The organism is Enterobacter cloacae complex sp. 397G4, assembly GCF_050031515.1.
GTDB classification, from domain to species: Bacteria; Pseudomonadota; Gammaproteobacteria; order Enterobacterales; family Enterobacteriaceae; genus Enterobacter; species Enterobacter hormaechei_C.
In genome coordinates this window covers 4340424-4453399 of record NZ_JBLGWE010000001.1, presented here as the reverse complement: position 1 = coordinate 4453399, position 112976 = coordinate 4340424, and the positions used below count along the sequence as shown (strand labels likewise).

Below are 112976 nucleotides of genomic sequence, written 5' to 3'. Positions count from 1 at the left end.
TCGTCGTAGCGACTGGAAAAAAGCTTACGTCACCCTTAAAGAAGGCCAGAACCTGGACTTCGTTGGCGGCGCTGAGTAAGTCGGAGGAGTAATACAATGGCAGTTGTTAAATGTAAACCGACATCTCCGGGTCGTCGCCACGTAGTTAAAGTGGTTAACCCTGAGCTGCACAAGGGCAAACCTTTTGCTCCGTTGCTGGAAAAAAACAGCAAATCCGGTGGTCGTAACAACAATGGCCGTATCACCACTCGTCACATCGGTGGTGGCCACAAGCAGGCTTATCGTATTGTTGACTTCAAACGCAACAAAGACGGTATCCCAGCAGTTGTTGAGCGTCTTGAGTACGATCCGAACCGTTCCGCGAACATCGCGCTGGTTCTGTACAAAGATGGCGAACGCCGTTACATCCTGGCCCCTAAAGGCCTGAAAGCTGGCGACCAGATTCAGTCTGGCGTTGATGCTGCAATCAAAGCAGGCAACACCCTGCCGATGCGCAATATCCCGGTTGGTTCTACCGTTCATAACGTAGAAATGAAACCAGGTAAAGGCGGTCAGCTGGCGCGTTCCGCGGGTACTTACGTTCAGATCGTTGCGCGTGACGGTGCTTATGTCACCCTGCGTCTGCGTTCTGGTGAAATGCGTAAAGTCGAAGCAGACTGCCGCGCTACTCTGGGCGAAGTTGGCAATGCTGAGCATATGCTGCGCGTTCTGGGTAAAGCTGGTGCTGCACGCTGGCGTGGTGTTCGTCCTACCGTTCGCGGTACTGCGATGAACCCAGTCGACCACCCACATGGTGGTGGTGAAGGTCGTAACTTTGGTAAGCACCCGGTAACTCCGTGGGGCGTTCAGACCAAAGGTAAGAAGACCCGCAGCAACAAGCGTACTGATAAATTTATCGTACGTCGCCGTAGCAAATAATTTTAGAGGATAAGCCATGCCACGTTCTCTCAAGAAAGGTCCTTTTATTGACCTGCACTTGCTGAAGAAGGTAGAGAAAGCGGTGGAAAGCGGAGACAAGAAGCCCCTGCGCACTTGGTCCCGTCGTTCAACGATCTTTCCTAACATGATCGGTTTGACCATCGCTGTCCATAATGGTCGTCAGCACGTTCCAGTCTTTGTTACCGACGAAATGGTTGGTCACAAACTGGGTGAATTCGCACCGACTCGTACTTATCGCGGCCACGCTGCTGATAAAAAAGCGAAGAAGAAATAAGGTAGGAGGAAGAGATGGAAACTTTAGCTCAACATCGCCATGCTCGTTCTTCTGCACAGAAGGTTCGCCTTGTTGCTGACCTGATTCGCGGTAAGAAAGTGTCGCAGGCCCTGGACATCCTGACCTATACCAACAAGAAAGCTGCGGTATTGGTCAAGAAAGTACTGGAATCTGCCATTGCTAACGCTGAACACAACGATGGCGCTGACATCGACGATCTGAAAGTCGCGAAAATTTTCGTAGATGAAGGCCCAAGCATGAAGCGCATTATGCCGCGTGCGAAAGGTCGTGCAGATCGCATCCTGAAGCGCACCAGCCACATTACTGTGGTTGTGTCCGATCGCTGAGACTCTGGAGACTAGCAATGGGTCAGAAAGTACATCCTAATGGTATTCGCCTGGGTATTGTAAAACCATGGAACTCTACCTGGTTTGCGAACACCAAAGAATTCGCTGACAACCTGGACAGCGATTTTAAAGTACGTCAGTACCTGACTAAGGAACTGGCTAAAGCGTCTGTATCTCGTATCGTTATCGAGCGTCCAGCTAAGAGCATCCGTGTGACTATTCACACTGCTCGCCCTGGCATCGTTATCGGTAAGAAAGGCGAAGACGTAGAAAAACTGCGCAAGGTCGTAGCGGATATCGCTGGCGTTCCTGCACAGATCAATATCGCTGAAGTTCGTAAGCCTGAACTGGACGCTAAATTGGTTGCTGACAGCATCACTTCTCAGCTGGAACGTCGTGTTATGTTCCGTCGTGCTATGAAGCGTGCTGTACAGAACGCAATGCGTCTGGGCGCTAAAGGTATCAAAGTTGAAGTTAGCGGCCGTCTGGGCGGCGCGGAAATCGCACGTACCGAATGGTACCGCGAAGGTCGCGTACCGCTGCACACTCTGCGTGCTGACATCGACTACAACACCTCTGAAGCGCACACCACTTACGGTGTAATCGGCGTTAAGGTATGGATCTTCAAAGGTGAGATCCTGGGTGGTATGGCTGCTGTTGAACAACCGGAAAAACCGGCTGCTCAACCTAAAAAGCAGCAGCGTAAAGGCCGTAAATAAGGAGCGTCGCTGATGTTACAACCAAAGCGTACAAAATTCCGTAAAGTGCACAAAGGCCGCAACCGTGGTCTGGCGCAGGGTACGGATGTTAGCTTCGGCACTTTCGGTCTGAAAGCTGTTGGCCGTGGTCGTCTGACTGCACGTCAGATCGAAGCAGCACGTCGTGCAATGACCCGTGCAGTTAAGCGTCAAGGTAAGATCTGGATCCGTGTATTCCCGGACAAACCGATCACCGAGAAGCCACTGGAAGTTCGTATGGGTAAAGGTAAAGGTAACGTGGAGTACTGGGTTGCCTTGATCCAACCGGGCAAAGTCCTTTATGAAATGGACGGTGTTCCGGAAGAGCTGGCCCGTGAAGCCTTCGGCCTGGCAGCAGCGAAACTGCCTATCAAAACCACCTTTGTAACTAAGACGGTGATGTAATGAAAGCAAAAGAGCTGCGTGAAAAAAGCGTTGAAGAGCTGAACGCTGAGCTGCTGAACCTGCTGCGTGAGCAGTTCAACCTGCGTATGCAGGCTGCAAGTGGCCAGCTGCAACAGACTCACCTGCTGAAGCAAGTGCGTCGCAATGTTGCGCGCGTTAAGACTTTACTGACTCAGAAGGCGGGTGCGTAATGACCGATAAAATCCGTACTCTGCAAGGTCGTGTTGTTAGCGATAAAATGGAGAAATCCATTGTTGTAGCTATCGAACGTTTTGTGAAACACCCGATCTACGGTAAATTCATCAAGCGTACGACCAAACTGCACGTACATGACGAGAACAACGAATGTGGTATCGGCGACAAGGTTGAAATCCGTGAATGCCGTCCACTGTCCAAGACTAAGTCCTGGACGCTGGTTCGCGTTGTAGAGAAAGCGGTTCTGTAATAGAGTACGCATTCTCAATACGAATAAACGGCTCAGCGATGAGCCGTTTATTTTTTCTACCCATATTGCAGAAGCGGTGTTATAATGCCGCGCCCTCGGTATGGGGCTTTTTAACGGCTCTGATTTTAGAGTCTCAGGTAGTAGTTGACATTAGCGGAGCACTAAAATGATCCAAGAACAGACTATGCTGAACGTCGCCGACAACTCCGGTGCACGTCGCGTAATGTGTATCAAGGTTCTGGGTGGCTCGCACCGTCGCTACGCAGGCGTAGGCGACATCATCAAGATCACCATCAAGGAAGCAATTCCACGTGGTAAGGTCAAAAAAGGTGATGTGCTGAAGGCGGTAGTGGTGCGCACCAAGAAGGGTGTTCGTCGCCCTGACGGTTCTGTCATTCGCTTCGATGGTAATGCATGCGTTATTTTAAACAATAACAGCGAGCAGCCTATCGGCACGCGTATCTTTGGGCCGGTAACTCGTGAACTTCGTACTGAGAAGTTCATGAAAATTATCTCTCTGGCACCAGAAGTACTCTAAGGAGCGAATCATGGCAGCGAAAATCCGTCGTGATGACGAAGTTATCGTGTTAACCGGTAAAGATAAAGGTAAACGCGGTAAAGTAAAAAATGTTCTGTCTTCCGGCAAACTTGTCGTTGAAGGTATTAACCTGGTTAAGAAACATCAGAAGCCGGTTCCGGCCCTGAACCAACCAGGCGGCATCGTTGAAAAAGAAGCTGCTATTCAGGTTTCTAACGTTGCAATCTTCAATGCGGCTACCGGTAAGGCTGACCGTGTAGGCTTTAGATTCGAAGACGGTAAAAAAGTCCGTTTCTTCAAATCTAACAGCGAAACTATCAAGTAATTTGGAGTAGTACGATGGCGAAACTGCATGATTACTACAAAGACGAAGTAGTTAACAAACTCATGACTGAGTTTAACTACAATTCTGTCATGCAAGTCCCTCGGGTCGAGAAGATCACCCTGAACATGGGTGTTGGTGAAGCGATCGCTGACAAGAAACTGCTGGATAACGCAGCAGCTGACCTGACAGCAATCTCCGGTCAAAAACCGCTGATCACCAAAGCACGCAAATCTGTTGCAGGCTTCAAAATCCGTCAGGGCTATCCGATCGGCTGTAAAGTAACTCTGCGTGGCGAACGCATGTGGGAGTTCCTTGAGCGCCTGATCACTATTGCTGTTCCACGTATCCGTGACTTCCGTGGCTTGTCCGCTAAGTCTTTCGACGGTCGTGGTAACTACAGCATGGGTGTCCGTGAGCAGATCATCTTCCCAGAAATCGACTACGATAAAGTCGACCGCGTGCGTGGTTTGGATATTACCATTACCACTACTGCGAAATCTGATGAAGAAGGCCGTGCTCTGCTGGCTGCCTTTGACTTCCCGTTCCGCAAGTAAGGTAGGGTTACTGAATGGCTAAGCAATCAATGAAAGCACGCGAAGTAAAGCGCGTAGCTTTAGCTGATAAATTCTTCGCTAAACGCGCTGAACTGAAAGCGATCATTTCTGATGTGAACGCTTCCGACGAAGATCGTTGGAATGCGGTTCTCAAGCTGCAGTCTCTGCCGCGTGATTCCAGCCCGTCTCGTCAGCGTAACCGCTGTCGTCAAACAGGTCGTCCACATGGTTATGTGGGCAAGTTTGGGTTGAGCCGTATCAAACTGCGTGAAGCCGCCATGCGCGGTGAAGTGCCAGGCTTGAAAAAGGCTAGCTGGTAATTACCAATTGAATCACGGGAGTAAAGACAGATGAGCATGCAAGATCCGATCGCGGATATGCTGACCCGTATCCGTAACGGTCAGGCCGCGAACAAAGTTGCGGTCACCATGCCTTCCGCCAAGCTGAAAGTGGCAATTGCCAACGTGCTGAAGGAAGAAGGTTTTATCGAAGATTTTAAAGTTGAAGGCGACACCAAGCCGGAACTGGAACTTACTCTCAAGTATTTCCAGGGTAAAGCTGTTGTAGAAAGCATTCAGCGTGTCAGCCGCCCAGGCCTGCGCATCTATAAGAAAAAAGATGAGCTGCCAAAAGTAATGGCTGGTCTTGGTATCGCAGTTGTTTCTACCTCTAAAGGTGTTATGACTGATCGTGCAGCGCGCCAGGCTGGTCTTGGTGGCGAAATTATCTGCTACGTAGCCTAATCGGAGGAAAGAATGTCTCGTGTTGCTAAAGCACCGGTCGTTATTCCTGCCGGCGTTGATGTAAAAATCGACGGTCAGGTTATTACGATCAAAGGTAAAAACGGCGAGCTGACTCGTACCCTCAACAATGCTGTTGAAGTTAAACATGCAGATAACGCTCTGACCTTCGGTCCACGTGATGGTTTCGTGGATGGATGGGCTCAGGCTGGTACCGCGCGTGCCCTGCTGAACTCAATGGTTGTTGGTGTTACCGAAGGCTTCACTAAAAAGCTTCAGCTGGTTGGTGTAGGTTATCGTGCAGCTATCAAAGGGAATGCAGTAGGCCTGTCTCTGGGCTTCTCACACCCTGTTGAGCATCCGCTGCCGGCCGGTATCACTGCAGAATGCCCGACTCAGACTGAAATCGTGCTGAAAGGCGCTGATAAACAGCTGATCGGTCAGGTTGCAGCAGATCTGCGCGCCTACCGTCGTCCTGAGCCTTATAAAGGCAAGGGTGTTCGTTACGCCGACGAAGTCGTGCGTACCAAAGAGGCTAAGAAGAAGTAAGGTAACACTATGGATAAGAAATCTGCTCGTATCCGTCGTGCGACCCGCGCACGCCGCAAGCTCAAAGAGCTGGGTGCAACTCGCCTGGTGGTACATCGTACCCCGCGTCATATTTACGCACAGGTAATTGCACCGAACGGTTCTGAAGTTCTGGTAGCTGCTTCTACTGTAGAAAAAGCTATCTCAGAACAATTGAAGTATACCGGTAACAAAGACGCCGCAGCAGCTGTAGGTAAAGCTGTCGCTGAACGCGCTCTGGAAAAAGGCATCAGCAATGTTTCCTTTGACCGTTCCGGGTTCCAATATCATGGTCGTGTCCAGGCACTGGCAGATGCTGCCCGTGAAGCTGGCCTTCAGTTCTAAGGTAGAGGTGTAAGATGGCTCACATCGAAAAACAGGCTGGCGAACTGCAGGAAAAGCTGATCGCGGTAAACCGCGTATCTAAAACCGTTAAAGGTGGTCGTATTTTCTCCTTCACAGCTCTGACTGTAGTGGGTGATGGTAACGGTCGCGTTGGTTTTGGTTACGGTAAAGCGCGTGAAGTTCCAGCAGCGATCCAGAAAGCGATGGAAAAAGCCCGTCGCAATATGATTAACGTCGCGCTGAACAACGGTACCCTGCAACACCCAGTTAAAGGTGTTCACACGGGTTCTCGTGTATTCATGCAGCCAGCTTCCGAAGGTACCGGTATCATCGCCGGTGGTGCAATGCGCGCCGTTCTGGAAGTTGCTGGAGTTCATAACGTTCTGGCTAAAGCATATGGTTCCACCAACCCGATCAACGTGGTTCGTGCAACTATTGATGGCCTGGAAAATATGAATTCTCCAGAAATGGTCGCTGCCAAGCGTGGTAAATCCGTTGAAGAAATTCTGGGGTAATTGACCATGGCAAAGACTATTAAAATCACTCAAACCCGCAGTGCAATCGGTCGTCTGCCGAAACACAAGGCAACGCTGCTTGGCCTGGGTCTGCGTCGTATTGGTCATACCGTTGAGCGCGAGGATACTCCTGCTGTTCGTGGTATGGTCAACGCGGTTTACTTCATGGTTAAAGTTGAGGAGTAAGAGATGCGTTTAAATACTCTGTCTCCGGCCGAAGGCTCTAAAAAGGCGGGTAAACGCCTGGGTCGTGGTATCGGTTCTGGCCTCGGCAAAACCGGTGGTCGTGGTCACAAAGGTCAGAACTCTCGTTCTGGCGGTGGCGTACGTCGCGGTTTCGAGGGTGGCCAGATGCCACTGTACCGTCGTCTGCCGAAGTTCGGCTTCACCTCTCGCAAAGCAGCGATCACAGCGGAAATCCGTCTGTCTGACCTGGCGAAAGTTGAAGGCGGCGTTGTAGACCTGAACACGCTGAAAGCGGCTAACATTATCGGTATCCAGATCGAGTTCGCGAAAGTGATCCTGGCTGGTGAAGTTTCTACTCCGGTAACTGTTCGTGGCCTGCGTGTTACTAAAGGTGCTCGTGCTGCTATCGAAGCTGCTGGCGGTAAAATTGAGGAATAAGTAGCAGATGGCTAAGCAACCGGGATTAGATTTTCAAAGTGCCAAAGGTGGATTTGGCGAGCTGAAACGCAGACTGCTGTTTGTAATCGGCGCGCTGATTGTGTTCCGTATTGGCTCTTTTATTCCGATCCCTGGTATTGATGCCGCTGTACTTGCCAAACTGCTTGAGCAACAGCGAGGCACCATCATTGAAATGTTCAACATGTTCTCTGGTGGTGCTCTCAGCCGTGCTTCTATTTTCGCACTGGGTATTATGCCGTACATTTCGGCATCGATTATTATCCAGCTGCTGACGGTCGTTCATCCGGCCCTGGCAGAGTTGAAGAAAGAAGGGGAGTCTGGACGTCGTAAGATTAGCCAGTACACCCGTTACGGCACTCTGGTGCTGGCAATATTCCAGTCGATCGGTATTGCTACCGGTCTTCCGAATATGCCTGGTATGCAGGGCCTGGTATTAAACCCAGGCTTTGCATTCTATTTCACCGCTGTTGTAAGTCTGGTCACAGGGACCATGTTCCTGATGTGGCTCGGCGAACAGATTACTGAACGAGGTATCGGTAACGGTATCTCAATCATTATCTTCGCCGGTATCGTTGCGGGTCTCCCGCCGGCCATCGCCCATACTATCGAGCAAGCGCGTCAAGGCGACCTGCACTTCCTCCTGTTGCTGTTGGTTGCAGTATTAGTATTTGCAGTGACGTTCTTTGTTGTCTTCGTTGAACGTGGTCAACGCCGCATTGTGGTGAACTACGCTAAACGTCAGCAGGGTCGTCGTGTCTATGCTGCACAGAGCACACATTTACCGCTGAAAGTGAATATGGCGGGGGTTATCCCGGCTATCTTCGCTTCCAGTATTATTCTGTTCCCGGCAACCATCGCGTCATGGTTCGGGGGCGGTACTGGTTGGAACTGGCTGACAACAATTTCGCTGTATTTGCAGCCTGGGCAACCACTTTATGTGTTACTCTATGCGTCTGCGATCATCTTCTTCTGTTTCTTCTACACGGCGTTGGTCTTCAACCCGCGTGAAACAGCAGATAACCTGAAGAAGTCCGGTGCATTTGTACCAGGAATTCGTCCGGGAGAGCAAACGGCGAAGTATATCGATAAAGTAATGACTCGCCTGACTTTGGTTGGTGCGCTTTATATTACTTTTATCTGCCTGATCCCGGAGTTCATGCGTGATGCAATGAAAGTACCGTTCTACTTCGGTGGGACCTCACTGCTTATCGTTGTGGTCGTGATTATGGACTTTATGGCTCAAGTGCAAACTCTGATGATGTCCAGTCAGTATGAGTCTGCATTGAAGAAGGCGAACCTGAAAGGCTACGGCCGCTAACTGGTCGCCTGAGAAGTTACGGAGAGTAAAAATGAAAGTTCGTGCTTCCGTCAAGAAATTATGCCGTAACTGCAAAATCGTTAAGCGTGATGGTGTCATCCGTGTGATTTGCAGTGCCGAGCCGAAGCATAAACAGCGCCAAGGCTGATTATTTCGCATATTTTTCTTGCAAAGTTGGGTTGAGCTGGCTAGATTAGCCAGCCAATCTTTTGTATGTCTGTACGTTTCCATTTGAGTATCCTGAAAACGGGCTTTTCAGCATGGTGCGTACATATTAAATAGTAGGAGTGCATAGTGGCCCGTATAGCAGGCATTAACATTCCTGATCAGAAACATGCTGTGATCGCATTAACTTCGATCTATGGCGTCGGCAAGACCCGTTCTAAAGCCATTCTGGCTGCAGCGGGTATCGCTGAAGATGTTAAGATCAGTGAGCTGTCTGAAGAACAAATCGACACGCTGCGTGACGAAGTTGCCAAATTTGTCGTTGAAGGTGATCTGCGCCGTGAAATCAGCATGAGCATCAAGCGCCTGATGGATCTTGGTTGCTATCGCGGTTTGCGTCATCGTCGTGGTCTGCCAGTGCGCGGTCAGCGTACTAAGACCAACGCACGTACCCGTAAGGGTCCGCGCAAACCGATCAAGAAATAATCGGGGTGATTGAATAATGGCAAAGGCACCAGTTCGTGCACGTAAACGTGTAAGAAAACAAGTCTCTGACGGCGTGGCTCATATCCATGCTTCTTTCAACAACACCATCGTTACTATTACTGATCGTCAGGGTAACGCATTGGGTTGGGCAACAGCCGGTGGTTCCGGTTTCCGTGGTTCTCGCAAATCCACTCCGTTCGCAGCTCAGGTTGCAGCAGAGCGTTGCGCTGAAGCCGTAAAAGAATACGGCATCAAGAATCTGGAAGTTATGGTTAAAGGTCCGGGTCCGGGTCGTGAATCTACTGTTCGCGCTCTGAACGCCGCTGGTTTCCGCATCACGAATATTACTGATGTGACTCCGATCCCTCATAACGGTTGTCGTCCGCCGAAAAAACGTCGCGTATAACGCTCGTTTTTTAGGTTAGTTGGAGATAGAAAATGGCAAGATATTTGGGTCCTAAGCTCAAGCTGAGCCGTCGTGAGGGCACCGACTTATTCCTTAAGTCTGGCGTTCGCGCGATCGATACCAAGTGTAAAATTGAACAAGCTCCTGGCCAGCACGGTGCGCGTAAACCGCGTCTGTCTGACTATGGTGTGCAGTTGCGTGAAAAGCAAAAAGTTCGCCGTATCTACGGTGTGCTGGAGCGTCAGTTCCGTAACTACTATAAAGAAGCAGCACGTCTGAAAGGCAACACAGGTGAAAACCTGCTGGCTCTGCTGGAAGGTCGTCTGGACAACGTTGTATACCGTATGGGCTTCGGCGCGACTCGTGCTGAATCACGCCAGCTGGTTAGCCATAAAGCAATCATGGTAAACGGTCGTGTTGTTAACATCGCTTCTTATCAGGTTAAAGCGAATGACGTTGTTAGCATTCGTGAGAAAGCGAAAAAGCAATCTCGCGTGAAAGCCGCTCTGGAGCTGGCTGAGCAGCGTGAAAAGCCAACCTGGCTGGAAGTTGATGCTGGCAAGATGGAAGGTACGTTCAAGCGTCAGCCAGAACGTTCTGATCTGTCTGCGGACATTAACGAACACCTGATCGTCGAGCTTTACTCCAAGTAAAGCTTAGTACCAAAGAGAGGACACAATGCAGGGTTCTGTGACAGAGTTTCTAAAACCGCGCCTGGTAGATATCGAGCAAGTGAGTTCGACGCACGCCAAGGTGACCCTTGAGCCTTTAGAGCGTGGCTTTGGCCATACTCTGGGTAACGCACTGCGCCGTATTCTGCTCTCATCGATGCCGGGTTGCGCGGTGACCGAGGTTGAGATTGATGGTGTACTTCATGAGTACAGCACCAAAGAAGGCGTTCAGGAAGATATCCTTGAAATCCTGCTCAACCTGAAAGGGCTGGCGGTGAGAGTTCAGGGTAAAGATGAAGTTATTCTTACTCTGAATAAATCTGGCATTGGCCCTGTGACTGCAGCCGACATCACCCACGACGGTGATGTTGAAATCGTCAAGCCGCAGCACGTGATCTGCCACCTGACCGATGAGAACGCAGCTATTAGCATGCGTATCAAAGTTCAGCGCGGTCGTGGTTATGTGCCGGCTTCTGCCCGAATTCATTCGGAAGAAGATGAGCGCCCAATCGGCCGTCTGCTGGTCGACGCATGTTACAGCCCTGTAGAGCGTATTGCCTACAATGTTGAAGCAGCGCGTGTAGAACAGCGTACCGACCTGGACAAGCTGGTCATCGAAATGGAAACCAATGGCACAATCGATCCTGAAGAGGCGATTCGTCGTGCGGCAACCATCCTGGCAGAACAACTGGAAGCTTTCGTTGACTTACGTGATGTACGTCAGCCGGAAGTGAAAGAAGAGAAACCAGAATTCGATCCGATCCTGCTGCGCCCTGTTGACGATCTGGAATTGACTGTCCGCTCTGCTAACTGCCTCAAGGCAGAAGCTATCCACTATATCGGTGATCTGGTACAGCGTACCGAGGTTGAGTTGCTGAAAACGCCGAACCTGGGTAAAAAATCTCTTACCGAGATTAAAGACGTGCTGGCTTCACGTGGTCTGTCTCTGGGCATGCGCCTGGAAAACTGGCCACCGGCAAGCATTGCTGACGAGTAACCGGATCACAGGTTAAGGTTTTACTGAGAAGGATAAGGTCATGCGCCATCGTAAGAGTGGTCGTCAACTGAACCGCAACAGCAGCCATCGCCAGGCTATGTTCCGCAACATGGCAGGTTCACTGGTTCGTCATGAAATCATCAAGACGACCCTGCCTAAAGCGAAAGAGCTGCGTCGCGTAGTTGAGCCGCTGATTACTCTTGCCAAGACTGACAGCGTTGCTAATCGTCGTCTGGCATTCGCCCGTACTCGTGATAACGAGATCGTGGCAAAACTGTTTAACGAACTGGGCCCGCGTTTCGCGAGCCGTGCCGGTGGTTACACTCGCATTCTGAAGTGTGGCTTCCGTGCAGGCGACAACGCGCCGATGGCTTACATCGAGCTGGTTGATCGTTCAGAGAAAGCAGAAGCTGCTGCAGAGTAATCTGTAGTAACGTAAAAAAACCCGCCTCGGCGGGTTTTTTTATATCCGCAGAATCTCCACTTATCTACAATGTCTGTATCTTTTCTGCTCACCCCCTGGAGTTCATTATGTGGTTGCTCGATCAGTGGGCTGAACGCCATATTTGCGATGCCCAAAACAAAGGCGAGTTCGAAAATCTTCCCGGTAGCGGTGAGCCGCTGATTCTGGACGATGATTCACATATTCCCCCTGAATTACGGGCCGGTTATCGCTTACTGAAAAACGCAGGTTGTTTACCGCCTGAACTTCAGCAACGCAATGAAGCCGTCGAGCTTGCCGATCTGCTTAAAGGCATTCATAAGAATGACCCGCGGTACTCCGAAATCAGTCGTCGGTTGGCGCTCATCGAGCTAAAACTGCGCCAGACGGGAATGAATACTGACTTTTTGCATGGTGAGTACAGTGAAAGGTTAATGCAAAAAATAAACGAGGAGTAGCCATGTACCGCATAGGTGAACTTGCGAAGCTTGCTAACGTAACGCCGGATACTATCCGCTACTACGAAAAGCAGCAGATGATCGATCATGAGGTCAGAACGGAAGGTGGATTTCGCCTTTATACGGATAACGACCTGCAACGCCTTCGTTTTATCCGCTATGCACGGCAACTCGGCTTCACGCTGGAGTCGATCCGTGAACTGCTGTCGATCCGTATCGATCCTGAACATCATACGTGTCAGGAATCTAAAAGCATCGTTCAGGCCCGGCTGGATGAAGTTGAAGGACGCATTCAGGAGCTGCAAGCTATGCAGCGATCTCTGCAAAGGTTAAATGACGCGTGCTGCGGTACCGCTCATAGCAGTGTTTATTGCTCAATACTGGAAGCTCTTGAACAGGGCGCCAGTAGTGAAACTCAGGGTTGTTGATTTTTTATCAGCCAGGGACTAGACTCCCGCCGACATTAACTATGCTCAGGAGAAATGATGAGCCGCTATCAGCATACTAAGGGACAAATTAAGGATAACGCCATTGAGGCATTGCTTCACGACCCGCTTTTCAGACAGCGTGTTGAGAAGAACAAGAAAGGAAAAGGGAGTTATTTACGTAAAGGTAAACATGCACAACGGGGTAACTGGGAGGCCAGTGGCAAGCAAGCTAATCGCTTTTTTACCACTGGCCTTTCTGTTTCTGTCGCCTGATTAAACGCGGTTGTTCTGCTCTTTTAACAGATCGCGAATTTCAGTCAGTAAGACTTCTTCTTTAGTTGGTGCTGGCGGGGCAGCAGCCGGTTCTTCTTTTTTACGGTTAAGTCTGTTGATAAGTTTGATCGCCATGAAAATGGCAAATGCCACGATCACGAAATCAAATACGTTCTGAATGAATACGCCATAGTGCATTACAACCGCAGGGATATCGCCCTGAGCCTCCCGAAGGGTGAAGGCGAACTGTTTGAAATCAATGCCTCCAATCAACAGTCCTAACGGCGGCATAATAATGTCGGCGACTAATGATGAAACGATCTTACCGAACGCCGCACCAATAATGACACCCACAGCCAAATCCACCACATTCCCGCGCATCGCAAATTCGCGAAACTCTTTAATAAAACTCATTATGTTCTCCTTGTGCCAGCTGACGCCTATAAGTTTAACAAATGATTAGCTAATTGCCATTGGGGATAAATAATCGTTATGAAAAATAAAAGGCATGAAAATTAGAAGGTTAATATTTGGGTGCTCTCGTCTGAGCACCCAAATCATTACAGGAAGAACGGGCTTGGCTGGAATAAACGCTCGACGTCGGTAATAAATTTTTTATCGGTCAGGAACATAATAACGTGGTCACCCTGCTCAATACGTAAATTATCATTGGCGATCATGACATCGTTACCTCGTACTACAGCGCCGATAATGGTGCCTGGTGGAAGTTTAATTTCGTCGATCGCGCGACCAACAACGCGCGACGTCGTTTCATCCCCATGAGCGACGGCTTCAATGGCTTCAGCAACACCACGACGAAGAGACGACACGCCGACAATATCCGCTTTACGTACATGGCTTAGCAGGGCAGAAATGGTGGCTTGCTGAGGTGAAATAGCAATATCAATTACGCTACCCTGTACCAGGTCGACATAAGCCTTACGCTGGATAAGCACCATTACTTTTTTCGCCCCCATACGTTTAGCGAGCATGGCGGACATAATATTCGCTTCGTCGTCGTTGGTGACGGCAATAAAAAGATCAACCTGATCGATATGCTCTTCGGCCAGCAATTCCTGATCCGAAGCATCGCCATAAAACACGATAGTATTCTGAAGCTTTTCAGCCAGCTCCGACGCGCGCTGTTGATCTCGTTCGATCAGCTTCACGCTGTAGTCTTTTTCCAGCCGTCTCGCCAGACCTGCGCCAATATTACCGCCGCCAACCAGCATAATACGTTTATACGGTTTTTCGAGACGCTGAAGTTCACTCATCACCGCACGGATATGCTGAGAAGCCGCAATAAAGAAGACTTCATCCCCGGCTTCGACAATGGTGGACCCTTGCGGACGAATAGGTCTGTCGTGACGGAAAATCGCCGCAACACGCGTATCGATATGTGGCATATGCTCGCGCATTGTCGACAGGGCATTACCAATCAGCGGGCCGCCGTAGTACGCCTTCACGACCGCCAGGCTTACTTTTCCTTCCGCAAAGTTCACAACCTGCAACGCGCCCGGGTACTCAATCAGACGATAAATACTGTCGATAACCAGCTGTTCAGGGGCAATAAGATGGTCGATAGGTACTGCTTCGGAATTAAACAGCTTTTCCGCATCCCGGACATAGTCCGGGGAGCGAATGCGGGCGATGCGGTTCGGTGTGTTGAAAAGCGAGTAGGCCACCTGACATGCAACCATGTTGGTTTCATCAGAACTGGTTACTGCAACCAGCATGTCGGCATCGTCCGCGCCCGCCTCCCGAAGCACACGTGGGTGAGAGCCGTGCCCCTGTACAACACGAAGATCAAACTTGTCCTGCAAAACGCGCAGGCGATCGCCATTGGTATCCACAATGGTGATATCGTTGTTTTCGCCCACGAGATTTTCCGCCAGCGTTCCGCCAACTTGCCCTGCGCCCAGAATGATAATTTTCATCTTTCGTGACCTGTTCTCAACATCACTCTTTGATTAGCTTAGCGTAAAAGAAACCATCACCCTCTTCTGCGCCCGGCAGGTTTTGCAGACCCGGGTGCTCAGGTGTTCCCGTATCATGCAGCGTAGCGTCCGGGGTGCGTTTCAGGAAGGCCGCAATTTGCTGACTGTTCTCTTCCGGGAGAACAGAGCAGGTTGCATACACCAGGGTTCCGCCGGGTTTGAGATGCGGCCAGATGGCATCCAGAATTTCGGATTGCAACTGGGCAAGCTCCTTGATATCACGATCGCGACGCAGCCATTTGATATCGGGATGACGACGAATCACGCCAGTTGCTGAGCAAGGGGCGTCCAGCAAAATACGATCGAACCTGGTATCACCACACCAGTCTGCGGGTTTACGTCCATCGCCTTGCTTAACCTGTGCTTTCATACCCAGACGCTTGAGGTTGTCATAGACGCGTGAAAGACGCTGCTCATCAACATCCACGGCCATCACGCTGGCCTGCGGCGCCACTTCCAGAATATGCGTTGTTTTCCCCCCTGGCGCTGCACAGAGATCAAGGATCTGCTCCCCGTCTTTCGGTTCAAGCCAGGTCATGCAGCCCTGAGCGGATGCGTCCTGTACCGTTACCCAGCCCTCTTCAAAACCGGGTAATGCATGTACCGGTGCAGGGGAGGCTAAACGAACCGCATCAGGATAAGCAGCGTGTGTGAAGCCGCTCATTCCGGCCTCTTCCAGCAGGGCCAGCCATGCGTCGCGGGTATGATGGTTACGATTGACGCGTAACCACATCGGCGGACGTTGGTTATTGGCATCCACAATGTCTTGCCATTGCTGTGGGTAGGCTTTTTTAAGGCGATTCAGCAGCCATTCAGGGTGCAGGAAGCGCGATTCGCTTTGCGCAAATTCTGCCAGCAGTTCGTCCTGCTGACGCTGGAACTGACGCAGCACGCCGTTAATCAACCCTTTCAGTTGAGGACGTTTAATCGAAACGGCACCCTCCACTGTCTCAGCCAGCGCAGCATGAGGTGGAATGCGGGTATGAAGAAGCTGGTAGAAACCGACCATGATCAAATAATGCACGGTACGCTGCTTGCCGCTCATCGGGCGTGACATCAGCTTATTAATTAACCATTCAAGCTGAGAGAGGGTGCGCAGCACGCCAAAGCACAGCTCCTGAAGCAGTGCTTTGTCTATATCGGAAACCTTTTGTTGCAGTGGAGGCAGGACATTACTCAGTGACTGGCCCTGCTCGATAACCTGCTCAACGGCCTGAGCCGCCATAGTGCGTAGATTTTGTCTTTTCATAACCGTAAAAATAAAAATGCCCGGAAACACCGGGCCTTAAGAGTAAATTTGTTCAGGCAAGGCGATTGCCAGGGATGAACCATTCACGACGGGAATTTAATAGATCCTGCGCGCTCATTGCCTTTTTACCGGCCGGTTGCAGCGATTCAAGATTCAGGATCCCTTCTCCGGTCGCAACCTGGATACCGTTTTTGCTGGCGTCGATAATCGTACCGGGCTCTGCCGAAGTATTGCCGTTAATAACTGAAGCTTTCCAGACTTTCACTGGCTGCTCATCAATCATCAACCAGCTCATCGGCCATGGATTAAAGGCGCGGATACAGCGTTCGAGTTGAGCTGCTGACAGGGACCAGTCGATCCGGGCTTCTTCTTTACTCAGTTTTTCAGCATAGGTCACCTGTGCCTCATCCTGCACTTCAGGTGTCGCTGTATTGTCAGCAAGCTGTTGCAACGTCTCAATCAGCCCCTGCGGACCGAGATCCGCCAGCTTGTCATACAGCGTGGCGCTGGTATCTTCTGCGGTAATGGGACACGCCAGTTTATACAGCATGTCGCCCGTGTCTAAACCTACGTCCATCTTCATGATTGTCACGCCAGTTTCAGCATCGCCTGCCCACAGAGCGCGCTGAATAGGGGCTGCACCACGCCAGCGTGGGAGCAAGGAACCATGAACGTTAACACAGCCCAGGCGGGGCATATCGAGTACCGCTTTCGGCAGAATGAGGCCGTAAGCCACAACTACCATCACGTCAGCGTTCAGGTCTGCCACTAACTGCTGGTTTTCCTGAGGTCGTAATGATGCAGGCTGGAAAACCGGCAAACCATGCGTTTCTGCCAGCACTTTAACCGGGCCAGGCATCAATTTTTTACCGCGGCCAGCCGGACGATCAGGCTGAGTAAATACGCCAACAATCTGATGACCAGACGATAGCAGCGCGTCGAGATGACGCGCCGCAAAATCAGGGGTACCCGCGAAGATTATACGTAGTGATGTAGACACGTTATTCCTTGTATCCGGGGGGCGTTAAGCGCGAGAACGTAAACGATCCAGTTTCTCAACTTTCTGACGAATACGCTGTTGCTTCAGCGGTGAGAGGTAATCGATAAACAGCTTACCGACCAGGTGATCCATCTCATGCTGAATGCAAATCGCCAGCAGATCGTCGGCTTCCAGCTCAAACGGATTGCCGTCACGATCCAGTGCGCGGATTTTAACTTTTTCGGCACGTGGCACCAAAGCGCGCTGTTCAGGGATAGACAGACAGCCTTCCTCAATACCTGTTTCGCCGCTTTTTTCCAGCATCTCAGGGTTGATCAGCACCAGGCGCTCATCACGATTTTCAGAAACGTCGATCACAATAATACGTTTGTGAATGTCTACCTGGGTTGCGGCAAGGCCAATGCCTTCTTCAGCGTACATGGTATCGAACATATCATCGACGATACGCTGAATTTCTGCATTCACTTCTTTAACCGGTTCCGCGACGATGCGAAGGCGCTCGTCAGGAATATGTAACACTTGCAAAACTGCCATAAATTTCCAGAGTCGTGTTCAGGAGTTGATAAGAATATTACTTCTATTCTAGACAAATCCCCGGTCGATTGACAGCATCAGTGACCAATCGCAAAGATTGCTGAGGCTGCTTATGGCAGGGAAAAGGATGACGTCCACAGAGATATGGTTACGGCTTATAAACATCGGGTCCTTATACGGTGACGCGATGCTGGAGATTGCGCAGAGGCTGCTTCGCCAGGCAACCGTCGATGCTGAAGCTGTCAACGCGTCAGGGCTTTCGCCCAAACATGCCGTAAAGTTTTTTTCGTTCAGCGAGAGTGAGCTTGAACGTAGTCTGGAATGGCTGGAACACGCCGACAACCACCTTCTCACGGCGGATGATCCTCGCTTCCCGCCATTGTTGCGTTCTATACCTGATTTTCCCGGGGCGCTCTTTGTGCGAGGCCGCGTCGACGTGCTTAACAGCATGCAGCTTGCGGTTGTGGGCAGCCGTGCGCCCTCGTGGTATGGCGAGCGTTGGGGGAAAATGCTCAGTGAACAGCTGTCCCAATGTGGCTTTACGATCACCAGTGGCCTGGCTTGCGGCATCGACGGTGTGGCACATCATGCGGCGTTGTCAGCAAAAGGGCGAAGTGTCGCCGTGCTTGGCAATGGTCTTTTTAGTCTCTATCCGCGTCGTCATCACATTCTGGCTGAGCAACTTATCGCTTCAGAGGGGGCGATAGTGTCTGAGTTTTCACTTTCGACATCGCCCAGACCGGGTAACTTTCCCCGGCGTAACCGGATCATCAGCGGGTTGAGCCAGGGCGTGCTGGTGGTCGAAGCTGCGATTCGGAGTGGATCGCTGGTTACCGCAAGGTGCGCACTGGAGCAGGGGCGTGAAGTTTTTGCGCTACCCGGCCCGTTGGGGAACCCTGGCTGCGAAGGCCCTCACTGGCTGATAAAACAGGGGGCGACGCTGGTGACCTGTAAAGAGGATATCCTGGAAAATTTGCAGTATGGATTGCATTGGTTGCAGGATGATCTCCAAAAGCGACATATTTCATCGGATCAGGAGGCAGTAGCATTGCCATTTCCCAAGCTCCTGGCTAACGTAGGAGATGAGGTAACACCTGTTGACGTTGTCGCTGAACGTGCCGGCCAACCTGTGCCAGTAACGGTAGCACAGCTACTCGAACTGGAGTTAGCAGGGTGGATCGCAGCTGTACCCGGCGGCTATGTCCGATTAAGGAGGGCATGCCATGTTCGACGTACTGATGTATTTGTTTGAGACTTACATCCACAACGAAGCAGAAATGCAGGTGGATCAGGACAAATTAACACGGGATCTGACCGACGCAGGTTTTGAGCGGGAAGATATTTATAATGCGTTGATGTGGCTGGATAAGTTGGCTGATTATCAGGACGGCCTCGCCGAACCGATGCAGCTTGCTTCTGACCCATTGTCTGTGCGCATCTATACAGCTGAAGAGTGTGAAAGGCTGGATGCCAGCTGCCGGGGATTCATTTTATTCCTTGAGCAGATTCAGGTGCTAAACCTCGAAACGAGAGAGATGGTGATAGAGCGCGTCATGGCGCTGGATACTGCTGAATTTGAACTGGAAGATCTCAAATGGGTGATCCTGATGGTTCTGTTCAACATCCCAGGCTGTGAAAATGCCTATCAGCAAATGGAAGAATTACTCTTTGAAGTGAATGAAGGTATGCTGCATTAATTCTATGTGCAGCAACAAGAGTTGTTATGGCCAAATCAGCACTCTTCACGGTGCATAAAAACGAGCCCTGCCCACAGTGTGGGGCTGAACTTGTTATTCGGTCCGGGAAACACGGTCCGTTTCTCGGTTGTTCACACTATCCGGAATGTGATTATGTCCGTCCCCTGAAAAGCCAGGCGGACGGACATATCGTCAAAATTCTGGAGGGACAGCTTTGTCCACTCTGTGGCGGCGAACTGGCGCTGCGGCAGGGGCGGTTCGGGATGTTTATTGGATGCAGCCGCTATCCGGAATGTGAACATACGGAACAAATTGATAAACCAGATGAAACGGCAATTGCGTGCCCTCAGTGCCAGCGTGGTCAATTGGTGCAGCGCCGCTCTCGTTATGGCAAGACCTTCCATTCGTGCGATCGCTATCCTGAATGCCAGTTCGTTATCAATTTCAAACCAGTAGCGGGCGTCTGCCCTCATTGCGATTATCCGTTACTTATAGAAAAGAAAACCGCGCAAGGCTTGAAACGCTTTTGCGCCAGTAAACAATGTGGAAAGCCGGTTTCGGCGGATCAAATCAGTGAATAATAACCTGCCATCAGGCTCCATCGCGCAGGCGGTGGACATCCTGAAAAAAGAAGAAGTCATCGCCTATCCAACAGAAGCCGTTTTCGGGGTCGGGTGCGATCCTGACAGCGAAGTCGCCGTTAACCGTCTGCTGGCGCTAAAACAGCGGCCTGTCGAAAAAGGATTGATTTTGATCGCTGCGAACTACGAGCAGCTTAAGCCTTATATTGATGATTCCATGCTGACGCCTGCACAGCGGGAAACCATTTTCTCTGTGTGGCCTGGTCCCGTGACGTTTGTCTTTCCTGCACAACCGACAACGCCGCGCTGGTTAACCGGGCGTTTCGATTCACTCGCGGTACGCGTTACCGACCATCCCTTGGTGGTGGAGTTATGCCAGGCATTTGGTAAACCCCTGGTTTCAACCAGCGCCAACCTGACCGGGCTTCCCCCTTGTCGGACAACAGAAGAAGTTCTGGCGCAGTTCGGGAATGATTTCCCTGTAGCCGTGGGTGAAACCGGGGGTCGTCTTAACCCGTCAGAAATTCGCGATGCCTTGACCGGCGAACGTTTTCGCCAGGGATAATGTTATGGAAACCTATGCTGTTTTTGGTAACCCGATCGCGCACAGTAAGTCGCCTCTGATCCATCAGCTGTTTGCAGAGCAATTGCAGATAGATCACCCGTATGGTCGGGTTCTTGCGCCTGTTGATGCATTTATACCGACGCTGAATAGCTTTTTTGATGCGGGTGGTAAAGGTGCGAACGTCACGGTGCCTTTTAAAGAAGAGGCTTTCGGGCGTGCGGATGAGCTGACCGAGCGTGCCTCGCTCGCTGGTGCCGTCAATACCCTTAAGCGGCTTGAAGATGGTCGCCTTCTGGGCGATAACACCGATGGCATAGGTTTACTCAGCGAGCTGGAGCGATTGTCGTTTATTAAACCAGGCTTTCGGATCCTGCTGATCGGCGCGGGTGGCGCGTCGCGCGGCGTATTGCTTCCTCTTCTTTCGCTGGATTGTGCGGTGACAATCACCAACCGTACCTTCTCCAGAGCAGAAGAGCTGGCGGCGTTGTTCGCACACACAGGCAGCGTAACTGCGGTAGCACTTGACGATCTCGCGAGTCACGAATTTGATCTTGTGATTAATGCCACCTCAAGCGGTATCAATGGAGAGATCCCGGCGATTCCTGCATCCCTGGTTCATTCCCACATCTACGCCTATGACATGTTTTATCAAAAAGGGAAAACGCCATTTCTGACCTGGTGTGAACAACAGGGGGCAAAACACGTGGCTGATGGTCTGGGCATGCTGGTGGGGCAGGCGGCTCATGCGGTGCTACTCTGGCATGGCGTGTTACCTGCTGTAGAACCGGTGATCGAAAAGCTGAAACAGGAACTGATGGCATGAATCAGGCGATTCATTTTCCCGACAGAGAAATCTGGGATGAAAATAAGCAAGCGGTTTGTTTCCCGGTGCTGGTGCATGGAACGCAGCTCACCTGTGCGATTAAAGGGGAGACGTTGCATCAGCGCTTTGGTGGTTCAGATCCGTTAGCGGTCTTTTGCGAAAATCGCTGGGATCTGGAAGAGGAAGCCAGCGATTTGATCCGCGATCAGCAGGAAGACGATCAGGGTTGGGTCTGGTTATCCTGATCCAGATAGTCATTCTTCCATTTAACGTAATTGTTCGCTGAGTATTTCAATCCTTCGATCTCCGCCTCTTTTAGGGGGCGGATCTGTTTAACCGGACTGCCTAAATAGAGATAGCCACTTTCCAGACGTTTGTTTTGCGGAACAAGGCTTCCTGCGCCAATCATTACGTCATCTTCTACTATGACGCCATCCAGCAAAATCGATCCCATCCCAACGAGAACCCGGTTACCGATTGTGCAGCCGTGGAGCATCACTTTATGACCAACGGTGACATCTTCCCCAATGATGAGCGGATTGCCCTCAGGGTTATAAGATGACTTATGAGTCACATGCAGCACGCTACCGTCCTGAATATTGGTGCGTGCACCGATCGCAACGTAGTTAACATCGCCCCGGATCGCGACGAGTGGCCAGATGCTGACATCCTCGGCCATGCGAACATCACCAATGACCACGCTGCTGGTATCGATCATCACGCGATCGCCTTTTTGGGGGAACAGATCTTTATAAGGACGTAATACTGTAAACATATCTACCTCGATACAGATGAGCGCTATTAAAGAAGACTTTGATCGTATTCCTGGATCGAGGCAAGGCAAAATGCGTCAATTTTTAAGCGGATCGGGTGGGTTTTCAGCGAAAAGAACGGAAAATCATCAGTTGGAAAAAAAGATCTAAAAAATACTTGTGCTAAAAACTGGGATCCCTATAATGCGCCTCCATCGACACGGCAGATGTGAATCACTTCACAGACAACCCGGTCGGTTGAAGAGAAAAAATCCTGAAATAACGGGTTGACTCTGAAAGAGGAAAGCGTAATATACGCCACCTCGCGACAGAGCGCTGAAGCGCGTCGCAACTGCTCTTTAACAATTTATCAGACAATCTGTGTGGGCACTCAAAGTGACATGGATTCTTAATGTCCTCGGACACTAAATGAATACCAAGTCTCAACGAGTGAACACGTAATTCATTACGAAGTTTAATTCATTGAGCATCAAACTTTTAAATTGAAGAGTTTGATCATGGCTCAGATTGAACGCTGGCGGCAGGCCTAACACATGCAAGTCGAACGGTAACAGGAAGCAGCTTGCTGCTTTGCTGACGAGTGGCGGACGGGTGAGTAATGTCTGGGAAACTGCCTGATGGAGGGGGATAACTACTGGAAACGGTAGCTAATACCGCATAACGTCGCAAGACCAAAGAGGGGGACCTTCGGGCCTCTTGCCATCGGATGTGCCCAGATGGGATTAGCTAGTAGGTGGGGTAACGGCTCACCTAGGCGACGATCCCTAGCTGGTCTGAGAGGATGACCAGCCACACTGGAACTGAGACACGGTCCAGACTCCTACGGGAGGCAGCAGTGGGGAATATTGCACAATGGGCGCAAGCCTGATGCAGCCATGCCGCGTGTATGAAGAAGGCCTTCGGGTTGTAAAGTACTTTCAGCGGGGAGGAAGGTGTTGAGGTTAATAACCTCAGCAATTGACGTTACCCGCAGAAGAAGCACCGGCTAACTCCGTGCCAGCAGCCGCGGTAATACGGAGGGTGCAAGCGTTAATCGGAATTACTGGGCGTAAAGCGCACGCAGGCGGTCTGTCAAGTCGGATGTGAAATCCCCGGGCTCAACCTGGGAACTGCATTCGAAACTGGCAGGCTAGAGTCTTGTAGAGGGGGGTAGAATTCCAGGTGTAGCGGTGAAATGCGTAGAGATCTGGAGGAATACCGGTGGCGAAGGCGGCCCCCTGGACAAAGACTGACGCTCAGGTGCGAAAGCGTGGGGAGCAAACAGGATTAGATACCCTGGTAGTCCACGCCGTAAACGATGTCGACTTGGAGGTTGTGCCCTTGAGGCGTGGCTTCCGGAGCTAACGCGTTAAGTCGACCGCCTGGGGAGTACGGCCGCAAGGTTAAAACTCAAATGAATTGACGGGGGCCCGCACAAGCGGTGGAGCATGTGGTTTAATTCGATGCAACGCGAAGAACCTTACCTACTCTTGACATCCAGAGAACTTTCCAGAGATGGATTGGTGCCTTCGGGAACTCTGAGACAGGTGCTGCATGGCTGTCGTCAGCTCGTGTTGTGAAATGTTGGGTTAAGTCCCGCAACGAGCGCAACCCTTATCCTTTGTTGCCAGCGGTTAGGCCGGGAACTCAAAGGAGACTGCCAGTGATAAACTGGAGGAAGGTGGGGATGACGTCAAGTCATCATGGCCCTTACGAGTAGGGCTACACACGTGCTACAATGGCGCATACAAAGAGAAGCGACCTCGCGAGAGCAAGCGGACCTCATAAAGTGCGTCGTAGTCCGGATTGGAGTCTGCAACTCGACTCCATGAAGTCGGAATCGCTAGTAATCGTGGATCAGAATGCCACGGTGAATACGTTCCCGGGCCTTGTACACACCGCCCGTCACACCATGGGAGTGGGTTGCAAAAGAAGTAGGTAGCTTAACCTTCGGGAGGGCGCTTACCACTTTGTGATTCATGACTGGGGTGAAGTCGTAACAAGGTAACCGTAGGGGAACCTGCGGTTGGATCACCTCCTTACCTTAAAGAACCTGCCTTTGTAGTGCTCACACAGATTGTCTGATGAAAAGTAAATAGCAAGGCGTCTTGCGATTGAGACTGTACGTCCCCTTCGTCTAGAGGCCCAGGACACCGCCCTTTCACGGCGGTAACAGGGGTTCGAATCCCCTAGGGGACGCCACTTGCTGGTTCGTGAGTGAAAGTCACCTGCCGTCATATCTCAAAACTGACTTGCGAGTCATGTTTGAGATATTTGCTCTTTAAAAATCTGGATCAAGCTGAAAATTGAAACGACACACAGCTCATGTGTGTTCGAGTCTCTCAAATTTTCGCAAGTCGATGGTGAATCGAAAGAAACATCTTCGGGTTGTGAGGTTAAGCGACTAAGCGTACACGGTGGATGCCCTGGCAGTCAGAGGCGATGAAGGACGTGCTAATCTGCGAAAAGCGCCGGCGAGGTGATATGAACCCTTGACCCGGCGATGTCCGAATGGGGAAACCCAGTGCAATCCGTTGCACTATCGTTAACTGAATACATAGGTTAACGAGGCGAACCGGGGGAACTGAAACATCTAAGTACCCCGAGGAAAAGAAATCAACCGAGATTCCCCCAGTAGCGGCGAGCGAACGGGGAGCAGCCCGGAGTCTGAATCAGCTTGTGTGTTAGTGGAACGGTCTGGAAAGTCCGACGGTACAGGGTGATAGTCCCGTACACGAAAGCACACTTGCTGTGAACTCGAAGAGTAGGGCGGGACACGTGGTATCCTGTCTGAATATGGGGGGACCATCCTCCAAGGCTAAATACTCCTGACTGACCGATAGTGAACCAGTACCGTGAGGGAAAGGCGAAAAGAACCCCGGCGAGGGGAGTGAAAAAGAACCTGAAACCGTGTACGTACAAGCAGTGGGAGCCTCTTTATGGGGTGACTGCGTACCTTTTGTATAATGGGTCAGCGACTTATATTCTGTAGCAAGGTTAACCGTATAGGGGAGCCGAAGGGAAACCGAGTCTTAACTGGGCGTTAAGTTGCAGGGTATAGACCCGAAACCCGGTGATCTAGCCATGGGCAGGTTGAAGGTTGGGTAACACTAACTGGAGGACCGAACCGACTAATGTTGAAAAATTAGCGGATGACCTGTGGCTGGGGGTGAAAGGCCAATCAAACCGGGAGATAGCTGGTTCTCCCCGAAAGCTATTTAGGTAGCGCCTCGTGAACTCATCTTCGGGGGTAGAGCACTGTTTCGGCTAGGGGGCCATCCCGGCTTACCAACCCGATGCAAACTACGAATACCGAAGAATGTTATCACGGGAGACACACGGCGGGTGCTAACGTCCGTCGTGAAGAGGGAAACAACCCAGACCGCCAGCTAAGGTCCCAAAGTCATGGTTAAGTGGGAAACGATGTGGGAAGGCACAGACAGCCAGGATGTTGGCTTAGAAGCAGCCATCATTTAAAGAAAGCGTAATAGCTCACTGGTCGAGTCGGCCTGCGCGGAAGATGTAACGGGGCTAAACCATGCACCGAAGCTGCGGCAGCGACACTATGTGTTGTTGGGTAGGGGAGCGTTCTGTAAGCCGTTGAAGGTGTGCTGTGAGGCATGCTGGAGGTATCAGAAGTGCGAATGCTGACATAAGTAACGATAAAGCGGGTGAAAAGCCCGCTCGCCGGAAGACCAAGGGTTCCTGTCCAACGTTAATCGGGGCAGGGTGAGTCGACCCCTAAGGCGAGGCCGAAAGGCGTAGTCGATGGGAAACAGGTTAATATTCCTGTACTTGGTGTTACTGCGAAGGGGGGACGGAGAAGGCTATGTCAGCCGGGCGACGGTTGTCCCGGTTTAAGCATGTAGGCGGAGGTTCCAGGTAAATCCGGTACCTTGTTAACGCTGAGGTGTGATGACGAGGCACTACGGTGCTGAAGTGATAAATGCCCTGCTTCCAGGAAAAGCCTCTAAGCATCAGGTAACACGAAATCGTACCCCAAACCGACACAGGTGGTCAGGTAGAGAATACCAAGGCGCTTGAGAGAACTCGGGTGAAGGAACTAGGCAAAATGGTGCCGTAACTTCGGGAGAAGGCACGCTGATGTGTAGGTGAAGCCCCTGCGGGTGGAGCTGAAATCAGTCGAAGATACCAGCTGGCTGCAACTGTTTATTAAAAACACAGCACTGTGCAAACACGAAAGTGGACGTATACGGTGTGACGCCTGCCCGGTGCCGGAAGGTTAATTGATGGGGTTAGCGGCAACGCGAAGCTCTTGATCGAAGCCCCGGTAAACGGCGGCCGTAACTATAACGGTCCTAAGGTAGCGAAATTCCTTGTCGGGTAAGTTCCGACCTGCACGAATGGCGTAATGATGGCCAGGCTGTCTCCACCCGAGACTCAGTGAAATTGAACTCGCTGTGAAGATGCAGTGTACCCGCGGCAAGACGGAAAGACCCCGTGAACCTTTACTATAGCTTGACACTGAACACTGGTCCTTGATGTGTAGGATAGGTGGGAGGCTTTGAAGCGTGGACGCCAGTCTGCGTGGAGCCAACCTTGAAATACCACCCTTTAATGGCTGGTGTTCTAACGTAGACCCGTAATCCGGGTTGCGGACAGTGTCTGGTGGGTAGTTTGACTGGGGCGGTCTCCTCCCAAAGAGTAACGGAGGAGCACGAAGGTTGGCTAATCCTGGTCGGACATCAGGAGGTTAGTGCAATGGCATAAGCCAGCTTGACTGCGAGCGTGACGGCGCGAGCAGGTGCGAAAGCAGGTCATAGTGATCCGGTGGTTCTGAATGGAAGGGCCATCGCTCAACGGATAAAAGGTACTCCGGGGATAACAGGCTGATACCGCCCAAGAGTTCATATCGACGGCGGTGTTTGGCACCTCGATGTCGGCTCATCACATCCTGGGGCTGAAGTAGGTCCCAAGGGTATGGCTGTTCGCCATTTAAAGTGGTACGCGAGCTGGGTTTAGAACGTCGTGAGACAGTTCGGTCCCTATCTGCCGTGGGCGCTGGAGAATTGAGGGGGGCTGCTCCTAGTACGAGAGGACCGGAGTGGACGCATCACTGGTGTTCGGGTTGTCATGCCAATGGCACTGCCCGGTAGCTAAATGCGGAAGAGATAAGTGCTGAAAGCATCTAAGCACGAAACTTGCCCCGAGATGAGTTCTCCCTGAGACTTTAAGTCTCCTGAAGGAACGTTGAAGACGACGACGTTGATAGGTCGGGTGTGTAAGCGCAGCGATGCGTTGAGCTAACCGATACTAATGAACCGTGAGGCTTAACCTTACAACGCCGAAGGTGTTTTGGCGAAGAGACAGACACGATTTTCAGCTTAGATTCAGAGTCCGAAGGATTTTGCGCTGAGACAAGGCGGCAAACGAAGGAAAGGAAGGAGCATACTGAGGTATGTGACTGACTTTACGAGAGCAGCCAACGCAGTATCAGTGCGAAAGACACAGGACAGAGCACAAGAATTTGCCTGGCGGCTGTAGCGCGGTGGTCCCACCTGACCCCATGCCGAACTCAGAAGTGAAACGCCGTAGCGCCGATGGTAGTGTGGGGTCTCCCCATGTGAGAGTAGGGAACTGCCAGGCATCAAATTTAGCGTGCTGATATGGCTCAGTTGGTAGAGCGCACCCTTGGTAAGGGTGAGGTCCCCAGTTCGACTCTGGGTATCAGCACCACTTTATACTTAGGTTAAAGTTCGGCAAGAAGTAAAAGAATTTGTCTGGCGGCTTTAGCGCGGTGGTCCCACCTGACCCCATGCCGAACTCAGAAGTGAAACGCCGTAGCGCCGATGGTAGTGTGGGGTCTCCCCATGTGAGAGTAGGGAACTGCCAGACATCAAACAAGTAGAAAGGCCATCCGAAAGGATGGCCTTTTTGCGTTATCGCTCCAGCCAAACCAATTCCCTCATTCGATATTCCTGCTGTCGCCATTAATACCTTACGGACGTATTAAAGCGTTTTACCCTACTGAAACTGAAGTTGTGGAATGCATTATGCTGGCTCGCAGCAGCGTTAAATCAATTAAATGTTATGTACAGGTATGGGGTATAGCGGGGAGTAAGGTAGCGTATTGAATTTAATTAATATCTGATGCTATTCGTGATGAGGAATATACGTTCCTTATATCAGGGAAAAATAAAAGCGCGGCGATGGCCGCGCTTTTAGAAGCCTTATTTAGTCAGGGCGACAATACCGAGTGTCAGGCCAGCGATTGCCGCGGCGCCACCAGCAATCGCACCTGCTGTTTCCCAGTTATCCTGGGTAGTGCCCTTCATACAGGTATTGGTGTGAACCAGTCGCCCCTGATCGTCGTATACCGGTACACATGGAGAGTCGTGCGCGCAACCAGCAAGCAGCGCAGCGAGAAGTGCAACGGAAAGGAATCTTTTCATGATGTTACCTCAATATGATCGCTTATTCGCTAAAGAGCCGATACAGCAATTAACGAACTGATGATTATTTTACCACCGCACTAATACCATGCAGCACGGGGAATAATCTCAATTTGTGTGGATTGTAAAAATTATGAAGAAAAAAGCGCGGGCACTGATTATTAATGGAGGAAATGTGAAGAGGGGAAGTGTTTTTACATTGTTTTCAGGAAATAAAAAAGGCACCAGAGGTGCCTTTATGGTTTTCATTAATCCTTGTGCTTTGTAAACCGTCTCCGGACAACCACAAAGAAAACAGGAACAAAGAAAATGGCCAACAGGGTGGCTGACAGCATCCCGCCCATCACGCCCGTCCCGACCGCATTTTGTGCCCCACTACCAGCACCGCTGCTGATGACCAGAGGCATAACACCAAGGATGAATGCCAGGGAAGTCATCAGGATAGGACGCAGACGCATACGCGAGGCTTCAAGCGTGGCTTCGATAATCCCTTTGCCTTCTTTATCCATGAGATCCTTGGCGAACTCAACGATCAGTATGGCGTTCTTGGCTGATAAACCAATTGTCGTAAGCAGACCAACCTGGAAGTAAACGTCATTGTTCAGCCCTCGCATTGATGCAGCCAGAAGCGCGCCGATCACCCCCAGCGGCACAACCAGCATGACCGAGAAGGGAATTGACCAACTTTCATAGAGGGCCGCCAGACACAGGAACACCACAATCAGTGAGATGGCGTACAGCGCCGGAGCCTGATTCCCGGAAAGTCGTTCCTGATAAGACATCCCCGTCCAGTCGTAGCCGATGCCGGAAGGCAGTTTTGACGCAAGGCTTTCCATCAACGCCATTGCCTCACCGGTACTTTTGCCAGGGGCAGACTCACCGAGGATCTCCATTGATGGCATCCCATTGTAACGTTCCAGACGCGGTGAACCGTACACCCAGTGAGAGCTGCTAAAGGCAGAGAAAGGCACCATTTCGCCGTTAGCGCTACGCACATACAGGCCGTTAATGTCTCCTGGTAGCATACGGAAGCGAGCATCAGCCTGGACATAAACTTTTTTCACCCGTCCGTGATCGATAAAGTCGTTCACATAGGTGCCACCCAGCGCTGTTGAAATCGTCTGATTGACGTCAGACACGCTCACACCCAGCGCCTGTGCCTTCTCCTGATCGACGTCCAGCTTGAACTGTGGCGTATCTTCCAGTCCGTTAGGACGCACGCGGACCAGTAAGTCAGGATGTTCTCTCACCATGCCCAGCAGCTGGTTACGCGCCTGGGTTAACTGCGTATGCCCCAGGTTTGCCTGGTCAATCAATTCAAAGTCAAAGCCTGTTGCGGTACCCAGTTCAATAATGGCAGGCAGGTTAAACGGAAATACAAGACCGTCTTTGATCTGGCTGAACGCTTTCGTCGCGCGGCTGACAATCGCCTCAACGCCGTTTTCCTTGCCCGGACGTTCTTCCCATGGCTTCAGGCTGACGAAAGCGATACCGGAGTTCTGCCCCTGTCCGCTAAAGCTAAAACCGTTTACGGTAAAGACCGATTCAACGTTCGCTTTCTCTTTCGTCAGGTAATAATCCTGAACCTGATCGAGTACCTGCTGAGTACGCATTTGCGTCGCCCCTGCCGGCAACTGAACCATCGTCATAAACACCCCCTGATCCTCTTCCGGCAGGAAGGAGGAAGGCAGGCGCAGGAACAGAACTGCCATGCCGCCGACGATGACGACGTAAACCAGCAGATAGCGGCCGGTCTTACGTAAAATGCCGCTCACGCTGTTGCTGTAATGCTCCACACTTTTATCAAAGAGCGCGTTAAACCAGCCGAAGAAACCACCTTTCTTTTCATGATGTTCGCTGGAAACCGGTTTGAGCAGCGTTGCACAAAGAGCAGGCGTTAATATCAACGCCACCAGTACCGACAAGGCCATCGCGGAGACAATGGTCAGCGAGAACTGGCGATAGATAGCCCCGGTTGAACCACCAAAGAATGCCATCGGGATAAATACCGCCGAAAGCACCATGGCAATGCCCACCAGGGCGCCCTGGATTTGCTCCATCGACTTCTGCGTCGCCTCTTTTGGCGGCAGCTTGTCCTCAACCATGACGCGTTCTACGTTCTCGACCACCACGATGGCGTCATCGACGAGCAGACCTATCGCCAATACCATCCCGAACATCGTCAGGGTGTTAATGGAGAACCCGAACGCAGCCAGTACCGCAAAGGTGCCCAGTAACACCACGGGCACGGCGATAATCGGAATAAGCGTTGCCCGCAGGTTTTGCAGGAACAAGTACATCACCAGGAACACGAGAACAATCGCTTCAAACAGCGTCTTCACCACTTCATGGATTGAGATCTTCACGAAAGGTGTGGTGTCGTACGGATACACGACTTTCAGGCCCTGAGGGAAGAAGGGCTGCAACTGCGCCAGTTTACTCTTGATGGCGGCAGCGGTATCCAGCGCGTTTGCGCCAGTCGCCAGCTTGATCCCCAGCCCCGTTGCTGCCTGGCCATTGATTTTGGTGACCATGTTGTAGTTTTCGCCACCCAGCTCAATGCGGGCCACATCTTTCAGGTGGACCATTGAACCGTCCTGGTTCACCTTCAGCGTCACACGACCAAACTCCTCCGGCGATTTCAGACGCGTTTGAGCAATAATTGAGGCGTTCAGTTGCTGCCCAGGTACGGACGGTGTTCCGCCCAACTGGCCCGCAGCAATCTGGTCGTTCTGCGTTTTTAGCTGGTTAATGATATCCAGCGGCGTGAGCTGATATTTGTTCATCGCGTTGCTGTCCAGCCAGATGCGCATTGCATACTGGGCACCGAACAGCTGCACGTCACCGACGCCGGAAGTACGGCTGATCGCATCTTTTACGTTAGAAGCGACATAGTCGGAGATATCATCCTGCGTGAGGTTTTTATTGTCCGACACAAAGCCTGCAACCAGCAGGAAGCTGCTGCTGGATTTCTCCACGCCGATCCCCTGCTGCTGCACTTCTTGTGGCAGCAGCGGCATGGCGAGCTGGAGTTTGTTCTGAACCTGCACCTGCGCAATATCAGGATCTGTACCCGACTCGAACGTCAGCGTAATGGTGACGTTACCAGCGGAATCACTGGTGGACGACATGTACATCAAATTATCGATACCGTTCATGTTCTGTTCGATAACCTGAGTGACGGTGTCCTGTACCGTCTGGGCATCAGCGCCCGGGTAGGTTGCTGTCACCGCAACCGCCGGCGGCGCAATGGTCGGATATTGCGCGACCGGTAGTTTTAAAATGGCCAGCCCGCCCGCAATCATCAGAATGATGGCGAGTACCCAGGCGAAAACAGGCCGTTGAATAAAGAAATTAGCCATGTCGTTATTCCTTAACTGGCTGGAGTCGCTGCGGTATCAGGAATAGCCACGACGGTGACGCCAGGGCGAACTTTTTGCAGGCCGCTGATAATGACGCGGTCGCCGTTTTTGAGGCCTTCCGTGATCAGCCAGCGATCGCCAATCGCCTGCGGTGCAACGACAGTGCGTGATTCCACCTGGTTTTTCTCATTTACCACAAGCACGGTGGCATCTCCGCGTGGTGTACGGGTTACTCCCTGCTGGGGAACCAGTATGGCATCAGGTTGCGTACCTTCATCGATGCGCGCACGGACAAACATACCCGGTAACAGCATATGCTGTGGGTTAGGGAAGAGGGCGCGAAGGGTGATTGAGCCGGTACTTTCATCTACCGTGACATCAGAGAACTGGAGCGTTCCTTTCAGCGGATAAGGCTGGCCATTTTCCATCAGCAACTCGACGCTGCTGGTGTCTCCCTTTTGCAGGCTCGTCTGCTGCTTCAGGCGCATAAAATCGCTGCTGGATTGCGTCACATCGACATAAATGGGATCGAGTTGCTGAACCGTCGCCAGTGCAGTTGCCTGGCCATTAGTGACTAACGCCCCTTCGGTGACGCTGGATTTACCTATACGCCCGTTGATTGGGGATGTGACTTTCGTATAGGCCAGGTTGATCCGCGCGCTTTCAACGCCAGCCTTCGCGGCAACCACGCTCGCATCCGCCTGCTGGGCAGTTGCCACCGCCTGATCGTACTCTTGCTTGCTCACATATTGCGTACCAACCAGCGGAACGTAACGTTTCACCGTCAGATGGGCGATATTCGCCGCCGCCTGTGCTTTTACCAGTTCACCTTTCGCATTGTCGTAGGCTGCCTGATAGGTGGCCGGATCGATTTGATAAAGGGATTCACCCGCTTTAACGTCGCTGCCTTCGGTAAAATTACGGTGCAGAATGATACCACTTACCTGAGGACGAACCTCCGCAACACGATACGCGTCAGTTCTGCCGGGCAATTCTGTCGTTACGGCCAGTGGCGCGCTTTTAACAATATGAACACTGACCTGAGGAGCTTGCGCATGCTGCTGTGGGTTTTCTTGCCCATCGCACCCGGTGAGCAGCGCGGCACAGACAATGAAACCGGATAAGGGTAAGCATCTGAAGTGATTCGTCATTACTGTTCCTTAAACTACCCTTGAGCCGATATTTGCCATGAATCGGTGAAAGGGTGTGAGGCAAAAAATAGAAATGTAGCCGCGTATAATAATGAGGGTGTTTAATGTTTTTTAATTTATAAGTGCTGATGGAGCTTTTAAAAGTAAAAATCGGAATCTGACACAGTGTATTCGGTACTATTTTTCTGTCAGGATAATCAACGAAATGTTTTCGGTGAATGCTATTCATATATTTTATGAATTTTATGTATTCGATTTATTCGCGTGAATTATAAATTAAATGAATTGACTTTTTTTGTGCAAAATTAACACGGGTTTTGGTTAATACTTTGACTACACGACCACGGCAATATCCTTTGATAACGTATCAATTTTATGAGTAATGAGTAGCAGGTTATGGTGCGCAAAAAAAAAGAAGAGGCTCAAAAGACCCGCCAGCAGCTGATTGAAGCCGCTATCGGGCTATTCGCGACGCGTGGCGTGTCCAGCACCACGCTTACCGACATCGCCGATGCTGCTCAACTCACTCGCGGGGCGGTTTACTGGCATTTCTCGAGTAAAGCGGAAATATTTAATGCAATATGGGATCAGCAATTGCCGATGCGTGAGATGATTCGTGACAGGTTAATACTTTCCGAAAATGACGACCCTTTGTTAATGCTTCGTGAACAATTTATTGTCGCACTGCAATATATTGCGAGCGAGCCGCGGCAATATGCGCTTTTACAAATTTTGTATCATAAGTGTGAATTTCATGACGATGTGATTTCAGAATGTGAAATACGCAAGCGGATCGGTTTAAACGATGATTATCTTCGCAAGACGCTAAAGCGATGCATTGCTCGTAACGTTATCTCTTCGCAAACCAATATTGAACTGGCGCTGATTGTTTTCCACGCCTTTTTTAGCGGTGTCATTAAAAACTGGTTAATGGATAGCAACAATTTTAATCTGTACAAACAAGCACCGGCGCTGGTGGATAATATTCTGGCGACACTAAATATCACCCGAGTGGCACCAGTGGTTTACGATACAGCCTCATGACCGCGTCCGGGGTGGCGACATCTCCCCGTGTTGGCACTGTTCCATAATAGCTTGCGCGGTAATCGGTTTGCCCAGCAGGTAACCCTGTAGCGTATTGCATCCCAGTTCTGTCAGAAAGGTTTGCTGCGCTGCGGTTTCGACCCCTTCCGCCACGACCTTCAGATTCAGCGTTTTTGCCAGGGCGACAATCGCCGAGACAATCGTCGCATCTTCGCTCTCACCACTTAACTCTTTCACAAAAGCACGATCGATTTTCAACTCGCAGGCGGGGAGTCGCTTAAGATACAGAAGGCTTGAGTAACCGGTGCCAAAATCGTCTATCGAGGCTTTTACTCCCGCATCCGTCAGCGCTGTCAGGACACGAACGCTTTCGTCCGGATTGTTCATTGCCGTGGTTTCGGTCACCTCCAGGATCAACATGCCGGGCGGTACGCTATGGCGCGTCAGACAATCGAGAACTGTTTTAACCAGCGACGGCTGTTCGAACTGCAATGTAGAAAGATTCACCGCCATTGACCAGTCCGTGTGGCCCTGAAGATGCCATTCATGCAGCTGGCGGCAGGCCTCGTCGATTACCCAGTTTCCAATCGGAATAATCAGCCCCGTTTTCTCTGCCAGCGGTAGAAACAGGTCAGGGGAGAGTAACCCCTGTTTGGGATGCTGCCAGCGTAACAGCGCTTCGAACCCGAGGACTGGCCCGGCAGGAGCGTGGAATTTAGGTTGATAAAGCAGGCGTAACTCATTACGGTCGATGGCTTGCCACAGATCATTCATCAGCTGAAGATGCGTCTGCGCCAGCGTATTCATTGACGGCTGGAAGAAGTGATAGCCGTTACGACCCATATGTTTCGTGTGGTACATCGCAGCATCAGCGTTAAACATCAGTTCACGATCGGTTTTGCCATCGTGTGGATAGAGCGCAATGCCAATGCTCAGGGTGACCATCAGTTCATAAGGATCGAGATGGAACGGGCTATCAATGACGCGCACCAGTGAATTTGCCAGTGAGGCAGCATCATCCGGAGTGGCGGTTTCGGCCAGCAGGACGAATTCATCCCCACCGATACGCGCCAGCGTATACTGACCTTTCAACTGCAACAGCAAACGCTGAGTCACCGCAACCAGAAGCTTGTCACCGACATCATGACCATAGGCATCGTTGACGGTTTTAAAGCCATCAAGATCCATAAACATCAGCGCGAAAGGGCTTCCTTCGCGATCGGCCTTGCTGATGGCCTGATCGAGGCGATCCTCAAGCAGAATACGATTGGGTAATCGTGTCAGCGTATCATGCAACGCCAGCTGTGCGAGTTCACGGTTAGCTTCTGCCAGTGATGAGGCCAGCAGCGAGGTACGAGCCTGAAGGCGGGCATCGAACATCGACACCAGCAGCGTAATCCCCAGAATAGCGAGCGCGACCACGCTAACCAGTATCGCCAGCCAGCTCCCGTTAATGCCATGATGGTGGACCATCGTCGACATTGGAAATTGTGCTGCTTCCATGCCGGCGTAATGCATGCCAGCGATAGCGATGCCCATGGTGATCGCCGCCGCCAGCCGCATCAACGCCATTCGTGCAGCTTCCTGACGTAAACGGAACGTCAGCCAAAGAGCGGCCAGTGAAGCGGCAAGGGCAATGACCACAGAGATAGCCACCCACGTTTTATCCCAGACAATACCCGGTGTGACCTCCAGGGCAGCCATACCGGTGTAGTGCATGGCAACAATGCCCGCTCCCATCACGACGGCGCCAGGCAGCAGCCGGCGCAAACGTAGCTGCTCGCCGCTAACGAGCCACAGGGCAAACATTGACGAGCTGATGACGATAACCATCGAAAGCACGGTCAGGACCGCGTTGTAACTCATGCTCATGGAAAGATCCATCGCCAGCATACCGATGAAATGCATCGCCCACACGCCAATCCCCATCGAAACACCGCCACCTGCCAGCCAGACGCGTGCAGCGATGCCCTGGCTTCCGGCAACGCGCGCAGCCATATTCAGCGCGGTATAGGCGGCAAGAATGGCAACAACAAAGGAGATGACTACGAGGATTTGGTTGTATTGGCTAACCAGCATGGTCTGTTCACTCGTTGTGAGACGTTAAGCAAGAGCGGTTGGAAAGGGCACAGACATTATCATCGTCAGGAAATGACGAAAAGTGATTTAAATCCCTGTTTTTATTGAGTGATAACAGGGGGGGACAGGATGGAAGCGGTTAGTCCAGCTCTGAGCAGTTGACCAGTTTAAGCGGGTTCACGGAATTCATATTGCGACATTTATCGGTTTCGGTGCTCATCAGTTCAATCCACTGCATCAGCAGCGCATCAAAAATGAAAACAGAGACAGCAAAAACGACCAGCCACCAGTATTTACGAATCATGTGTCATTCCGTGAAAAGAGAGCCTGTAAGTTGCTGGAAATATACACGAAAAGCGGGCGTTGAAAAGTGGGGAAAGAGAAGGTTTACAAAGCATTGACGGTTGCCCGTCCGGACGATAAAAAAGGCGCTTCCCCATGCCGAAGAGCGCCTTTTTAAACAAGCAGTTAGCTAATCGAAATTAGTTCATGCCGTATTTTTTCAGTTTCTTACGCAGGGTACCACGGTTGATGCCCATCATCAGGGCAGCGCGGGTTTGATTACCACGGGTGTATTGCATCACCATGTCCAACAGTGGCTGTTCAACTTCAGCCAGTACCAGCTCATACAGGTCATTAACATCCTGACCGTTCAGTTGAGCAAAATAGTTCTTCAGTGCCTGTTTAACCGAGTCACGCAGGGGCTTTTGAGTCACCTGATCCTGAGAGTTAACGGTAGAAACGGTCAGTACGTCAGAATTTACGCGTTGTTCGAACATAGTTCTGTCAGCTCTTTATTTCATTACGCAAGATTTTCGAAGTATGCCTCCAACGCCTCCAGCTGTTCGCTGGCATCCTCAATGGCGTTGAATGTGCGCCGAAACTGGTCATTTGGAGCGTGCTCCTGGAGATACCAGGAGACGTGTTTACGCGCAATTCGGTACCCTTTTGCCTGGCCGTAGTGGTCATGCAGTTCCCGAACATGCGAACAAAGCAAGCGCTTAACCTCTGCCAGAGGCAGTGGGGCAAGCAGCTCCCCAGTGTCCAGATAATGCTGGATTTCCCGAAAGATCCAGGGTCTTCCCTGAGCGGCACGTCCTATCATCAGAGCATCAGCTCCCGTATAGTCGAGCACAGCTCTGGCTTTAAGCGGGTCAGTAATGTCGCCATTCGCGATAACCGGAATGGAAACTTTCTGCTTAACTGCCCGAATGCTGTCGTATTCAGCTTCACCGTTGAACAAACAGGCGCGAGTGCGTCCATGAATGGTCAGGGCCTGAATGCCACAGTCTTCGGCCAGTTGGGCAATCTCTACGCAGTTACGGTGTTCCGGCGACCAACCCGTGCGAATCTTCAACGTAACAGGAACGTCCACTGCGCTGACAACCGCCGTCAGGATTGACTTCACCTGGTCGGGGTATTGCAGAAGGGCTGAACCTGCAAGCTTGCGATTCACCTTTTTGGCCGGGCAACCCATATTGATATCAATAATCTGGGCGCCACTTTCCACGTTAATACGCGCGGCATCTGCCATCTCTTCAGGCACGCTTCCGGCAATTTGCACGGTGCGGATACCTGGTTCATCAATGTGCACCATCCGTAGGCGGGACTTATCGCTTTCCCAAACCTGCGGGTTAGACGACATCATCTCGGAAACGGTCAGGCCTGCTCCCATCTCGTAACACAGCGTCCTGAACGGCCGGTCGGTAATACCTGCCATTGGGGCTGCGATCAGGCGATTTCTGAGCTGGTGGTGTCCGATGCGCATGAGTTAAGAAATGACCATACTGTGACTGCAAGGCGGCGTATATTACGCATTTTTTGCACGAGATGAAAGGCCAAACTTTGAACAATCCTCTGTTGTAGATCAAGGAATCGCCAGTCATTCTTTTTGGATAAGATTATTCGCTATTTAAATCATTGTGTTATGAATAAATGAACATTTTGTGGGCGCTTACAATTTCCCGTAACTTCTCATCATTTCTGAATAAATGAATCAATTGTCCGGGATAATCTGCTGCTATAAGCAGCAGATTATGGCGCTTCTTTGCGATCTGCGTCGCATTTCAGCACAGGATATCAGCGTAAAAAAATCGACTTATTCAACAACCAGACGACCATGAAGCGGTTGAACCGGGCGGCTGTTTTCATGGTGCATGGTGTGAGTGAATTTTTGCAGCTGTTCAGCAGAGACGGTCAGCGGGTGCTTGAGCACCAGCCATGTCACCCCTTCTGAACATGGTGGCGTGGTCAGAGAGCCGCTAAAACGCCAGTAGGTTTTATCCGTGGGCAGTAATTTATTCATATCGAGGGTTGGCTTAATCGTTACGTTCTGGTCAACCTGTCCGGGCATCACGCCCCAGAGTTTATCCAGTTCAGTGTTTGCCGCGCCCTGATCGAACATAACGGCAACGACCGTCAGTTCGCCGTCAGCGTTTTTATGGACCAGATGCATTTCCATTGCGTATTTTTTACCGTGCACCGTGTTTTCGGATGGCGCATGGAAATGGAACTGCTGTAACGTCCAGCGCTGTTTATCAAGCGTGATGCTGTCGCGTGTATCGGCATTTTCACTTGCCTGGATAGTATGGCCGTTGTTTGTCAGAATGACCGGGCCGTCGATATAGTGCGTTTCCAGCGGAGAGATGTGGGCTTTGACCGTGTTATCTATGTTGACCGGCGACTGATACATTCCGCTTTTACACGTCTTGTACGCCTCGTCCAGTTCGCCCCAGTGTTCCGGTGCGCCTTCTCCCTGATAACTCCAGTGTGATGCGTAAGCCGTAGCCGAAATCATGCTCAGCGCCAGCAGCGCTGCCTTGCCTGAAATGTGTTTCATCATATTCTTCCTGTGAATTTCATTATCCAAATCAATGATTAACATTATGATTTGTGCGGTTATTTTATCGAAGAAAGGAAGAAGGCGGGAGAAAAAACCGAAGGGAAAAGGCGTGGTCAGACGACCACGCCAAACGCTTATTTTTTACGGCCGGTGATGCGACACCACTCTTCTTTCTCGACCACCGGGTCGAGCGCGACGAGATCGGCGTAGGCTTCACAGACGCTGTCTGCCTGGCTGGCAAGGATACCGGACAGGCCCAGCAGACCGCCTTCAACCGGCAGCACGCTGATTAACGGCGCCAGCTCGCGTAACGGGCCAGCCAGGATATTCGCGACCACAACATCGGCTTTCATCGCCTCTGGCTGTGCATCGGGGAGATACAGTTCAAGGCGATCGGAAACGCCATTACGCTCGGCGTTATCACGGCTGGCCTGAATCGCCTGCGGATCGATGTCGATCCCGATGGCTTTTGCCGCGCCCAGTTTCAGCGCCGCGATAGCAAGGATCCCGGAGCCGCAACCGAAGTCGATCACGGTTTTGCCTTCCAGATCCAGGCCATCCAGCCATTGCAGGCACAGGGAGGTTGTCGGGTGGGTGCCGGTGCCGAACGCCAGACCCGGATCCAGCATCACGTTGACGGCGTTTTTATCGGGAACTTCACGCCAGCTTGGGCAGATCCACAGACGCTGACCAAACTGCATCGGATGGAAGTTGTCCATCCACTCGCGTTCCCAGTCTTTGTCTTCCAGCTGTTCAATTTTATGCGCGAAACCCACGCCCAGCAGCGGATGGTTTTCCAGAATCGCCACGACCTCTTTCATGTCGGTTTCTGCATCGAACAGGCCGATAACGTCCGTATCACCCCACAGGCGCGTTTCGCCCGGCAGCGGCTCAAAGACCGGCGTGTCATGCGTGTCCTGGAAGGTGATAGAGACCGAACCGGCCTCCATCAGCGCATCACTCAGTTCTTCGGCGTTCGCGCCGGTTGTGTTCAGTTTTAATTGGATCCACGGCATGGCAAAACTCTTTATTTGTCAGTAGAAATCAGGACAGTTTGTGGCACCGGTCGACCAAAACGGTTTCCCACCACAAACGCCAGTAAACTTAACAGTAACGAAGGCACGATCGGATGGAAGCCCAGATACTGAATTTTAAACGTGGCGAGAACAGCATACAGGACGCCCCCGACAATCATGCCGCTTAATGCACCCGCGGCATTCGCGCGTTCCCAGTACAGCCCCAGCACCAGCGGCCACAGGAAAACGGCCTCCAGCCCACCAAAGGCGAGCAGGTTCAACCAGATGATCATCTCCGGTGGACGCCACGCGGCCAGCAGCAGCAACGCCCCCAGCACCAGGGTAATCACCGCCGACATGCGCTTGAGGCGTCGCTCATTTTCGACCTGTTCAGGGCGCAAATTCAGATAGAGATCTTTAATGATCGTAGCGGAACTTTGCAGCAACTGAGCGTTGATGGTCGACATAATGGCCGCCATGGGTGCGGCGAGGAAAATCCCGGCGGCAAACGGCGGAAGCACTTTCACCATCAGGGTTGGAATGACCAGATCCGGTACGGTAAGGTCAGGGATCACCGCGCGTCCCAGCGCACCCGCCAGGTGCATACCGAACATCAGGATCGCCACCACAATTGTCCCGATAATGATCCCGCGGTGCACCGCTTTGCTGTCTTTATATGAGATGCAGCGCACGGCGGTATGCGGCAGGCCAATCACGCCAAAGCACACCAGTACCCAGAACGAGGTCATAAAGGCTGGAGAGAGGATGTCATCCGCCCCCTGCGGTGAGACCAGTTTCGGATCGATCGCTTCCAGGGTTTCAACCGCATGGCTCAGGCCCCCTGCGGCATGCACGATACCCACCAGCAGAACGAGGGTGCCAATGAGCATCACCATCCCCTGCATCGTGTCGTTGAGTACGCTGGCGCGGAACCCGCCAAATGCGGTATACAGCGCGATACTCACACCGAAAATGACCAGGCCCGTCTCATAGGGGATCCCGGCTGCCGTCTCCAGCAGTCGCGCCCCGCCGATAAACTGCACCGTCATTGCGCCAATAAACGCCACCAGCAGACTCAGGCTTGCCAGCCATACCAGCAAGCGACTCTGATAGCGGGCAAACAGCATATCGTTCAGCGTTACGGCATTGTAGCGACGGGCCAGAATGGCAAACTTTTTACCCAGTATGCCCAGAGAGAGCCAGATGGCAGGCAGCTGGATCATGGCCAGCAGTACCCAGCCCAGCCCGTACTTATAAGCGGCGCCGGGGCCACCGATAAACGAGCTGGCGCTGATGTACGTGGCGGTCAGCGTCATGGCCAGCACGACGCCACCCATAGAGCGGCTCCCGAGGAAATACTCGTTCAGAAAGGTGCCGGTCGAACGTTTACGCATCGCATAAACCGACAGGCCAAACACCAGGAACAGGTAAGCGATAAGGGGCAGAATGACTTCAAGCTGCATCATCGTCCTCCAGTGAAATATCGCGATAGATGAATTTCACCATCGCCCAGCACAGCAGGATAAACACCAGCGGCAGCAGCAGGCAGGCCATTTCAAACCAGTGCGGGAGGCCGGTAATGCCAATCGCCGAATCAGGTAAGTAAGCAGTTACTAACCATGCGGCGAGATAGAGAAGGGTCAGCCACAGCGCCCAGCGCGCTTCTTTATGGGCCTGAACAAAACGTTTGTCCATTTTTTGTCCCTTGTGGATGAAGAAAGCGGGGATTGTACATGATGGGGCTTAGCGATCCCCAGAAATAAAAAAAGGCCGGATAATCCGGCCTTTTAGCAACACTGGTCTCTTACTTCTCGTTCAGACCGAGTTTTTTCTCCAGGTAGTGGATGTTAGTCCCACCATTCTGGAAGTGCTCGTCGCTCATAATGCGCATCTGGAGATCAACGTTGGTTTTGATCCCGTCGATGATCAGCTCCTGAAGGGCGTTCTTCATGCGGGCAATGGCCACGTCACGGTTTTCGCCGTAGCAGATCAGCTTACCGATCATTGAGTCATAATACGGCGGTACGGTGTAACCGGCGTAGATATGGGACTCCCAGCGCACACCAAAGCCACCCGGCGCGTGGAAACGCGTGATTTTACCCGGGCTTGGCAGGAAGGTGTTCGGGTCTTCGGCGTTGATACGGCACTCTACCGCATGGCCTTTAACCACAACTTCTTCCTGTTTGATGGACAGCGGCTGACCGGCTGCGATACGCAGCTGTTCTTTGATCAGGTCAACGCCGGTGATCATTTCGGTAACCGGGTGTTCAACCTGAATACGGGTGTTCATCTCGATGAAATAGAACTCGCCGTTTTCGAACAGGAACTCGAAAGTACCCGCCCCGCGATAGCCGATATCGACACACGCTTTGGCGCAACGCTCACCGATGTAGCGACGCAGTTCAGGCGTAATGCCCGGCGCTGGCGCTTCTTCGACCACTTTCTGGTGACGACGCTGCATGGAGCAGTCACGTTCTGCCAGATAGATCGCGTTACCCTGACCGTCAGCCAGCACCTGAATTTCGATGTGGCGTGGGTTTTCCAGGTATTTTTCCATGTACACCATGTCATTACTGAAAGCCGCTTTCGCTTCCGCTTTGGTCATGGAGATGGACTGCGCCAGTTCAGCATCGCTGCGTACAACGCGCATACCGCGACCGCCGCCGCCGCCGGACGCTTTGATGATCACCGGATAGCCAATGCGTTTAGCATGGGCGCGGTTAGCATCCATATCGTCGGTCAGCGGGCCGTCAGAGCCCGGTACGGTTGGCACGCCGGCTTTTTTCATCGCGGTGATGGCAGACACTTTGTCACCCATCAGGCGAATGGTGTCGGCTTTCGGGCCAATGAAGATAAAGCCAGAGCGTTCAACCTGCTCAGCAAAGTTGGCGTTCTCAGAGAGGAAACCATAACCCGGGTGAATCGCGACCGCGCCAGTGATTTCGGCGGCGCTGATGATCGCCGGGATGTTCAGATAGCTTTTTACGGACGGAGCCGGACCGATACAGACCGTCTCATCCGCCAGCAATACGTGTTTTAAATCGCGATCCGCGCTTGAGTGCACGGCCACGGTCTTGATGCCCAGTTCTTTACAGGCACGAAGAATACGCAGTGCAATCTCGCCACGGTTGGCGATAACAATTTTATCCAGCATGTTCGCCTCGTTACTCGATGACGACCAGCGGCTCGTCAAATTCTACCGGCTGACCACTTTCGACCAGGATCGCTTTCACAGTACCTGATTTGTCTGCTTCGATCTGGTTCATCATTTTCATGGCTTCAACGATGCACAGGGTATCGCCTACGTTGACTTTCTGACCCACTTCGATGAACGCCTTCGCGTCCGGGCTCGGGGTGCGGTAGAAAGTACCAACCATTGGGGAACGTACGATGTGACCACTGATTTCTGTTGCAGCCGCAGGTGCCGCTTCTGCTGCCACTGGCGCAACGGCTGCGGAGAGCGCAGGCTGCTGCACTGGCGCAGCGTAAGCTTGCTGCATTACCGGGAAGCTAGCGGCCGGGGCTGCACGGCTGATGCGTACAGACTCTTCGCCTTCAGAAATTTCCAGTTCGGAGATGCCTGATTCTTCAACCAGCTCGATCAGTTTTTTAATCTTACGAATATCCATGAGTGGGTTCCGTACTCTTGTTTAGTGTGATTGTGACAAGCGTTTTACCGCTGTCTGTAAAGCGTATGAATAGCCGTCTGCACCCAGCCCACAAATCACGCCAGCGGCGATATCTGACAGGTAGGAATGGTGGCGGAACGGCTCTCGGGCGTGCACGTTACTCAGGTGGATCTCGATAAACGGGATACTCACCGCGAGCAGTGCGTCGCGTATAGCAACACTGGTGTGCGTAAACGCGGCCGGATTGATCAGGATATAGTCCACAGTGTCTTTAGCCTGATGAATACGGTCGATGATTGCGTACTCCGCGTTTGACTGAAAATGGTCCAAATCCACATTCAGCGAGGCTGCTTCCGTACTCAGACGGTTAACAATTTCGCTCAATGTCAGCGTGCCGTACTTCTCTGGCTCACGGGTGCCGAGCATGTTCAGGTTCGGACCGTTCAATACTAAAATTTGGAATTTGTCAGCCATTGTGCCGCTATCTCCTGCAATTTTCGGGTAAAAAACAACATATACCCTCAAAGCGCAATTGTCACCCTTTCAGAGGCCTAAAACCCCTGTCCGGAAAACCGAAGTCGCACATTATAACGATTTCGTAGCATTTGGCAGCTAAATACTGGTCTTATCAGGGAAGATTATCAACCGCTATCCGAAAAAGATTCGCGGTTGATAAATAATCTGCGGGAAAACGCACAGTTTCGTGAACTATCGCAACCACTGGCGGAACTTCTTGTAACGCCACGCTAAAAGGGCCAGGGCCAGCAGGGCGTAAATGACCGGCTGAGGAGATAAAATCTTCACCGACCACAGGTAATGAATGGGGGCGAGGATCGCGACAAGATAGACGAAGTTGTGCAGCAGTTGCCAGCGTCGACCCAGTTTTCGCTGCGCATACTGCGTGGATGTCAGCGTCAGCGCCAGTAAAACCAGCCAGCTTACGATACCCAGCGTCAGATAGGGACGCGTCACCAGTTCGCTGCCAAGGAGTGCCAGGTTGTTAATGCCCAGTTCCAGCAGGGCGTAGCTGGTGAGATGCAGCGTCGCCCAGGCAAAACACCATAGCCCTAAAAGCCGACGGGTGCGTATCAATAATGGCTGTTTAGCGTAGCGCGCCAGCGGTGAGACGAGCAAGGTCGCCAGCAAAAATTTCAGAGCCATCCGACCCGTAAAATGCTGAATATCTTTCGCCGGATCGGCACTGAACTGTCCCTGGCTGGCTGCCCAGAAGAGCCAGATAAAGGGGAGCAATCCTGCTAAATGCAGGAGTACCTTCAGCCAGGTTATCTGCTTTGCCGTTAAACGCACTTAGAAGTTCTCCCGTAAATTCAGCCCACGGTAGAGGGATGCCACCTCATCCGCATAGCCGTTAAACAGCAGCGTTGGCTGGCGTTTAACATCCAGCGCGCCGCCGGAGCCGATAAAACGTTCCGTTGCCTGCGACCAGCGCGGATGGTCAACGTGCGGGTTAACGTTGGCAAAAAAACCATACTCGTCAGGCGCTGCCAGGTTCCAGGTGGTGGGGGGGCGTTCACGGGTGAGCTTAATGCTGACGATCGATTTGATGCCCTTGAAACCGTATTTCCACGGTACGGTCAGGCGAATGGGCGCCCCGTTTTGCGGCGGCAGCGCTTTGCCGTAAACCCCAACGGTAAGCAGCGTAAGCGGATGCATGGCTTCGTCGAGACGTAAACCTTCAACGTAGGGATACTCCAGCCCGCCGCCGATAAACCGATCCTTCTGGCCTGGCATCTCGTCCGGGGCGTAGCGCGTCTGGAAGGAAACATACTTCGCGTTGCTGGTGGGCTCAACCAGCGCCAGCAGTTTATGCAAAGGGAAACCTACCCACGGCACCACCATCGACCAGGCTTCCACACAGCGCATACGGTAAATGCGTTCTTCAAGTGGGAAGCGGGTGGTGAGGTCATGATGATCCAGCGTCAGCGGTTTTGCCACCTCGCCATCTATCTTCAGCGTCCAGGGATCGGTTTTCATGCTCCCGGCGTTGGCGGCAGGATCGGCCTTATCGAGACCAAACTCATAGAAGTTGTTATAGCCGGTGACTTTATCTTCCGGCGTCAGCGCCAGTTTATTCTGCCACTGCGCCGGTTTGGTGAAGTTAAGCGGTGCGCCGGAGGGGGCTTTCGGGCGATCGTTGCCCTTAAACCAGTCGAGCAGATCGGCATGGGCCGCAGGGGTGAGCGTCAGGGCGGTGGCGCTGATGCCAAGCATTTTCAGGATCTGGCGGCGCTGTAGCATAAAGACAGATTCAGACGTTACGTCGGCTTCCGTCAGTTTTCGGGTTTTCATGGCATCCTCCGTCAGGCGTTTTTCTAAGCATGACGGAGGAGGAGGGTTAGCGCGAATATGTCACGAAAATTTGAAGATTAGGCGATTTTAACCAGCGCACGACCGTGGAACTGGTTGTCCATGATTTTATTGGCGAACTCTGGCGCCTGGCTCAGGGTAATCTCAGTGGCGCTCTGGTCAAAGAATGAGGCTGGCAGATCCTGCACCAGACGTTCCCAGGCCTCAGCTCGCCGCTCGGCTGGGGGCATGACCGAATCGACACCCTGAAGACGCACGTTACGCAGAATAAATGGCATCACCGTCGTCGGCAGGGCAAAACCGCCCGCCAGACCACAGGCCGCCACGCAGCCGCCGTAATTCATTTGCGCCAGCACCTTCGCCAGCACTTTGTCGCCGACGGTATCTACTGCGCCAGCCCAGACCTGTTTTTCCAGCGGGCGGGCCTCGGCGAATTCGTCGCGGCTCAGAATGCGGCTTGCGCCCAGCTGACGTAGATAATCATGCGTACTTTCGCGGCCTGAGACGGCAGCGACCTGATACCCCAACTTGTGCAGCAGCGTGACGGCCGTGCTGCCCACGCCGCCGCTGGCGCCGGTGACGACAATTTCGCCAGAGTCAGGGCGGATCCCGGCCTCTTCCAGCGCCATCACGCACAGCATGGCGGTGAAACCTGCCGTGCCGATGATCATCGCCTTACGACCGTCCAGGCCTTTCGGCATCGGGACCAGCCAGTCACCTTTTACGCGCGCCTGCGCTGCCAGTCCGCCCCAGTGGTTTTCACCTACGCCCCAGCCGGTGAGCAGCACCTGCTGTCCGGCGTGAAAACGTGGATCTTCACTGGTATGTACGCGGCCTGCAAAGTCGATTCCTGGCACCATCGGGAAATTTCGGATGATTTTACCTTTTCCCGTAATGGCCAGCGCATCCTTATAGTTCAGGCTGGACCAGTCGATATCTACGGTCACGTCGCCCTCCGGCAGGCGGCTCTCCTCGATGGCTTGCACTGAGGCAACGGTTTTGCCGTCCTGCTGTTCTAAGATCAAAGCCTGCATACTGGGTCCTCACTAGGTTTGATGATGGGAAAATATGTTCTGATGACTATACTCGCTCAATGAAACGCAGTGCCGATTTAACGCAATAAATTGCCAGATACGCCAGGTTTGGTAGTATGCCGCATTTGAAATGCAAGTTAGTGCTCACTTGCACCCCCCTTCAACCCACGGAGTAATCTCAAGGATGCGATTAACGACGAAGTTCTCAGCTTTTATCACCTTGCTGACGGGGCTGACCATATTTGTCACGCTAATCGGCTGCTCGCTGAGCTTTTACAATGCCATCCAGGATAAGCTGGTTAACCGGGTTGAATCGGTTGCATCGGTTATCGACACTCGCCTGATTGCAACCTCCTTCCCGGCGCTTTCGCGTGAGCTGGATGAGTTAATGGTGCCTGTGGATATCGTGCAGATCGACATTAAACAGGGGAAGCAGACCGTTTTCAGCCATACCCGCCAGGGCAGCTATCGTCCTGCCGGCACGGTAGAACAGTATCGGGACGTCACGGTTAATTCACTTAAACATCCGGGTATGACAATTCATCTGATGTACCAGGATCCGATGAGCAACTATTTACGCTCGCTTATGACCACCGCGCCCTTAACCATCGCCGTTGCCTTTATCGTACTGCTGATTTTCCTCGCCGTTCGCTGGCAGCGTCGTCAACTTTCCGGCCAGGAACTGCTGGAAACACGCTCCGTGCGGATACTGAATGGCGAACGGGGTCCACAGGTGCGGGGATCGGTTTATGAATGGCCATCACGCACCAGTAGCGCCCTGGACGTGTTGCTCTCCGAAATCCAGTTTGCCAGCGATCAGCGTAGCCGTATGGACACATTGATTCGCTCTTACGCCGCGCAGGATAACAAAACGGGCCTCAACAACCGTCTCTTCTTTGATAATCAGCTGGCTACCCTTCTTGATGACCCCGAAAAGGTGGGTACGCATGGCGTGGTAATGATGATTCGCCTGCCCGACTTCGATCTGCTCCGTGATACCTGGGGTCAGCGCGTGGCGGAAGAGAACCTCTTTACGCTGATTAACCTGCTGTCCACCTTTATTATGCGCTACCCCGGCGCGTTACTGGCACGCTACCACCGCAGCGATTTTGCCGTCTTGCTGCCGCATCGCACCTTAAAGGAGTCCGAGAGTATCGCCAGCCAGCTGCTGAAAGCCGTCGATGCGCTGCCCCAGAGCAAAATGCTCGACAGAGACGATATGGTGCATATGGGCATCTGTGCCTGGCGCGGCGGTCAGTCGACGGAGCAGGTGATGGAACATGCGGAAGCGGCCACGCGTAACGCCGTATTGCAGGGGGCGAACGGCTGGGCAGTCTATGATGATACGCTGCCGGAGAAAGGGCGCGGCAACGTGCGCTGGCGAACCCTGATTGAACAGATGCTGAGCCGGGGCGGACCGCGCATCTATCAAAAACCGGCGGTCATGAAGAATGGTCATGTTCATCATCGTGAGCTGATGTGCCGTATTTTTGATGGCACTGAAGAGGTTATCTCCGCGGAATATCTGCCCATGGTGTTGCAATTCGGATTGTCCGAAGAGTATGACCGTCAGCAAATCACCCGTCTCATTCCGTTTTTATCGTACTGGCCTGAAGAAAATCTGGCTTTACAGGTGACCGTCGAATCGCTGATCCGTCCGCGTTTCCAGCGCTGGTTACGTGACACGTTAATGCAATGCGAAAAATCGCAACGCAAACGCATTATTTTTGAACTTGCAGAGGCAGATGTAGGTCAACACATCAGCCGGTTGCGCCCGGTAGTGCGTTTAATCAATGCGCTTGGGGCTCGCGTGGCGGTAACCCAGGCGGGTTTGACGCTGGTGAGCACCCGCTGGATCAAAGAGCTGGATGTTGAATTATTGAAGCTGCATCCGGGTCTGGTAAGGAATATTGAAAAACGCACGGAAAACCAGCTGCTGGTACAAAGCCTGGTGGAAGCGTGCAAAGGAACGCAAACGCAAGTATTTGCCACAGGCGTACGTTCACGCAGTGAATGGCAGATGTTGACAGAGCGCGGCGTGACGGGCGGTCAGGGGGATTTTTTTGCCGCCTCTCAGCCGCTTGACACCAATGTGAAAAAATATTTGCAAAGATACTCTGTTTGACCTGCCGTTTACTTTGTTTTCACGTAGAATATCGCGCCTGTAGCTTTGAGTAAGACGAGCATAAAAGCCAGTGAACGACCTTTAGTGGGTTACAAGTGAAAGTGAGGGACGCTGCTGTTTACTCAGCCCTGAGGGATTCAGGGGATGAATTTGTAACAAAGGAAACGTGCTGCACTAATTTTCACCGTAGCAGACGATTTTTGCGCCTTGTCGCTGCTGCGTGTGGTTGGTAAAGTAAGCGGATTTTGTTTTCCGCCCCAGCTTTCAGGATTATCCCTTAGTATGTTGAAAAAATTTCGTGGCATGTTTTCCAATGACCTGTCCATTGACCTGGGTACCGCGAATACCCTTATTTATGTAAAAGGACAAGGCATCGTATTGAATGAGCCTTCCGTTGTGGCCATTCGTCAGGATCGTGCCGGCTCGCCAAAAAGCGTGGCCGCAGTAGGTCATGATGCGAAGCAGATGCTGGGCCGTACGCCGGGCAACATCGCCGCGATCCGCCCTATGAAAGACGGCGTTATTGCTGACTTCTTCGTGACCGAAAAAATGCTTCAGCACTTCATCAAGCAGGTTCACAGCAACAGCTTCATGCGCCCAAGCCCTCGCGTGCTGGTGTGTGTGCCGGTTGGCGCAACCCAGGTTGAACGCCGTGCGATCCGTGAATCCGCTCAGGGTGCCGGTGCGCGTGAAGTGTTCCTGATTGAAGAACCGATGGCTGCGGCAATTGGTGCGGGTCTGCCGGTTTCTGAGGCTACCGGTTCTATGGTGGTGGATATCGGTGGCGGTACCACTGAAGTGGCCGTTATCTCCCTGAACGGTGTGGTCTACTCCTCTTCCGTGCGTATCGGCGGCGACCGTTTCGACGAAGCCATCATCAATTACGTTCGCCGTAACTACGGCTCTCTGATCGGTGAAGCAACCGCAGAGCGCATCAAGCATGAAATCGGTTCTGCCTATCCGGGTGATGAAGTACGCGAGATCGAAGTTCGCGGTCGTAACCTGGCTGAAGGCGTGCCACGCGGATTCACCCTGAACTCCAACGAAATCCTGGAAGCGTTGCAGGAGCCGCTGACCGGCATCGTGAGCGCGGTGATGGTTGCGCTGGAACAGTGCCCGCCAGAGCTGGCTTCCGATATCTCCGAGCGCGGTATGGTTCTGACCGGTGGTGGTGCGCTGCTGCGTAACCTCGACCGCCTGTTAATGGAAGAGACAGGTATTCCTGTCGTAGTTGCAGAAGATCCACTGACTTGCGTCGCCCGTGGTGGTGGCAAGGCGCTGGAAATGATCGACATGCACGGCGGCGACTTGTTTAGCGAAGAGTAGTCGGGTGTGAGAGGGTAGCAATTCGCTACCCTTTCTCTCTGACGCGAGAATACGCATAGCCTATGAAGCCAATTTTTAGCCGTGGCCCGTCGCTACAGTTTCGCCTGATCCTGGCGGTTCTGGTTGCGCTCGGGGTCATTATTGCCGATAGCCGCCTCGGTACGTTCAGCCAAATCCGAACGTACATGGATACCGCCGTCAGTCCTTTCTACTTTATTTCAAATGGTCCCCGTGAACTGCTCGACTCCGTGTCGCAAACGCTCTCATCGCGTGACCAGCTCGAACTCGAAAACCGTGCGTTACGCCAGGAACTGCTGCTGAAAAATAGCGAGCTGCTGATGCTGGGGCAATATAAGCAGGAAAACGCCCGTCTGCGCGAACTGCTTGGCTCGCCGCTGCGCCAGGATGAACAGAAAATGGTCACCCAGGTGATCTCCACCGTAAACGATCCGTACAGCGATCAGGTGGTGATTGATAAAGGCAGCGTGAACGGCGTATACGAAGGTCAGCCTGTCATCAGCGATAAGGGCGTCGTGGGCCAGGTTGTGGCGGTTGCCAAACTGACCAGCCGCGTGTTGCTGATTTGCGATGCCACCCATGCACTGCCGATTCAGGTGCTGCGTAACGATATTCGCGTGATTGCCGCCGGTAATGGCTGCACGGACGATCTGCAACTGGAACACCTGCCTGCCAACACGGATATCCGCGTGGGCGACGTGCTGGTGACGTCCGGTCTGGGCGGTCGTTTCCCTGAGGGCTACCCGGTTGCGGTTGTCTCTTCCGTGAAGCTCGACACTCAGCGTGCCTACACCGTGATTCAGGCGCGTCCAACGGCCGGCTTGCAGCGTTTGCGCTACCTATTGCTGCTGTGGGGCGCCGATCGTAACGGCGCTAACCCGATGACACCGGAAGATGTGCATCGCGTGGCCAACGAACGCCTGATGCAGATGATGCCGCAGGTGCTGCCTGCGCCGGATGCGATGGGTCCACCTGCACCCGTACCGGCTCCGGCGACGGGGTTAACGCAGCCGCTGCCGGATGCACCCCCACCGCCGCAAGTCTCGGGTGGAGGGCAGTAGTGGCCAGTTATCGTAGCCAGGGGCGCTGGGTCATCTGGCTCTCATTCCTCGTTGCACTGTTGCTGCAAATTATGCCCTGGCCGGACGACATTCTTGTTTTCCGGCCAAACTGGGTATTGCTCATTTTGCTCTACTGGATCCTTGCCCTGCCGCACCGAGTAAATGTCGGCACAGGTTTTGTGATGGGTGCCATACTGGATCTTATCAGTGGCTCTACGCTTGGCGTCCGCGCCTTATCCATGAGCATTATTGCGTATCTCGTCGCACTCAAATTCCAGCTCTTTCGTAACCTTGCGCTCTGGCAACAGGCGCTGGTAGTGATGTTGTTGTCGCTCGCTGCGGATATCGTTGTTTTCTGGGCAGAGTTTTTAGTGATCAACGTCTCTTTCCGACCGGAAGTGTTCTGGAGTAGTGTAGTAAACGGTGTGCTCTGGCCGTGGCTGTTCCTGCTGATGCGTAAAATTCGCCAGCAGTTTGCCGTGCAATAAAAGGTTTCTATGACGTCTTTGTATCTTGCCTCCGGTTCTCCGCGTCGCCAGGAACTGCTCGCGCAGTTGGGTGTCTCCTTCGAACGCATCGTTACCGGTATCGAAGAAAAACGTGCTGAGGGTGAAAGCGCTCAGCAGTATGTCTCTCGTCTGGCGCGTGAAAAAGCGCAGGCGGGCGTGGCATGCGTGCCGCGTGACTTACCGGTGCTGGGTGCGGATACCATCGTTATTCTCAATGGTGAGGTGCTTGAGAAACCCCGCGACGCAGACCATGCGGCGCGGATGCTGCGTAATATGTCCGGACAAACCCATCAGGTGATGACGGCGGTAGCGCTGGCAGATAGCCAGTACGTTCTGGATTGCCTTGTGGTAACGGAAGTGACGTTCAGAGTCCTCACCGACGAGGAGATCGCCGGCTATATCGCCAGCGGTGAACCTATGGATAAAGCAGGTGCATACGGTATTCAAGGGTTGGGTGGCTGTTTTGTCAGGAAGATAAATGGCAGCTATCACGCCGTAGTCGGCTTACCGCTGGTGGAAACGTATGAGTTGCTGAGCAATTTTAACTCACTGCGTGAGGGAAGGGATAATTATGACGGCTGAATTGTTGGTAAACGTAACGCCATCGGAAACCCGTGTGGCCTACATTGATGGTGGCATTCTCCAGGAAATTCATATTGAGCGTGAAGCGCGACGCGGAATCGTAGGCAATATCTACAAAGGTCGTGTCAGTCGTGTCCTGCCGGGTATGCAGGCGGCTTTTGTAGATATTGGGCTCGATAAGGCGGCGTTTTTACATGCCTCCGATATCATGCCGCACACCGAATGTGTGGCAGGCGAAGAGCAAAAGCAATTTGCCGTGCGCGACATCTCTGAGCTGGTGCGTCAGGGCCAGGATCTGATGGTGCAGGTGGTAAAAGATCCGCTTGGCACCAAAGGCGCGCGTCTGACCACCGACATCACCCTGCCTTCACGCTATCTGGTCTTTATGCCGGGGGCGTCGCACGTCGGCGTGTCACAGCGCATTGAGAGCGAAAGCGAGCGTGAGCGCCTGAAAAAGGTGGTCAGCGCCTACTGCGACGAGCAGGGCGGGTTTATTATCCGTACCGCGGCGGAAGGGATCAGCGAAGAAGATCTGGCCTCGGATGCGGCCTATCTGAAGCGCGTCTGGACCAAAGTGATGGAGCGTAAAAAACGCAACCAGACCCGCTACAGGCTGTACGGTGAGCTGGCGCTCGCTCAGCGCGTATTACGCGATTTCGCCGACGCCCAGCTTGACCGCATCCGCGTGGACTCCCGCCTGACGTACGAAGCCTTACTGGAGTTCACCGCCGAATACATCCCGGAAATGCCGGGTCTGCTGGAGCATTACACCGGACGCCAGCCAATATTTGACCTCTATGACGTCGAAAACGAAATCCAGCGTGCGCTGGAGCGTAAGGTTGAGCTGAAATCGGGTGGCTATCTGATCATCGATCAAACCGAAGCGATGACCACCGTCGACATCAACACCGGCGCGTTTGTCGGACATCGCAACCTCGATGACACCATCTTCAACACCAACATCGAAGCGACGCAGGCCATCGCGCGTCAGCTTCGTCTGCGTAATCTGGGCGGCATTATCATCATCGACTTTATCGATATGAACAATGAAGATCACCGCCGTCGCGTGCTGCACTCACTGGAGCAGGCGCTGAGTAAGGATCGCGTGAAAACCAGCATCAATGGCTTCTCGCAGCTCGGTCTGGTGGAAATGACCCGGAAACGGACCCGCGAAAGCGTGGAACATGTCCTGTGTAATGAGTGTCCAACCTGCCATGGACGCGGAACGGTAAAGACGGTGGAGACGGTCTGCTACGAGATCATGCGTGAGATTGTCCGTGTCCATCATGCCTACGACTCAGACCGTTTTCTGGTCTATGCTTCCCCTGCGGTGGCGGAGGCCCTGAAAGGGGAAGAGTCGCACGCGCTGGCAGAAGTGGAAATCTTTGTCGGCAAACAGGTAAAAGTGCAAATTGAGCCGCTCTATAATCAGGAGCAGTTTGACGTCGTCATGATGTAAACGCAGTTCGCTGCGAGATTTAAGGCTGACAAGGAGAGACGCGTGAGGCGATTGCCGGGGATTTTACTGCTTACAGGGGCAACGCTGGTCGTGATTGTCGCGTTGCTCGTGAGCGGGCTGCGTCTCGCCTTGCCGCATCTGGACAGCTGGCGTCCGCAGATCCTGGCAAAAATCGAATCCGCCACCGGCCTGCCGGTGGACGTGAGTCATATCGAGGCAAGCTGGCAGAACTTTGGCCCGACGCTAGATGCCCGGGATATCAGCGCCGGCCTGAAAGATGGCGGCCACCTCAAAATCAAACGCGTCACCCTAGCGCTGGATGTCTGGCAAAGCCTGCTGCATCTGCGCTGGCAGTTTCGCGATCTCACCTTCTGGCAACTTCAGCTGATGACTAACACGCCGCTGCGAAGCGGTGACAGCGATCGGGGGCTGGAAACCAGCCGTATCAGCGATCTGTTCCTGCGGCAGTTCGATCATTTCGATCTGCGCGACAGCGAAGTGAGCTTTATTACTCTTTCCGGCCAGCGCGCTGAGCTGGCGATCCCACAGCTGACATGGTTAAACGGGAAAGATCGCCACCGCGCCGAGGGGCAGGTGAATCTCTCCAGCCTGAACGGGCAGCACGGCGTTATGCAGGTGCGGATGGATCTGCGTGACGACAATGGCTTGCTGAACAACGGCAGGGTGTGGCTACAGGCGGACGACGTGGACGTGAAGCCGTGGCTCGGTGAGTGGCTACAGCAGAACATGCAGCTGGAGACCGCGCGCTTCAGCCTGGAAGGCTGGATGACCCTGACGAACGGGACGTTCGCCAGCGGCGATATCTGGCTTAAGCAGGGGGGCGCGAGCTGGAAAGGGGAAAACCATCAGCATCAACTTTCCGTCGATAACCTCACCGCACACGTGACGCAGGATAAAGGCGGCTGGCAGTTCGCTATTCCGGATACGCGCATCTCCATGGATAACAAACCCTGGCCGCGCGGCGCGCTGACGCTGGCGTGGATGCCGGAGCAGGACGTCGGCGGGATAAACGGTAAACGCAGCGACGAGCTGCGTATCCGCGCCAGTAACCTGGATCTGACGGCGATCGAAGGGCTGCGTTCAATGGCCGCAAAACTCTCCCCGGAGCTGGGCGAAATCTGGCTGGCGACGCAGCCGAGCGGGCAGATAAACCGGCTGGCGCTGGATATTCCGCTCCAGGCTACGGAAAAGACGCGTTTTCAGGCGGCATGGAAAAATCTCGCATGGAAACAGTGGAAACTGCTGCCGGGTGCCGAGCACTTCAGCGGTAAACTGGAAGGAAGCGTGGAAAACGGCAGGCTGACGGCAGAAATGCAGGACGCGAAAATGCCGTACGAAACGGTCTTCCGTGCGCCACTGGAGATCGAAAAGGGAAATGCCACCCTCAACTGGCTGAAGAATGACAAAAGTTTTCAGCTCGATGGCCGCGATATCGATGTGAAAGCCAAAGCGGTACATGCCCGCGGTAATTTCCGTTATCTACAGCCTGAAGGCGATGAGCCGTGGTTGGGTATTCTGGCGGGCATCAGCACGGATGACGGTTCGCAGGCGTGGCGCTACTTCCCGGAAAACCTGATGGGGAAAGCGTTGGTGGACTATCTCAGCGGCGCTATTCAGGGCGGCCAGGCGGATAACGCCACGCTGGTCTACGGCGGCAACCCGCACCTGTTCCCGTATAAGCACAACGAAGGCCAGTTCCAGGTTCTGGTGCCTCTACGCAACGCCACCTATGCCTTCCAGCCGGACTGGCCGGCGCTGAAGAATCTGGATATTGAACTCAACTTCCTGAATGACGGCCTGTGGATGAAGACGGATAGCGTTGCGCTGGGCGGCGTAACGGCAAGCAACCTGACGGCAAACATCCCGGATTACTCCAAAGAGAAACTGCTGATTGATGCGGATATTAAGGGGCCAGGTGAAGCGGTTGGCCCGTACTTTGAAGATACGCCGCTGAATGACTCCCTGGCAGCCACCCTTCAGCAGTTGCAGTTAGATGGCGATGTGAATGCTCGCTTACATCTGGATATCCCGCTGGACGGTGAAATGACCACCGCCAAAGGCGACGTTAGCCTTAATAACAACAGCCTCTATATCAAGCCGCTGGACAGCACGCTGAAAAACCTCAGCGGTCAGTTCAGCTTTGTTAACGGCACGCTGAAAAGTGAGCCGCTGAAAGCGACCTGGTTCAATCAACCCGTCAATATCGATTTCTCCACCACCGAGGGCGATAAAGCCTACCAGGTGGCGGTCAATATGGACGCGAACTGGCAGCCGTCACGCATGGATGTTCTGCCGAAGCCGATTGAGAATGCGGTGGACGGCGCGGTGTCATGGAATGGCAAGGTCGCCATCGACCTGCCTTATCATGCCGGTGCGCGCTATAACGTCGACATTACGGGCGATCTGAAAAACCTCAGCAGCCAACTTCCCGCGCCGCTGAATAAGAAAAGCGGTGAAGCATTGCCCGTCAATGTTAAGGTTGCGGGCAACCTTAACAGCTTCGATTTAACCGGAAACGCTGGTGGAACAAACCACTTCAACAGCCGCTGGCTGCTTAACCGCAAGCTGACGCTGGACAGAGCGATCTGGACGACGGACAGCCGTACCACGCCGCCGCTGCCGGAGCAGGCGGGCGTTGAACTGAATCTCCCGCCGATGGATGGCGCAGAGTGGCTGGCACTGTTCCAGAAAGGTGTCGGGCAAAACGTCGACCAAACGGCGCAGTTCCCGCAGTCCATTACCTTGCGAACGCCTGCGCTGACGCTGGGCGGGCAGCAGTGGAACAACCTGAGTATTGTCTCCCGGCCGACGGTAAACGGCTCAAAGGTCGAGGCGCAGGGGCGTGAGATCAACGGTTCGTTGACCATGCGCGATCACGCGCCATGGCAGGCGGCTATCCGTTATCTCTATTACAATCCGACCTTTACGGCGTCTAAAGCAGAGTCGACAAGCGCTTCTCCTGTCAGTGGCAGTGGGAGGTCGCGCGTGGATTTCAGCGGCTGGCCCGATCTCCAGTTGCGCTGTGCGGAGTGCTGGCTGTGGGGGCAAAAATATGGCCGTATCGACGGTGATTTTGCTATTCAGGGCAATACGCTGAGCCTCTCTGGTGGGCTGGTGGATACCGGCTTTGGCCGCATGACTGCCGCTGGCGAATGGGTGAACAAACCGGGTGAACAGCGCACCTCGCTGAAAGGCGATATTAAAGGCAACAAGCTGGACGCCGCAGCTAACTTCTTCGGCATTAGCACGCCGCTTCGCGGATCGTCCTTCGATGTGAATTACGATCTGCACTGGCGCGCAGCGCCGTGGACACCCGATGAAGCTTCGCTTAACGGCATCCTGAAAACCCACTTCGGTAAGGGTGAGATTGCCGATGTGAGCACGGGGCGCGCCGGGCAGATCCTGCGTCTGCTGAGTTTTGACGCGCTGCTGCGCAAGCTGCGCTTCGACTTTAGCGACACCTTCAGCGAAGGTTTCTACTACGATTCCATTCGCAGCACGGCGTGGATCAAAGACGGCGTTCTGCACACCGACGACACGCTGGTGGACGGCCTGGAAGCGGATATCGCGATGAAAGGGTCAGTGGATCTCGTGCGCCGCGAGCTGGATATGGAAGCCGTGGTGGCGCCGGAGATTTCCGCAAGCGTGGGCGTTGCGGCAGCCTTTGTGGTCAATCCGATCGTCGGGGCGGCGGTGTTTGCGGCCAGTAAAGTGCTGGGACCGCTCTGGAGCAAAGTCTCGATTCTGCGCTATCGCATCACCGGGCCGGTTGATAAACCACAGATTAATGAGGTGCTGCGCCAGCCGCGCAAAGAAGCACAGCAATGATTTGACGTGGGCAGGTAATTGCCTCACTCTCAATAAATACGATCTTTATACCGCCACAGGCGGCAACGAACGAGTAGCAATAGATGAGTCTGAACCTGGTAAGTGAACATTTGCTCGCAGCGAACGGCCTGAGCCATCAGGACCTGTTCTCCATTCTTGGTCAACTGACCGAACGCCGCCTCGACTACGGCGATCTCTATTTCCAGTCGAGCTATCACGAATCCTGGGTTTTAGAAGACAGCATCATTAAAGATGGCTCTTATAACATTGACCAGGGCGTCGGCGTGCGCGCCGTCAGCGGCGAAAAAACCGGTTTTGCCTATGCAGACCAGATAAGCCTGGCCGCGCTGGAGCAGAGCGCGCAGGCGGCGCGAACCATTGTGCGCGATACGGGCGACGGACGGGTGAAAACGCTGGGTGAAGTGCAGCACGCTGCGCTCTATACCAGCATCGACCCGCTGCAAAGCATGAGCCGTGAAGAGAAGCTGGACATCCTTCGTCGCGTGGACAAAGTGGCTCGCGCGGCGGATAAACGCGTGCAGGAAGTCTCTGCCAGCCTGACCGGTGTTTATGAACTGATCCTGGTGGCGGCGACGGACGGTACCCTGGCGGCGGATGTTCGCCCGCTGGTGCGTCTCTCTATCAGCGTGCAGGTTGAAGACGACGGCAAGCGCGAGCGCGGCTCCAGCGGTGGCGGCGGTCGTTTTGGTTATGACTGGTTCCTGGGTGATGTCGACGGCGAAGCCCGCGCGGATGCATGGGCAAAAGAAGCCGTGCGCATGGCGCTGGTCAACCTGTCTGCCGTGGCTGCACCCGCCGGTACGTTGCCGGTGGTACTGGGCGCAGGCTGGCCGGGCGTGCTACTGCACGAAGCGGTCGGTCACGGCCTGGAAGGTGATTTCAACCGTCGCGGGACGTCCGTATTCAGCGGTCAGATGGGGCAGCTTGTCTCCTCCGAGCTGTGTACCGTGGTGGATGATGGCACCATGCTCGACCGTCGCGGCTCGATTTCTATCGACGATGAAGGTACGCCGGGTCAGTACAACGTGCTGATCGAAAACGGCGTACTGAAAGGCTACATGCAGGACAAGCTTAACGCGCGCCTGATGGGCGTTGCGCCGACGGGTAATGGCCGTCGTGAATCCTACGCACATCTGCCGATGCCGCGCATGACCAATACTTACATGCTGCCGGGCCAGTCCACGCCGCAGGAGATTATCGAATCCGTTGATTACGGTATCTTCGCGCCAAACTTTGGCGGCGGTCAGGTGGATATCACCTCCGGCAAATTTGTCTTCTCTACCTCAGAGGCGTATCTGATTGAGAAGGGCAAAGTGACCAAAGCGGTGAAGGGCGCAACCCTGATTGGCTCCGGCATTGAGGCCATGCAGCAGATTTCCATGGTCGGTAACGACCTGAAACTGGATAACGGCGTGGGCGTTTGCGGCAAAGAGGGCCAGAGCCTGCCTGTGGGCGTCGGTCAGCCTACGCTGAAAGTGGATAATCTGACGGTGGGCGGCACGGCCTGATCTTAGGATGCTTAAAAAAGGCGCTACAGATGTAGCGCCTTTTTTTTAACGTAAGTTACCCAGCGGTATCTCTGGATCAGGCTCGTGAGTAATGCGGTTACGCAAGTCACGACGAATGATTTCGATCGACCAGAACCAGACCAGATGCCCCACGATCTCTGACACGTGTTCATACCACGGCAACTCAAGCAGCGGTGGCGTCAGACCCATCAGCGGGAAGGAGATCATATGCACAAAAAGCTGGGCTAACGCACCCGCCAGCAAACCCTGCCAGAGTTTAATTTTCGGAAAGACTTCCGCAACAACGCAATACCCCACAGCGAAGACGATTGAGAAAATAATATGGGTCACACCGACCCAGTTAAATATATGTCCGGCAAATGTATAAACGGCTGCGTTAGGATCAGCAACGCCCAGCCAGTCGCGTAAAAAGACATAAGGTGGGTTTAAAAAGTTGCGGGAACAGTCAATCTGGCTTGCGGCTCTTATTAATTGCTCAGGTCCGCATGCGCCGGTGAATAAATCGGTGGGACTGCGTGGCGGAAGTGGCACTTCGGCTCCCCATTTGACAAAAGCGGAGACGATCCCTGCAATTAAACCGATGAACGCGGCGAGTCCATAGCGCCTGCGTGAAGGCGGTGTTTGTTCGAATATATTCATCTCTTTTCCTTGTTTAACGTCATCCTGCGAAATACATTTTATTATTCATATTGGTAACAAATATATAACAGTCTGATGTTCAGACTGCTTATAAGGTAAATGGCGGGTGGCGGGAGTGTCAATTAGCCATTCCTGAGAGGAGGGCGGAAATATTCCTGGATGAATGTGAGTGCCATCCGGGGAATATTCATGCCAGATATGATTATAGCGATTACTTTATTACTCCTTTCTTCTGCCGCGCATCCCCTGAAACAGCTCCGCCACTTCGACAAAATACTCGGTCAGATAGTTAATACACACCTGTACTTTGAGAGGCAGTTTGTCCTTCTCGGTATAGAGCGCGTACACCGGACGCGGATCGGACTGGTAACGCGGGAAGAGGATCTCCAGTACGCCGCTGTTGATCTCGTTGATCACCCACATCAGCGGCACGTAAGCGATCCCGGCCCCGGCGACCAGCCAGCGGGAGATGGTCATCGGATCGTTGGTCACGAAGCGGCCTTCAGGCAGCAGTTTAGTGGAAAGCCCTTCCGGCGCGATCAGTTCAAATTCGTTATCTGGCCGAACGCTGTATTCCAGCCACGAGTGGTTGCTCAGGTCGGCAGGTTTTTCCGGCACGCCATACTGTGCCAGATAGCTTTTCGAAGCGCAGACCACCATCGGCATGCTGCCCAGTCGACGCGAGAACAGGCTCGAGTCCTGCAACGCGCCAACGCGGATCACCACGTCTAACCCATCGGCAATCAGGTCCGGTGCCGGAATGCCCGTTACCAGATTAACGGTTAAACCGGGATACTCTTTAAGCATTTCCGCCGTCATGGCAGCGAGAACATTTTGTGCCATAGTTGAAGAACAACCGATACGCAGCGTGCCGATAGGCGTGTTGTTAAAGGCATAGAGCTGCTCGTGAACGTCCTGCACCTCATGCAGCATTCGACGGCAGCCCTGATAGTAAATTTTACCCGCTTCCGTCAGCCCGATGCTGCGGGTGCTGCGGTTGAGCAGCTTCACCTGGAGCTCATCTTCCAGTTTTGACACTGTCTGGCTAATGGATGAGACGCTCATTTGTAGCTGACGTGCTGCGGCGGTAAAAGAGCCTTGCTCAACCACTTTCGCAAAGACGGACATGCGTTTTAGACGTTCCATTATTCACTCTGGCTTAAAAGTGATTTAGATCACATATGATAGATAACAGCATAACAGTTACGTTAATATATTATTAATTACATAACGGCTGCGCCACTCTCGCCCGGCAATTCTTGCTCTCCTGCGGCGGCGCGAGCTTAAAAATCCAGTAACCTGCACTCTCTTTAATCAAGGTCAACATGAGTCTGTTTCCCGTTATCGTGGTGTTCGGTTTGTCGTTCCCACCGATATTTTTCGAGCTTCTTTTATCACTGGCGATCTTCTGGCTGGTGCGCAAGGTGCTGGTCCCTACCGGGATTTATGATTTCGTCTGGCATCCTGCATTGTTCAATACCGCGCTGTATTGCTGCCTGTTCTATTTAATATCGCGCATGTTTGTCTGAGGTTGATGTGAAAACGCTAACAAGAAAAATCTCCCGCACTGCCATCACTATGGCGCTGGTCATCCTGGCGTTCATCGCTATTTTTCGCGCCTGGGTTTATTACACCGAATCCCCGTGGACGCGCGATGCGCGTTTCAGCGCGGAGGTGGTCGCGATAGCGCCCGATGTCGCCGGTCTCATTACGGCGGTCAACGTCCACGATAACCAACTGGTGAAAAAAGATCAGGTGCTGTTCACCATCGACCAGCCGCGCTATCAAAAAGCGCTGGAAGAAGCGGAAGCCGACGTGGCGTATTACAACGCGCTGGCCGCTGAAAAACGCCGTGAAGCAGGTCGCCGTAACAAGCTGGGCATCCAGGCTATGTCCCGGGAAGAGATTGACCAGTCTAATAACGTGCTGCAAACCGTGCTGCATCAGCTGGCAAAAGCGCAGGCGACGCGCGATCTGGCGAAGCTCGATCTGGAACGTACCGTTATCCGCGCCCCGTCCGATGGCTGGGTGACCAACCTCAACGTCTATGCGGGTGAGTTTATCACGCGCGGCTCAACTGCCGTGGCGCTGGTGAAACAGAACTCCTTCTACGTCCTCGCCTATATGGAAGAGACCAAGCTGGAAGGCGTGCGTCCGGGCTATCGCGCCGAAATCACGCCGCTCGGCAGCAACCGGGTCCTGAAGGGAACCGTGGACAGCGTGGCCGCGGGGGTGACCAACTCCAGCAGTACCAATGATACAAAAGGGATGGCGACCGTCGATTCTAACCTCGAGTGGGTTCGCCTGGCGCAGCGCGTACCGGTACGCATTCGTCTGGATGAGCAGCAGAGCAACCTCTGGCCCGCAGGCACCACCGCGACGGTGGTGATCACGGGTGAAAAAGACCGTGATGCCAGCCAGGATTCTATCTTCCGTCAAATCGCCCATCGCCTGCGCGAGTTTGGTTGATCGCTATGGGCATTTTTTCCATCGCCAGCCAGCACATCCGCTTCGCCGTGAAGCTGGCATGCGCCATTGTGCTGGCGCTGTTTGTTGGCTTCCATTTCCAGCTTGAAACGCCGCGCTGGGCCGTTCTGACCGCCGCGATCGTCGCCGCCGGTCCAGCCTTCGCGGCGGGTGGCGAACCTTACTCCGGGGCAATTCGCTATCGCGGGATGCTGCGTATTATCGGCACCTTTATCGGCTGTATCGCCGCCCTGACCATTATCATCCTGATGATCCGCACGCCGCTGCTGATGCTGATTGTGTGCTGTATCTGGGCGGGTTTTTGCACCTGGGTCTCTTCGCTGGTGAAGGTGGAGAACTCGTACGCCTGGGGTCTGGCGGGGTATACCGCGCTGATTATTATCATCACCATTCAGAGTGAACCGCTGCTTGCTCCGCAGTTCGCCGTCGAACGTTGTAGCGAGATTGTCATTGGTATCGTCTGCGCGATTGTCGCAGATCTGCTCTTCTCTCCGCGATCCATCAAGCAGGAAGTCGATCGTGAGCTGGACGCGCTGATTGTTGCTCAGTACCAGCTTATGCAGCTGTGCATTAAGCACGGCGACAGCGAAGAGGTCGACAAGGCCTGGAGCGCGCTGGTGCGCCGCACGCAGGCGCTGGAAGGGATGCGCAGTAATCTCAACATGGAGTCTTCCCGCTGGGAGCGGGCCAATCGTCGTCTGAAAGCGATCAATACCGTCTCGCTAACGCTGATCACCCAGGCGTGTGAAACCTACCTGATTCAGAACACCCGCCCCGAAGTGGTAACGGATACTTTCCGCGAACTGTTTGATGAGCCCGTGGAGACGGTGCAGGACGTGCATCGACAGCTTAAACGCATGCGTCGTGTGATTGCCTGGACAGGAGAACGGGATACGCCAGTCACCATTTATACCTGGGTTGGCGCCGCAACGCGCTACCTGCTCCTGAAACGCGGCGTGATTAGCAACACCAAAATCAGTGCGGCGGAAGAAGAGGTGTTACAGGGCGAAGTGGTGATTAAACCGGAGTCCGCCGAGCGCCACCATGCGATGGTTAACTTCTGGCGTACCACCCTGGCCTGTATACTCGGCACGCTGTTCTGGCTGTGGACCGGCTGGACGTCCGGCAGCGGCGCGATGGTGATGATTGCCGTCGTCACCGCGCTGGCGATGCGTCTGCCCAACCCGCGCATGGTCGCGATCGATTTTCTGTACGGCACCATTGCGGCGTTACCCATTGGTGCGCTCTACTTCCTGGTGATTATTCCCTCGACGCAGCAAAGCATGCTTTTGCTCTGCATCAGCCTGGCGGTGATGGCGTTCTTTATCGGGATTGAGGTACAAAAACGCCGTCTGGGATCGTTGGGTGCGCTGGCGAGCACGATTAACATCATCGTGCTGGATAACCCGATGACCTTCCATTTCAGCCAGTTCCTGGATAGCGCATTAGGTCAGCTGGTGGGCTGTTTCCTGGCGATGATGGTGATCCTGCTGGTGCGGGATAACTCTCAGGCGCGGACAGGGCGTGTGCTGCTGAATCAGTTTGTGTCGGCCGCCGTATCGTCATTGACTACCAACACCGCGCGGCGCAAGGAGAACCACCTGCCGGCGCTCTATCAGCAATTGTTCCTGTTGCTGAATAAATTCCCGGGCGATGTCGCCCGCTTCCGCCTGGCGTTAACCATGATTATCGCGCACCAGCGTCTGCGGAACGCGCCAGTGCCGATCAACGACGATTTGTCCGCCTACCACCGCCAGCTACGGCGAACGGCGGACCATGTGATATCGGCATCGAGTGATGACAAACGTCGCCGCTACTTTAAGCAACTGCTGGAGGAACTGGATATCTACCAGGAGAAACTGCGGATCTGGGAAGCGCCGCCGCAGGTTACCGAGCCGGTAGAGCGGCTGGTGTTTATGCTGCACCGCTACCAGAATGCGCTGACAGACAGCTAACGAAGAGAAAACCGACGCCAAAAGCGTCGGTTTTTTTGTGGCTATACTTATTCTTGCAGGTTCAAACATTCAGGAAGGGAGGACACATGACAACCCAGGCTCTTCAGGACAGTATCCTTTTTCAGACCGGGTATCTGGTTAACGGTATCTGGAAAACACTCGACACCACGTTTGATGTGCTAAACCCGGCCACGGGCGAGGTGGTCGCGAAAGTGGCGAAAGCAGGGAAAGCCGAAACCGAAGAGGCCATTGCGGCCGCGACGAAGGCCTTTCCCGCATGGCGCGCAAAAACGGCAAAAGAGCGTTCCGCGATCCTCTATCGCTGGTATGAACTGATTATCGAGAACAAAAGCTGGCTCGGGCGGCTGATGACCACCGAGCAGGGCAAGCCGCTGAAAGAGGCTGAAGGTGAGGTGGACTACGCTGCCAGCTTCATTCAGTGGTTTGCCGAGCAGGCCAAGCGCGCCAACGGTGAAATTATTCCTCCGGTTAAACCCGGCTCCCGTATTCTGGCCACTCGTGAACCTGTCGGGGTGGTTGCTGCTATCACGCCATGGAATTTCCCGATGGCCATGCTCACCCGTAAGCTCGGCCCGGCGCTGGCAGCAGGATGTACCGGCGTCATCAAGCCTGCAAACAACACGCCGCTGAGCGCCTTTGCGCTGCTGACGCTGGCGAAGCAGGCCGGTGTGCCGGATGGTGTGCTGAATGCGGTCGCGGGGAGCACCTCAGAAATTAGTGACGCCATTATGGCCAGCCATGACGTGCGCAAAATCTCGTTTACCGGATCAACCGCCGTCGGGAAAACGCTGGTTCGCAATTCCGCAGAGACCATGAAAAAGGTATCGATGGAGCTGGGCGGTAATGCGCCATATATCGTTTTCGAGGACGCGGATATTGAGGCCGCCGTCAAAGGCGCGATCGCCAATAAGTTCCGTAACGCCGGGCAGGTCTGCGTCAGCGTAAACCGTTTCTATATTCAGGAGACGGTCTATGACAAGTTTGTCAATCAACTTGCCGATGCGGTGAAGGCGCTGAAGGTGGGTAACGGTCTGGACGAGGGCGTCGTTGTCGGCCCGCTGATTGAGCCTTCGGCTGTCGAAAAAGTCCGTGAGCACGTCGAAGATGCGGTAGCGAAGGGCGCCACGGTGCTGGCTGGGGGTAAACCGCACGAACTTGGCGGCAACTTCTGGATGCCAACCGTACTCGGTGACTGCCATGAAGGCATGAAGCTGGCAGAAGAGGAGACCTTTGGTCCCGTTGCCGCTTGCTTCCGCTTCACGTCGGAAGACGAAGTGGTTATGCGCGCTAACAATACGCCTTACGGGCTGGCAGCCTACTTTTATACCCAGAATCTTTCGCGCGTGTTCCGCGTCTCGCAGGTCATTGAGAGCGGCATGATCGGAATTAACGAATGTGCTGTCTCGACCGAACTGGGTCCGTTTGGGGGCGTAAAAGAGTCCGGGCTGGGCCGTGAGGGGTCCGTGCTGGGGCTGGAGGAGTTTCTGGAAGTCAAAACCCTGCATATCGGGGGATTATAATAGACAGGGCGGCATTTGCCGCCCGCCTGTACCGGGTGGCTGGCAATGAAAATTTATACCTTTGATTTTGACGAAATTGAGAGTCAGGAAGACTTCTATCGCGAGTTTATTCGGGCGTTCGACCTGGAGCGGGGCAGCGTAAGCAATCTTGATATGCTGTGGGATGTGGTTACCGGCGATCGTCTGCCGTTACCGCTGGAAATCGAATTTACCCATCTGCCTGAAAAACTACGCAGACGCTTTGGTGCATTGATTTTATTGTTTGATGAAGCGGAGGAGGAGCTGGAAGGGCAACTGCGTTTCAACGTGCGCCAGTGATAAAAAAGCCCCTGACCGGGAGGTCAGGGGCAAGTCGTATGATGAGATACGACGAGGGTTTATTTGTACAGTTCTGCGGTAGCGTGCCAGTGGTCGCCACTGCGCGCTTCGATGATGCGATAGGATGACGCACCCTGTTCTTCCGCTTTTTTGTTCAGCATTTCGTGCATGTCCATCGGAGACGTACCGATGGCGCCAACAGAAACAGTCCCGATAGCCTGACGGGATTGTGCCTGTTCAGCATTAATGGTGTCGGCTGCAAACGCACCGAATGACAGGACTGACAGTACGCTCAGGGCAGCTACAGTGGTTTTAATTTTCATGATTATTTACCTCGTCAATTATTTTACTGGGGTCTTTGTTCTGTGACCCTCATCACAAAATCAAGTATACACTAATCACGCAAAAAATTAATACCAGACTAATGGTTTCGTCTGTTATTACGCGTTAAAAAATTCATTTTTTATAACGAGAATGCATAAAAAAGGGCAGCACAATGCGAGGTTTGTGGTTTTTTCTTGAATAAATCAAAGGGATAGGACAATTTGATTTTTAGTGCGATTTTGCGGCAGACCATTCACTGAATGAATGTTAACAGGCGGTAAAAAGCACTATTTGCAAAAGTAGCAGGCAGAGAAAAGCAGGGTAAAACGCGGTAAAAGCAGAATGATCCCCGCAGCCAGGCGCTACGGGGCAGACAATTACAGCTCCTGTTCGAACAGGACCAGAATCGCTTCGTAGAGGTCTTTCACCGAGAAACCATTTGCCGGGGTGGTAAAAATGGTGTCATCGCCGGCGATGGTCCCGAGGATCCCCTCTGCTTTACCCAGCGAGTCCAGCAGGCGGGCAATCAGCTGGGCTGCGCCCGGGCTGGTGTGGATCACGACCACGGCATCGTTATAGTCGATGTCCAGAACCAGGTTTTTCAGCGGGCTGGAGGTCGTTGGCACGCCAAGTTCAGCAGGCAGGCAATAAACCATTTCCATTTTGGCGTTGCGCGTACGCACCGCACCAAACTTGGTTAACATGCGAGAGACCTTCGACTGGTTGATGTTGTCGAAGCCTTGTTCCTGCAACGCCTGAACAATTTCTCCCTGAGAACTGAATTTCTCTTCTTTTAGTAGCGCTTTAAACGCCTTTACTAATTCTTCTTGCTTAGACGAGCTTCGCATAAGTCACCCGGAATATGACGATAGAAACAACATTATTATGCATGTGGATGAATTTTTATGCAAATTATCTACCTGGCACCAGGCTGAAATAATGTTATGAAAGGGAGAGATTTTATCAGATTTCGTTATCGGAAAACATGCCTGGGTCACGCCGCGCAAATAAGCTTAAAAGTAAATTAAATGTTATCAAAATGATGTTGTTTTGGTGGCGTGGCAGGGTGTATTGTAACCCCCTCTTAATTCGTTGTTGCCTGCATCCCGATAGTATTCAGGTGAAGGCGAAAGACGTGCGACCTCAAATTCTTTAGCGATGAAAATTGTAATTAATGACGTGCTGAATTATGGTCGCCGCAACGGAGTTACAGATACTTAAGTTAACCATAATAAGGAGTTTAGGATGAAAGTCGCAGTCCTCGGCGCTGCTGGTGGTATCGGCCAGGCGCTTGCCCTACTACTGAAAACCCAACTGCCTTCAGGCTCAGAACTCTCCCTGTACGATATTGCTCCGGTAACCCCAGGTGTGGCGGTTGACCTGAGCCACATCCCGACAGCTGTGAAAATCAAAGGCTTCTCCGGTGAAGATGCGCGTCCTGCGTTGCAGGGTGCCGACGTGGTGCTGATCTCCGCGGGTGTTGCGCGTAAACCGGGTATGGATCGTTCAGACCTGTTCAACGTCAACGCGGGCATCGTGAAAAACCTGGTTCAGCAGATTGCTGAAACCTGCCCGAAAGCGTGCATCGGGATCATCACCAACCCGGTGAACACCACCGTTGCTATCGCAGCAGAAGTGCTGAAGAAAGCGGGCGTTTACGACAAGAACAAACTGTTCGGCGTAACTACGCTGGATATCATCCGCTCCAATACCTTCGTGGCTGAGCTGAAAGGCAAGCAGCCAACGGAAGTGGAAGTGCCGGTTATCGGCGGTCATTCTGGCGTGACCATCCTGCCTCTGCTGTCGCAGATCCCGGGCGTGAGCTTCACCGAGCAGGAAGTGGCTGATCTGACCAAACGTATTCAGAACGCAGGCACCGAAGTGGTGGAAGCGAAGGCGGGTGGCGGTTCTGCAACCCTGTCTATGGGCCAGGCGGCGGCACGTTTCGGCCTGTCTCTGGTTCGCGCGTTGCAGGGCGAAAAAGGCGTTGTTGAATGCGCCTATGTTGAAGGCGACGGTGAACACGCGCGCTTCTTCTCTCAGCCGCTGCTGCTGGGTAAAAACGGTGTTGAAGAGCGTAAGTCTATCGGCACGCTGAGCGCGTTTGAGCAAAACGCGATGGAAGGCATGCTGGATACGCTGAAGAAAGACATTACGCTGGGCGAAGAATTCGTTAACAAGTGATCTTATCCCGGTAAAAAAAACGGAGCGTTAAGCTCCGTTTTTTTATGCCCGTCAGTTAGTGGCCGGGTATTCCTGGATGGTGACCTGAATCGTCAGCTTCTTGTCATTACGCATGACTTCAACAGGGATGATGGAGCCCGGGCGAATCTCAGCCACCTGGTCCATGGTTTCCAGCGCAGAGACCGCTGGCGTACCGTTGACGGAAAGGATAACGTCGTTCACCTGGATACCTGCGTTGGCCGCCGGGCCGCCAGGCGCCACTTCGTTGACCACAATCCCCTGGATCTGATCGATACCACCGCCCTGCGTATGCATCGGCGCGATTTCACGCCCGCCAATACCGATGTAGCCACGGATCACGCGGCCATCACGGATCAGCTTGTCCATGATCTTGGTCGCCAGCTGGAACGGAATGGCAAAGCCAATCCCTTCCGGCGTTTCGCCGTCGTTGCTCTTGTCGAACGAGAGGGTGTTAATGCCCATCAGTTCGCCGAGAGAGTTCACCAGCGCACCGCCGGAGTTACCGTGGTTGATCGAGGCATCGGTTTGCAGGAAGTTCTGTCGCCCTGACGGGTTCAGGCCGATTCGACCGGTCGCGCTGATGATCCCCTGAGTGATGGTCTGGCCCAGGTTGTACGGGTTACCGATCGCCAGCACCACATCGCCGATGTGCGGCGTGCGTTTGCGATTAATCGGGATAGTCGGCAGACCGCCCGTGGCGTTGATCTTCAGCACCGCCAGGTCGGTAAGGCTGTCCGACCCCACCAGCAGGGCTTCAAACACGCGGCCATCCTGTAAGGCGACGATAATCTGGTCGGCATCGTTAATGACGTGTTTATTGGTGATGATGTAGCCCCGGTCATCCATGATCACACCGGAACCGAGCGTGCGGATCTCCAGCTGGTTATGAGCGGAACTGTTAAGCCCGCGGTTATAGACGTTAACCACGGCGGGGGCGGCACGGCGTACCGCCTGATTGTACGTCGCAGGCGTTTCATCCGTGCTGTCGAACTGAGGAGCCGACAGTTTGTTGAACTGGCGTAAAGATGGCATAGCCACCAGCAGCAGACCGGCAACGATCAAACCAATGACAATTGAACGAAAGAGCTTTAAAAGCATGATGCGTGTGTCGTTAAAAAAGGAACGGTTTGCAGCATAACATGAGTTATCCGGACATCACACGCAGCGGCGATGTCCGGAGTCGCAAATGGTTAACGCAGTAAAATGTAGAGGGTGTCGTTGCCTCGGATAATTTGCAGGGCAATGACCGCCGGTTTACTCTCCAGCACCTTACGCATTTCGGCAATAGACTGCACGCGAGTGCGGTTCACGCCCACGATCACGTCGTCCTGATGTAAACCTGCCTGCGCGGCCGGGCTGCTCTTCTCAACGGTAGTGACGGTAATGCCTTTCGTGCCGTTTTTAAGCTGACCGTCGCTCAGCGTAGCGCCCTGTAGAGCAGGGGAGATCTGTTCTGCGCTGGCGGAAGAGGAGGTGCTCTTGTCCAGCGTCACTTCCACGGTCAGCGGTTTGCCCTCACGGATCAGGCCCAGCTTCACTTTAGCGCCCGGCTCCGTGGTGGCAATACGTGATCGTAATTCAGCGAAGCTGCTCAGCGGTTTATCGTTCAGGCTGACAATAATGTCGCCGGATTTCACGCCCGCTTTCGCAGAGCCTGAGTTGGGAAGCACTTCGCTGACAAACGCCCCGCGCTGGACGTTGAGCTTAAAGGCTTTGGCGATATCGGCGCTCATCTCCATGCCTTTGATGCCCAGCAGACCGCGCTTAACCTCGCCAAACTGAATCAGCTGTTGAGACAGGGTTTTCGCCATGTTACTCGGAATGGCAAAACCAATCCCGATGCTACCGCCGCCTGGCGCGAGGATAGCGGTGTTGATGCCGATCAGCTCACCGTTCAGATTAAGCAGCGCACCGCCGGAGTTGCCCCGGTTGATGGAGGCATCGGTCTGGATGAAGTTTTCCAGCCCTTCGAGATTCAGGCCGCTGCGCCCCAGGGCGGAGACAATCCCGGAGGTGGCGGTCTGGCCTAAACCGAACGGGTTACCGACCGCGACGGCAAAATCACCGACGCGCAGCTTATCGGAATCTGCAATGGCGATCTGGGTCAGGTTGCTGGGGTTTTGCACCTGTAGCAGGGCGATATCACTCTGATCGTCACCGCCGATCAGTTTGGCGTCAAACTCCCGACCATAGTTCAGCTGAACGCTGATTTTATCGGCCTGGCTGATCACGTGGTTATTGGTCAGGATATAGCCCTTAGCCGCGTCGATAATCACCCCTGAGCCCAGGCCTTCAAACGGCTGAGCCTGCTGATCCGGCGCGTCTTCGCCAAAATATTTCTTCAGCTCTTCAGGAATACGCTGGCTTTGGCGTGCCGTCCCTTCCACCTGAACGCTGACTACCGCAGGCAGGACTTTTTCAAGCATCGGCGCAAGGCTGGGAATGGCTTCTTGTCCAGGCACCTGCGAAGGCAGTGCCGCACTGGCGGGGAAGGACGCCGAGAGAGATAACCCGACACTTAACGCTAAGGCGCTCAACAGCTGGTTTTTTTTCTTCATTGATGCTGACTCTCGTATCCTGGAATGAAAAAGAACGGCCCCAAAAACATCTTGATGTTATTGAATTTTCAACCGCTGAACAATGAGGTGTTTGACTAAATAATAGCTGGGGACGGGAAGAAAGGACGGGCGCATAAGGTACGCCCGTAAAATTTATTCAGGTTGTGCGATTAATCGCGTTTTACGCCACCGCGCAGCAGGCCGGACGCGCCGTCTGAATAGTCGCGTGGCATCTGAACCGGAGCCTGATCGTTACCGGCTTCAGAATCAGCCAGACGATTGCGGAAGGGGTTGGTTTCCGCGGTCATTTCCGGCAGCAGGCTGCTGGAGCTTTTCGCCATGTGCTGGTAGAGCTGGCGATAATCTGTCGCCATGTTGTCCAGCAGCTCAGCGCTACGGGCAAAGTGGCTGACCAGCTCTTCGCGATATTCTTCCAGTTCAGCTTTGTTCTTTTCCAGTTCGTATTGCAGTGACTGCTGCTGACGCAATTTGCGGTTACCGAAACGCATGGCCACAGCACCAATGATGATGCCGACGACTAAACCGATTAGCGCATATTCCCAGGTCATGAACTTCTCCCGTTGTCTTGTTGTTCCGTAGGGTGTTGGCTCGGCTCCTGCCTGTGCCTGATTATGCCACTATAACCGCTATTTCCGCAGAAGTGGAATCCTGACGTATCATCGCGTAGTGTAGAACGGCCTTTTTTTCATCAGCCACGCGCGCTGGTGAGGTTTAACTAAAGGAATAACAACAACATCATGCAAAACCTGTCCCCTTCATCGCGTTACCAACTGGCCCTGAGCGAGGGCACACACCAGCCGGATGATGTCCAGCGTGAAGCGGTTAACCGCCTGGACACGATTTATCAGGAACTTCTGGCGAAACCCGCCGATGCGGTGCAGAGCAGTGGGCTGAAGGCGGCATTCGGCCGTTTACTGGGCAAAAAAGAGCCCACGGTAAACGCACCGGTTCGTGGCTTATATATGTGGGGCGGCGTTGGGCGGGGTAAGACCTGGCTGATGGACATGTTCTACCAGAGCCTGCCCGGCACGCGTAAGCAGCGCCTGCACTTTCACCGTTTTATGCTGCGGGTCCATGAAGAGCTGACGGCGCTCCAGGGCGAAACCGACCCGCTGGACATTGTGGCCGATCGCTTTAAGGCGGAAACGGACGTGCTCTGCTTCGACGAGTTCTTTGTTTCCGATATTACGGATGCCATGCTGCTGGGGGGCCTCATGAAAGCGCTGTTTGCGCGTGGGATCACTCTGGTGGCGACCTCCAATATCCCGCCGGATGAGCTTTATCGCAATGGTCTCCAGCGGGCACGTTTCCTGCCGGCCATTGATGCTATCAAACAGCACTGCGACATCATGAACGTCGATGCCGGCGTCGATTATCGTCTGCGCACATTAACGCAGGCACACCTGTGGCTTTCGCCATTGAACGCCGACACAGCCCGCGAGATGGATAAACTGTGGCTGGCGCTGGCGGGCGCGCCGCGGGGTAACGCGCCAGCGCTGGAGATTAATCATCGTCCGTTGCCGACGCTTGGCGTAGAAAACCAGACGCTGGCCGTCTCGTTTGCAACGCTCTGCGTGGACGCCCGCAGCCAGCATGACTACATTGCACTTTCGCGTCTGTTCCATACCGTTATGTTGTGGGATGTGCCCGTTATGACCCCACTCATGGAGAGCGAAGCGCGCCGCTTCATCGCGCTGGTAGATGAGTTTTACGAGCGCCACGTTAAGCTGGTGGTCAGCGCCGAGGTGCCTTTATATGAGGTTTATCAGGGCGAGCGCCTGAAGTTTGAGTTCCAGCGCTGCCTGTCGCGCCTGCAAGAGATGCAGAGCGAAGAGTACCTCAAGCGTGAGCATATGCCGTAATAAATGCTCCCCTCTCCCCGTGGGAGAGGGGCTGGGGGTGAGGGCACCAGACCGCACAATACCTGACCCCGAAAAACCCATTCCAAATCACATTTAAGGGTCGATCTTTGACCTCAACTTCTCTATAATCTTGCGACCCCACGTTACGAGAAGGTTTTTTTCCCGAAACTTTCTATGTGTCGGCATGTGCTATTCGAAGGGGTAGGTTTGCCGGACTTTGTCGTGTGAACCTCAACTGACTAAACGTTTGGGTGTTCACCAACGTGTAACTTATTATTTGGGTAAGCTTTTAATGAAAACTTTTACAGCTAAACCAGAAACCGTACAGCGCGACTGGTATGTTGTTGACGCGACCGGTAAAACTCTGGGCCGTCTGGCTACTGAACTGGCTCGTCGCCTGCGCGGTAAGCATAAAGCGGAATACACTCCGCACGTTGATACCGGTGATTACATCATCGTTCTGAACGCTGACAAAGTTGCTGTTACCGGCAACAAGCGTACTGACAAAATGTACTACCACCACACCGGCCACATCGGTGGTATCAAAGAAGCGACCTTTGAAGAGATGATTGCCCGCCGTCCTGAGCGTGTGATTGAAATCGCGGTTAAAGGCATGCTGCCAAAAGGCCCGCTGGGTCGTGCTATGTTCCGTAAACTGAAAGTTTACGCAGGCAACGAGCACAACCACGCGGCACAGCAACCGCAAGTTCTTGACATCTAATCGGGATTATAGGCAATGGCTGAAAATCAATACTACGGCACTGGTCGCCGCAAAAGTTCCGCAGCTCGCGTTTTCATCAAACCGGGCAGTGGTAAAATCGTAATCAACCAGCGTTCTCTGGAACAATACTTCGGTCGCGAAACTGCCCGCATGGTAGTTCGCCAGCCGCTGGAACTGGTTGATATGGTAGAAAAACTGGATCTGTACATCACCGTTAAAGGTGGTGGTATCTCCGGTCAGGCAGGTGCGATCCGTCACGGTATCACCCGCGCGCTGATGGAGTACGACGAATCCCTGCGTTCTGAACTGCGTAAAGCTGGCTTCGTTACTCGTGACGCTCGTCAGGTTGAACGTAAGAAAGTGGGTCTGCGTAAAGCACGTCGTCGTCCACAGTTCTCCAAACGTTAATCCATTCTGCTTACGCAGAACGATTGGCGAAAAACCCGCTTCGGCGGGTTTTTTTATGGATAATGCGCAGGTTATCCACAGTAACATTTCATATATCTTCTCTTTTTCCACATTTCCGGAATCCCCTCACCACAAAGCCATCAAAATCTGGTAAACTATCATCCAATTTTCTGCCCAAATATCGGTGAATACTCGATTTTTGTTCGATTCTTGAACAATGTGTCTTCTCTGGGATGGGCGATACATCATCTGGCTGGCCCCGTTGGGCTGGTAGCAGTAAAAATTCTGAATATACCTGGAGGTTTTCATGGCTGTCGCTGCCAACAAACGTTCGGTAATGACGCTGTTTTCTGGTCCTACTGACATTTATAGCCATCAGGTTCGTATCGTGCTGGCCGAGAAGGGTGTCAGTTTTGAGATCGAGCATGTGGAAAAGGATAACCCGCCTCAGGATCTGATCGATCTCAACCCGAGCCAAAGCGTACCGACGCTGGTGGATCGCGAGCTGACCCTGTGGGAATCCCGTATCATTATGGAATACCTGGATGAGCGTTTCCCGCATCCGCCGCTGATGCCTGTTTATCCTGTTGCGCGTGGTGAAAGCCGCCTGTACATGCAGCGTATCGAGAAAGACTGGTACTCGCTGATGAACGTTATCGTCAACGGTTCCTCTTCTGAAGCGGATGCTGCACGTAAACAGCTGCGTGAAGAGCTGCTGGCAATCGCGCCAGTCTTTGGTCAAAAGCCTTTCTTCCTGAGCGACGAGTTCAGCCTGGTGGATTGCTACCTGGCTCCGTTGCTGTGGCGTCTGCCAACCCTGGGCGTAGAGTTCAGCGGCCCTGGCGCGAAAGAGCTGAAAGGCTATATGACTCGCGTCTTTGAACGCGACTCTTTCCTGGCATCTTTAACTGAACCGGAACGTGAAATGCGTCTCGGCCGAGGCTAATGACTGTGGAAATGTCACAACTTTCACCACGCCGTCCGTATCTGCTGCGCGCCTTCTATGAATGGCTGCTGGATAACCAGCTCACGCCGCACCTGGTTGTGGATGTGACGTTGCCGGGCGTGCTGGTTCCAATGGAATACGCGCGCGACGGACAGATTGTACTGAATATTGCGCCACGCGCAGTGGGTAACCTGGAGCTGGCGAACGACGAAGTGCGCTTTAATGCGCGCTTCGGCGGCGTGCCGCGTCAGGTTTCCGTGCCGCTGGCAGCTGTGCTGGCTATCTACGCCCGTGAAAACGGTGCGGGCACCATGTTTGAGCCGGAAGCGGCTTATGATGAAGAGGTTGCCAGCCTGAATGATGATGAGGCATCCGATGAACGCGAAAGCGACACGGTAATGTCTGTCATCGATGGCGATAAACCCGATCATAATGACGACACCGATCCGGATGACGAGCCACCACCACGCGGTGGTCGTCCCGCACTGCGCGTTGTGAAATAAACAAACAGGCCCGACGGGCCTGTTTTGCTTTCGGTCCCTTTTCGCCCCCTCTAATTTCCTGTGTTATGATGAACTGTTTTCCTTCAATGGCACCGGACTGCAATGAAACCGACTGATCTTAAAGCTGAAAACTCTGATGAAACCATTGGTCGCAGCCTGCGCCGTCGGCCGCTGGCGCGCAAAAAACTGTCTGATATGGTGGAAGAAGAGCTGGAGCAGATGATCCGTCGGAAGGAATTTGCCCAGGGAGAGCAGTTACCCTCCGAGCGCGAACTGATGGAGTTCTTCAACGTGGGTCGCCCCTCGGTGCGCGAAGCGCTGGCGGCGCTAAAGCGTAAAGGGCTGGTGCAGATTAACAACGGTGAACGTGCCCGCGTAACCATGCCGTCTGCCGATACCATCATCAGTGAATTGTCGGGAATGGCGAAAGACTTTCTGACCCAGCCCGGCGGTATTGCCCATTTCGAGCAGCTTCGCCTGTTCTTTGAATCCAGCCTTGTTCGTTATGCCGCAGAATATGCCACTGACGATCAGATTGCGCAGCTCACAAAAGCCCTGGAGATCAACAGCCAGTCCCTGGATGACAACACGCTATTTATTCGTTCCGATGTCGATTTTCACCGCGTGCTGGCGGAGATCCCCGGCAATCCGATCTTCAATGCGATCCACGTTGCGCTGCTTGACTGGTTAATTGCGGCGCGTCCTAAAGTGCCGGACGCAGAGCTTTATCAGCATAATGAAGTCAGCTATCGCCAGCATATCGCAATTGTGGATGCGATCCGCCGCCGCGATCCCGATGAAGCGGATCGGGCGTTGCAAACTCACCTTAACAGCGTCTCCGCCACCTGGCACGCTTTCGGCCAGCATTCAAAAGCCAAAAAATAACGATCCTTTAGTGAAGCAGATCGCAATATAAGCGTTCTGTATTCTACTGCTGCTTAATTGATCTGGTATAACAGGTATAAAGGTATGTCGTTATAATAAACACACGATCGATTGAGGTAACTATGGCAACGCAATTACGCGGCGTAATGGCCGCACTCCTGACCCCGTTTAACTCTGAGCAGATGCTGGATAAAGAAAGCCTGCGCCGTCTGGTGCGGTTCAATATTGAACAGGGTATCGATGGGCTGTACGTCGGCGGTTCAACGGGAGAGGCCTTTGTACAGAGCCTTTCGGAACGAGAGCAGGTGATGGAGATTGTGGCGGAAGAGGCGAAGGGGAAAATCACGCTCATCGCCCATGTTGGCTGCGTCAGCACGGCGGAAAGCCAGCAGTTAGCCATGGCCGCCGCCCGCGTCGGTTTTGACGCTGTGTCCGCCGTCACACCGTTTTACTATCCCTTTAGCTTTGAAGAACATTGCGATCATTACCGTGCAATTATTGACTCCGCGGAGGGGTTGCCGATGGTGGTTTATAACATCCCTGCGCTAAGCGGCGTTAAGTTAACGCTGGATCAGATCAACACGCTGGTAACGCTGCCTGGCGTCGGCGCGCTGAAGCAAACCTCCGGCGATCTCTTCCAGATGGAGCAGATCCGTCGTGAACATCCGGATCTGGTGCTCTACAACGGCTATGACGAGATCTTCGCCTCCGGCCTGCTGGCCGGCGCGGACGGGGGGATCGGCAGCACCTACAACATTATGGGCTGGCGCTACCAGGCGATCGCTAAAGCGGTTCGTGAAGGGGATAACGCCACCGCACAGCGCCTGCAAAGCGAATGCAACACGGTGATCGATCTGCTGATTAAAGCCGGGGTGTTCCGTGGTCTGAAAACGGTTCTGCACTATATGGACGTGGTATCCGGGCCGCTGTGCCGTAAGCCGTTTGCCCCTGTGGATGAAAAATTCGTGCCAGCGCTGAAAGCGCTGGCGGAGCAGCTAATGGCGGAAAAACGCTAACACATCGCCGGGGGCGCAGCCGCCATCCGGCAAAACGACAGAGAAATCGTCGGGAGAGTGAAATGAGTAAGTCTACCCAAAGCATCCCGTGGTACCGCCATCTTACCCGTCCTCAGTGGCGCGCCTTCTCCGCCGCCTGGCTGGGATATCTGCTTGATGGCTTCGATTTTGTATTGATAGCCTTAGTCCTGACAGAAATAAAAAGCGAGTTTGCCCTGACGACAGTGGAAGCGGCGAGCCTGATTTCGGCGGCCTTTATATCGCGCTGGTTCGGCGGCCTGCTGCTGGGCGCCATGGGCGACCGCTATGGCCGCAAGCTGGCGATGATCACCAGCATCGTGCTCTTTTCCTGCGGTACGCTGGCCTGCGGTTTTGCGCCGGGTTACGTCACCCTGTTTATCGCCCGCATGGTGATAGGCATGGGGATGGCGGGGGAATATGGCTCCAGCGCAACCTATGTAATTGAAAGCTGGCCAAAGCACCTGCGCAACAAGGCGAGTGGTTTTCTGATTTCCGGTTTCTCCGTCGGCGCCGTGGTTGCGGCCCAGGTCTACAGCCTTGTCGTGCCCGTCTGGGGCTGGCGGGCGCTGTTCTTTATCGGCATTCTGCCCATCGTCTTTGCCCTGTGGCTGCGGAAAAATATTCCGGAAGCTGAGGACTGGAAAGCGAAGCACGAAGGCAAAGCCCCGGTGCGCACCATGGTTGATATTCTGTATCGCGGCAAATACCGCGTCATCAATATGGCGATGACGCTGTTTGCCGGTACGGCGCTGTGGTTCTGTTTTGCAGGCGAACTCAACAACGCGGGGCTGGTCGTTATTCTCGGCCTGCTTTGCGCCATCGTCTTTATCAGCTTTATGGTGCAAAGCAGCGGTAAACGCTGGCCGACGGGCGTCACGTTGATGGTTGTCGTGCTCTTCGCCTTTCTCTACTCCTGGCCGATTCAGGCGCTATTACCCACTTATCTGAAAACCGACCTGGCCTATGATCCCTCAACGGTGGCGAAGGTGCTGTTCTTTAGCGGCTTCGGCGCGGCAGTAGGCTGCTGCGTGGGTGGTTTTCTCGGTGACTGGCTTGGCACCCGCAAGGCCTATGTCTGTAGCCTGTTGGCCTCACAGCTCCTGATTGTTCCCGTCTTTGCGATCGGCGGCGCCAATGTCTGGGTGTTGGGCTTGTTACTCTTTTTCCAGCAGATGCTGGGGCAGGGGATCTCCGGGATCTTACCCAAACTCATCGGCGGCTATTTCGATACCGACCAGCGTGCGGCGGGTCTGGGCTTTACCTACAACGTTGGCGCGTTGGGCGGCGCGATTGCCCCGGTGATTGGCGCGCTGCTGTCGCAGGATATGGCGCTGGGCACGGCCCTGGGATCGCTCTCCTTTGGCCTGACGTTTGTGGTGATCTTGCTTATTGGTCTGGATATGCCCTCCCGCGTTCAGCGCTGGATCAGGCCAGAAGCCCTGCGTACGCATGACGCTATTGACGGTAAACCTTTCAGCGGAGCCGTCCCGTTTGGCGGCGATAAAAGCGCTTTAGCGAAAAGCAAAAGTTAATCCGCTTGCCCGGACCTGTACCGGGCACATTCGTAAGGGATGAAGTATGTCACAACGGGATAAAAACATTTCCGAGCGGGGCGGTGCTATGACGACACTGGCGATAGACATAGGTGGAACTAAACTTGCCGCCGCCCTGGTGGATGACGGTTTACAGATCCACGCGCGACGCGAATGCCCTACGCCCGCCAGTAAGACGCCTGACGCGCTGCGTGAGGCGCTGGCTGAGCTGGTCAAGCCGTTACAGACCCAGGCAACGCGTGCGGCCATTGCCTCAACCGGAATCATTCAGGACGGCAATCTGCTGGCGATTAACCCGCAAAATCTCGGAGGATTGCACCATTTTCCGCTGGTGCAGACGCTCGAAGACATTGCTGGTTTGCCGACCCTGGCGATCAATGATGCTCAGGCTGCGGCATGGGCGGAATATCACGTTAGTGCGAAGGAAATTAAAGACATGGTATTCCTGACTGTTTCAACGGGCGTGGGGGGCGGCGTAGTCAGTAACGGGAAACTCGTGACCGGAAGCGGCGGACTGGCAGGGCATCTTGGGCATACGCTCGCCGATCCAAACGGCCCGCAATGCGGCTGTGGTCGCGTGGGGTGCGTGGAAGCCATCGCGTCTGGTCGCGGTATTGCCGCCGCAGCCAGGGGAGAGCTTGCAGGATGCGATGCAAAAACGATTTTTGCGCGCGCGGCAGAGGGAAATAAACAGGCGGCGGAACTGGTCCAACGTTCTGCACAGGTACTGGCGCGGCTTATTGCCGACACGAAAGCGGTGATGGACTGCCAGCGCGTGGTGATTGGCGGCAGCATCGGGCTGGCAGGAGGGTATCTGGCGCGGGTCCGCGCGTATCTTGAGGAGCATCCTTCTGTTTATCACGTTGAATTAACCGCCGCGCACTATCGACACGATGCGGGCTTACTGGGCGCGGCGCTGTTAGCTCAGGGAGAAAGATGATGTTTTTTGGTGAGATTCGGACGCTTCCCTCCACGGGGTTGCATCCCGTTCTTCTGGAGGCGCTAACCCTCGCGCTGGCTGCCCGTCCGCTGGAAAAAGCGGCAGGACGTTATGAGCTTCGCGGTGAGGATATCTTCATGAACGTGATGACGTTTGCCACGCAGTTTCCAGACCAGAAGAAAGCGGAACTGCATGAGCAATATATTGATATCCAGGTGTTATTGACGGGAGAAGAGCGCATCCTCTTTGGCGTGACGGGCTCGGCACGCCAGCGTGAAGATTTTCATCCTGAAGAAGATTATCAGTTGTGCAGTGAGATTGCAGGTGAACAGTGTGTCACCCTCCGGCCGGGGATGTGCGCCGTATTTATGCCGGGAGAGCCACATAAGCCAGGATGCGCAATCCTTGAGCCAGGCGAGATAAAGAAAGTCGTGGTGAAGGTACGCGCCCGCTTGCTGGATACGTAGTTTATAGGCCTGATGGCGCTTCGCTTATCAGGCCTGCGGGCATAACGTAATTTGCAGGCCGGATAAGGCGCAGCCGCCATCCGGCAATGTTATTCGATATTCTGGCGCTTAAACGTCACCGCTTCCGGCTGCGTCAGGTGCAAGGTTGTCTGGCTGGGCACCGTCTCGGCAATCACCTTGCCGTGGCGAACAGAGTATCGTGCCGGCGTCTGGCGACGAACTGCATCAAACCCATTCTCTGCCGGGAGAATCACCAGGTTTGCTGTATTCCCAACGCGCACGCCATAGTCCTGCAAATCGAGCGTTTTCGCGCTGTGGGTAGTGATCAGGTTAAGCCCATCATTTATTTGCCCGTAACCCATCAGTTGGCAAACGTGCAGCCCCATATGCAGAACCTGAAGCATATTCGCGGTTCCCAGCGGATACCACGGATCGAAAACGTCGTCATGACCAAAGCAGACGTTGATCTCCGCTTCCAGCATTTCTTTGACGCGTGTGATGCCTCGGCGTTTGGGATAGGTATCGAAACGGCCCTGCAAATGCGTGTTAACCAGCGGGTTTGCCACGAAGTTAATGCCTGACATTTTTAACAGGCGGAACAGTCGGGACGTATACGCGCCATTATAGGAGTGCATCGCCGTGGTATGGCTGGCGGTCACGCGTGAACCCATTCCGTCACGATGTGCCAGTGCGGCAACGGTTTCAACGAAGCGCGATTGTTCATCATCAATTTCATCACAGTGGACATCGATCAGTCGGTCGTACTTTCTGGCCAGGGAAAACGTTTTATGCAGCGACTCAACGCCATATTCACGCGTAAATTCAAAGTGGGGGATTGCGCCGATGACATCCGCCCCTAAACGCACGGCTTCCTCAAGCAGTTCTTCACCGTTCGGATAAGAAAGAATGCCTTCCTGCGGGAATGCCACAATTTGCATATCGACCCACGGGGCGACTTCCTGCTTCACCTCCAGCATGGCTTTCAGTGCCGTAAGGGTGGGGTCCGAGACGTCAACGTGTGTACGTACGTACTGAATGCCGTTGGCGATTTGCCACTTCAGGGTCTGCATCGCGCGAGTTTTAACGTCTTCGTGGGTAAGCATCGCCTTGCGTTCGGCCCAGCGCTCGATTCCCTCGAAAAGCGTGCCGGACTGGTTCCAGTTCGGTTCACCCGCCGTTTGCGTTGTATCCAGATGGATATGCGGCTCGATGAAAGGAGGGATAACCAGCCCGCATTCGGCGTCCAGCACCTGACCGACTGGCGCAGAGGCGGTTTCCTGAGGATCGATACGGCTGAAGCGTCCATCCTCAATCGTGATTTGCCATAAACCCTCTTGCCCCTGCAAACGGGCCTGACGGATAGTGAGGGAATTATTCTGCATGGGAAACCTCCGAAGGATTAGCAAGGGTACGTTTGGCGAATGGGTTTAACACCAAATAGCTGAAGACGCCACCCAATACTGCGTTAACGGGGACAATTCCCGGAATGTAGTGCCCGGCAGCAACACCCAGGGCGGCCGAGAAAATGGCAATCCAGTTAACGGACACAAATTTTGCGTGGTCGAAGCTGGCATAGCGGCGGCGATTAATCAGGTAGTCGGCGATAATCACCCCGCCAATCGGCGGAATCGCTGCCGACAAAAAGGTGAGCCAGCCAACGAAGTTGTTGTATAGCCACAGCGCGCACAGCGTACCGATAATGCCATTAACCACCGACAGCGTACGGCTGGAAAGGCCAGTAATATTGGCGAAACCCAAACCAGAGGCGTACAGCGCGTTGTCATTGGTGGTCCAGATATTCAGGCCAAGAACGACAATGGCCGGCAGCAGCAGTCCCTGGGCGATCATCACGTCAGAAATATCGGCCTGTCCTACGGCGGCAGCGCCTGCCGCACCGAAGATAAACATCAGCGAGTTGCCAAGGAAAAATGCCACCATCGCCACCAGAACGGCACCTTTGGCATTGCGGCCAAAGCGGACGAAGTCGGCGGTCAGCGTGCCTGCGCTGATAAACGAGCCTACGACCAGCGCCAGCGCGCTGGAAAAGTTGAGCGGCGTCTGCGGCACAATGGATTTGAGGTGGTCCAATCCTCCCACGCCGTCCACCGCCAGCCAGACGGAATAGCTACCCAGGATGACGATAGCGGGTACGGCGATGATGGATAAAATCGTCAGTGCCGAGATGCCAAAAAAAATGGTTAACGTCATCAACAGGCCGGAAACCGCAATCAGGATGTTCACGTCGATGCCCGTGGCTTTACTCACCGGGATGGCAAACATCGCTACGCCGACGCCAAACCATCCTACCTGCGTACCGCCTAAAAGCATGGAGGGAAGCCAGGAACCTTTTATACCGAAAGAGTAACGCGCAAGAAGATGGGTTGAGAGGCCGGTTTTTGCGCCAATGTAGCCAAGAAAAGCAGTGTAAATACCGAGGAGGAGATTGCCGAAGAGAACTGCAAGGAAGAAATCATTATAGGAAAGACCGGTACCGAGCGTGCCTCCGGTCCACATGCTGGCGGAAAAAAACGTTAGCCCTAACATCACAAAAGTGAGTGGAACCACGCCTTTCCGCGCCGCCAGAGGGACGGGGCCCTGGCTATAATTGTTATCTTGCGACACAACGCCTCCTTGAATTTTGGCCAAAAAATCCGCCGCATAATATACATTTTTTTCATGAAAGCAAACGTTTACGTCGGGATTTACGCTGCTTTTTTGCTTAAAAAGGCACCATTAACTTAAGGGTAGGCTACTGAAAACAGGCTCCCCAGCGTTCCGCTTTATGCTTCTGCCGGGGAGTCAGAGGGGCTTACACTTCCAGGAAGTTCATGATCCCGTCAGCCGCTTTACGGCCTTCAGCAATCGCCGTGACCACCAGGTCAGAGCCGCGAACGATGTCGCCACCGGCGAAGATTTTCGGGTTGCTGGTCTGGAACGCGTTATCGCTGCCTTCTGGCGCAATGATGCGGCCTTGAGAGTCCAGCTCTACGCTGTGCTTCGCCAGCCACTCCATGCTGTGAGGACGAAAACCAAACGCCATCACCACGGCGTCAGCCGGGATCACGTGTTCAGAACCGGCCACGATCTCCGCGCGACGACGGCCTTTCGCATCTGGCGCACCCATCTCCGTGCGCGCCATCTTCACGCCGCTCACTTTACCGTTGGCATTCACTTCAATACCCAGAGGCTGGATGTTGAACTGGAACTCGACGCCCTCTTCACGTGCGTTTTTCACTTCGCGCTTAGAGCCCGGCATGTTCTCTTCGTCACGACGGTAGGCACAGATGACATGCGCCGCATTCTGGCGAATGGAGGTACGCACGCAGTCCATCGCGGTATCACCGCCGCCCAGCACCACCACGCGTTTGCCTTCCATGCTGACGAACGGCTCATCGGCGGTCTCGCCGTAGCCCATTAGCTGTTTGGTATTCGCAATCAGGAACGGCAGCGCGTCGTACACGCCTGGCGCATCTTCGTTCTCCAGACCACCGCGCATGGACTGATAAGTGCCTACGCCCAGGAACACGGCGTCGTAATCTTTCAGCAGGTCGTCGAGCTGCACGTCGCGGCCCACTTCGGTGTTGAGTTTGAACTCAATGCCCATGCCGGTGAAGATTTCGCGGCGGCGGGTCATCACCTCTTTCTCCAGCTTGAAGGCCGGGATACCGAAGGTCAGCAGGCCGCCAATCTCCGGGTGGCGATCAAAGACCACCGCCTTCACGCCGTTACGGGTCAGCACGTCCGCACAGGCCAGGCCTGCCGGGCCCGCGCCGATAATCGCTACGCGCTTGTCGGTTTGACGCACACCGGTCATATCCGGGCGCCAGCCCATCTCGAACGCTTTATCGTTGATATAGCGTTCGATGTTGCCGATGGTTACCGCGCCAAACTCGTCGTTCAGCGTACAGGAGCCTTCACACAGACGATCCTGAGGGCATACGCGGCCGCACACTTCCGGCAGGGTGTTGGTCTGATGAGACAGCTCGGCGGCTTCAAAAATACGCCCTTCGTTGGCCAGCTTCAGCCAGTTCGGGATGTAGTTATGGACCGGACACTTCCATTCGCAGTAAGGGTTACCGCAGGACAGGCAGCGGTCTGCCTGTGCTTTGGCCTGGCCTTCTGAAAACGGCTCATAGATTTCAACAAATTCAATTTTACGGATCTTCAGCGGTTTCTTTGGCGGATCAACACGCTGAAGGTCGATAAACTGGTAAACGTTCTGGCTCATCTGAATTCCTTACTGCGCCTGCACGCGCAGCTCTGCTGCGCTACGACTACGGTGACCCAACAGGGCTTTAACATCGCTGGACTTCGGCTTCACCAGCGCGAATTTCGCAGAGAACGCCGGCCAGTTGGCCAGGAGCTCTTCGCCGCGCGAAGAACCGGTATGCTGCACGTGTTCGGTAATTAAACCGCGCAGGTGTTCTTCGTGGATGGCCAGCGTATCAACGTCCAGCACTTCCACCAGCTCCGGGTTCACACGTTTGCGGAACTCACCGTCTTCATCCAGGACGTAGGCAAAACCGCCCGTCATGCCCGCGCCAAAGTTCACGCCGGTTTTACCCAGGACGCACACAATTCCGCCCGTCATGTATTCACAGCCGTTATCGCCGATGCCTTCCACCACGGTGATGGCGCCGGAGTTACGCACCGCAAAACGTTCGCCCGCACGGCCCGCGGCAAACAGACGACCGCCAGTTGCGCCGTACAGACAGGTATTGCCGATGATGCTCGCTTCATGGCTGCGGAAGGCTGAACCAACCGGAGGGCGCACCGCCAGCAGACCGCCCGCCATACCTTTTCCGACGTAGTCGTTGGCATCGCCGGTCAGGTATAACTCAACCCCGCCTGCGTTCCACACGCCGAAGCTCTGACCCGCGGTACCGCTGAAGTGCGCGGTAATCGGATCCGACGCCAGACCCTGGTCACCGTGCGTTTGCGCGATGTAACCGGAGAGGGACGCACCCACGGAACGGTCGGTGTTGCGGATATCAAACCAGAACGTTTTGCTCTGCTTCTCATCCACATACGGCTTCGCCTGTTGCAGCAGCTGTGCGTTCAGCACGCCGTTGTCGAACGGCGGGTTGTTCTCGGTACAGTAAACCGCTTTGCCAGGATGCGGCTGAGCGGTTTCCAGCAGCTTAGACAGCTCCAGCTTCTGCTGCTTGGCCGTGAAGCCCTCAAGCTCTTTCAGCAGGTCGGTACGGCCAATCAGGTCTACCAGACGCTTCACGCCCAGCTGCGCCATCAGCTCGCGGGTTTCACGGGCGATGAAGTCAAAGTAGTTGGTCACTTTGAACGGCAGGCCGTGGTAGTGATTTTTACGCAGCTTTTCGTCCTGGGTAGCAACGCCCGTTGCACAGTTGTTCAGGTGGCAAATACGCAGGTATTTACAGCCGAGCGCAACCATTGGGCCGGTACCAAAGCCGAAGCTTTCCGCTCCCAGAATCGCCGCTTTGATGATGTCGAGGCCGGTTTTCAGTCCGCCGTCCACCTGCAAACGGATCTTGTGACGCAGGCCGTTAGCGACCAGCGCCTGCTGGGTTTCCACCAGGCCGAGCTCCCACGGACAACCCGCGTATTTCACGGAGGAGAGCGGGCTTGCGCCGGTGCCGCCGTCGTAACCGGCGATGGTGATCAGATCCGCATAAGCTTTCGCCACACCGGTGGCAATGGTGCCAACGCCCGGTTCGGAAACCAGCTTCACGGAGATCATCGCTTTCGGGTTGACCTGTTTCAGGTCGAAAATCAGCTGCGCCAGATCCTCGATAGAGTAGATATCGTGGTGCGGCGGCGGGGAGATCAGCGTCACGCCCGGCACTGAATAGCGAAGCTTAGCGATGTATGGGGTGACTTTATCACCCGGCAGCTGACCGCCTTCACCCGGTTTCGCACCCTGCGCGACTTTAATCTGAATCACGTCGGCGTTAACCAGGTACGCAGGCGTTACGCCAAAGCGACCAGACGCCACCTGCTTAATACGGGACACTTTATTGGTGCCGTAGCGGGCCGGATCTTCACCGCCTTCCCCGGAGTTGGAGTTGCCGCCGATGCTGTTCATGGCTTCCGCCAGCGCTTCGTGCGCTTCCGGGCTCAGCGCGCCGATAGACATCGCCGCGGTGTCGAAACGTTTGAACAGCTCAGACGCGGGTTCAACCTCGTCAATGCTGACCGCTTCATCACCCGGATTGAGGGCAATGAGATCGCGCAGCGTCGCTGCCGGACGGTTATTCACCAGCTCTGCATACTGCTGATAATCGCTGTACTCGCCGCTCTGCACCGCCTGTTGCAGCGTGCGCACCACGTCCGGGTTATAAGCGTGATACTCACCCCCGTGGACATATTTCAGCAGGCCGCCCTGTTCCAGAGGCTTACGTGCCAGCCAGGCGCGTTTCGACAGGTTCACCAGATCCTGCTGGAAGTCAGCAAAACCGGCGCCGCCGATACGGCTGATCACGCCCTGGAAGCAGAGGTTGGCGACGTCGTCATGCAGGCCGACCGCTTCAAACAGCTTCGAGCAGCGGTAAGAGGCGATGGTCGAAATGCCCATTTTGGACATGATTTTGTACAGACCTTTGTTGATGCCGTTACGGTAGTTCAGCATCACGGCGCGATAGTCTTTGTCGATCGCGCGGGTATCTACCAGGCGGGCCAGCGTTTCGTAGGCCAGATACGGGTAGATTGCCGTGGCGCCAAAGCCTAACAGCACCGCAAAGTGGTGCGGGTCGCGCGCGCTCGCGGTTTCAACGATGATGTTGGCATCGCAGCGCAGGCTCTTGTCCACCAGACGCGTCTGGATAGCCCCCACCGCCATGGGTGCAGGCACCGGCAGACGGTTTTTCGCGATGTTGCGGTCAGACAGCACCAGCAGAACGGTGCCGTTACGCACCATCTGCTCGGCTTTATCGCACAGCGCGTTCACCGTCTCTTCGAGGCTCGTTTCGGTCACGTCGAAGGTGATATCGAGCGTGTCGGCGCGATAGTGCTCCTCGGTCATGGTGGTGAGCTGTTTGAAATCGGAGTACAGCAGGATCGGTGATTTAAAGGTCAGACGGTGCGCCTGGCCTTCAGCTTCACAGAAGACGTTCATCTCACGGCCGATGCTGGTGGCCAGCGACATGACGTGGGCTTCGCGCAGCGGATCGATTGGCGGGTTAGTGACCTGCGCAAACTGCTGACGGAAGTAGTCATAAATAATGCGTGGCTGGCTGGAGAGCACGGCAAACGGGGTATCGTCACCCATTGAGCCGACCGCTTCCTGGCCGTTTTCACCGAGCACGCGGATAACCGAGTCCAGCTCTTCCGCGCTGTAGTTAAACTGCTTCTGGAAGCTCGCGAGGGTGTCATCGTCCAGCTCGCGGCTGCCCACTTCTTCGTCCGACAGATCTTCAAACGGCACCAGACGACGCACGTTTTTCTCCATCCACTCTTTGTACGGATGGCGGCTCTTCAGATCGTTGTCTGTTTCGGCGGAATGCAGAATACGCCCACCGCGGGTGTCGATCACCATCAGCTCGCCCGGTCCGACGCGGCCTTTCTCGACCACTTCGTCTGGCTGGTAATCCCAGATCCCGACTTCAGAGGCACAGGTGATGAGCTTGTCTTTGGTAATAACGTAGCGCGCCGGACGCAGACCATTACGGTCCAGGTTACAGGCGGCAAAACGACCGTCGGACATAACGATGCCCGCCGGGCCGTCCCACGGCTCCATGTGCATGGAGTTAAAGTCGAAGAACGCGCGCAGCTCAGGGTCCATATCCGGGTTGTTCTGCCAGGCCGGTGGCACGAGCAGACGCATGGCGCGCACGATGTCCATCCCGCCCGCCAGCAGCAGTTCCAGCATGTTATCCATGGAGCTGGAGTCCGAGCCGGTTTCGTTCACGAACGGCGCGGCATCGTGCAGGTCCGGGATCAGCGGCGTCTGGAATTTATAGGTACGGGCGCGGGCCCACTGGCGGTTGCCGGTGATGGTGTTGATCTCGCCGTTATGCGCCAGGTAGCGGAACGGCTGCGCCAGCGGCCAGCGTGGAACGGTGTTGGTGGAGAAGCGCTGGTGGAACAGGCAAATGGCCGATTCCAGACGCAGGTCCGCCAGGTCCAGGTAGAAGCGCGGCAGGTCAGCCGGCATACACAGACCTTTATAGATGTTCACAAGGTTAGAGAGGCTACAGACGTAGAACTCTTTATCATCCTGAAGACGTTTTTCAATGCGGCGGCGGGCGATAAACAGACGGCGTTCCATATCACGCGGACGCCAGCCCGCAGGCGCGTTGACAAAAATCTGTTCAATACGAGGCAGCGAGGAGAGGGCGATTTCACCGAGCACCCCTTCGTTGGTTGGCACATCGCGCCAGCCGACGATCGACAGGGTTTCACGCTGAAGTTCTTCTTCAACGATGCGGCGTGAGGCGGCAGCTTTTTCAGGATCCTGATTCAGGAACAGCATACCGACAGCGTAGTTTTTGGCTAAACGCCAGCCGCGCTCTTCCGCTACGATACGGAAGAAACGATCCGGTTTTTGCAGCAGCAGGCCGCAACCGTCGCCGGTTTTACCATCGGCAAGGATGGCGCCACGGTGCTGCATACGGGCCAGTGCGTGAATAGCAGTACGCACTACCTTGTGGCTAGGTTCGCCTTCTATGTGGGCGATCAGGCCGAAACCACAGTTATCCTTCTCAAGGGATTTATCGTACAACATATCAGTGAACCTCCCCAGGCTCGTCGGGCTTCCCACTGAACTTTACCGTGGCGCACAGGCGCAGAAAGAGCATGGCGACGGGGTTAGCGTTTCATACGCGGACCTCGCATTCGCCCTCTTTTTCATCCTTTCGCGCAGGTAAACAAGTTTGAGGACTTGCTTCAGAGGGAATCTCAATTACTGCATAAATATGATGAGCAGGCCGCTCATCCAGAAAGCTTCCAGCGGATTTCCAACTTATCGGGAATTGGTACACAGGTCAAATGGCAATCTTATTTATACAAAAATGTGCTAAAGCGTAGTTATCTTTTTGTTTTTAATATGTATTTAACTATTTTCACAACCACTTAAAGCACCGGGGAGGTGCAGGGGAGTGTGATCTGACTCACTATATGAAAGCGGTATTATCGATGCAGCGTGCTGAAATGCAGATTTATAGCAGAATATTAATCTGGTGTTGCATTCAAACCCGCATAAAATCACTGTTTTTCAGTCCTGGCGCTATAAATGAAAAAAACCATCAGAACATAAGGAAAAGTAATTACGTACAGGGTGAATGAAATCTCGGTAATCGTGATTATTTATTCAAACAGATAAAGGCCGTCCAGGGCGATTGATCCAGGTCATCGCCGACAGAGGCTAAAAATGGCAGGCTTGTCCCCTTTCTTCGGGACGGTCTATCAGATTATGCAGTTACAAAAATTAGTCAATATGTTTGGTGGGGATCTTTTGCAGCGCTATGGGCAAAAGGTTCACAAACTGACGCTGCACGGCGGCTTTAGCTGCCCGAATCGCGATGGCACCATCGGGCGTGGTGGCTGCACTTTCTGTAACGTGGCCTCGTTTGCTGACGAGGCCCAGCAGCATAAATCTATCGCTGAACAGCTCGCCCATCAGGCGAGTCTGGTGAATCGCGCGAAGCAGTATCTGGCCTATTTCCAGGCCTACACCAGCACGTGGGCTGAGGTGCAGGTGCTGCGCTCGATGTATCAGCAGGCGGTTGCTCAAGCGAACATTGTCGGGCTGTGCGTGGGGACGCGTCCGGACTGCGTGCCGGAGGCCGTGCTGGATTTACTTAGTGAGTACAAAGAGAAGGGCTACGAGATCTGGCTGGAGCTGGGCTTGCAGACCGCGCATGACAAAACCCTGCACCGTATCAATCGCGGGCATGAGTTCGCCTGCTACCAGCGCACCACGCGTCTCGCCCGTGAGCGTGGATTAAAAGTCTGCTCGCATCTGATTGTCGGCTTGCCAGGAGAAGGGCAGCAGCACGGGCTGGAAACGCTGGAAAAAGTCGTCGAGACCGGCGTGGATGGCATTAAGCTGCATCCGCTGCATATCGTGAAGGGCAGCATAATGGCGAAAGCATGGGAAGCGGGGCGGTTAAGTGGTATCGAACTCGACGACTATACGGTGACGGCGGGGGAGATGATTCGCCACACGCCTCCGGAGATTGTTTACCACCGCATCTCGGCCAGCGCCCGCCGCCCAACGCTTCTGGCACCGCTCTGGTGTGAGAACCGCTGGACGGGGATGCTGGAAATCGACCGCTATCTACAGGAGAACGGCGTACAGGGGTCGGCGCTTGGCCGCCCGTGGGTTTCCCCGCTACCGGCGACGGCCGCCTAGCAGACTTCCCAGCATGCCGCGTACTATCTGGTTGGTAATCTGACGCGTCGCGCTTTTTGCCATGGTCTGAACCACGCCATCGCGTTTGCCGCCGCGTGGCCCGGTGCTGCCGAACAGAATATCTTTCAGCCCGCCGAGAATGCCGTCGTCCACGGCAACAGATTGCCCTTTTGCGGCAGGGGCATCCTGCGATTCGGCAGTCGCCTGCACCCCTTTTTGCAGCATTTCGAACGCGGATTCGCGATCTACTTCGTCTTCGTACTTTCCGTACACCGGGGAGTGATTAATCAGGCCGTTGCGTTCATCGTCCGTTACCGGCCCCATGCGCGAGCAGGGCGCAATCACCATCGCACGCTCGACAACTGTCGGGCTGCCTTTTGCATCGAGGAACGAAATCAGCGCTTCACCGGTACCCAGCGCCTGAATGGCGGTTTCGGTATCAAAGGCCGGATTGGCGCGCATGGTTTGCGCCGCGGCTTTCACCGCTTTCTGATCTTTCGGCGTAAAGGCGCGCAGGGCGTGCTGCACGCGGTTACCCAACTGCCCCAGTACGTTGTCCGGAATATCCGACGGGTTTTGCGACACAAACCAGACCCCGACGCCTTTGGAGCGGATCAGGCGGATAACCTGTTCAATTTTATCCAGCAGCACCTGCGGCGCGTCGTTAAACAACAGGTGCGCTTCGTCAAAGAAGAACACCAGTTTGGGTTTTTCCAGATCGCCTGCTTCCGGCAGTTGTTCGTACAGTTCAGAGAGCATCCACAGCAGGCTGGCGGCGTAAAGCTTCGGCATCTGGTAGAGCTTCTCTGCGCTCAAAATGTTGATGATGCCTTTGCCGCTGCTGTCGGTACGCATCCAGTCTTTGATATCCAGCATTGGCTCGCCGAAGAAGTGTTCGGCCCCCTGTTGCTCCAGCGTCAGGAGCCCGCGCTGAATGGCGCCCACCGAGGCGCTGCTGATATTGCCGTACTGGTTCTGGAAGGATTTGGCGTTATCGCCAATGTACTGGGTGATGGCGCGCAGATCTTTGAAGTCGAGCAGCAGTAGCCCCTGATCGTCGGCGATACGGAAGATAATGTTCAGTACCCCGGACTGCACGTCGTTGAGGTTAAGCAGACGGGCCAGCAGCAGCGGGCCGAGGTCGGAGACGGTGGCGCGCACCGGATGGCCTTTTTCGCCGAAGATATCCCAGGCCACCACCGGATTACCGTGCGGCGTCCAGTCCGTGATGCCGATATTTTTCAGGCGCTCGAGGAGTTTTTCTGACGCTGCGCCTTCCTGAGCCACCCCGGTTAAATCGCCCTTCACGTCAGCCATAAAAACCGGCACGCCAGTCTCTGACAACGACTCAGCCAGCTTTTGCAGGGTAACGGTTTTCCCCGTCCCGGTCGCGCCGGTGATCAGGCCATGACGGTTCGCCATCGCGGGCAGTAAAAACAGCTCTTTTTCCAGCGTCCTGGCGATTAACAATGGTGTACTCATGATGCACGTCCTCTCGTAGTCCTGGGTGGAGTATAGGCAACCTGACGGCAAAATGTCTGCGTAAATTCCTCACTTTGCGGCGCATTATCCAGTGCGGACTATGCTTTTGCATACGGTAAACAAAATTTTGGGAAACTATGTCCAGATTCTTTTTTAACGACCGCAAACAGCTTGTCAACGATGCCATTGAAGGCATACTTCTCTCCGCGCCGCACGGTAATCTCGTCAAACTGGATATCGATCCGGCCATCCGCGTGGTGGCTCGCGGCGACTGGGATAAAAGCCGCGTGGCGGTGATCTCCGGTGGCGGCTCCGGCCATGAACCGGCACATGCCGGGTTCGTCGGTAAAGGCATGCTTACCGCAGCGGTATGTGGCGATCTGTTCGCTTCCCCAAGCGTGGATGCGGTCCTCAATGCCATTGTGGCGGTGACGGGCTATCGTGGCTGCCTGCTGATTGTGAAAAACTACACCGGTGACCGGCTTAACTTTGGCCTGGCGGCGGAAAAAGCCAAACGCTACGGCCTGAAGGTCGAGATGGTTATCGTGGCGGATGATATCGCCCTACCGGATAACAAGCAGCCGCGTGGTATCGCGGGAACGGCGCTGGTGCATAAGATTGCGGGATATGCGGCAGAACAGGGGAAATCGCTAAACGACGTGCGGGATATTGCACAACAGGCCTGCGATAACCTCTGGAGCCTGGGGGTTGCGATGCAAACCTGTAACCTGCCGGGTAGCGATGATGAAGAAGGGCGCATCAGGCAAGGCCACGTGGAGCTGGGGCTGGGGATTCACGGCGAGCCGGGGGCATCGGTGGTGGATACGCAAAACAGCAGAGCGATTATCGATACGCTGGTGACGCCGCTAAAAGCCCAGGCGGGTGACGGGCGCTTTGCGGTGCTGATCAACAACCTCGGCGGCGTGTCAGCGCTGGAGATGGCTCTGCTCACCAAAGAGCTGGCGCATTCGGCGTTGAAAGAGAACATTGCGTATCTGATTGGCCCGGCGCCGCTGGTGAGTGCGCTGGATATGAAAGGCTTTTCGCTAACGCTGTTAAAGCTCAACGATTTCTTCGAGAAGGCGATTCACGCCGAGGTCGAGACGCTGGGCTGGCAGAAGCCCGTCGCGTTCGCGCCCCTGCGTACCGTCCCCCATAGCGCCCTTCATGATCGCGTGGAATATACCCCGTCGGACAATCCGCAGGTGAGCGAGGCCGTCGCCTCGGTAACGAAAACATTGATCCAGCTGGAAAATCGTCTTAACGCGCTGGATGCCAAAGTAGGCGATGGCGATACGGGCTCCACCTTTGCGCAAGGGGCGCGGGATATTGCGCAGCGACTTGAGGAGAACAACCTGCCCCTTAACGACGTGCCGACATTACTCCTGCTGGTGGGGGAGCGGCTGGCAACGGTGATGGGCGGATCGAGTGGGGTGTTGATGTCGATCTTCTTCACGGCGGCAGGACAAAAGCTTCACGATGGACAGCCGCTACCTGAAGCATTGCTGAGCGGACTGGCGCAGATGAAGCAGTATGGCGGTGCAGATCTCGGCGATCGTACGCTGATCGATGCCCTGCAACCGGCGCTGGAGGCGTTACAGAAAGGCAATATTCAGGCGGCAGCGCAGGCCGCGCAGCTAGGGGCTGAAGCAACGGCGAAAATGGCGAAAGCTGGCGCGGGGCGTTCGTCGTACGTGAATAAAGAGAATCTGGACGGGGTGATGGATCCGGGGGCGGTCGCGGTGGCGGAAGTGTTTAAGACTATGGTAGATGCAAAACGGTAACAACCGTTACCGTTTTTAGTGTTTGCGCCCTCTCCCTGTGGGAGAGGGTTGGGGTGAGGGCATCAGGCCACACATTCCCCGGCAATCTCACATCAGAAATCCGCTTTCAACACCACGCGGTAGCGGGCTTTGCCGTCGCGCACGTGCTGGATCGCTTCGTTGATTTTTGACATCGGATACAGTTCGGTGGTCGGTGCCACTTTTGTGCGTCCGGCAAACTTCATCAGCTTGCGCAGCTCGTACGGTGTACCGGTCGCGGAGCCTGACACGCTGCGATCCCCGCCGATCAGGGTAAACGCCGGAACCGGCAGCGGCTTCATCACCGCACCCACGGTGTGGAAGTTACCGCCGTAGGCCAGGGCTTCAAAGTACGGCTGCCAGTCGAGATCGACGTTGACGGTGTTGATGATCAGGTCAAACTGGCCTGCCAGAGCGGTGAGCGCCTGGGGATCGCGACTGTTCACCACTTTATCCGCACCCATCGCCAGCACTTCCTGCTCTTTCGCCGGGTTAGAGCTGAACGCCGTCACTTCACAGCCCATCGCGTGCAGCAGCTTGATGGCGATATGGCCCAGACCGCCAATCCCGATCACGCCCACGCGGCTGGTGGCGGTGACGTGATGCATCAGCAGCGGTTTAAAGACGGTGATACCGCCACACAGCAGCGGACCTGCGGATTCGATATCAATGCTGTCCGGCAGCGGGATAACCCATTGCCAGTCGGCGCGCAGCTTATCGGCGAAACCGCCCTTGTTCAGGATGGTCGGCGTTGCGCCCTCAAGGCAGTTGATCTGATTGCCGCTGATACAGGCGTCGCAGTGGCCGCAGCTGCGTGCCGTCCAGCCGATACCCACGCGCTGGCCCACTTTCAGCCCTTTGTCCTGCGCGGCGCTGCCGAGCGCCACGACGCGGCCAATGACTTCGTGCCCGGCCACCAGCGGATAGCTGGAGAAGCCCCATTCATTGTCGATCATCGAGAGATCTGAGTGGCAGATCCCGCAGTAATCAACCTGTACTTCGACGTCTTCCGCTTTTAGTTCGCCCGCATCGTACTCGTACAGCTCAAGTTCTGCACCCGCCTGCGGTGCGGCGTAGCTTTTTATCTTCGACATCGCATTTCCCCTGTTTTGGTGTGAACTGTGAGTGTAGAGCATTCAGTTTACAGACGCTTAACAGAAGACGGCAGGAACAAAACTTACAGATTTTTCAGCATCCTGACTTCGCAGTCCACGTGGCCCGTGCAGCCCAGTGGCGCATCAATATGCTCAAAGCCGAGATGTTCATACAGGCCAATGGCCTCTTTAAGGAAAGCGGTGGTTTCAAGGTAGCAACGTTTAAAGCCCTGTGAGCGTGCATGTTCCAGGGCGACCAGCGCCAGCTTTTTCGCCAGGCCTTGTCCGCGTATCGTTGGCAGGAAATACATTTTCTGGAGTTCACAGATATCCGGCTCGCTGCAAAGCAGTGGGGCAATGCCGCCGCCGCCCACGACCTGGCCGTCCTGCTCGATGACCCAGTAGGCATGGCCCGGCTGGCTGTACAGCTGAAAAAGTTCGTCCAGATTTGGGTCGGCCACGGTGTAGCCTTTGTCGGCGGTCAGGCCATATTCGGCAGAAACCGTGCGGATAACGGCGGCGATAGCCGGGTTGTCCTGCTCAGTGATCCGACGCATTGTCGTCGCGACGGGGGTAATCACGCTCATAGCATTACTCATGACAAAAATTGACACACAACTGCTGTTAATAGCACCGCAGAAAGGGGAGTGCAAGCGAGGAGTTTTCAGGAAGGATACCCCTTACGCCCTGAAGCGTAAGGGGTAAAAGCATTACAGCGCCGCGATAACCGCCTGCTGCTCGATCAGTTTGGTCTTCGCATCGGCGAAGGCAACCAGACGCTCACGCTCTTTGGCGATGACCGCTTCCGGCGCGCGGGCCACAAAGCCCTCGTTCGCCAGTTTGCTTTCGATTTTGCCAATTTCCACGTCGACTTTCGCCACTTCTTTCGCCAGACGCGCCAGCTCCGCATCTTTGTCGATCAGGCCCGCCATCGGGATCAGCAGCTCCGCGCCGTCGATGATTTTGGTCACGGAAACCGGACCTTTGTCATCGGCAGGCAGCACGGTGATGCTTTCCAGACGCGCCATGGTTTTCAGGAAGGTGTTGTTCTCGGTGACGCGACGAACGGCAGCTTCGCTGCAACCGCGCAGCAGCAGCTCCAGTGGTTTACCCGGAGCGATGTTCATTTCCGCGCGGATGTTACGTACCGCAACGATCGCCTGCTTCAGCCACTCGGTATCCGCAGACGCGGCTTCATCCACTTTCGCGGCGTCGAATGCCGGGAACGGCTGGAGCATGATGGTATCGGCATTAATACCGGCAATCACCTTCACGCGCTGCCAGATAGTTTCGGTGATGAACGGAATGATCGGGTGCGCAAGGCGCAGCAGACCTTCCAGAACGGTAATCAGCGTATTACGCGTGCCGCGCAGTTCCGCTTCAGAACCGCCGTTCATGACCGGCTTCGCCAGCTCCAGGTACCAGTCGCAGAACTGGTTCCAGGTGAATTCGTACAGAATGCCTGCCGCGATGTCGAAGCGGTAGCTGTCCAGCGCGTCGCGGAATGCTTTCACCGTCTGGTTAAATTCCGCCAGGATCCAGCGGTCTGCCAGAGACAGGGTCATTTCGCCGCCGTTAAAGCCGCAATCCTGATCTTCGGTGTTCATCAGCACGAAGCGGCTGGCGTTCCACAGCTTGTTACAGAAGTTACGGTAACCTTCCAGACGCTTCATATCCCAGTTGATGTCACGACCGGTGGAGGCCAGCGCCGCCAGGGTGAAGCGCAGGGCGTCGGTACCGTGAGATTCGATCCCGTTCGGGAACTGCTTCTCGGTACGCTTGCGGATTTTCTCCGCCAGCTGCGGCTGCATCATGTTGCCGGTACGTTTTTCCAGCAGCTCTTCCAGAGAGATACCGTCCACCATATCCAGCGGGTCGATAACGTTACCCTTGGATTTGGACATCTTCTGGCCTTCATCGTCGCGGATCAGGCCGGTCATGTAGACGGTATGGAACGGAACCTGCGGCTTGCCGTCTTCGTCTTTGATGAAGTGCATGGTCATCATGATCATGCGGGCAATCCAGAAGAAGATGATGTCGAAGCCGGAGACCATCACGCTGGTTGGGTGGAACTGACGCAGCGCGTCGGTGTTTTCCGGCCAGCCGAGGGTAGAGAAGGTCCACAGTGCGGAGGAGAACCAGGTATCCAGCACGTCTTCGTCCTGGCGCAGGGCAACGTCAGCGCCCAGGTTGTTTTCCTGACGCACTTCCTCTTCGGTGCGGCCAACGTAGACATTGCCTTCGTTGTCGTACCACGCCGGGATACGGTGACCCCACCACAGCTGACGGGAAATACACCAGTCCTGAATATCGCGCATCCAGGAGAAGTACATGTTTTCGTACTGCTTCGGCACGAACTGAATGCTGCCGTTCTCAACCGCTTCCACAGCCGGTTTCGCCAGCACGTCGGCACGCACGTACCACTGGTCGGTCAGCATTGGCTCGATAACCACGCCGCCACGGTCGCCGTACGGCACGGTCAGATCGTGAGGTTTAATCTCTTCCAGCAGGCCGAGTGCGTCAACGGCGGCTACGATGGCTTTACGCGCGGCAAAGCGCTCCAGCTTCTGGAACTCAGCCGGGATGTCGCTGGAATAAACGTCGGATTCGTTGCCTTTGGTGTCATACACTTCTGCGCTTTCGCGGATATCGCCGTCGAAGGTCAGAATGTTGATCATCGGAAGTTGATGACGACGACCGACTTCATAGTCGTTGAAGTCATGCGCCGGGGTGATTTTCACGCAGCCGGTGCCTTTTTCCATGTCGGCGTGTTCGTCGCCCACAATCGGAATACGGCGGTTCACCAGCGGCAGCACCACGAATTTGCCGATCAGATCTTTATAACGCGGATCTTCCGGGTTAACGGCCACGCCGGTATCGCCCAGCAGGGTTTCCGGACGGGTGGTCGCCACCACCAGGTAATCTTTACCGTCGGCGGTTTTTGCGCCGTCGGCCAGCGGATAGCGGATGTGCCACATGGAGCCTTTAGACTCGCGGTTTTCCACTTCCAGGTCAGAGATGGCGGTGCGCAGTTTCGGGTCCCAGTTGACCAGGCGCTTGCCACGATAAATCAGGTCTTCTTTGTACAGGCGCACAAAGACTTCTTTCACGGCGTTGGACAGGCCTTCGTCCATGGTGAAGCGCTCGCGCTCCCAGTCTACGGAGTTGCCGAGACGGCGCATCTGACGGGTAATGGTGCCGCCGGATTCTGCCTTCCACTGCCAGATTTTGTCGATGAACGCGTCGCGACCGTAGTCGTGGCGGGTTTTACCCTCTTCAGCGGCAATTTTACGCTCAACCACCATCTGGGTCGCGATACCCGCGTGGTCAGTCCCCGCCTGCCACAGGGTATTTTTGCCCTGCATGCGCTGGTAGCGGATCATGGTATCCATGATGGTCTGCTGGAAAGCATGCCCCATATGCAAACTGCCGGTGACGTTCGGCGGCGGGATCATGATGCAGAAGGACTCTTTGCTTTCGTCGCCGTTAGGCTTGAAATAGCCCTGCTGTTCCCAGTGCTCGTAAAGCGGCTGTTCGATATCGCGTGGGTTATATGTCTTTTCCATTATTTCCAGGTTGCCGTATTCAGGTTAAAACCGGCCAGGCGGTACGCTTTGTAGCGTTCGCGCGCCAGTTGTTTCAAGGATTCTTCGTAAGGGACAAAGTCTACCACTTCTGTGAAAGCGGTGGCAAAATCTGCAAAGTCTGTCCGCAGGCTAATGAGAATGTCGCGCGCGCTGCTGTTGCGTTTTTGCGGCCAGGCAATCTCCACCGGTGCCCCGCCGCGTGGACCTTCGCCCGACAGGTTATGCGGAACAAAACTCTCCGGCGGGCGCGCCCATAGCGCTTCATCCAGGCGAATCGCCTGCTGCTCATCTTCACAGGCAATCAGGACGCGTTTACCTGCGCGCCAACGTTCTGCGGCAATTTCACACACCAGCTGTTCAACGGCGCTGAGGCCATCCCGATGGGTGTCATTGTCCAGAAGGTAGAACGTTGCATTCTTCATATATGGGGCTTCTTGTCGTGGATTTAAATGCAAAGCCGGGTGGCGCTTCGCTTACCCGGCCTACGGTTGAGTGGCGTGTAGGCCGGGTAAGGCGTAGCCGCCACCCGGCGTTTTACATCACTCGTCGCCGTTAAAACCCGCACGATTGAGCAGGAACTGCGACAGCAGCGCCACCGGACGTCCGGTCGCGCCTTTGGCTTTACCGGAGCGCCATGCGGTCCCCGCGATGTCCAGGTGCGCCCAGTTGTACTTGCGGGTAAAGCGCGCCAGGAAGCAGCCCGCGGTAATTGCTCCGCCAGGACGACCGCCGATGTTCGCCATGTCTGCGAAGTTAGACTCCAGCTGTTCCTGGAACTCGTCCCCCAGCGGCAGACGCCACGCGCGGTCGCCGGCCTGCTCGGACGCGCCGATCAGCTCATGCGCCAGCGGGTTGTGGTTCGACATCAGGCCGGTGATGTGATGGCCCAGCGCGATCACGCAGGCGCCGGTCAGGGTAGCCACGTCAATCACCGCTTCAGGTTCGAAACGCTCAACGTAGGTCAGCACGTCACACAACACCAGACGGCCTTCGGCGTCGGTGTTCAGCACCTCAACGGTCTGGCCGGACATGGTGGTCAGCACATCACCCGGACGATAAGCGCGGCCGCCAGGCATGTTTTCGCAGCCCGCCAGCACGCCGATCACGTTGATGGGCAACTGAAGTTCCGCGACCATGCGCATGACGCCGTAAACCGCCGCCGCGCCGCACATGTCGTATTTCATCTCATCCATGCCTTCTGAAGGCTTGATGGAGATACCGCCGGAGTCGAAGGTCAGCCCTTTACCGACGAGCACGATGGGTCGCGCATCTTCTGACGGATTGCCCTTGTACTCAATGACCGACATCAGGGATTCGTTCTGGGAACCGTTACCGACCGCCAGATAAGAGTGCATCCCCAGCTCTTTCATCTGCTGTTCGCCGATAACGCGGGTGATGACGTTCTTGCTGTACGCGTCAGCCAGCTGGCGCGCCTGAGACGCCAGGTACGCGGCGTTACAGATGTTTGGCGGCATATTGCCAAGATCTTTTGCCGCTTTAATACCGGCGGCAATGGCCAGACCGTGCTGAATGGCGCGCTCGCCGCTGGTCAGCTCGCGACGGGTTGGCACGTTAAAGACCATTTTACGCAGCGGGCGACGCGGCTCGCTTTTGGTGGTCTTCAGCTGATCAAAGCTGTAGAGGCTCTCTTTTGCGGTTTCGACGGCCTGACGCACTTTCCAGTACGTGTTGCGGCCCTTAACGTGCAGCTCCGTCAGGAAGCAGACGGCTTCCATCGAACCAGTATCATTCAGTGTATTAATGGTTTTCTGAATAACCTGCTTGTACTGGCGCTCATCAAGCTCACGTTCTTTACCACAGCCAATCAGCAGAATACGCTCGGACAGGACGTTCGGAACATGGTGCAGCAACAGGGTCTGCCCTGGTTTGCCTTCCAGTTCGCCACGGCGCAGCAGGGCGCTGATATAGCCGTCGCTGATTTTATCGAGTTGCTCGGCGATCGGGGAGAGTCGGCGTGGTTCAAAGACGCCCACAACGATGCAGGCACTCCGCTGTTTCTCCGGGCTACCGCTTTTTACACTGAACTCCATGCACTACGCTCCTGAATCTTAAAGACAACGGCGGCGGCTACGGATAGAATTGAAACCTTTCGTAACTCATGTCCGCCGTTGTGGTGACTTCGTGTTAATCTTACGTTACTACGGTTTCGACACGTCAATAAATGTCATGAAGCGCGAATCCGCCGGGTTTTTTAATCTTAGCGATGATTTCGACGACTCAAGAGAATAAATGACGTTAAAGCCATGAAACAAGCTAAATTCCTGCATAAGACGAGTTTTAACGGGCGTATTTAAAGTGATAATCATAAGATATCTGGTTCGGGAGACGCTGAAGAGCCAACTGGCGATCCTCTTTATCCTCCTTCTGATCTTTTTCTGTCAGAAGCTGGTCAGGATCCTCGGCGCGGCGGTTGATGGCGAAATCCCAACGAATCTGGTGCTTTCCCTGCTCGGGCTTGGCGTGCCGGAAATGGCGCAGCTTATCCTGCCGTTAAGCCTGTTCCTTGGTCTGCTGATGACCCTGGGTAAGCTCTATACCGAAAGTGAAATCACCGTGATGCATGCCTGCGGCCTCAGTAAAGCCGTACTGGTAAAAGCAGCCATGGTGCTGGCGCTGTTTACGGGCATTGTTGCCGCGGTTAACGTCATGTGGGCGGGGCCGACCTCCTCTCGTCATCAGGATGAGGTGCTGGCGGAAGCAAAAGCTAACCCGGGGCTGGCGGCGCTGGCGCAGGGGCAGTTCCAGCAGGCTACCGACGGTAACTCCGTGCTGTTTATCGAAAGCGTCGATGGCAACCGCTTCAATGACGTGTTTCTTGCTCAACTGCGCCCGAAAGGTAACGCCCGGCCTTCTGTGGTGGTGGCGGACTCCGGTCAGCTGTCTCAGCGTAAAGACGGCTCTCAGGTTGTCACGCTGAACAAAGGAACGCGTTTCGAAGGCACGGCTATGCTGCGCGACTTCCGTATTACCGATTTTCAGAACTACCAGGCTATCATTGGCCATCAGGCCGTCGCGCTCGATCCCACGGATACTGAGCAGATGGATATGCGCACCTTAATGAATACCGATACCGATCGTGCGCGTGCTGAACTGCACTGGCGTATCACGCTGGTATTCACCGTATTTATGATGGCGCTGATGGTGGTTCCGCTGAGCGTGGTAAACCCGCGTCAGGGCCGCGTGCTGTCGATGCTGCCAGCGATGCTGCTGTATCTGGTGTTCTTCCTGCTGCAAACCTCAATCAAGTCTAACGGCGGGAAAGGAAAAATTGACCCGATGATCTGGACCTGGGTCGTGAATGGTTTGTATCTGCTGCTGGCAGTCGGACTCAACTTGTGGGACACGGTGCCTGTGCGTCGTCTTCGTGCCCGGTTTACGCGTAAAGGAGCCATCTAATGCAGGCGTTTGGCGTACTTGACCGCTATATCGGTAAAACGATTTTCACCACCATCATGATGACCCTGTTCATGCTGGTGTCGCTCTCGGGCATTATCAAATTTGTCGACCAGCTGAAAAAAGCCGGGCAGGGGAGTTACGACGCGTTGGGCGCCGGAATGTATACCCTGCTCAGCGTACCAAAAGATGTGCAGATCTTCTTCCCGATGGCGGCCCTGCTGGGTGCGCTGCTGGGTCTGGGGATGCTGGCTCAGCGTAGCGAACTGGTGGTGATGCAGGCATCGGGTTTTACCCGTATGCAGGTTGCGCTGTCGGTAATGAAAACCGCGATCCCGCTGGTGCTGTTGACCATGGCGATTGGCGAATGGGTCGCGCCGCAGGGCGAACAGATGGCGCGTAACTACCGTGCTCAGGCTATGTACGGCGGTTCACTGCTCTCCACGCAGCAGGGATTATGGGCGAAAGATGGTCAGAACTTTGTCTATATCGAACGCGTGAAAGGGGACGATGAACTGGGCGGCGTGAGTATCTATGCCTTCAATAACGATCGTCGTTTACAGTCGGTGCGTTATGCCGCCTCCGCTAAATTTGATGCGAACAACAAGCTTTGGCGGTTATCCCAGGTTGATGAATCTGACCTGACGAACCCGAAACAGATCACCGGTTCGCAGACCGTTAGCGGTACCTGGAAAACCAACCTGACGCCGGACAAGCTTGGGGTGGTAGCGCTCGATCCCGATGCGCTCTCCATCAGCGGTCTGCATAATTACGTGAAGTATCTGAAATCGAGCGGACAGGATGCGGGGCGTTACCAGCTCAACATGTGGAGCAAAATCTTCCAGCCGCTGTCCGTGGCCGTGATGATGCTGATGGCGCTATCGTTCATCTTTGGACCGCTGCGTAGCGTGCCGATGGGGGTTCGCGTGGTAACCGGTATCAGCTTTGGTTTTGTGTTCTACGTCCTCGATCAGATTTTCGGTCCGCTGACGCTGGTGTATGGCATTCCGCCAATTATCGGCGCACTGTTGCCGAGCGCCAGTTTCTTCCTGATCAGCCTCTGGATGCTGCTAAAACGCTCCTGATAAACCTTCTTCCTCGCTCCCGGTTGCCCGGGGGCGAGGCTAATCTCCTGTTTCACCCCGCACTTTTTCTCACAACCTTCAACGCCTCGCCGTGAATTTGAGTATTATTGAGCGATAAAGTCGTGAAGGGATCCTCTATGAAGCAAATTCGAATGCTGGCCCAGTACTACGTCGACCTGATGATGAAGCTCGGGCTGGTGCGTTTTTCCATGCTGCTGGCGCTGGCGCTGGTCGTTCTGGCCATCGTCGTGCAAATGGCCGTGACCATGGTTCTGCATGGTCAGGTCGAGAGCATCGACGTGATCCGCTCTATTTTCTTTGGCCTGCTGATTACCCCTTGGGCGGTCTATTTTCTCTCCGTGGTGGTTGAGCAACTGGAAGAGTCCCGACAGCGTTTATCGAAACTGGTGGATAAGCTGGAAGAGATGCGCGAGCGCGATCTCAAACTCAACGTCCAGCTCAAGGACAACATTGCCCAGCTGAATCAGGAAATTTCAGACCGTGAGAAGGCGGAAGCCGAGCGTCAGACCACGCTTGAGCAGCTAAAAGTTGAGATGAAAGAGCGTGAAGTGACGCAGATCCAGCTTGAACAGCAATCCTCTTTCCTGCGCTCGTTCCTCGATGCGTCGCCGGATCTGGTGTTCTACCGTAATGAAGATAAAGAGTTCTCCGGCTGTAACCGGGCCATGGAACTGTTGACCGGGAAAAGCGAAAAGCAGCTGATCCACCTGAAACCTCAGGATGTCTATTCCGAAGAGGCGGCAGCAAAAGTGATGGAGACGGATGAAAAGGTCTTCCGCCATAACGTTTCGCTGACCTATGAGCAGTGGCTGGACTATCCTGACGGGCGCAAAGCCTGCTTTGAGATCCGCAAAGTGCCTTATTACGACCGGGTGGGGAAACGTCATGGTCTGATGGGCTTTGGCCGCGATATCACCGAGCGTAAGCGCTATCAGGATGCGCTGGAGCGCGCCAGCCGGGATAAAACAACCTTCATCTCCACCATCAGCCATGAACTGCGCACCCCGCTGAATGGCATTGTGGGGCTGAGCCGCATTCTGCTGGATACCGAGCTGACCAGCGAGCAGGAAAAATACCTGAAAACGATCCACGTCTCGGCGGTCACGCTGGGTAATATCTTCAATGATATTATCGACATGGATAAGATGGAGCGCCGTAAAGTTCAGCTCGACAACCAGCCGGTTGATTTTACCGGTTTCCTCGCGGACCTGGAAAACCTGTCAGGTTTACAGGCTCAGCAAAAAGGGTTGAGCTTTGTGATGGAGCCAACGCTGCCGTTGCCGCATAAAGTGGTGACGGACGGCACACGTCTGCGGCAGATCCTGTGGAACCTCATCAGCAACGCCGTGAAGTTTACCCAGAAGGGGCAGGTTGCGGTGCGCATTCGCTATGACGAAGGCGACATGCTGCACTTTGAAGTTGAGGACTCGGGTATCGGCATTCCTCAGGAGGAGCAGGATAAGATCTTCGCCATGTATTATCAGGTTAAAGACAGCCACGGCGGTAAACCGGCGACCGGTACGGGCATTGGACTGGCGGTGTCGAAACGTCTGGCGAAAAGTATGGGCGGGGATATCACCGTTGCCAGCCAGCCGGGTAAAGGCTCCACCTTTACGCTTACCGTCCACGCGCCTGCCGTGGCGGAAGAGGTGGAAGATACGTTTGAGAACGACGATATGCCGCTGCCAGTCCTGCACGTTCTGCTGGTGGAAGATATTGAGCTGAACGTCATTGTCGCCCGGTCGGTACTGGAAAAACTCGGTAACAGCGTGGATGTGGCGATGACCGGGAAAGCCGCGCTGGAGATGTTCACGCCGGGCGAGTATGACCTGGTGCTGCTCGATATTCAGCTACCGGACATGACCGGGCTGGATATCTCCCGCGAGCTGACGCGCAAATATGCTCCTGACGAGCTGCCGCCGCTGGTGGCGTTGACCGCAAACGTGTTGAAAGATAAAAAAGAGTATCTCGAGGCCGGTATGGACGATGTGCTCAGCAAGCCGCTGGCGGTACCCGCCCTGACGGCGATGATCAAGAAGTTCTGGGATACCTGTGATGAAGAGGAGAGCACCATGACGTCTGTTGATAGCGCTAAAGCCCAAACGATACTGGATACCGCCATGCTGGAGCAGTATATCGATCTGGTGGGACCAAAACTGATCACCGATGGCCTCGCCGTGTTCGAAAAAATGATGCCGGGCTATCTGAACGTGCTCGAATCCAACCTGACGGCGCGTGACCAGAAGGGCATCGTCGAAGAGGGACATAAAATCAAAGGCGCGGCAGGATCTGTCGGGTTACGCCATCTCCAGCAGCTGGGCCAACAGATTCAGTCTCCTGATTTACCTGCCTGGGAAGATAACGTAGGTGATTGGGTCGAAGAGATGAAACAAGAGTGGCAAAACGATGTGGCAGTGCTGAAAGCCTGGGTGGATGCCAGAAAAAAATGACCCCGGCTATACCGGGGTGCGCGAATACTGCGCCAACACCAGGGAAATCGTGGCTGCGCCTGATTTTTATGGGTTGTTTTCGCATGGACGCCGCCTGAAAATTGAGGCCGCACGCAGATAAGATAGCAAATCTTAAACAGTTTGTTACATGAATCAGTGAAATGTGTGAAGCATAGCGTTTTAATCAGAATTTTTAATGTGCTTCAGCGAGTTGCATAGAAGGATCGTCAGAATGAAAAAGATTGGTGTCGTGCTGAGCGGATGTGGTGTTTACGATGGTTCAGAGATACATGAAACCGTATTAACGCTGCTGGCATTATCGCGCCAGGGAGCAGACGTTATCTGCTTCGCCCCGGATAAAACCCAGGCAGATGTGATTAATCATCTTAACGGCGAGCCAATGGCGGAAAGCCGTAACGTGCTGATTGAAGCGGCGCGTATTGTGCGCGGCGATATTCACCCGCTGGCACAGGCCGATGCCGCTGAACTTGATGCGCTTATCGTGCCGGGCGGTTTTGGCGCGGCGAAAAACCTGAGCACGTTTGCAACGGAAGGCACGGCGTGTCATGTCGATCCCGATTTGAAAGCGCTATCGCTGGCGATGCATGCGGCAGGTAAGCCGCAGGGCTTTATCTGCATTGCGCCGGCCATGCTGCCGAAAATTTTTGATTTCCCGCTGCGGCTCACGATCGGAACCGACATTGATACCGCTGAGATTGTCGAGGATATGGGCGGCGAACACGTGCCATGTCCGGTAGACGACATTGTGGTGGACGAGGACAACAAGATCATCACCACGCCAGCGTATATGCTGGCGCAGAACATCGCCGAGGCTGCCGCAGGCATTGAAAAGCTGGTGGACAGAGTGCTGGTCCTGACCGAATGAGTCGTAAATTCTCCCCCGGCGGGTGGTTAAAACGGATCCTGCTGCGTATTGTGCTGGTCCTGGCCGTGTTCTGGGGCGGCGGTATTGCGCTGTTCAGCATCCTGCCCGTCCCGTTCTCGGCCGTGATGGCAGAGCGGCAGATTAGCGCCTGGCTCTCAGGTGATTTTGGCTATGTTGCCCATTCTGACTGGGTCAGCATGGATGCAATCTCGCCGTGGATGGGGCTGGCGGTCATTGCGGCAGAAGATCAGAAATTCCCGGAGCACTGGGGTTTTGACGTGGCGGCTATCGAGAAGGCGCTGGATCATAATGAACGTCATGAAAACCGCGTCCGCGGCGCATCGACGCTTTCTCAGCAGACGGTAAAAAACCTGTTCTTATGGGACGGTCGCAGCTGGGTGAGAAAAGGGCTGGAGGCCGGGCTGACGCTGGGCGTCGAGACGGTGTGGAGCAAAAAACGCATTTTAACCGTCTACCTGAATATCGCGGAATTTGGTGACGGCGTATTTGGTGTCGAAGCGGCATCGCAGCGCTATTTTGGCAAGCCCGCCAGCAGGCTGACTATGTCCGAAGCGGCACTGCTTGCCGCCGTGCTGCCGAACCCGCTGCGTTTTAAGGCCAGCGCCCCGTCAGGCTACGTGCGAAGCCGCCAGGCGTGGATTATGCGCCAGATGCGTCAGCTGGGTGGGGAAGGGTTTATGGAGCGAAATAATCTTAGGTAGGGCGGGTAAGCGCAGCGCTACCCGCCGACATGGCGAACGTTAGTCTTCGTCAAACCCGGCGTTGAACAGGGCAATCACTGCCGCCAGCGCTTCTTCTTCCTGCGGGCCGGTGGCTTCAACTTCAATCTGACGGCCTTTGGCAGAATCCAGCATCAGTAGCGCAATCACGCTGTTGGCTTCTGCCTCGGTTCCCTCGTCGTTGCGCAGCAGCACCTCAGCATCAAAACCCTGCATCAGTTCAAACAGCTTCATCGCCGGGCGCGCATGCATGCCCAGCTTGTTGGTGATTTCGACGGTCTGTTTTACGGTCATGTTTTGCGTTTTTCCAGCGTGCGATGGCGGGACTGAACGTTCTTCCCGCGTGAGCGGAAGTAATCGGCCAGCTGTTCGGCAATGTAGACCGAACGATGTTTACCGCCGGTACAGCCAATCGCCACCGTCAGGTAGCTGCGATTGTTTGTTTCCAGCATAGGTAACCATAGCTCAAGGTAGCTTCGCGTCTGGTAGATAAAATTGTGTACTTCTGTGTGTCGATCGAGGAACGCTGCCACCGGCTTATCCAGACCGGTCATCGGACGCAGTTTCGGATCCCAGTGTGGGTTCGGCAGGAAACGCACATCAAAAACGTAATCCGCATCGATAGGTATGCCGTGCTTAAAGCCGAAGGATTCAAACACCATCGTCAGTTCGCGCTCGCGCTTGCCGAGTAAGCGCGTACGCAGCATTTCCGCCAGCTCGTGGACGGACATTTCGGAAGTGTCGACAATCAGGTCGGCCCGGGAACGCAGCGGCTCAAGCAGATCGCTCTCTTTATCGATGGCGCTTTCCAGCGAAAGATTTTTACTGGAGAGCGGATGCAAACGACGTGTATCGCTGTAGCGACGGATCAGCGTGTTGCGGTCAGCGTCCAGGAACAAGAGCTGAGGCGAGAAGCATTCCGGCAGGCTGTTCATTGCCTGCTCGAAGATTTCCGGCGATTCCGGCATGTTACGCACGTCGATACTGACGGCGGCAGAGATTTGCCTGTCCGCCAGCGTCCGCGCCAGATCGGGTAACAACACTACCGGCAGGTTATCTACACAGTAAAATCCCATGTCTTCCAGCGCGCGCAGGGCCACGGACTTCCCGGACCCCGAACGACCGCTGACGATCATCAGCACCATGTTCCGTTTCTCCTCAGGGCAGCCGTACTGAAGGCCCTTTCCCGATTATGCCTCATCCTGATTGCCTTCTGCTTCAGTGATAATTTGATAAAGCTCTTCATCACTTTGGGCTGAGCGCAGTCGACGACAAATGGTTTTATCCGCCAGACGTTTGGCAACCAGCGACAGCGTGTGCAGGTGGGTTTTGGTCTGATCGGCAGGAACCAGCAGCGCGAAGAGCAGATCCACAGGCTGGTTATCGATGGCGTCAAAAGCGATAGGCGTTTCCAGTTGCACAAACACCCCCACGGCACGCAGCGTATCTTCTTCCAGCTTGCCATGCGGGATCGCAATGCCATTGCCGATGCCGGTACTGCCCATTTTTTCACGGGTCAGAATGGCTTCAAACACGATCTGCGGCGGCAGACCCAGCTGTTTTGCGGCCAGCTCACTGATGATTTCCAGCGCACGTTTTTTGCTCTGGCAGTGAACGCCACTGCGGGTACAATCCTGGTTAAGGACATTGCTCAGTTGAAGAGCGGAATCGTTGTTTATCATAATTTCACCTAAGCGCTAACTGTACAAATGGCCTGTTGTGTTTCACAACAGGCCGTCCTGCACCCGTTAACTGCCCGGACAATTAGTGTTGTTTCAGTTTATCTTTATGTTTATTGAGCTGTCTCGCAAGCTTATCAATCAAGCCGTCGATAGCCGCGTACATGTCTTGCCCTTCCGCACTGGCATGTAGTTCCCCTCCGTTGACGTGCAGGGTCGCATCCGAGATATGCGTCACTTTCTCCACTTTCAACACAACATAGACCTGGTTGATCCTCTCGAAATACTGCTCGAGTTTCGCAAACTTAGTGTTTACAAAATCGCGTAAAGCCTCAGTAATCTCGACGTTATGTCCGGTGATATTGAGCTGCATAGTGTCTTCCTTATCGGTTGTGTCAAACCAGTTGTTTACGCTGGTTAGACGGCGGAATGGATAAAGACTCTCGATACTTCGCGACAGTACGACGTGCCACCATAATACCCTGATCGGACAGCATGGTGGTTAACTTACTGTCACTGAGTGGCTTCGCGGGGTTCTCCGCGGCGATCAACTTCTTCACCAGGGCGCGAATAGCCGTTGACGAGGCTTCGCCGCCGCCTTCGGTGTTCACGTGGCTGGAGAAGAAATACTTAAGCTCAAAAATACCGCGTGGGCTGTGCAGATACTTCTGCGTGGTCACGCGGGAAATGGTTGATTCATGCATCTCGACGGCCTGGGCGATGTCCGCCAGCACCATCGGTTTCATAAACTCTTCGCCCTGCTCAAAGAACGCCTGCTGCTGTTCGACAATACAGCGGCTGACGCGCAGCAGCGTGTCATTACGGCTCTCCAGACTCTTGATCAACCAGCGTGCTTCCTGAAGGTTGCTGCGAATGTATTGATTATCAGCATCGTTACGGGCGCTGGTGCACATGGAGGCGTATTGCTGGTTGATTTGCAGGCGAGGAATGCTGTCGGCGTTCAGTTCAACGACCCAGCGGCCATTGTGCTTTCTCACCAGCACATCAGGAATGACATATTCCGGTTCGCTGGTCTGGATCGACTGCCCCGGACGCGGATCGAGCGACTGGATCAGATTCACCGCTTCCTTCAGCACCTCTTCTTTCAGGCGTGTGACGCGCATCAGGGTGCGGAAGTCGTGATTCGCCAGCAGATCCAGATGATCGCTGATGATGAGCCGGGCTTCGTCAATCCACGGTGTCTCTTTGGCAAACTGCGAAAGCTGGATCAGAAGGCAGTCGCGCAGATCTTTCGCGGCGACGCCAATCGGGTCGAAACGCTGAACGCGTTTCAGGACGGCTTCAATCTCTTCCAGTTCAATCTCGTCATCGCCGATGCTTTCCAGAATCTCGTCCAGCGTCACGGTCAAATAGCCCGTGTCGTCAACGGCATCGACAATCGAGGTGGCAATGGCGCGATCGGTATCGGAGAAAGGGGTCAGCTCTACCTGCCACATCAGGTAGTCCTGTAGCGACTGGGTGGTTTCGCCCTGGTAGACCGGGAGTTCATCGTCCTGGTAGTCTGCGCGCGTCCCGGAAGGGGTACCCGCGGTGTAGATTTCGTCCCAGCTGGCATCCAGCGGCAGTTCGTCCGGCATCTCTTTCTGTTCGAGCGCATCTACGGAATCGAGCGTTTCTGTGTCCTGCGTCTGCTGGGCGTCTACCTCGTCATGAAGATCGGTTTGCTCCAGCAGCGGATTGCTGTCCAGCGCCTGCTGGAGCTCCTGCTGGAGTTCTAACGTGGACAGCTGCAACAGACGGATTGCCTGCTGTAGCTGCGGCGTCATGGCCAGTTGCTGGCTGAGCCGTAATTGCAAACCTTGCTTCATGTTCAGAGCGTTTTTCTCCGGTTCGGCGTAACTTAACCTCTACCCTATCAGAGTCTGAAGTCTTCCCCAAGGTACACGCGCTTAACATGCTCATCTTCGAGGATTTGCTGCGGCGTACCGTGGGCAATCAGATGGCCCTGGCTCACTATGTAGGCGCGCTCACACACGGCCAGCGTTTCACGAACGTTGTGGTCCGTGATCAGTACGCCAAGCCCGCTGTCGCGCAGGTGCTCAATGATACGTTTGATATCGATAACGGAGATGGGGTCAACGCCCGCAAACGGTTCATCCAGCAGGATGAATTTTGGGTTTGCTGCCAGCGCGCGCGCAATCTCAACGCGGCGGCGTTCACCACCGGACAGCGCCTGGCCGAGGCTGTCACGCAGATGTTCGATATGAAACTCTTCCATCAGCTCGTTCGCACGGTCAGTGCGCTGCTCGCTGGTCAGATCGTCACGGATCTGGAGCACGGCCATCAGGTTGTCGAACACGCTTAAGCGGCGGAAGATAGACGCTTCCTGCGGCAGATAGCCGATGCCACGACGCGCGCGGGCATGAAGCGGCAGCAGGCTGATATCTTCATCATCGATGATGATGTTGCCGGCGTCACGCGGGACGATGCCCACCACCATGTAGAAGGTCGTGGTTTTACCCGCCCCGTTAGGGCCAAGCAAACCCACGATTTCGCCGGAGTTGACGGTCAGACTGACATCTTCGACGACGCGGCGGCCCTTATACGCTTTCGCGAGGTTTTTTGCAGTTAAAGTTGCCATAACGAATTAGTTACTCTTTTTCTGTGCCGGAGCCTGACCGTTGTTCTTGTCCTGCAACTGCGAAGGCACAAGCACGGTCGTGACGCGTTTGCCTTTTTCACTGGAGGCCTGCATTTTCTGCTCTTTCACCAGATAGGTGATCTTGTCGCCTTTGATATTGCTGTCCAGCTGTTCCAGGTAAGCATTACCGGTCAGGATGACCAGATCCTTCGCCAGTTCATAATGCATATGCGAGGCATGGCCTTTCACCGGCTTGCCGTTGTCCTGCATCTGGTAGAAGGTGGCCGGGTTGCCATAACCATCGATAATCTCTTTGCCCTGCTCGCCGCCCGGACGGGTAACGACCACTTTGTCGGCGTTGATTTTAATGGTGCCCTGGGTCATGACGACGTTGCCGGTAAAGGTGACGACGTTACCCTGCATATCCAGAGACTGGGTATCGGATTCAATATGAATCGGCTGTTCGGTGTCGCCAGTCACAGCAAGCGCGGGAAGACTGGCCGCCAGCAGCGCGCTGGCGATAACAACTTTAAGGCTGAGTTTGTTTGTTTTGAATTTCATAGGAGGTTCTAACCTTTTCAATCAGCTCGGCGTTTTTGCTGCGTAAGTTCCCGCGCATTCTTAAACCGCTGGAATTAAATGTTGTGCCATACAGGGTGACTAGATCCTGCGACGTGACATCCTGGGTGACCAGGTTGATCTGGGCGTTATCCGTCGTAATTTTTCGCAGTTGCGCGTCAGCGGTCAGGGCGTTAACTTCAACGTGACCATACAGGTAAAGCATACGGTCATTTGTCAGTTTTGCCCGGTCAGACTTGATAGACCACGTCGGCACTTTGTCC

114 protein-coding genes, 2 tRNA genes and 4 rRNA genes (2 of these 120 cut by a window edge) are annotated in these 112976 nt (G+C 54.2%); 72 read left to right on the top strand and 48 right to left on the bottom strand.

Annotated elements, in window-relative coordinates; all coding sequences use genetic code 11:
- From rplW to ACQG1Y_RS21375, 28 genes are all read left to right on the top strand, one after another.
- Positions 1-79: the end of a 50S ribosomal protein L23 gene (rplW, locus tag ACQG1Y_RS21510; protein ID WP_000617546.1), read on the top strand. Its footprint begins 224 nt before the window's first position; the window shows 79 of its 303 coding nt (coding positions 225-303); its start codon lies beyond the left edge, outside the window; its stop codon occupies positions 77-79.
- A gap of 17 nt (positions 80-96) precedes the next feature.
- On the top strand, positions 97-918 hold the full coding sequence (rplB, locus tag ACQG1Y_RS21505; protein WP_000301859.1) for a 50S ribosomal protein L2: 822 nt from the start codon (positions 97-99) through the stop codon (positions 916-918).
- A 16-nt stretch (positions 919-934) separates the two neighbouring features.
- The gene (rpsS, locus tag ACQG1Y_RS21500) at positions 935-1213 is read left to right on the top strand and encodes a 30S ribosomal protein S19 (RefSeq protein WP_001138117.1); all 279 of its coding nucleotides are present in this window, start codon (positions 935-937) and stop codon (positions 1211-1213) included.
- A 14-nt stretch (positions 1214-1227) separates the two neighbouring features.
- A complete protein-coding gene (gene rplV, locus ACQG1Y_RS21495) occupies positions 1228-1560 on the top strand; it encodes a 50S ribosomal protein L22 (protein ID WP_002919773.1) in 333 nt (110 codons plus the stop codon).
- 17 nt (positions 1561-1577) lie between these two features.
- A complete protein-coding gene (rpsC, locus tag ACQG1Y_RS21490; RefSeq protein WP_000529945.1) occupies positions 1578-2279 on the top strand; it encodes a 30S ribosomal protein S3 in 702 nt (233 codons plus the stop codon).
- Positions 2280-2291: 12 nt separating this feature from the next.
- The gene (gene rplP, locus ACQG1Y_RS21485) at positions 2292-2702 is read left to right on the top strand and encodes a 50S ribosomal protein L16 (protein ID WP_002919759.1); all 411 of its coding nucleotides are present in this window, start codon (positions 2292-2294) and stop codon (positions 2700-2702) included.
- On the top strand, positions 2702-2893 hold the full coding sequence (rpmC, locus tag ACQG1Y_RS21480) for a 50S ribosomal protein L29 (protein WP_003863282.1): 192 nt from the start codon (positions 2702-2704) through the stop codon (positions 2891-2893). The genes rplP and rpmC overlap by 1 nt, the downstream gene beginning before the upstream one ends.
- Positions 2893-3147, top strand: a complete 255-nt coding sequence (gene rpsQ, locus ACQG1Y_RS21475; protein WP_002438707.1) for a 30S ribosomal protein S17 — start codon at positions 2893-2895, stop codon at positions 3145-3147. The genes rpmC and rpsQ overlap by 1 nt, the downstream gene beginning before the upstream one ends.
- Positions 3148-3313: 166 nt before the next feature.
- Entirely contained in the window at positions 3314-3685 is a 372-nt protein-coding gene (gene rplN / locus ACQG1Y_RS21470) for a 50S ribosomal protein L14 (RefSeq protein ID WP_002919748.1), read from the top strand.
- Positions 3686-3695: 10 nt separating this feature from the next.
- Positions 3696-4010, top strand: coding sequence for a 50S ribosomal protein L24 (rplX, locus tag ACQG1Y_RS21465; RefSeq protein WP_003863287.1), 315 nt, complete (start codon positions 3696-3698; stop codon positions 4008-4010).
- Between the two features lie 14 nt (positions 4011-4024).
- Positions 4025-4564, top strand: a complete 540-nt coding sequence (rplE, locus tag ACQG1Y_RS21460; RefSeq protein ID WP_003863290.1) for a 50S ribosomal protein L5 — start codon at positions 4025-4027, stop codon at positions 4562-4564.
- A gap of 14 nt (positions 4565-4578) precedes the next feature.
- On the top strand, positions 4579-4884 hold the full coding sequence (gene rpsN, locus ACQG1Y_RS21455) for a 30S ribosomal protein S14 (RefSeq protein ID WP_003863291.1): 306 nt from the start codon (positions 4579-4581) through the stop codon (positions 4882-4884).
- Positions 4885-4914: 30 nt separating this feature from the next.
- Positions 4915-5307 (top strand): 30S ribosomal protein S8, encoded by a 393-nt coding sequence (gene rpsH / locus ACQG1Y_RS21450; protein WP_006178918.1) that lies wholly within the window; start codon positions 4915-4917, stop codon positions 5305-5307.
- 12 nt (positions 5308-5319) lie between these two features.
- Positions 5320-5853 carry a 50S ribosomal protein L6 gene (gene rplF / locus ACQG1Y_RS21445; protein WP_006178917.1) on the top strand — a complete coding sequence of 178 codons (534 nt, stop codon included), beginning with the start codon at positions 5320-5322 and terminating at the stop codon, positions 5851-5853.
- A gap of 9 nt (positions 5854-5862) precedes the next feature.
- On the top strand, positions 5863-6216 hold the full coding sequence (rplR, locus tag ACQG1Y_RS21440) for a 50S ribosomal protein L18 (RefSeq protein WP_003863297.1): 354 nt from the start codon (positions 5863-5865) through the stop codon (positions 6214-6216).
- A gap of 14 nt (positions 6217-6230) precedes the next feature.
- Positions 6231-6731 (top strand): 30S ribosomal protein S5, encoded by a 501-nt coding sequence (rpsE, locus tag ACQG1Y_RS21435; protein ID WP_003863299.1) that lies wholly within the window; start codon positions 6231-6233, stop codon positions 6729-6731.
- 6 nt (positions 6732-6737) lie between these two features.
- Entirely contained in the window at positions 6738-6917 is a 180-nt protein-coding gene (gene rpmD / locus ACQG1Y_RS21430) for a 50S ribosomal protein L30 (protein WP_003863301.1), read from the top strand.
- A gap of 3 nt (positions 6918-6920) precedes the next feature.
- Positions 6921-7355, top strand: a complete 435-nt coding sequence (rplO, locus tag ACQG1Y_RS21425; protein WP_003863304.1) for a 50S ribosomal protein L15 — start codon at positions 6921-6923, stop codon at positions 7353-7355.
- Positions 7356-7362: 7 nt separating this feature from the next.
- Positions 7363-8694 (top strand): preprotein translocase subunit SecY, encoded by a 1332-nt coding sequence (secY, locus tag ACQG1Y_RS21420; RefSeq protein WP_003863305.1) that lies wholly within the window; start codon positions 7363-7365, stop codon positions 8692-8694.
- A gap of 31 nt (positions 8695-8725) precedes the next feature.
- A complete protein-coding gene (gene rpmJ, locus ACQG1Y_RS21415) occupies positions 8726-8842 on the top strand; it encodes a 50S ribosomal protein L36 (protein WP_000868187.1) in 117 nt (38 codons plus the stop codon).
- Between the two features lie 146 nt (positions 8843-8988).
- Positions 8989-9345, top strand: a complete 357-nt coding sequence (gene rpsM, locus ACQG1Y_RS21410) for a 30S ribosomal protein S13 (RefSeq protein WP_003863308.1) — start codon at positions 8989-8991, stop codon at positions 9343-9345.
- A 16-nt stretch (positions 9346-9361) separates the two neighbouring features.
- Positions 9362-9751, top strand: coding sequence for a 30S ribosomal protein S11 (rpsK, locus tag ACQG1Y_RS21405; protein ID WP_003863312.1), 390 nt, complete (start codon positions 9362-9364; stop codon positions 9749-9751).
- Between the two features lie 32 nt (positions 9752-9783).
- On the top strand, positions 9784-10404 hold the full coding sequence (gene rpsD / locus ACQG1Y_RS21400) for a 30S ribosomal protein S4 (RefSeq protein ID WP_003863314.1): 621 nt from the start codon (positions 9784-9786) through the stop codon (positions 10402-10404).
- Between the two features lie 25 nt (positions 10405-10429).
- Positions 10430-11419, top strand: coding sequence for a DNA-directed RNA polymerase subunit alpha (locus ACQG1Y_RS21395; RefSeq protein WP_002919219.1), 990 nt, complete (start codon positions 10430-10432; stop codon positions 11417-11419).
- Positions 11420-11459: 40 nt separating this feature from the next.
- Positions 11460-11843 (top strand): 50S ribosomal protein L17, encoded by a 384-nt coding sequence (gene rplQ / locus ACQG1Y_RS21390; protein ID WP_001216368.1) that lies wholly within the window; start codon positions 11460-11462, stop codon positions 11841-11843.
- 107 nt (positions 11844-11950) lie between these two features.
- Entirely contained in the window at positions 11951-12319 is a 369-nt protein-coding gene (locus ACQG1Y_RS21385) for a DUF1992 domain-containing protein (protein ID WP_023295520.1), read from the top strand.
- Between the two features lie 2 nt (positions 12320-12321).
- Positions 12322-12747, top strand: a complete 426-nt coding sequence (gene zntR / locus ACQG1Y_RS21380; protein ID WP_003863328.1) for a Zn(2+)-responsive transcriptional regulator — start codon at positions 12322-12324, stop codon at positions 12745-12747.
- A gap of 57 nt (positions 12748-12804) precedes the next feature.
- Positions 12805-13020, top strand: a complete 216-nt coding sequence (locus ACQG1Y_RS21375; protein ID WP_017383729.1) for an alternative ribosome-rescue factor A — start codon at positions 12805-12807, stop codon at positions 13018-13020.
- On the opposite strand, the gene mscL is transcribed toward ACQG1Y_RS21375, so the two are convergent.
- The 5 genes from mscL to def form a co-directional block, all read right to left on the bottom strand.
- Positions 13021-13434, bottom strand: coding sequence for a large-conductance mechanosensitive channel protein MscL (gene mscL / locus ACQG1Y_RS21370; RefSeq protein WP_003863335.1), 414 nt, complete (start codon positions 13432-13434; stop codon positions 13021-13023).
- Positions 13435-13580: 146 nt separating this feature from the next.
- Positions 13581-14957, bottom strand: coding sequence for a Trk system potassium transporter TrkA (trkA, locus tag ACQG1Y_RS21365; RefSeq protein ID WP_003863337.1), 1377 nt, complete (start codon positions 14955-14957; stop codon positions 13581-13583).
- Positions 14958-14979: 22 nt separating this feature from the next.
- Positions 14980-16266 carry a 16S rRNA (cytosine(967)-C(5))-methyltransferase RsmB gene (gene rsmB, locus ACQG1Y_RS21360; protein ID WP_368740918.1) on the bottom strand — a complete coding sequence of 429 codons (1287 nt, stop codon included), beginning with the start codon at positions 16264-16266 and terminating at the stop codon, positions 14980-14982.
- 52 nt (positions 16267-16318) lie between these two features.
- The gene (fmt, locus tag ACQG1Y_RS21355) at positions 16319-17266 is read right to left on the bottom strand and encodes a methionyl-tRNA formyltransferase (protein WP_017693884.1); all 948 of its coding nucleotides are present in this window, start codon (positions 17264-17266) and stop codon (positions 16319-16321) included.
- 24 nt (positions 17267-17290) lie between these two features.
- Positions 17291-17800 carry a peptide deformylase gene (gene def, locus ACQG1Y_RS21350; RefSeq protein WP_015571402.1) on the bottom strand — a complete coding sequence of 170 codons (510 nt, stop codon included), beginning with the start codon at positions 17798-17800 and terminating at the stop codon, positions 17291-17293.
- A gap of 127 nt (positions 17801-17927) precedes the next feature.
- Here def and dprA point away from each other — a divergent pair, with 127 nt between their 5' ends.
- The 6 genes from dprA to ACQG1Y_RS21320 are packed head-to-tail and all read left to right on the top strand — an operon-like array spanning position 17928 to position 21711.
- Positions 17928-19052: a DNA-protecting protein DprA gene (gene dprA, locus ACQG1Y_RS21345; RefSeq protein ID WP_193135298.1), complete on the top strand. Its 1125-nt coding sequence runs from the start codon at positions 17928-17930 to the stop codon at positions 19050-19052.
- The gene (gene smg, locus ACQG1Y_RS21340) at positions 19024-19497 is read left to right on the top strand and encodes a DUF494 family protein Smg (protein WP_000460665.1); all 474 of its coding nucleotides are present in this window, start codon (positions 19024-19026) and stop codon (positions 19495-19497) included. The genes dprA and smg overlap by 29 nt, the downstream gene beginning before the upstream one ends.
- A gap of 26 nt (positions 19498-19523) precedes the next feature.
- Entirely contained in the window at positions 19524-20078 is a 555-nt protein-coding gene (locus tag ACQG1Y_RS21335; RefSeq protein ID WP_017383725.1) for a DNA topoisomerase family protein, read from the top strand.
- Positions 20071-20643, top strand: a complete 573-nt coding sequence (gene tsaC / locus ACQG1Y_RS21330; protein ID WP_017693886.1) for an L-threonylcarbamoyladenylate synthase type 1 TsaC — start codon at positions 20071-20073, stop codon at positions 20641-20643. Before ACQG1Y_RS21335 ends, tsaC begins: the two co-directional genes overlap by 8 nt.
- A gap of 4 nt (positions 20644-20647) precedes the next feature.
- Positions 20648-21466, top strand: coding sequence for a shikimate dehydrogenase (gene aroE, locus ACQG1Y_RS21325; protein WP_257439022.1), 819 nt, complete (start codon positions 20648-20650; stop codon positions 21464-21466).
- Positions 21463-21711 carry a DUF1488 domain-containing protein gene (locus tag ACQG1Y_RS21320; protein WP_368740917.1) on the top strand — a complete coding sequence of 83 codons (249 nt, stop codon included), beginning with the start codon at positions 21463-21465 and terminating at the stop codon, positions 21709-21711. Before aroE ends, ACQG1Y_RS21320 begins: the two co-directional genes overlap by 4 nt.
- On the opposite strand, the gene ACQG1Y_RS21315 is transcribed toward ACQG1Y_RS21320, so the two are convergent.
- On the bottom strand, positions 21687-22241 hold the full coding sequence (locus ACQG1Y_RS21315; protein WP_062938490.1) for a gamma carbonic anhydrase family protein: 555 nt from the start codon (positions 22239-22241) through the stop codon (positions 21687-21689). The two genes, ACQG1Y_RS21320 and ACQG1Y_RS21315, sit on opposite strands and share 25 nt — an antisense overlap.
- Before the next feature lie 477 nt (positions 22242-22718).
- Here ACQG1Y_RS21315 and ACQG1Y_RS21310 point away from each other — a divergent pair.
- From ACQG1Y_RS21310 to rrf (ACQG1Y_RS21285), 6 genes are all read left to right on the top strand, one after another.
- A 16S ribosomal RNA gene (locus ACQG1Y_RS21310) occupies positions 22719-24260 on the top strand.
- An 84-nt stretch (positions 24261-24344) separates the two neighbouring features.
- Positions 24345-24420 (top strand) — tRNA-Glu (locus tag ACQG1Y_RS21305).
- Between the two features lie 192 nt (positions 24421-24612).
- A 23S ribosomal RNA gene (locus ACQG1Y_RS21300) occupies positions 24613-27517 on the top strand.
- 192 nt (positions 27518-27709) lie between these two features.
- Positions 27710-27825, top strand: a 5S ribosomal RNA gene (rrf, locus tag ACQG1Y_RS21295).
- A gap of 14 nt (positions 27826-27839) precedes the next feature.
- Positions 27840-27915, top strand: a tRNA-Thr gene (locus tag ACQG1Y_RS21290).
- A 43-nt stretch (positions 27916-27958) separates the two neighbouring features.
- Positions 27959-28074: ribosomal RNA gene (gene rrf, locus ACQG1Y_RS21285) — 5S ribosomal RNA — on the top strand.
- Together the 16S, 23S and 5S rRNA genes with 2 tRNA genes alongside form the textbook arrangement of a ribosomal RNA operon.
- 335 nt (positions 28075-28409) lie before the next feature.
- Here the strand turns inward: rrf (ACQG1Y_RS21285) and ACQG1Y_RS21280 are convergent.
- From ACQG1Y_RS21280 to ACQG1Y_RS21270, 3 genes are all read right to left on the bottom strand, one after another.
- Positions 28410-28631 carry a lipoprotein gene (locus tag ACQG1Y_RS21280; RefSeq protein WP_003860364.1) on the bottom strand — a complete coding sequence of 74 codons (222 nt, stop codon included), beginning with the start codon at positions 28629-28631 and terminating at the stop codon, positions 28410-28412.
- A 248-nt stretch (positions 28632-28879) separates the two neighbouring features.
- A complete protein-coding gene (locus tag ACQG1Y_RS21275) occupies positions 28880-31993 on the bottom strand; it encodes an efflux RND transporter permease subunit (RefSeq protein ID WP_368740944.1) in 3114 nt (1037 codons plus the stop codon).
- 11 nt (positions 31994-32004) lie between these two features.
- Entirely contained in the window at positions 32005-33144 is a 1140-nt protein-coding gene (locus tag ACQG1Y_RS21270; RefSeq protein ID WP_015572026.1) for an efflux RND transporter periplasmic adaptor subunit, read from the bottom strand.
- Positions 33145-33540: 396 nt separating this feature from the next.
- Here ACQG1Y_RS21270 and envR point away from each other — a divergent pair, with 396 nt between their 5' ends.
- Positions 33541-34188, top strand: a complete 648-nt coding sequence (gene envR / locus ACQG1Y_RS21265) for an acrEF/envCD operon transcriptional regulator (RefSeq protein ID WP_023295515.1) — start codon at positions 33541-33543, stop codon at positions 34186-34188.
- Here envR and ACQG1Y_RS21260 read toward each other — a convergent pair.
- The 14 genes from ACQG1Y_RS21260 to ACQG1Y_RS21195 all read right to left on the bottom strand — a co-directional run bounded on the left by ACQG1Y_RS21260 (position 34183) and on the right by ACQG1Y_RS21195 (position 47116).
- A complete protein-coding gene (locus ACQG1Y_RS21260; protein WP_426737041.1) occupies positions 34183-36267 on the bottom strand; it encodes a putative bifunctional diguanylate cyclase/phosphodiesterase in 2085 nt (694 codons plus the stop codon). The two genes, envR and ACQG1Y_RS21260, sit on opposite strands and share 6 nt — an antisense overlap.
- Before the next feature lie 139 nt (positions 36268-36406).
- Complete coding sequence (locus tag ACQG1Y_RS21255) at positions 36407-36571, bottom strand: DUF2556 family protein (protein WP_003860373.1); 165 nt, start codon at positions 36569-36571, stop codon at positions 36407-36409.
- Positions 36572-36749: 178 nt separating this feature from the next.
- Positions 36750-37046: a DNA-binding transcriptional regulator Fis gene (gene fis / locus ACQG1Y_RS21250; protein WP_000462905.1), complete on the bottom strand. Its 297-nt coding sequence runs from the start codon at positions 37044-37046 to the stop codon at positions 36750-36752.
- Positions 37047-37069: 23 nt separating this feature from the next.
- Positions 37070-38035: a tRNA dihydrouridine synthase DusB gene (gene dusB / locus ACQG1Y_RS21245; protein WP_015572023.1), complete on the bottom strand. Its 966-nt coding sequence runs from the start codon at positions 38033-38035 to the stop codon at positions 37070-37072.
- Between the two features lie 330 nt (positions 38036-38365).
- Complete coding sequence (locus ACQG1Y_RS21240) at positions 38366-39106, bottom strand: carbonic anhydrase (RefSeq protein ID WP_017382702.1); 741 nt, start codon at positions 39104-39106, stop codon at positions 38366-38368.
- Between the two features lie 137 nt (positions 39107-39243).
- Positions 39244-40125 (bottom strand): 50S ribosomal protein L11 methyltransferase, encoded by an 882-nt coding sequence (gene prmA, locus ACQG1Y_RS21235; RefSeq protein ID WP_414234767.1) that lies wholly within the window; start codon positions 40123-40125, stop codon positions 39244-39246.
- A gap of 11 nt (positions 40126-40136) precedes the next feature.
- Positions 40137-41588 carry a sodium/pantothenate symporter gene (panF, locus tag ACQG1Y_RS21230; protein WP_047741469.1) on the bottom strand — a complete coding sequence of 484 codons (1452 nt, stop codon included), beginning with the start codon at positions 41586-41588 and terminating at the stop codon, positions 40137-40139.
- Positions 41578-41820, bottom strand: coding sequence for a YhdT family protein (locus ACQG1Y_RS21225; RefSeq protein WP_003860385.1), 243 nt, complete (start codon positions 41818-41820; stop codon positions 41578-41580). Before ACQG1Y_RS21225 ends, panF begins: the two co-directional genes overlap by 11 nt.
- A gap of 109 nt (positions 41821-41929) precedes the next feature.
- On the bottom strand, positions 41930-43279 hold the full coding sequence (accC, locus tag ACQG1Y_RS21220; RefSeq protein WP_003860388.1) for an acetyl-CoA carboxylase biotin carboxylase subunit: 1350 nt from the start codon (positions 43277-43279) through the stop codon (positions 41930-41932).
- Positions 43280-43289: 10 nt separating this feature from the next.
- Entirely contained in the window at positions 43290-43754 is a 465-nt protein-coding gene (accB, locus tag ACQG1Y_RS21215) for an acetyl-CoA carboxylase biotin carboxyl carrier protein (protein ID WP_015572018.1), read from the bottom strand.
- Positions 43755-43775: 21 nt separating this feature from the next.
- Complete coding sequence (aroQ, locus tag ACQG1Y_RS21210; RefSeq protein WP_003860391.1) at positions 43776-44228, bottom strand: type II 3-dehydroquinate dehydratase; 453 nt, start codon at positions 44226-44228, stop codon at positions 43776-43778.
- A gap of 234 nt (positions 44229-44462) precedes the next feature.
- The gene (gene msrQ / locus ACQG1Y_RS21205) at positions 44463-45062 is read right to left on the bottom strand and encodes a protein-methionine-sulfoxide reductase heme-binding subunit MsrQ (protein WP_003860393.1); all 600 of its coding nucleotides are present in this window, start codon (positions 45060-45062) and stop codon (positions 44463-44465) included.
- Positions 45063-46064: a protein-methionine-sulfoxide reductase catalytic subunit MsrP gene (gene msrP, locus ACQG1Y_RS21200; protein WP_015572016.1), complete on the bottom strand. Its 1002-nt coding sequence runs from the start codon at positions 46062-46064 to the stop codon at positions 45063-45065.
- Between the two features lie 77 nt (positions 46065-46141).
- Complete coding sequence (locus ACQG1Y_RS21195; RefSeq protein ID WP_246933391.1) at positions 46142-47116, bottom strand: MDR family oxidoreductase; 975 nt, start codon at positions 47114-47116, stop codon at positions 46142-46144.
- Between the two features lie 184 nt (positions 47117-47300).
- Between ACQG1Y_RS21195 and csrD the strand changes: the two genes are divergently transcribed.
- The 8 genes from csrD (at position 47301) to tldD (ending at position 59574) form a co-directional block, all read left to right on the top strand.
- A complete protein-coding gene (gene csrD / locus ACQG1Y_RS21190; protein WP_032655267.1) occupies positions 47301-49241 on the top strand; it encodes an RNase E specificity factor CsrD in 1941 nt (646 codons plus the stop codon).
- 282 nt (positions 49242-49523) lie between these two features.
- Positions 49524-50567, top strand: a complete 1044-nt coding sequence (mreB, locus tag ACQG1Y_RS21185) for a rod shape-determining protein MreB (protein WP_000913396.1) — start codon at positions 49524-49526, stop codon at positions 50565-50567.
- A 62-nt stretch (positions 50568-50629) separates the two neighbouring features.
- The gene (gene mreC, locus ACQG1Y_RS21180; RefSeq protein ID WP_003860400.1) at positions 50630-51646 is read left to right on the top strand and encodes a rod shape-determining protein MreC; all 1017 of its coding nucleotides are present in this window, start codon (positions 50630-50632) and stop codon (positions 51644-51646) included.
- Positions 51646-52134 (top strand): rod shape-determining protein MreD, encoded by a 489-nt coding sequence (gene mreD / locus ACQG1Y_RS21175; protein ID WP_003860402.1) that lies wholly within the window; start codon positions 51646-51648, stop codon positions 52132-52134. The genes mreC and mreD overlap by 1 nt, the downstream gene beginning before the upstream one ends.
- A gap of 9 nt (positions 52135-52143) precedes the next feature.
- Positions 52144-52737, top strand: coding sequence for a Maf family protein (locus ACQG1Y_RS21170; protein WP_003860403.1), 594 nt, complete (start codon positions 52144-52146; stop codon positions 52735-52737).
- On the top strand, positions 52727-54196 hold the full coding sequence (gene rng / locus ACQG1Y_RS21165; protein ID WP_003860405.1) for a ribonuclease G: 1470 nt from the start codon (positions 52727-52729) through the stop codon (positions 54194-54196). The genes ACQG1Y_RS21170 and rng overlap by 11 nt, the downstream gene beginning before the upstream one ends.
- Before the next feature lie 42 nt (positions 54197-54238).
- On the top strand, positions 54239-58045 hold the full coding sequence (gene yhdP / locus ACQG1Y_RS21160; RefSeq protein WP_414234768.1) for an AsmA2 domain-containing protein YhdP: 3807 nt from the start codon (positions 54239-54241) through the stop codon (positions 58043-58045).
- Positions 58046-58128: 83 nt separating this feature from the next.
- Entirely contained in the window at positions 58129-59574 is a 1446-nt protein-coding gene (gene tldD, locus ACQG1Y_RS21155; RefSeq protein WP_017382710.1) for a metalloprotease TldD, read from the top strand.
- Between the two features lie 45 nt (positions 59575-59619).
- Here the strand turns inward: tldD and ACQG1Y_RS21150 are convergent, their stop codons facing one another.
- Positions 59620-60234 (bottom strand): YagU family protein, encoded by a 615-nt coding sequence (locus ACQG1Y_RS21150; protein ID WP_017382711.1) that lies wholly within the window; start codon positions 60232-60234, stop codon positions 59620-59622.
- A gap of 219 nt (positions 60235-60453) precedes the next feature.
- Positions 60454-61380: an HTH-type transcriptional activator AaeR gene (aaeR, locus tag ACQG1Y_RS21145; RefSeq protein ID WP_017382712.1), complete on the bottom strand. Its 927-nt coding sequence runs from the start codon at positions 61378-61380 to the stop codon at positions 60454-60456.
- A gap of 179 nt (positions 61381-61559) precedes the next feature.
- Between aaeR and aaeX the strand changes: the two genes are divergently transcribed.
- The 5 genes from aaeX (at position 61560) to ACQG1Y_RS21120 (ending at position 66535) form a co-directional block, all read left to right on the top strand.
- Positions 61560-61763 carry a p-hydroxybenzoic acid efflux pump operon protein AaeX gene (gene aaeX / locus ACQG1Y_RS21140; RefSeq protein ID WP_003860416.1) on the top strand — a complete coding sequence of 68 codons (204 nt, stop codon included), beginning with the start codon at positions 61560-61562 and terminating at the stop codon, positions 61761-61763.
- A gap of 7 nt (positions 61764-61770) precedes the next feature.
- Entirely contained in the window at positions 61771-62703 is a 933-nt protein-coding gene (aaeA, locus tag ACQG1Y_RS21135; RefSeq protein ID WP_017382713.1) for a p-hydroxybenzoic acid efflux pump subunit AaeA, read from the top strand.
- Positions 62704-62708: 5 nt separating this feature from the next.
- Complete coding sequence (aaeB, locus tag ACQG1Y_RS21130) at positions 62709-64676, top strand: p-hydroxybenzoic acid efflux pump subunit AaeB (protein ID WP_015572008.1); 1968 nt, start codon at positions 62709-62711, stop codon at positions 64674-64676.
- Positions 64677-64762: 86 nt separating this feature from the next.
- On the top strand, positions 64763-66217 hold the full coding sequence (locus ACQG1Y_RS21125; RefSeq protein ID WP_254309418.1) for an NAD-dependent succinate-semialdehyde dehydrogenase: 1455 nt from the start codon (positions 64763-64765) through the stop codon (positions 66215-66217).
- 45 nt (positions 66218-66262) lie between these two features.
- On the top strand, positions 66263-66535 hold the full coding sequence (locus ACQG1Y_RS21120; protein ID WP_003860424.1) for a barstar family protein: 273 nt from the start codon (positions 66263-66265) through the stop codon (positions 66533-66535).
- 59 nt (positions 66536-66594) lie between these two features.
- On the opposite strand, the gene yhcN is transcribed toward ACQG1Y_RS21120, so the two are convergent.
- Together yhcN and argR are read right to left on the bottom strand one after the other, a co-directional pair.
- Positions 66595-66858, bottom strand: coding sequence for a peroxide/acid stress response protein YhcN (gene yhcN / locus ACQG1Y_RS21115; protein WP_006812160.1), 264 nt, complete (start codon positions 66856-66858; stop codon positions 66595-66597).
- A 378-nt stretch (positions 66859-67236) separates the two neighbouring features.
- Positions 67237-67707, bottom strand: a complete 471-nt coding sequence (gene argR / locus ACQG1Y_RS21110) for a transcriptional regulator ArgR (protein ID WP_003860428.1) — start codon at positions 67705-67707, stop codon at positions 67237-67239.
- A gap of 397 nt (positions 67708-68104) precedes the next feature.
- Here argR and mdh point away from each other — a divergent pair, with 397 nt between their 5' ends.
- Positions 68105-69043 (top strand): malate dehydrogenase, encoded by a 939-nt coding sequence (gene mdh, locus ACQG1Y_RS21105; protein WP_003860429.1) that lies wholly within the window; start codon positions 68105-68107, stop codon positions 69041-69043.
- 51 nt (positions 69044-69094) lie between these two features.
- Here mdh and degS read toward each other — a convergent pair whose 3' ends face one another.
- The 3 genes from degS to zapG form a co-directional block, all read right to left on the bottom strand.
- Positions 69095-70162 (bottom strand): outer membrane-stress sensor serine endopeptidase DegS, encoded by a 1068-nt coding sequence (gene degS / locus ACQG1Y_RS21100; RefSeq protein WP_003860430.1) that lies wholly within the window; start codon positions 70160-70162, stop codon positions 69095-69097.
- Between the two features lie 92 nt (positions 70163-70254).
- Positions 70255-71622 carry a serine endoprotease DegQ gene (gene degQ / locus ACQG1Y_RS21095; RefSeq protein WP_426737035.1) on the bottom strand — a complete coding sequence of 456 codons (1368 nt, stop codon included), beginning with the start codon at positions 71620-71622 and terminating at the stop codon, positions 70255-70257.
- 170 nt (positions 71623-71792) lie between these two features.
- Positions 71793-72191 carry a Z-ring associated protein ZapG gene (zapG, locus tag ACQG1Y_RS21090; RefSeq protein WP_003860432.1) on the bottom strand — a complete coding sequence of 133 codons (399 nt, stop codon included), beginning with the start codon at positions 72189-72191 and terminating at the stop codon, positions 71793-71795.
- 189 nt (positions 72192-72380) lie between these two features.
- Here zapG and zapE point away from each other — a divergent pair, with 189 nt between their 5' ends.
- From zapE to nanQ, 10 genes are all read left to right on the top strand, one after another.
- Complete coding sequence (gene zapE / locus ACQG1Y_RS21085) at positions 72381-73505, top strand: cell division protein ZapE (RefSeq protein WP_015572004.1); 1125 nt, start codon at positions 72381-72383, stop codon at positions 73503-73505.
- Positions 73506-73797: 292 nt separating this feature from the next.
- Positions 73798-74226 carry a 50S ribosomal protein L13 gene (gene rplM / locus ACQG1Y_RS21080; protein WP_003860434.1) on the top strand — a complete coding sequence of 143 codons (429 nt, stop codon included), beginning with the start codon at positions 73798-73800 and terminating at the stop codon, positions 74224-74226.
- A gap of 15 nt (positions 74227-74241) precedes the next feature.
- Positions 74242-74634, top strand: coding sequence for a 30S ribosomal protein S9 (gene rpsI, locus ACQG1Y_RS21075; protein WP_003860436.1), 393 nt, complete (start codon positions 74242-74244; stop codon positions 74632-74634).
- A gap of 307 nt (positions 74635-74941) precedes the next feature.
- Positions 74942-75580, top strand: coding sequence for a stringent starvation protein SspA (gene sspA, locus ACQG1Y_RS21070; RefSeq protein ID WP_003860438.1), 639 nt, complete (start codon positions 74942-74944; stop codon positions 75578-75580).
- Positions 75581-75585: 5 nt separating this feature from the next.
- Positions 75586-76083: a ClpXP protease specificity-enhancing factor gene (gene sspB / locus ACQG1Y_RS21065; RefSeq protein WP_026080566.1), complete on the top strand. Its 498-nt coding sequence runs from the start codon at positions 75586-75588 to the stop codon at positions 76081-76083.
- Between the two features lie 102 nt (positions 76084-76185).
- Positions 76186-76968: a transcriptional regulator NanR gene (gene nanR, locus ACQG1Y_RS21060; protein WP_017382717.1), complete on the top strand. Its 783-nt coding sequence runs from the start codon at positions 76186-76188 to the stop codon at positions 76966-76968.
- Between the two features lie 122 nt (positions 76969-77090).
- Positions 77091-77984, top strand: coding sequence for an N-acetylneuraminate lyase (gene nanA / locus ACQG1Y_RS21055; protein ID WP_047733892.1), 894 nt, complete (start codon positions 77091-77093; stop codon positions 77982-77984).
- A 62-nt stretch (positions 77985-78046) separates the two neighbouring features.
- Entirely contained in the window at positions 78047-79537 is a 1491-nt protein-coding gene (locus ACQG1Y_RS21050; protein WP_015572000.1) for an MFS transporter, read from the top strand.
- Positions 79538-79625: 88 nt separating this feature from the next.
- Complete coding sequence (nanK, locus tag ACQG1Y_RS21045) at positions 79626-80498, top strand: N-acetylmannosamine kinase (protein ID WP_015571999.1); 873 nt, start codon at positions 79626-79628, stop codon at positions 80496-80498.
- Positions 80498-80965 carry an N-acetylneuraminate anomerase gene (gene nanQ, locus ACQG1Y_RS21040; RefSeq protein ID WP_023295505.1) on the top strand — a complete coding sequence of 156 codons (468 nt, stop codon included), beginning with the start codon at positions 80498-80500 and terminating at the stop codon, positions 80963-80965. The genes nanK and nanQ overlap by 1 nt, the downstream gene beginning before the upstream one ends.
- A gap of 89 nt (positions 80966-81054) precedes the next feature.
- Here nanQ and ACQG1Y_RS21035 read toward each other — a convergent pair whose 3' ends face one another.
- The 4 genes from ACQG1Y_RS21035 to gltB form a co-directional block, all read right to left on the bottom strand.
- Positions 81055-82347: a cytosine deaminase gene (locus tag ACQG1Y_RS21035; RefSeq protein WP_015571997.1), complete on the bottom strand. Its 1293-nt coding sequence runs from the start codon at positions 82345-82347 to the stop codon at positions 81055-81057.
- Complete coding sequence (gene codB, locus ACQG1Y_RS21030) at positions 82337-83587, bottom strand: cytosine permease (protein ID WP_047733894.1); 1251 nt, start codon at positions 83585-83587, stop codon at positions 82337-82339. Before codB ends, ACQG1Y_RS21035 begins: the two co-directional genes overlap by 11 nt.
- 187 nt (positions 83588-83774) lie before the next feature.
- Entirely contained in the window at positions 83775-85193 is a 1419-nt protein-coding gene (gltD, locus tag ACQG1Y_RS21025; RefSeq protein ID WP_017382721.1) for a glutamate synthase subunit GltD, read from the bottom strand.
- Between the two features lie 9 nt (positions 85194-85202).
- Complete coding sequence (gene gltB, locus ACQG1Y_RS21020) at positions 85203-89663, bottom strand: glutamate synthase large subunit (protein ID WP_368740846.1); 4461 nt, start codon at positions 89661-89663, stop codon at positions 85203-85205.
- A gap of 687 nt (positions 89664-90350) precedes the next feature.
- Between gltB and ACQG1Y_RS21015 the strand changes: the two genes are divergently transcribed.
- Positions 90351-91292, top strand: a complete 942-nt coding sequence (locus ACQG1Y_RS21015; protein WP_368740849.1) for a TIGR01212 family radical SAM protein — start codon at positions 90351-90353, stop codon at positions 91290-91292.
- On the opposite strand, the gene ACQG1Y_RS21010 is transcribed toward ACQG1Y_RS21015, so the two are convergent.
- The gene (locus tag ACQG1Y_RS21010) at positions 91272-92774 is read right to left on the bottom strand and encodes a helicase HerA-like C-terminal domain-containing protein (protein ID WP_040118157.1); all 1503 of its coding nucleotides are present in this window, start codon (positions 92772-92774) and stop codon (positions 91272-91274) included. The two genes, ACQG1Y_RS21015 and ACQG1Y_RS21010, sit on opposite strands and share 21 nt — an antisense overlap.
- Before the next feature lie 137 nt (positions 92775-92911).
- On the opposite strand from ACQG1Y_RS21010, the gene ACQG1Y_RS21005 reads away from it, so the two are divergent.
- On the top strand, positions 92912-94558 hold the full coding sequence (locus tag ACQG1Y_RS21005; RefSeq protein WP_368740847.1) for a dihydroxyacetone kinase subunit DhaK: 1647 nt from the start codon (positions 92912-92914) through the stop codon (positions 94556-94558).
- A 92-nt stretch (positions 94559-94650) separates the two neighbouring features.
- Here the strand turns inward: ACQG1Y_RS21005 and ahr are convergent, their stop codons facing one another.
- The 5 genes from ahr to pepA all read right to left on the bottom strand — a co-directional run bounded on the left by ahr (position 94651) and on the right by pepA (position 101308).
- Positions 94651-95670 carry an NADPH-dependent aldehyde reductase Ahr gene (gene ahr, locus ACQG1Y_RS21000; protein ID WP_017382725.1) on the bottom strand — a complete coding sequence of 340 codons (1020 nt, stop codon included), beginning with the start codon at positions 95668-95670 and terminating at the stop codon, positions 94651-94653.
- An 83-nt stretch (positions 95671-95753) separates the two neighbouring features.
- Positions 95754-96257 (bottom strand): GNAT family N-acetyltransferase, encoded by a 504-nt coding sequence (locus ACQG1Y_RS20995; protein ID WP_017693907.1) that lies wholly within the window; start codon positions 96255-96257, stop codon positions 95754-95756.
- A 123-nt stretch (positions 96258-96380) separates the two neighbouring features.
- Entirely contained in the window at positions 96381-99236 is a 2856-nt protein-coding gene (locus tag ACQG1Y_RS20990) for a valine--tRNA ligase (protein ID WP_017382726.1), read from the bottom strand.
- On the bottom strand, positions 99236-99679 hold the full coding sequence (holC, locus tag ACQG1Y_RS20985; protein ID WP_063135410.1) for a DNA polymerase III subunit chi: 444 nt from the start codon (positions 99677-99679) through the stop codon (positions 99236-99238). Before holC ends, ACQG1Y_RS20990 begins: the two co-directional genes overlap by 1 nt.
- Positions 99680-99796: 117 nt before the next feature.
- Positions 99797-101308 carry a leucyl aminopeptidase gene (pepA, locus tag ACQG1Y_RS20980; RefSeq protein ID WP_003861882.1) on the bottom strand — a complete coding sequence of 504 codons (1512 nt, stop codon included), beginning with the start codon at positions 101306-101308 and terminating at the stop codon, positions 99797-99799.
- A gap of 265 nt (positions 101309-101573) precedes the next feature.
- Between pepA and lptF the strand changes: the two genes are divergently transcribed.
- The 5 genes from lptF to mtgA all read left to right on the top strand — a co-directional run bounded on the left by lptF (position 101574) and on the right by mtgA (position 107835).
- Positions 101574-102674 carry an LPS export ABC transporter permease LptF gene (lptF, locus tag ACQG1Y_RS20975; RefSeq protein ID WP_003861881.1) on the top strand — a complete coding sequence of 367 codons (1101 nt, stop codon included), beginning with the start codon at positions 101574-101576 and terminating at the stop codon, positions 102672-102674.
- Positions 102674-103756, top strand: coding sequence for an LPS export ABC transporter permease LptG (gene lptG / locus ACQG1Y_RS20970; RefSeq protein WP_001147540.1), 1083 nt, complete (start codon positions 102674-102676; stop codon positions 103754-103756). The genes lptF and lptG overlap by 1 nt, the downstream gene beginning before the upstream one ends.
- A gap of 137 nt (positions 103757-103893) precedes the next feature.
- Positions 103894-106227 carry an aerobic respiration two-component sensor histidine kinase ArcB gene (gene arcB, locus ACQG1Y_RS20965; protein WP_368740829.1) on the top strand — a complete coding sequence of 778 codons (2334 nt, stop codon included), beginning with the start codon at positions 103894-103896 and terminating at the stop codon, positions 106225-106227.
- A 232-nt stretch (positions 106228-106459) separates the two neighbouring features.
- Positions 106460-107113 carry an isoprenoid biosynthesis glyoxalase ElbB gene (elbB, locus tag ACQG1Y_RS20960; protein WP_032655241.1) on the top strand — a complete coding sequence of 218 codons (654 nt, stop codon included), beginning with the start codon at positions 106460-106462 and terminating at the stop codon, positions 107111-107113.
- Positions 107110-107835, top strand: coding sequence for a monofunctional biosynthetic peptidoglycan transglycosylase (gene mtgA, locus ACQG1Y_RS20955; RefSeq protein ID WP_015571986.1), 726 nt, complete (start codon positions 107110-107112; stop codon positions 107833-107835). Before elbB ends, mtgA begins: the two co-directional genes overlap by 4 nt.
- A gap of 39 nt (positions 107836-107874) precedes the next feature.
- On the opposite strand, the gene npr is transcribed toward mtgA, so the two are convergent.
- The 8 genes from npr to lptC all read right to left on the bottom strand — a co-directional run.
- Positions 107875-108147: a PTS phosphocarrier protein NPr gene (npr, locus tag ACQG1Y_RS20950; protein WP_003861872.1), complete on the bottom strand. Its 273-nt coding sequence runs from the start codon at positions 108145-108147 to the stop codon at positions 107875-107877.
- The gene (gene rapZ, locus ACQG1Y_RS20945) at positions 108144-108998 is read right to left on the bottom strand and encodes an RNase adapter RapZ (RefSeq protein WP_003861870.1); all 855 of its coding nucleotides are present in this window, start codon (positions 108996-108998) and stop codon (positions 108144-108146) included. The genes npr and rapZ overlap by 4 nt, the downstream gene beginning before the upstream one ends.
- Before the next feature lie 45 nt (positions 108999-109043).
- Entirely contained in the window at positions 109044-109535 is a 492-nt protein-coding gene (gene ptsN, locus ACQG1Y_RS20940; RefSeq protein ID WP_003861869.1) for a PTS IIA-like nitrogen regulatory protein PtsN, read from the bottom strand.
- A gap of 82 nt (positions 109536-109617) precedes the next feature.
- Positions 109618-109905, bottom strand: coding sequence for a ribosome hibernation promoting factor (gene hpf / locus ACQG1Y_RS20935; RefSeq protein ID WP_003861866.1), 288 nt, complete (start codon positions 109903-109905; stop codon positions 109618-109620).
- 22 nt (positions 109906-109927) lie between these two features.
- The gene (gene rpoN / locus ACQG1Y_RS20930; protein WP_003861864.1) at positions 109928-111361 is read right to left on the bottom strand and encodes an RNA polymerase factor sigma-54; all 1434 of its coding nucleotides are present in this window, start codon (positions 111359-111361) and stop codon (positions 109928-109930) included.
- Positions 111362-111408: 47 nt separating this feature from the next.
- Positions 111409-112134 carry an LPS export ABC transporter ATP-binding protein gene (gene lptB, locus ACQG1Y_RS20925; protein ID WP_003861862.1) on the bottom strand — a complete coding sequence of 242 codons (726 nt, stop codon included), beginning with the start codon at positions 112132-112134 and terminating at the stop codon, positions 111409-111411.
- Between the two features lie 6 nt (positions 112135-112140).
- Complete coding sequence (lptA, locus tag ACQG1Y_RS20920) at positions 112141-112695, bottom strand: lipopolysaccharide ABC transporter substrate-binding protein LptA (protein ID WP_006812136.1); 555 nt, start codon at positions 112693-112695, stop codon at positions 112141-112143.
- A protein-coding gene (lptC, locus tag ACQG1Y_RS20915) for an LPS export ABC transporter periplasmic protein LptC (protein WP_015571983.1) crosses the window boundary here: on the bottom strand, positions 112664-112976 show its 3' portion. The gene runs 263 nt beyond the window's last position; only the last 313 of its 576 coding nucleotides appear in the window; its start codon lies off the right edge, out of view; its stop codon occupies positions 112664-112666. Before lptC ends, lptA begins: the two co-directional genes overlap by 32 nt.

Excerpts from the sequence above, each read along its gene's own strand:
- zapG (WP_003860432.1), bottom strand. The coding sequence starts at position 72,191 with ATGACCTGGGAATATGCGCTAATCGGTTTAGTCGTCGGCATCATCATT.
- elbB (WP_032655241.1), top strand. The coding sequence starts at position 106,460 with ATGAAAAAGATTGGTGTCGTGCTGAGCGGATGTGGTGTTTACGATGGT.
- rpsD (WP_003863314.1), top strand. The coding sequence starts at position 9,784 with ATGGCAAGATATTTGGGTCCTAAGCTCAAGCTGAGCCGTCGTGAGGGC.
- ACQG1Y_RS21240 (WP_017382702.1), bottom strand. The coding sequence starts at position 39,106 with ATGAAACACATTTCAGGCAAGGCAGCGCTGCTGGCGCTGAGCATGATT.
- pepA (WP_003861882.1), bottom strand. The coding sequence starts at position 101,308 with ATGGAGTTCAGTGTAAAAAGCGGTAGCCCGGAGAAACAGCGGAGTGCC.
- ACQG1Y_RS21320 (WP_368740917.1), top strand. The coding sequence starts at position 21,463 with ATGAATCAGGCGATTCATTTTCCCGACAGAGAAATCTGGGATGAAAAT.
- accB (WP_015572018.1), bottom strand. The coding sequence starts at position 43,754 with ATGGATATTCGTAAGATTAAAAAACTGATCGAGCTGGTTGAAGAATCA.
- lptG (WP_001147540.1), top strand. The coding sequence starts at position 102,674 with ATGCAGGCGTTTGGCGTACTTGACCGCTATATCGGTAAAACGATTTTC.
- lptA (WP_006812136.1), bottom strand. The coding sequence starts at position 112,695 with ATGAAATTCAAAACAAACAAACTCAGCCTTAAAGTTGTTATCGCCAGC.
- dusB (WP_015572023.1), bottom strand. The coding sequence starts at position 38,035 with ATGCGCATCGGACACCACCAGCTCAGAAATCGCCTGATCGCAGCCCCA.
- zntR (WP_003863328.1), top strand. The coding sequence starts at position 12,322 with ATGTACCGCATAGGTGAACTTGCGAAGCTTGCTAACGTAACGCCGGAT.
- rpsK (WP_003863312.1), top strand. The coding sequence starts at position 9,362 with ATGGCAAAGGCACCAGTTCGTGCACGTAAACGTGTAAGAAAACAAGTC.
- ACQG1Y_RS21120 (WP_003860424.1), top strand. The coding sequence starts at position 66,263 with ATGAAAATTTATACCTTTGATTTTGACGAAATTGAGAGTCAGGAAGAC.
- ACQG1Y_RS21035 (WP_015571997.1), bottom strand. The coding sequence starts at position 82,347 with ATGCAGAATAATTCCCTCACTATCCGTCAGGCCCGTTTGCAGGGGCAA.
- rpsI (WP_003860436.1), top strand. The coding sequence starts at position 74,242 with ATGGCTGAAAATCAATACTACGGCACTGGTCGCCGCAAAAGTTCCGCA.
- gltD (WP_017382721.1), bottom strand. The coding sequence starts at position 85,193 with ATGAGCCAGAACGTTTACCAGTTTATCGACCTTCAGCGTGTTGATCCG.
- def (WP_015571402.1), bottom strand. The coding sequence starts at position 17,800 with ATGGCAGTTTTGCAAGTGTTACATATTCCTGACGAGCGCCTTCGCATC.
- nanQ (WP_023295505.1), top strand. The coding sequence starts at position 80,498 with ATGTTTTTTGGTGAGATTCGGACGCTTCCCTCCACGGGGTTGCATCCC.
- holC (WP_063135410.1), bottom strand. The coding sequence starts at position 99,679 with ATGAAGAATGCAACGTTCTACCTTCTGGACAATGACACCCATCGGGAT.
- msrP (WP_015572016.1), bottom strand. The coding sequence starts at position 46,064 with ATGAAAACCCGAAAACTGACGGAAGCCGACGTAACGTCTGAATCTGTC.
- rplE (WP_003863290.1), top strand. The coding sequence starts at position 4,025 with ATGGCGAAACTGCATGATTACTACAAAGACGAAGTAGTTAACAAACTC.
- ACQG1Y_RS21395 (WP_002919219.1), top strand. The coding sequence starts at position 10,430 with ATGCAGGGTTCTGTGACAGAGTTTCTAAAACCGCGCCTGGTAGATATC.
- rpsE (WP_003863299.1), top strand. The coding sequence starts at position 6,231 with ATGGCTCACATCGAAAAACAGGCTGGCGAACTGCAGGAAAAGCTGATC.
- npr (WP_003861872.1), bottom strand. The coding sequence starts at position 108,147 with ATGACCGTAAAACAGACCGTCGAAATCACCAACAAGCTGGGCATGCAT.
- ACQG1Y_RS21005 (WP_368740847.1), top strand. The coding sequence starts at position 92,912 with ATGTCCAGATTCTTTTTTAACGACCGCAAACAGCTTGTCAACGATGCC.
- ACQG1Y_RS21170 (WP_003860403.1), top strand. The coding sequence starts at position 52,144 with ATGACGTCTTTGTATCTTGCCTCCGGTTCTCCGCGTCGCCAGGAACTG.
- rplV (WP_002919773.1), top strand. The coding sequence starts at position 1,228 with ATGGAAACTTTAGCTCAACATCGCCATGCTCGTTCTTCTGCACAGAAG.
- ACQG1Y_RS21385 (WP_023295520.1), top strand. The coding sequence starts at position 11,951 with ATGTGGTTGCTCGATCAGTGGGCTGAACGCCATATTTGCGATGCCCAA.
- zapE (WP_015572004.1), top strand. The coding sequence starts at position 72,381 with ATGCAAAACCTGTCCCCTTCATCGCGTTACCAACTGGCCCTGAGCGAG.
- mreC (WP_003860400.1), top strand. The coding sequence starts at position 50,630 with ATGAAGCCAATTTTTAGCCGTGGCCCGTCGCTACAGTTTCGCCTGATC.
- aroE (WP_257439022.1), top strand. The coding sequence starts at position 20,648 with ATGGAAACCTATGCTGTTTTTGGTAACCCGATCGCGCACAGTAAGTCG.
- aaeR (WP_017382712.1), bottom strand. The coding sequence starts at position 61,380 with ATGGAACGTCTAAAACGCATGTCCGTCTTTGCGAAAGTGGTTGAGCAA.
- degQ (WP_426737035.1), bottom strand. The coding sequence starts at position 71,622 with ATGAAGAAAAAAAACCAGCTGTTGAGCGCCTTAGCGTTAAGTGTCGGG.
- aaeX (WP_003860416.1), top strand. The coding sequence starts at position 61,560 with ATGAGTCTGTTTCCCGTTATCGTGGTGTTCGGTTTGTCGTTCCCACCG.
- ACQG1Y_RS20990 (WP_017382726.1), bottom strand. The coding sequence starts at position 99,236 with ATGGAAAAGACATATAACCCACGCGATATCGAACAGCCGCTTTACGAG.
- ACQG1Y_RS21275 (WP_368740944.1), bottom strand. The coding sequence starts at position 31,993 with ATGGCTAATTTCTTTATTCAACGGCCTGTTTTCGCCTGGGTACTCGCC.
- ACQG1Y_RS21280 (WP_003860364.1), bottom strand. The coding sequence starts at position 28,631 with ATGAAAAGATTCCTTTCCGTTGCACTTCTCGCTGCGCTGCTTGCTGGT.
- rpmC (WP_003863282.1), top strand. The coding sequence starts at position 2,702 with ATGAAAGCAAAAGAGCTGCGTGAAAAAAGCGTTGAAGAGCTGAACGCT.
- ACQG1Y_RS20995 (WP_017693907.1), bottom strand. The coding sequence starts at position 96,257 with ATGAGCGTGATTACCCCCGTCGCGACGACAATGCGTCGGATCACTGAG.
- degS (WP_003860430.1), bottom strand. The coding sequence starts at position 70,162 with ATGCTTTTAAAGCTCTTTCGTTCAATTGTCATTGGTTTGATCGTTGCC.
- rplR (WP_003863297.1), top strand. The coding sequence starts at position 5,863 with ATGGATAAGAAATCTGCTCGTATCCGTCGTGCGACCCGCGCACGCCGC.
- gltB (WP_368740846.1), bottom strand. The coding sequence starts at position 89,663 with ATGTTGTACGATAAATCCCTTGAGAAGGATAACTGTGGTTTCGGCCTG.
- rpsH (WP_006178918.1), top strand. The coding sequence starts at position 4,915 with ATGAGCATGCAAGATCCGATCGCGGATATGCTGACCCGTATCCGTAAC.
- ptsN (WP_003861869.1), bottom strand. The coding sequence starts at position 109,535 with ATGATAAACAACGATTCCGCTCTTCAACTGAGCAATGTCCTTAACCAG.
- ACQG1Y_RS21125 (WP_254309418.1), top strand. The coding sequence starts at position 64,763 with ATGACAACCCAGGCTCTTCAGGACAGTATCCTTTTTCAGACCGGGTAT.
- rplM (WP_003860434.1), top strand. The coding sequence starts at position 73,798 with ATGAAAACTTTTACAGCTAAACCAGAAACCGTACAGCGCGACTGGTAT.
- envR (WP_023295515.1), top strand. The coding sequence starts at position 33,541 with ATGGTGCGCAAAAAAAAAGAAGAGGCTCAAAAGACCCGCCAGCAGCTG.
- rpsS (WP_001138117.1), top strand. The coding sequence starts at position 935 with ATGCCACGTTCTCTCAAGAAAGGTCCTTTTATTGACCTGCACTTGCTG.
- ACQG1Y_RS21270 (WP_015572026.1), bottom strand. The coding sequence starts at position 33,144 with ATGACGAATCACTTCAGATGCTTACCCTTATCCGGTTTCATTGTCTGT.
- smg (WP_000460665.1), top strand. The coding sequence starts at position 19,024 with ATGTTCGACGTACTGATGTATTTGTTTGAGACTTACATCCACAACGAA.
- rpsQ (WP_002438707.1), top strand. The coding sequence starts at position 2,893 with ATGACCGATAAAATCCGTACTCTGCAAGGTCGTGTTGTTAGCGATAAA.
- rplF (WP_006178917.1), top strand. The coding sequence starts at position 5,320 with ATGTCTCGTGTTGCTAAAGCACCGGTCGTTATTCCTGCCGGCGTTGAT.
- prmA (WP_414234767.1), bottom strand. The coding sequence starts at position 40,125 with ATGCCGTGGATCCAATTAAAACTGAACACAACCGGCGCGAACGCCGAA.
- ACQG1Y_RS21150 (WP_017382711.1), bottom strand. The coding sequence starts at position 60,234 with ATGAATATATTCGAACAAACACCGCCTTCACGCAGGCGCTATGGACTC.
- mreB (WP_000913396.1), top strand. The coding sequence starts at position 49,524 with ATGTTGAAAAAATTTCGTGGCATGTTTTCCAATGACCTGTCCATTGAC.
- aroQ (WP_003860391.1), bottom strand. The coding sequence starts at position 44,228 with ATGGCTGACAAATTCCAAATTTTAGTATTGAACGGTCCGAACCTGAAC.
- secY (WP_003863305.1), top strand. The coding sequence starts at position 7,363 with ATGGCTAAGCAACCGGGATTAGATTTTCAAAGTGCCAAAGGTGGATTT.
- rplQ (WP_001216368.1), top strand. The coding sequence starts at position 11,460 with ATGCGCCATCGTAAGAGTGGTCGTCAACTGAACCGCAACAGCAGCCAT.
- arcB (WP_368740829.1), top strand. The coding sequence starts at position 103,894 with ATGAAGCAAATTCGAATGCTGGCCCAGTACTACGTCGACCTGATGATG.
- hpf (WP_003861866.1), bottom strand. The coding sequence starts at position 109,905 with ATGCAGCTCAATATCACCGGACATAACGTCGAGATTACTGAGGCTTTA.
- rpoN (WP_003861864.1), bottom strand. The coding sequence starts at position 111,361 with ATGAAGCAAGGTTTGCAATTACGGCTCAGCCAGCAACTGGCCATGACG.
- csrD (WP_032655267.1), top strand. The coding sequence starts at position 47,301 with ATGCGATTAACGACGAAGTTCTCAGCTTTTATCACCTTGCTGACGGGG.
- ACQG1Y_RS21335 (WP_017383725.1), top strand. The coding sequence starts at position 19,524 with ATGGCCAAATCAGCACTCTTCACGGTGCATAAAAACGAGCCCTGCCCA.
- mscL (WP_003863335.1), bottom strand. The coding sequence starts at position 13,434 with ATGAGTTTTATTAAAGAGTTTCGCGAATTTGCGATGCGCGGGAATGTG.
- rplP (WP_002919759.1), top strand. The coding sequence starts at position 2,292 with ATGTTACAACCAAAGCGTACAAAATTCCGTAAAGTGCACAAAGGCCGC.
- rpsC (WP_000529945.1), top strand. The coding sequence starts at position 1,578 with ATGGGTCAGAAAGTACATCCTAATGGTATTCGCCTGGGTATTGTAAAA.
- dprA (WP_193135298.1), top strand. The coding sequence starts at position 17,928 with ATGACGTCCACAGAGATATGGTTACGGCTTATAAACATCGGGTCCTTA.
- ACQG1Y_RS21225 (WP_003860385.1), bottom strand. The coding sequence starts at position 41,820 with ATGGACAAACGTTTTGTTCAGGCCCATAAAGAAGCGCGCTGGGCGCTG.
- fis (WP_000462905.1), bottom strand. The coding sequence starts at position 37,046 with ATGTTCGAACAACGCGTAAATTCTGACGTACTGACCGTTTCTACCGTT.
- nanK (WP_015571999.1), top strand. The coding sequence starts at position 79,626 with ATGACGACACTGGCGATAGACATAGGTGGAACTAAACTTGCCGCCGCC.
- rpsN (WP_003863291.1), top strand. The coding sequence starts at position 4,579 with ATGGCTAAGCAATCAATGAAAGCACGCGAAGTAAAGCGCGTAGCTTTA.
- ACQG1Y_RS21260 (WP_426737041.1), bottom strand. The coding sequence starts at position 36,267 with ATGCTGGTTAGCCAATACAACCAAATCCTCGTAGTCATCTCCTTTGTT.
- rng (WP_003860405.1), top strand. The coding sequence starts at position 52,727 with ATGACGGCTGAATTGTTGGTAAACGTAACGCCATCGGAAACCCGTGTG.
- sspA (WP_003860438.1), top strand. The coding sequence starts at position 74,942 with ATGGCTGTCGCTGCCAACAAACGTTCGGTAATGACGCTGTTTTCTGGT.
- accC (WP_003860388.1), bottom strand. The coding sequence starts at position 43,279 with ATGCTGGATAAAATTGTTATCGCCAACCGTGGCGAGATTGCACTGCGT.
- ACQG1Y_RS21015 (WP_368740849.1), top strand. The coding sequence starts at position 90,351 with ATGCAGTTACAAAAATTAGTCAATATGTTTGGTGGGGATCTTTTGCAG.
- rplO (WP_003863304.1), top strand. The coding sequence starts at position 6,921 with ATGCGTTTAAATACTCTGTCTCCGGCCGAAGGCTCTAAAAAGGCGGGT.
- mtgA (WP_015571986.1), top strand. The coding sequence starts at position 107,110 with ATGAGTCGTAAATTCTCCCCCGGCGGGTGGTTAAAACGGATCCTGCTG.
- ACQG1Y_RS21375 (WP_017383729.1), top strand. The coding sequence starts at position 12,805 with ATGAGCCGCTATCAGCATACTAAGGGACAAATTAAGGATAACGCCATT.
- ACQG1Y_RS21195 (WP_246933391.1), bottom strand. The coding sequence starts at position 47,116 with ATGCAGGCTTTGATCTTAGAACAGCAGGACGGCAAAACCGTTGCCTCA.
- nanR (WP_017382717.1), top strand. The coding sequence starts at position 76,186 with ATGAAACCGACTGATCTTAAAGCTGAAAACTCTGATGAAACCATTGGT.
- panF (WP_047741469.1), bottom strand. The coding sequence starts at position 41,588 with ATGCAGCTTGAAGTCATTCTGCCCCTTATCGCTTACCTGTTCCTGGTG.
- tldD (WP_017382710.1), top strand. The coding sequence starts at position 58,129 with ATGAGTCTGAACCTGGTAAGTGAACATTTGCTCGCAGCGAACGGCCTG.
- ahr (WP_017382725.1), bottom strand. The coding sequence starts at position 95,670 with ATGTCGAAGATAAAAAGCTACGCCGCACCGCAGGCGGGTGCAGAACTT.
- rplX (WP_003863287.1), top strand. The coding sequence starts at position 3,696 with ATGGCAGCGAAAATCCGTCGTGATGACGAAGTTATCGTGTTAACCGGT.
- rplN (WP_002919748.1), top strand. The coding sequence starts at position 3,314 with ATGATCCAAGAACAGACTATGCTGAACGTCGCCGACAACTCCGGTGCA.
- ACQG1Y_RS21050 (WP_015572000.1), top strand. The coding sequence starts at position 78,047 with ATGAGTAAGTCTACCCAAAGCATCCCGTGGTACCGCCATCTTACCCGT.
- rplB (WP_000301859.1), top strand. The coding sequence starts at position 97 with ATGGCAGTTGTTAAATGTAAACCGACATCTCCGGGTCGTCGCCACGTA.
- mdh (WP_003860429.1), top strand. The coding sequence starts at position 68,105 with ATGAAAGTCGCAGTCCTCGGCGCTGCTGGTGGTATCGGCCAGGCGCTT.
- aaeB (WP_015572008.1), top strand. The coding sequence starts at position 62,709 with ATGGGCATTTTTTCCATCGCCAGCCAGCACATCCGCTTCGCCGTGAAG.
- ACQG1Y_RS21255 (WP_003860373.1), bottom strand. The coding sequence starts at position 36,571 with ATGATTCGTAAATACTGGTGGCTGGTCGTTTTTGCTGTCTCTGTTTTC.
- yhcN (WP_006812160.1), bottom strand. The coding sequence starts at position 66,858 with ATGAAAATTAAAACCACTGTAGCTGCCCTGAGCGTACTGTCAGTCCTG.
- trkA (WP_003863337.1), bottom strand. The coding sequence starts at position 14,957 with ATGAAAATTATCATTCTGGGCGCAGGGCAAGTTGGCGGAACGCTGGCG.
- nanA (WP_047733892.1), top strand. The coding sequence starts at position 77,091 with ATGGCAACGCAATTACGCGGCGTAATGGCCGCACTCCTGACCCCGTTT.
- rapZ (WP_003861870.1), bottom strand. The coding sequence starts at position 108,998 with ATGGTGCTGATGATCGTCAGCGGTCGTTCGGGGTCCGGGAAGTCCGTG.
- lptB (WP_003861862.1), bottom strand. The coding sequence starts at position 112,134 with ATGGCAACTTTAACTGCAAAAAACCTCGCGAAAGCGTATAAGGGCCGC.
- ACQG1Y_RS21315 (WP_062938490.1), bottom strand. The coding sequence starts at position 22,241 with ATGTTTACAGTATTACGTCCTTATAAAGATCTGTTCCCCCAAAAAGGC.
- rpmJ (WP_000868187.1), top strand. The coding sequence starts at position 8,726 with ATGAAAGTTCGTGCTTCCGTCAAGAAATTATGCCGTAACTGCAAAATC.
- argR (WP_003860428.1), bottom strand. The coding sequence starts at position 67,707 with ATGCGAAGCTCGTCTAAGCAAGAAGAATTAGTAAAGGCGTTTAAAGCG.
- rpmD (WP_003863301.1), top strand. The coding sequence starts at position 6,738 with ATGGCAAAGACTATTAAAATCACTCAAACCCGCAGTGCAATCGGTCGT.
- ACQG1Y_RS21010 (WP_040118157.1), bottom strand. The coding sequence starts at position 92,774 with ATGAGTACACCATTGTTAATCGCCAGGACGCTGGAAAAAGAGCTGTTT.
- rsmB (WP_368740918.1), bottom strand. The coding sequence starts at position 16,266 with ATGAAAAGACAAAATCTACGCACTATGGCGGCTCAGGCCGTTGAGCAG.